This is a genomic window from Streptomyces sp. NBC_01537, from assembly GCF_045040445.1.
Taxonomy (GTDB): domain Bacteria; phylum Actinomycetota; class Actinomycetes; order Streptomycetales; family Streptomycetaceae; genus Actinacidiphila.
This window is the reverse complement of record NZ_CP109392.1, coordinates 5,051,468-5,166,165: the sequence shown is the minus strand read 5'-3', so window position 1 is coordinate 5,166,165 and position 114,698 is coordinate 5,051,468. Positions and strand designations below refer to the sequence as shown.

101 protein-coding genes, 1 tRNA gene and 2 pseudogenes (2 of these 104 running past the window's edge) are annotated in these 114,698 nt (G+C 70.7%); 52 read left to right on the top strand and 52 right to left on the bottom strand.

Annotated elements, in window-relative coordinates; genetic code table 11:
* On the top strand, nt 1-1,342 hold the 3' portion of the coding sequence (locus OG607_RS23845) for a transglycosylase domain-containing protein (RefSeq protein WP_405726949.1). The gene continues 920 nt to the left of window position 1, outside the view; only the last 1,342 of its 2,262 coding nucleotides appear in the window; its start codon lies beyond the left edge, outside the window; the stop codon is at nt 1,340-1,342.
* Between the two features lie 101 nt (nt 1,343-1,443).
* Here the strand turns inward: OG607_RS23845 and OG607_RS23840 are convergent, their stop codons facing one another.
* Nucleotides 1,444-1,902 (bottom strand): GatB/YqeY domain-containing protein, encoded by a 459-nt coding sequence (locus OG607_RS23840; RefSeq protein WP_405726946.1) that lies wholly within the window; start codon nt 1,900-1,902, stop codon nt 1,444-1,446.
* Nucleotides 1,903-1,979: 77 nt separating this feature from the next.
* Between OG607_RS23840 and OG607_RS23835 the strand changes: the two genes are divergently transcribed.
* Complete coding sequence (locus tag OG607_RS23835) at nt 1,980-2,912, top strand: metallophosphoesterase (RefSeq protein ID WP_405726943.1); 933 nt, start codon at nt 1,980-1,982, stop codon at nt 2,910-2,912.
* Nucleotides 2,913-2,986: 74 nt separating this feature from the next.
* Nucleotides 2,987-3,060: transfer RNA gene (locus OG607_RS23830), tRNA-Pro, on the top strand.
* A gap of 452 nt (nt 3,061-3,512) precedes the next feature.
* On the opposite strand, the pseudogene OG607_RS23825 reads toward OG607_RS23830, so the two are convergent.
* The 3 genes and pseudogenes from OG607_RS23825 to OG607_RS23815 all read right to left on the bottom strand — a co-directional run.
* Nucleotides 3,513-3,719: pseudogene (locus tag OG607_RS23825) on the bottom strand (transposase); the annotation flags it as partial.
* Between the two features lie 343 nt (nt 3,720-4,062).
* A pseudogene (locus OG607_RS23820) lies at nt 4,063-4,263 on the bottom strand (tetratricopeptide repeat protein); the annotation flags it as partial.
* 27 nt (nt 4,264-4,290) lie between these two features.
* Nucleotides 4,291-5,172: a hypothetical protein gene (locus OG607_RS23815; protein ID WP_405726941.1), complete on the bottom strand. Its 882-nt coding sequence runs from the start codon at nt 5,170-5,172 to the stop codon at nt 4,291-4,293.
* Nucleotides 5,173-5,346: 174 nt separating this feature from the next.
* Here OG607_RS23815 and OG607_RS23810 point away from each other — a divergent pair, with 174 nt between their 5' ends.
* On the top strand, nt 5,347-5,913 hold the full coding sequence (locus OG607_RS23810; RefSeq protein WP_405726938.1) for a trypco2 family protein: 567 nt from the start codon (nt 5,347-5,349) through the stop codon (nt 5,911-5,913).
* A gap of 100 nt (nt 5,914-6,013) precedes the next feature.
* Here the strand turns inward: OG607_RS23810 and OG607_RS23805 are convergent, their stop codons facing one another.
* The 5 genes from OG607_RS23805 to OG607_RS23785 form a co-directional block, all read right to left on the bottom strand.
* Nucleotides 6,014-7,435, bottom strand: coding sequence for an ATP-binding protein (locus tag OG607_RS23805; RefSeq protein ID WP_405726935.1), 1,422 nt, complete (start codon nt 7,433-7,435; stop codon nt 6,014-6,016).
* Between the two features lie 82 nt (nt 7,436-7,517).
* Nucleotides 7,518-8,687: a damage-control phosphatase ARMT1 family protein gene (locus OG607_RS23800; RefSeq protein WP_405726932.1), complete on the bottom strand. Its 1,170-nt coding sequence runs from the start codon at nt 8,685-8,687 to the stop codon at nt 7,518-7,520.
* 51 nt (nt 8,688-8,738) lie between these two features.
* Nucleotides 8,739-9,467, bottom strand: a complete 729-nt coding sequence (locus tag OG607_RS23795) for a hypothetical protein (protein WP_405726929.1) — start codon at nt 9,465-9,467, stop codon at nt 8,739-8,741.
* A 264-nt stretch (nt 9,468-9,731) separates the two neighbouring features.
* The gene (locus OG607_RS23790; protein ID WP_405736994.1) at nt 9,732-10,337 is read right to left on the bottom strand and encodes a LuxR C-terminal-related transcriptional regulator; all 606 of its coding nucleotides are present in this window, start codon (nt 10,335-10,337) and stop codon (nt 9,732-9,734) included.
* 29 nt (nt 10,338-10,366) lie between these two features.
* A complete protein-coding gene (locus OG607_RS23785; protein ID WP_405736991.1) occupies nt 10,367-11,536 on the bottom strand; it encodes a sensor histidine kinase in 1,170 nt (389 codons plus the stop codon).
* A gap of 291 nt (nt 11,537-11,827) precedes the next feature.
* Between OG607_RS23785 and OG607_RS23780 the strand changes: the two genes are divergently transcribed.
* The 5 genes from OG607_RS23780 (at nt 11,828) to OG607_RS23760 (ending at nt 15,921) form a co-directional block, all read left to right on the top strand.
* The gene (locus tag OG607_RS23780; protein WP_405726926.1) at nt 11,828-12,604 is read left to right on the top strand and encodes a class I SAM-dependent methyltransferase; all 777 of its coding nucleotides are present in this window, start codon (nt 11,828-11,830) and stop codon (nt 12,602-12,604) included.
* Between the two features lie 47 nt (nt 12,605-12,651).
* Nucleotides 12,652-12,885, top strand: coding sequence for a hypothetical protein (locus OG607_RS23775; RefSeq protein WP_405726923.1), 234 nt, complete (start codon nt 12,652-12,654; stop codon nt 12,883-12,885).
* 134 nt (nt 12,886-13,019) lie between these two features.
* Nucleotides 13,020-13,244, top strand: coding sequence for a cold-shock protein (locus OG607_RS23770; protein WP_405726920.1), 225 nt, complete (start codon nt 13,020-13,022; stop codon nt 13,242-13,244).
* Nucleotides 13,241-14,059 (top strand): class I SAM-dependent methyltransferase, encoded by an 819-nt coding sequence (locus OG607_RS23765; RefSeq protein ID WP_405726917.1) that lies wholly within the window; start codon nt 13,241-13,243, stop codon nt 14,057-14,059. Before OG607_RS23770 ends, OG607_RS23765 begins: the two co-directional genes overlap by 4 nt.
* Before the next feature lie 53 nt (nt 14,060-14,112).
* Nucleotides 14,113-15,921 carry a prolyl oligopeptidase family serine peptidase gene (locus tag OG607_RS23760; protein WP_405726914.1) on the top strand — a complete coding sequence of 603 codons (1,809 nt, stop codon included), beginning with the start codon at nt 14,113-14,115 and terminating at the stop codon, nt 15,919-15,921.
* Here OG607_RS23760 and OG607_RS23755 read toward each other — a convergent pair.
* From OG607_RS23755 to OG607_RS23720, 8 genes are all read right to left on the bottom strand, one after another.
* Complete coding sequence (locus OG607_RS23755; protein ID WP_405726911.1) at nt 15,877-16,719, bottom strand: SURF1 family protein; 843 nt, start codon at nt 16,717-16,719, stop codon at nt 15,877-15,879. The two genes, OG607_RS23760 and OG607_RS23755, sit on opposite strands and share 45 nt — an antisense overlap.
* A gap of 62 nt (nt 16,720-16,781) precedes the next feature.
* Nucleotides 16,782-17,867 (bottom strand): hypothetical protein, encoded by a 1,086-nt coding sequence (locus OG607_RS23750; protein WP_405726908.1) that lies wholly within the window; start codon nt 17,865-17,867, stop codon nt 16,782-16,784.
* Entirely contained in the window at nt 17,864-18,439 is a 576-nt protein-coding gene (locus OG607_RS23745; RefSeq protein WP_329322115.1) for a SigE family RNA polymerase sigma factor, read from the bottom strand. The genes OG607_RS23750 and OG607_RS23745 overlap by 4 nt, the downstream gene beginning before the upstream one ends.
* Nucleotides 18,440-18,848: 409 nt before the next feature.
* Nucleotides 18,849-20,120, bottom strand: a complete 1,272-nt coding sequence (locus OG607_RS23740) for an aspartate kinase (RefSeq protein WP_329316005.1) — start codon at nt 20,118-20,120, stop codon at nt 18,849-18,851.
* A 328-nt stretch (nt 20,121-20,448) separates the two neighbouring features.
* Nucleotides 20,449-21,096 (bottom strand): DUF5063 domain-containing protein, encoded by a 648-nt coding sequence (locus OG607_RS23735; RefSeq protein ID WP_329316003.1) that lies wholly within the window; start codon nt 21,094-21,096, stop codon nt 20,449-20,451.
* Nucleotides 21,089-21,688, bottom strand: a complete 600-nt coding sequence (gene recR / locus OG607_RS23730; protein ID WP_405726904.1) for a recombination mediator RecR — start codon at nt 21,686-21,688, stop codon at nt 21,089-21,091. Before recR ends, OG607_RS23735 begins: the two co-directional genes overlap by 8 nt.
* A gap of 31 nt (nt 21,689-21,719) precedes the next feature.
* Complete coding sequence (locus OG607_RS23725; RefSeq protein WP_405726901.1) at nt 21,720-22,055, bottom strand: YbaB/EbfC family nucleoid-associated protein; 336 nt, start codon at nt 22,053-22,055, stop codon at nt 21,720-21,722.
* A gap of 239 nt (nt 22,056-22,294) precedes the next feature.
* Nucleotides 22,295-24,331, bottom strand: coding sequence for a DNA polymerase III subunit gamma and tau (locus OG607_RS23720; RefSeq protein WP_405726898.1), 2,037 nt, complete (start codon nt 24,329-24,331; stop codon nt 22,295-22,297).
* 272 nt (nt 24,332-24,603) lie between these two features.
* On the opposite strand from OG607_RS23720, the gene OG607_RS23715 reads away from it, so the two are divergent.
* Nucleotides 24,604-25,221, top strand: a complete 618-nt coding sequence (locus OG607_RS23715; RefSeq protein WP_405726895.1) for a hypothetical protein — start codon at nt 24,604-24,606, stop codon at nt 25,219-25,221.
* Here the strand turns inward: OG607_RS23715 and OG607_RS23710 are convergent.
* The 4 genes from OG607_RS23710 to OG607_RS23695 form a co-directional block, all read right to left on the bottom strand.
* On the bottom strand, nt 25,211-25,804 hold the full coding sequence (locus OG607_RS23710) for an HhH-GPD-type base excision DNA repair protein (protein WP_405726892.1): 594 nt from the start codon (nt 25,802-25,804) through the stop codon (nt 25,211-25,213). The two genes, OG607_RS23715 and OG607_RS23710, sit on opposite strands and share 11 nt — an antisense overlap.
* Nucleotides 25,805-25,884: 80 nt before the next feature.
* Complete coding sequence (locus tag OG607_RS23705) at nt 25,885-26,022, bottom strand: hypothetical protein (RefSeq protein ID WP_329315992.1); 138 nt, start codon at nt 26,020-26,022, stop codon at nt 25,885-25,887.
* A gap of 171 nt (nt 26,023-26,193) precedes the next feature.
* Nucleotides 26,194-27,453 carry an FAD-binding protein gene (locus OG607_RS23700; protein WP_405726888.1) on the bottom strand — a complete coding sequence of 420 codons (1,260 nt, stop codon included), beginning with the start codon at nt 27,451-27,453 and terminating at the stop codon, nt 26,194-26,196.
* A gap of 20 nt (nt 27,454-27,473) precedes the next feature.
* Nucleotides 27,474-28,079, bottom strand: coding sequence for a helix-turn-helix domain-containing protein (locus tag OG607_RS23695; RefSeq protein WP_405726885.1), 606 nt, complete (start codon nt 28,077-28,079; stop codon nt 27,474-27,476).
* Between the two features lie 97 nt (nt 28,080-28,176).
* On the opposite strand from OG607_RS23695, the gene OG607_RS23690 reads away from it, so the two are divergent.
* Nucleotides 28,177-29,265, top strand: coding sequence for an isopenicillin N synthase family dioxygenase (locus tag OG607_RS23690; protein ID WP_405726882.1), 1,089 nt, complete (start codon nt 28,177-28,179; stop codon nt 29,263-29,265).
* Here OG607_RS23690 and OG607_RS23685 read toward each other — a convergent pair.
* A complete protein-coding gene (locus tag OG607_RS23685) occupies nt 29,246-29,722 on the bottom strand; it encodes a hypothetical protein (RefSeq protein WP_405726879.1) in 477 nt (158 codons plus the stop codon). The genes OG607_RS23690 and OG607_RS23685 overlap by 20 nt on opposite strands.
* 108 nt (nt 29,723-29,830) lie before the next feature.
* Nucleotides 29,831-31,915: a putative Ig domain-containing protein gene (locus OG607_RS23680; RefSeq protein WP_405726876.1), complete on the bottom strand. Its 2,085-nt coding sequence runs from the start codon at nt 31,913-31,915 to the stop codon at nt 29,831-29,833.
* 415 nt (nt 31,916-32,330) lie between these two features.
* Between OG607_RS23680 and OG607_RS23675 the strand changes: the two genes are divergently transcribed.
* Nucleotides 32,331-34,568 carry a germacradienol/geosmin synthase gene (locus OG607_RS23675; RefSeq protein ID WP_405726873.1) on the top strand — a complete coding sequence of 746 codons (2,238 nt, stop codon included), beginning with the start codon at nt 32,331-32,333 and terminating at the stop codon, nt 34,566-34,568.
* A 68-nt stretch (nt 34,569-34,636) separates the two neighbouring features.
* Here the strand turns inward: OG607_RS23675 and OG607_RS23670 are convergent, their stop codons facing one another.
* Nucleotides 34,637-36,676, bottom strand: a complete 2,040-nt coding sequence (locus OG607_RS23670; protein WP_405726870.1) for a phosphocholine-specific phospholipase C — start codon at nt 36,674-36,676, stop codon at nt 34,637-34,639.
* Nucleotides 36,677-36,902: 226 nt separating this feature from the next.
* Between OG607_RS23670 and OG607_RS23665 the strand changes: the two genes are divergently transcribed.
* The 4 genes from OG607_RS23665 to OG607_RS23650 all read left to right on the top strand — a co-directional run bounded on the left by OG607_RS23665 (nt 36,903) and on the right by OG607_RS23650 (nt 40,809).
* Complete coding sequence (locus tag OG607_RS23665; protein ID WP_405736988.1) at nt 36,903-38,027, top strand: glycosyltransferase; 1,125 nt, start codon at nt 36,903-36,905, stop codon at nt 38,025-38,027.
* 73 nt (nt 38,028-38,100) lie between these two features.
* Nucleotides 38,101-38,259: a hypothetical protein gene (locus OG607_RS23660; RefSeq protein WP_329315976.1), complete on the top strand. Its 159-nt coding sequence runs from the start codon at nt 38,101-38,103 to the stop codon at nt 38,257-38,259.
* 145 nt (nt 38,260-38,404) lie between these two features.
* Nucleotides 38,405-40,051, top strand: coding sequence for a rhodanese-like domain-containing protein (locus OG607_RS23655; RefSeq protein WP_405726867.1), 1,647 nt, complete (start codon nt 38,405-38,407; stop codon nt 40,049-40,051).
* Nucleotides 40,048-40,809 carry a sulfite exporter TauE/SafE family protein gene (locus tag OG607_RS23650; protein ID WP_405726865.1) on the top strand — a complete coding sequence of 254 codons (762 nt, stop codon included), beginning with the start codon at nt 40,048-40,050 and terminating at the stop codon, nt 40,807-40,809. The genes OG607_RS23655 and OG607_RS23650 overlap by 4 nt, the downstream gene beginning before the upstream one ends.
* Nucleotides 40,810-40,982: 173 nt before the next feature.
* Here the strand turns inward: OG607_RS23650 and OG607_RS23645 are convergent, their stop codons facing one another.
* A complete protein-coding gene (locus tag OG607_RS23645; RefSeq protein ID WP_405726862.1) occupies nt 40,983-41,267 on the bottom strand; it encodes a metal-sensitive transcriptional regulator in 285 nt (94 codons plus the stop codon).
* Between the two features lie 66 nt (nt 41,268-41,333).
* On the opposite strand from OG607_RS23645, the gene OG607_RS23640 reads away from it, so the two are divergent.
* From OG607_RS23640 to OG607_RS23620, 5 genes are all read left to right on the top strand, one after another.
* Nucleotides 41,334-41,906 carry a rhodanese-like domain-containing protein gene (locus tag OG607_RS23640; RefSeq protein WP_405726859.1) on the top strand — a complete coding sequence of 191 codons (573 nt, stop codon included), beginning with the start codon at nt 41,334-41,336 and terminating at the stop codon, nt 41,904-41,906.
* Between the two features lie 83 nt (nt 41,907-41,989).
* Complete coding sequence (locus OG607_RS23635; protein WP_405726856.1) at nt 41,990-43,207, top strand: serine hydrolase domain-containing protein; 1,218 nt, start codon at nt 41,990-41,992, stop codon at nt 43,205-43,207.
* Nucleotides 43,208-43,352: 145 nt separating this feature from the next.
* Complete coding sequence (locus OG607_RS23630; protein WP_405726853.1) at nt 43,353-44,288, top strand: glycosyltransferase family 2 protein; 936 nt, start codon at nt 43,353-43,355, stop codon at nt 44,286-44,288.
* Entirely contained in the window at nt 44,275-44,700 is a 426-nt protein-coding gene (locus tag OG607_RS23625) for a GtrA family protein (protein WP_405726850.1), read from the top strand. The genes OG607_RS23630 and OG607_RS23625 overlap by 14 nt, the downstream gene beginning before the upstream one ends.
* Nucleotides 44,697-45,965 (top strand): NAD(P)/FAD-dependent oxidoreductase, encoded by a 1,269-nt coding sequence (locus OG607_RS23620; RefSeq protein ID WP_405726847.1) that lies wholly within the window; start codon nt 44,697-44,699, stop codon nt 45,963-45,965. Before OG607_RS23625 ends, OG607_RS23620 begins: the two co-directional genes overlap by 4 nt.
* On the opposite strand, the gene OG607_RS23615 is transcribed toward OG607_RS23620, so the two are convergent.
* The 6 genes from OG607_RS23615 to OG607_RS23590 form a co-directional block, all read right to left on the bottom strand.
* Nucleotides 45,962-47,725, bottom strand: a complete 1,764-nt coding sequence (locus OG607_RS23615) for a hypothetical protein (protein WP_405726844.1) — start codon at nt 47,723-47,725, stop codon at nt 45,962-45,964. The two genes, OG607_RS23620 and OG607_RS23615, sit on opposite strands and share 4 nt — an antisense overlap.
* A 204-nt stretch (nt 47,726-47,929) precedes the next feature.
* On the bottom strand, nt 47,930-49,051 hold the full coding sequence (locus OG607_RS23610) for an SPFH domain-containing protein (RefSeq protein ID WP_405726841.1): 1,122 nt from the start codon (nt 49,049-49,051) through the stop codon (nt 47,930-47,932).
* Nucleotides 49,052-49,065: 14 nt separating this feature from the next.
* The gene (locus OG607_RS23605) at nt 49,066-49,290 is read right to left on the bottom strand and encodes a hypothetical protein (protein WP_405726838.1); all 225 of its coding nucleotides are present in this window, start codon (nt 49,288-49,290) and stop codon (nt 49,066-49,068) included.
* Nucleotides 49,291-49,481: 191 nt separating this feature from the next.
* The gene (locus OG607_RS23600) at nt 49,482-50,255 is read right to left on the bottom strand and encodes an ABC transporter permease (RefSeq protein ID WP_405726835.1); all 774 of its coding nucleotides are present in this window, start codon (nt 50,253-50,255) and stop codon (nt 49,482-49,484) included.
* Nucleotides 50,252-51,211: a methyltransferase domain-containing protein gene (locus OG607_RS23595; protein ID WP_405726832.1), complete on the bottom strand. Its 960-nt coding sequence runs from the start codon at nt 51,209-51,211 to the stop codon at nt 50,252-50,254. The genes OG607_RS23600 and OG607_RS23595 overlap by 4 nt, the downstream gene beginning before the upstream one ends.
* Before the next feature lie 6 nt (nt 51,212-51,217).
* Nucleotides 51,218-52,267 (bottom strand): ABC transporter substrate-binding protein, encoded by a 1,050-nt coding sequence (locus OG607_RS23590; RefSeq protein ID WP_405726829.1) that lies wholly within the window; start codon nt 52,265-52,267, stop codon nt 51,218-51,220.
* 77 nt (nt 52,268-52,344) lie between these two features.
* Here OG607_RS23590 and OG607_RS23585 point away from each other — a divergent pair, with 77 nt between their 5' ends.
* A complete protein-coding gene (locus tag OG607_RS23585) occupies nt 52,345-53,103 on the top strand; it encodes an ABC transporter ATP-binding protein (protein ID WP_405726826.1) in 759 nt (252 codons plus the stop codon).
* A 12-nt stretch (nt 53,104-53,115) separates the two neighbouring features.
* Here OG607_RS23585 and OG607_RS23580 read toward each other — a convergent pair whose 3' ends face one another.
* Nucleotides 53,116-53,736: a class I SAM-dependent methyltransferase gene (locus tag OG607_RS23580; RefSeq protein WP_405726823.1), complete on the bottom strand. Its 621-nt coding sequence runs from the start codon at nt 53,734-53,736 to the stop codon at nt 53,116-53,118.
* A 193-nt stretch (nt 53,737-53,929) separates the two neighbouring features.
* On the opposite strand from OG607_RS23580, the gene OG607_RS23575 reads away from it, so the two are divergent.
* Nucleotides 53,930-55,951 (top strand): calcium-binding protein, encoded by a 2,022-nt coding sequence (locus OG607_RS23575; RefSeq protein ID WP_405726821.1) that lies wholly within the window; start codon nt 53,930-53,932, stop codon nt 55,949-55,951.
* Between the two features lie 212 nt (nt 55,952-56,163).
* Here OG607_RS23575 and OG607_RS23570 read toward each other — a convergent pair whose 3' ends face one another.
* Entirely contained in the window at nt 56,164-56,811 is a 648-nt protein-coding gene (locus tag OG607_RS23570; protein WP_405726818.1) for a GNAT family N-acetyltransferase, read from the bottom strand.
* Between the two features lie 59 nt (nt 56,812-56,870).
* Here OG607_RS23570 and OG607_RS23565 point away from each other — a divergent pair, with 59 nt between their 5' ends.
* Complete coding sequence (locus tag OG607_RS23565) at nt 56,871-57,830, top strand: helix-turn-helix transcriptional regulator (protein WP_405726815.1); 960 nt, start codon at nt 56,871-56,873, stop codon at nt 57,828-57,830.
* A gap of 37 nt (nt 57,831-57,867) precedes the next feature.
* Here OG607_RS23565 and OG607_RS23560 read toward each other — a convergent pair whose 3' ends face one another.
* The 3 genes from OG607_RS23560 to OG607_RS23550 are packed head-to-tail and all read right to left on the bottom strand — an operon-like array spanning nt 57,868 to nt 61,303.
* Complete coding sequence (locus OG607_RS23560; RefSeq protein ID WP_405726812.1) at nt 57,868-58,845, bottom strand: SGNH/GDSL hydrolase family protein; 978 nt, start codon at nt 58,843-58,845, stop codon at nt 57,868-57,870.
* On the bottom strand, nt 58,842-61,112 hold the full coding sequence (locus OG607_RS23555; protein WP_405726809.1) for an MMPL family transporter: 2,271 nt from the start codon (nt 61,110-61,112) through the stop codon (nt 58,842-58,844). The genes OG607_RS23560 and OG607_RS23555 overlap by 4 nt, the downstream gene beginning before the upstream one ends.
* Before the next feature lie 2 nt (nt 61,113-61,114).
* A complete protein-coding gene (locus OG607_RS23550) occupies nt 61,115-61,303 on the bottom strand; it encodes a hypothetical protein (RefSeq protein WP_405726806.1) in 189 nt (62 codons plus the stop codon).
* Nucleotides 61,304-61,507: 204 nt separating this feature from the next.
* On the opposite strand from OG607_RS23550, the gene OG607_RS23545 reads away from it, so the two are divergent.
* The 5 genes from OG607_RS23545 to OG607_RS23525 all read left to right on the top strand — a co-directional run bounded on the left by OG607_RS23545 (nt 61,508) and on the right by OG607_RS23525 (nt 70,532).
* On the top strand, nt 61,508-62,650 hold the full coding sequence (locus OG607_RS23545; RefSeq protein WP_405726803.1) for a histidine kinase: 1,143 nt from the start codon (nt 61,508-61,510) through the stop codon (nt 62,648-62,650).
* Between the two features lie 175 nt (nt 62,651-62,825).
* On the top strand, nt 62,826-66,305 hold the full coding sequence (locus OG607_RS23540; protein ID WP_405726800.1) for a S8 family serine peptidase: 3,480 nt from the start codon (nt 62,826-62,828) through the stop codon (nt 66,303-66,305).
* Nucleotides 66,306-66,411: 106 nt separating this feature from the next.
* A complete protein-coding gene (locus OG607_RS23535) occupies nt 66,412-67,854 on the top strand; it encodes a DUF1906 domain-containing protein (RefSeq protein WP_405726797.1) in 1,443 nt (480 codons plus the stop codon).
* Between the two features lie 86 nt (nt 67,855-67,940).
* A complete protein-coding gene (locus OG607_RS23530) occupies nt 67,941-69,413 on the top strand; it encodes an endo-1,4-beta-xylanase (protein WP_405726794.1) in 1,473 nt (490 codons plus the stop codon).
* A 183-nt stretch (nt 69,414-69,596) separates the two neighbouring features.
* A complete protein-coding gene (locus tag OG607_RS23525) occupies nt 69,597-70,532 on the top strand; it encodes an SMP-30/gluconolactonase/LRE family protein (protein ID WP_405726791.1) in 936 nt (311 codons plus the stop codon).
* Nucleotides 70,533-70,571: 39 nt separating this feature from the next.
* Here the strand turns inward: OG607_RS23525 and OG607_RS23520 are convergent, their stop codons facing one another.
* Entirely contained in the window at nt 70,572-71,735 is a 1,164-nt protein-coding gene (locus tag OG607_RS23520; protein WP_405726788.1) for a hypothetical protein, read from the bottom strand.
* Nucleotides 71,736-71,837: 102 nt separating this feature from the next.
* Nucleotides 71,838-72,791, bottom strand: a complete 954-nt coding sequence (locus OG607_RS23515) for a DMT family transporter (RefSeq protein WP_405726785.1) — start codon at nt 72,789-72,791, stop codon at nt 71,838-71,840.
* Nucleotides 72,792-72,872: 81 nt separating this feature from the next.
* On the opposite strand from OG607_RS23515, the gene OG607_RS23510 reads away from it, so the two are divergent.
* Both OG607_RS23510 and OG607_RS23505 read left to right on the top strand, forming a co-directional pair.
* Entirely contained in the window at nt 72,873-73,769 is an 897-nt protein-coding gene (locus OG607_RS23510) for a LysR family transcriptional regulator (protein WP_405726781.1), read from the top strand.
* A 126-nt stretch (nt 73,770-73,895) separates the two neighbouring features.
* Nucleotides 73,896-75,419 carry an MFS transporter gene (locus OG607_RS23505; protein ID WP_405726778.1) on the top strand — a complete coding sequence of 508 codons (1,524 nt, stop codon included), beginning with the start codon at nt 73,896-73,898 and terminating at the stop codon, nt 75,417-75,419.
* Here OG607_RS23505 and OG607_RS23500 read toward each other — a convergent pair.
* Nucleotides 75,400-76,266: a helix-turn-helix transcriptional regulator gene (locus tag OG607_RS23500; RefSeq protein WP_405726775.1), complete on the bottom strand. Its 867-nt coding sequence runs from the start codon at nt 76,264-76,266 to the stop codon at nt 75,400-75,402. The genes OG607_RS23505 and OG607_RS23500 overlap by 20 nt on opposite strands.
* 135 nt (nt 76,267-76,401) lie before the next feature.
* On the opposite strand from OG607_RS23500, the gene OG607_RS23495 reads away from it, so the two are divergent.
* The gene (locus tag OG607_RS23495; RefSeq protein WP_405726772.1) at nt 76,402-77,145 is read left to right on the top strand and encodes an SDR family oxidoreductase; all 744 of its coding nucleotides are present in this window, start codon (nt 76,402-76,404) and stop codon (nt 77,143-77,145) included.
* Nucleotides 77,146-77,148: 3 nt separating this feature from the next.
* On the opposite strand, the gene OG607_RS23490 is transcribed toward OG607_RS23495, so the two are convergent.
* Complete coding sequence (locus OG607_RS23490; RefSeq protein ID WP_405726769.1) at nt 77,149-78,096, bottom strand: NADP-dependent oxidoreductase; 948 nt, start codon at nt 78,094-78,096, stop codon at nt 77,149-77,151.
* Nucleotides 78,097-78,165: 69 nt separating this feature from the next.
* Between OG607_RS23490 and OG607_RS23485 the strand changes: the two genes are divergently transcribed.
* The 5 genes from OG607_RS23485 (at nt 78,166) to OG607_RS23465 (ending at nt 83,081) form a co-directional block, all read left to right on the top strand.
* Entirely contained in the window at nt 78,166-79,125 is a 960-nt protein-coding gene (locus OG607_RS23485; protein ID WP_405726766.1) for a GlxA family transcriptional regulator, read from the top strand.
* Nucleotides 79,126-79,252: 127 nt separating this feature from the next.
* On the top strand, nt 79,253-79,606 hold the full coding sequence (locus OG607_RS23480; protein ID WP_405726763.1) for a hypothetical protein: 354 nt from the start codon (nt 79,253-79,255) through the stop codon (nt 79,604-79,606).
* A 160-nt stretch (nt 79,607-79,766) separates the two neighbouring features.
* Nucleotides 79,767-80,606, top strand: coding sequence for an SDR family oxidoreductase (locus tag OG607_RS23475; protein ID WP_405726760.1), 840 nt, complete (start codon nt 79,767-79,769; stop codon nt 80,604-80,606).
* A 52-nt stretch (nt 80,607-80,658) separates the two neighbouring features.
* The gene (locus OG607_RS23470; protein WP_405736986.1) at nt 80,659-82,026 is read left to right on the top strand and encodes a cytochrome ubiquinol oxidase subunit I; all 1,368 of its coding nucleotides are present in this window, start codon (nt 80,659-80,661) and stop codon (nt 82,024-82,026) included.
* Nucleotides 82,023-83,081 (top strand): cytochrome d ubiquinol oxidase subunit II, encoded by a 1,059-nt coding sequence (locus OG607_RS23465; RefSeq protein WP_405726757.1) that lies wholly within the window; start codon nt 82,023-82,025, stop codon nt 83,079-83,081. Before OG607_RS23470 ends, OG607_RS23465 begins: the two co-directional genes overlap by 4 nt.
* A gap of 3 nt (nt 83,082-83,084) precedes the next feature.
* Here OG607_RS23465 and OG607_RS23460 read toward each other — a convergent pair whose 3' ends face one another.
* Nucleotides 83,085-83,375 (bottom strand): hypothetical protein, encoded by a 291-nt coding sequence (locus tag OG607_RS23460; RefSeq protein WP_405726754.1) that lies wholly within the window; start codon nt 83,373-83,375, stop codon nt 83,085-83,087.
* A gap of 75 nt (nt 83,376-83,450) precedes the next feature.
* Between OG607_RS23460 and OG607_RS23455 the strand changes: the two genes are divergently transcribed.
* Nucleotides 83,451-83,966, top strand: coding sequence for a gluconokinase (locus OG607_RS23455; protein WP_405726751.1), 516 nt, complete (start codon nt 83,451-83,453; stop codon nt 83,964-83,966).
* A 4-nt stretch (nt 83,967-83,970) separates the two neighbouring features.
* Here the strand turns inward: OG607_RS23455 and OG607_RS23450 are convergent, their stop codons facing one another.
* The gene (locus tag OG607_RS23450) at nt 83,971-84,930 is read right to left on the bottom strand and encodes a DUF389 domain-containing protein (RefSeq protein WP_405726748.1); all 960 of its coding nucleotides are present in this window, start codon (nt 84,928-84,930) and stop codon (nt 83,971-83,973) included.
* Nucleotides 84,931-85,043: 113 nt separating this feature from the next.
* On the opposite strand from OG607_RS23450, the gene OG607_RS23445 reads away from it, so the two are divergent.
* The 4 genes from OG607_RS23445 to OG607_RS23430 all read left to right on the top strand — a co-directional run bounded on the left by OG607_RS23445 (nt 85,044) and on the right by OG607_RS23430 (nt 90,887).
* Complete coding sequence (locus tag OG607_RS23445; protein WP_405726745.1) at nt 85,044-85,973, top strand: cyclase family protein; 930 nt, start codon at nt 85,044-85,046, stop codon at nt 85,971-85,973.
* Between the two features lie 79 nt (nt 85,974-86,052).
* A complete protein-coding gene (locus OG607_RS23440) occupies nt 86,053-87,633 on the top strand; it encodes a GMC oxidoreductase (protein WP_405726742.1) in 1,581 nt (526 codons plus the stop codon).
* A gap of 32 nt (nt 87,634-87,665) precedes the next feature.
* Nucleotides 87,666-89,483, top strand: coding sequence for a glycoside hydrolase family 15 protein (locus OG607_RS23435; RefSeq protein ID WP_405726739.1), 1,818 nt, complete (start codon nt 87,666-87,668; stop codon nt 89,481-89,483).
* Nucleotides 89,484-89,561: 78 nt separating this feature from the next.
* Nucleotides 89,562-90,887 (top strand): hypothetical protein, encoded by a 1,326-nt coding sequence (locus tag OG607_RS23430; protein WP_405726736.1) that lies wholly within the window; start codon nt 89,562-89,564, stop codon nt 90,885-90,887.
* Here OG607_RS23430 and OG607_RS23425 read toward each other — a convergent pair.
* The 4 genes from OG607_RS23425 to OG607_RS23410 form a co-directional block, all read right to left on the bottom strand.
* Nucleotides 90,880-91,689 (bottom strand): hypothetical protein, encoded by an 810-nt coding sequence (locus OG607_RS23425; protein WP_405726733.1) that lies wholly within the window; start codon nt 91,687-91,689, stop codon nt 90,880-90,882. The two genes, OG607_RS23430 and OG607_RS23425, sit on opposite strands and share 8 nt — an antisense overlap.
* Nucleotides 91,690-91,816: 127 nt before the next feature.
* Entirely contained in the window at nt 91,817-92,671 is an 855-nt protein-coding gene (locus tag OG607_RS23420) for a geranyl diphosphate 2-C-methyltransferase (protein WP_405726730.1), read from the bottom strand.
* Complete coding sequence (locus OG607_RS23415) at nt 92,668-93,786, bottom strand: family 2 encapsulin nanocompartment cargo protein terpene cyclase (RefSeq protein ID WP_405726727.1); 1,119 nt, start codon at nt 93,784-93,786, stop codon at nt 92,668-92,670. Before OG607_RS23415 ends, OG607_RS23420 begins: the two co-directional genes overlap by 4 nt.
* A 251-nt stretch (nt 93,787-94,037) precedes the next feature.
* The gene (locus OG607_RS23410) at nt 94,038-94,325 is read right to left on the bottom strand and encodes a DUF1905 domain-containing protein (protein WP_405726724.1); all 288 of its coding nucleotides are present in this window, start codon (nt 94,323-94,325) and stop codon (nt 94,038-94,040) included.
* A gap of 266 nt (nt 94,326-94,591) precedes the next feature.
* Between OG607_RS23410 and OG607_RS23405 the strand changes: the two genes are divergently transcribed.
* Nucleotides 94,592-95,389 (top strand): YhjD/YihY/BrkB family envelope integrity protein, encoded by a 798-nt coding sequence (locus OG607_RS23405; RefSeq protein ID WP_405726721.1) that lies wholly within the window; start codon nt 94,592-94,594, stop codon nt 95,387-95,389.
* A gap of 31 nt (nt 95,390-95,420) precedes the next feature.
* On the opposite strand, the gene OG607_RS23400 is transcribed toward OG607_RS23405, so the two are convergent.
* Entirely contained in the window at nt 95,421-96,035 is a 615-nt protein-coding gene (locus tag OG607_RS23400; protein WP_405726718.1) for a LysE family translocator, read from the bottom strand.
* Between the two features lie 112 nt (nt 96,036-96,147).
* On the opposite strand from OG607_RS23400, the gene OG607_RS23395 reads away from it, so the two are divergent.
* The 4 genes from OG607_RS23395 (at nt 96,148) to OG607_RS23380 (ending at nt 98,485) form a co-directional block, all read left to right on the top strand.
* Nucleotides 96,148-96,600 carry an Lrp/AsnC family transcriptional regulator gene (locus OG607_RS23395; RefSeq protein ID WP_405726715.1) on the top strand — a complete coding sequence of 151 codons (453 nt, stop codon included), beginning with the start codon at nt 96,148-96,150 and terminating at the stop codon, nt 96,598-96,600.
* A gap of 150 nt (nt 96,601-96,750) precedes the next feature.
* On the top strand, nt 96,751-97,671 hold the full coding sequence (locus tag OG607_RS23390) for a Ppx/GppA phosphatase family protein (RefSeq protein WP_405726712.1): 921 nt from the start codon (nt 96,751-96,753) through the stop codon (nt 97,669-97,671).
* 53 nt (nt 97,672-97,724) lie between these two features.
* The gene (locus tag OG607_RS23385) at nt 97,725-98,225 is read left to right on the top strand and encodes a hypothetical protein (protein WP_405726709.1); all 501 of its coding nucleotides are present in this window, start codon (nt 97,725-97,727) and stop codon (nt 98,223-98,225) included.
* Nucleotides 98,201-98,485, top strand: coding sequence for a hypothetical protein (locus OG607_RS23380; RefSeq protein ID WP_405726706.1), 285 nt, complete (start codon nt 98,201-98,203; stop codon nt 98,483-98,485). The genes OG607_RS23385 and OG607_RS23380 overlap by 25 nt, the downstream gene beginning before the upstream one ends.
* A gap of 288 nt (nt 98,486-98,773) precedes the next feature.
* Here the strand turns inward: OG607_RS23380 and OG607_RS23375 are convergent, their stop codons facing one another.
* Complete coding sequence (locus tag OG607_RS23375) at nt 98,774-99,550, bottom strand: hypothetical protein (RefSeq protein ID WP_405726703.1); 777 nt, start codon at nt 99,548-99,550, stop codon at nt 98,774-98,776.
* Between the two features lie 57 nt (nt 99,551-99,607).
* A complete protein-coding gene (locus OG607_RS23370) occupies nt 99,608-100,321 on the bottom strand; it encodes a hypothetical protein (RefSeq protein WP_405726701.1) in 714 nt (237 codons plus the stop codon).
* 274 nt (nt 100,322-100,595) lie between these two features.
* Here OG607_RS23370 and OG607_RS23365 point away from each other — a divergent pair, with 274 nt between their 5' ends.
* Both OG607_RS23365 and OG607_RS23360 read left to right on the top strand, forming a co-directional pair.
* Nucleotides 100,596-102,611, top strand: a complete 2,016-nt coding sequence (locus tag OG607_RS23365) for a WD40 repeat domain-containing protein (protein ID WP_405726698.1) — start codon at nt 100,596-100,598, stop codon at nt 102,609-102,611.
* A gap of 132 nt (nt 102,612-102,743) precedes the next feature.
* Nucleotides 102,744-105,881, top strand: coding sequence for an ATP-binding protein (locus OG607_RS23360; RefSeq protein WP_405726695.1), 3,138 nt, complete (start codon nt 102,744-102,746; stop codon nt 105,879-105,881).
* On the opposite strand, the gene OG607_RS23355 is transcribed toward OG607_RS23360, so the two are convergent.
* Nucleotides 105,862-106,653, bottom strand: coding sequence for an ABC transporter permease (locus tag OG607_RS23355; protein WP_405726692.1), 792 nt, complete (start codon nt 106,651-106,653; stop codon nt 105,862-105,864). The two genes, OG607_RS23360 and OG607_RS23355, sit on opposite strands and share 20 nt — an antisense overlap.
* Complete coding sequence (locus OG607_RS23350) at nt 106,650-107,630, bottom strand: ATP-binding cassette domain-containing protein (RefSeq protein ID WP_405726689.1); 981 nt, start codon at nt 107,628-107,630, stop codon at nt 106,650-106,652. The genes OG607_RS23355 and OG607_RS23350 overlap by 4 nt, the downstream gene beginning before the upstream one ends.
* A gap of 764 nt (nt 107,631-108,394) precedes the next feature.
* On the opposite strand from OG607_RS23350, the gene OG607_RS23345 reads away from it, so the two are divergent.
* Both OG607_RS23345 and OG607_RS23340 read left to right on the top strand, forming a co-directional pair.
* The gene (locus OG607_RS23345) at nt 108,395-109,636 is read left to right on the top strand and encodes a hypothetical protein (RefSeq protein ID WP_405726686.1); all 1,242 of its coding nucleotides are present in this window, start codon (nt 108,395-108,397) and stop codon (nt 109,634-109,636) included.
* Between the two features lie 162 nt (nt 109,637-109,798).
* Nucleotides 109,799-113,560: a helix-turn-helix domain-containing protein gene (locus OG607_RS23340; protein WP_405726683.1), complete on the top strand. Its 3,762-nt coding sequence runs from the start codon at nt 109,799-109,801 to the stop codon at nt 113,558-113,560.
* 21 nt (nt 113,561-113,581) lie between these two features.
* On the opposite strand, the gene OG607_RS23335 is transcribed toward OG607_RS23340, so the two are convergent.
* Entirely contained in the window at nt 113,582-114,292 is a 711-nt protein-coding gene (locus tag OG607_RS23335) for an ArsR/SmtB family transcription factor (RefSeq protein ID WP_405726680.1), read from the bottom strand.
* A gap of 64 nt (nt 114,293-114,356) precedes the next feature.
* Here OG607_RS23335 and OG607_RS23330 point away from each other — a divergent pair, with 64 nt between their 5' ends.
* Nucleotides 114,357-114,698: the start of a cytochrome P450 gene (locus OG607_RS23330; protein ID WP_405726677.1), read on the top strand. It continues 933 nt past the right edge of the window; 342 of the gene's 1,275 nt are visible here — the first part of the coding sequence; it begins with the start codon at nt 114,357-114,359; its stop codon lies beyond the right edge, outside the window.

Here is a 114,698-nt window from a genome sequence, read left to right as displayed (position 1 = left end):
GATATTCCTCAACGACAGCACCTTCGGCAAGACCCGCGCCGCCCGCTACCAGCGCTGGGACCGGGGCGGCCTCACCATCCGCACCACCCTCAGCCCGAAGGCGCAGGCCTCCGTCCAGTCGGCGATCAGCAGCCACGTCTACGCCAGCGACGACGTCGCCACCGCCGTCACCCTCGTCCAGCCCGGCACCGGCAAGATCCTCGCCATGGGCCAGTCCCGCGCGTACGGCATCGGCAAGAACGAGACCACGATCAACTACTCGGTCAACCGCAACCGCGGCGGCGGCGCCGGCTACCAGCCCGGCTCCACCTTCAAGCCGATCACCGCGGCCGCCGCGATAGAGCAGGGCACCAGCGCCTCGCAGGTCTATGCCTCGCCCTACGAGATGAACTACCCGAGCCCGGTCTCGACCTGCAACGGCACCTGGACGAACCAGGAGGGCTCCACCGTCTCGAACGAGAGCAAGAGCGAAGTCGGCCCGATGGGGATGAAGGAGGCGACCGCCAAGTCGGTCAACACCTACTACGTCCAGCTCATCAGCGACATCGGCATCTGCCCCGTCACCCGCATGGCCACCTCCATGGGCATCCAGCGCGCCGACGGCAAGAAGCTGTCCCAGGTCCCCTCGATCACCCTGGGCACCCAGGAAGTCACCCCGCTGACCATGGCGAACGCGTACGCCACCTTCGCCAACGGCGGCGTCTACTGCTCGCCCACCGCGATCGAGTCGATCACCGTCACCCAGACCGGCAAGAAGCTCGCCGTGCCGAAGAGCAAGTGCGAGCGCGCGATGTCCGAGAAGACCGCCGCCACCCTCAACACCCTCCTCAAGGGCGTGGTCGAGGACGGCACCGGCCAGCAGGCCGGCCTCGACGACCGCGACAGCGCGGGCAAGACCGGCACCACCGACTCCCGCTACGCCGCCTGGTTCGTCGGCTACACCTCTGACCTGGCCGGCGCCGTCTGGGTCGGCGACCCGCAGCACAGCCGCAAGATGATCAACATCACCATCGGCGGCGTGTACCACGCCAAGGTCTTCGGCGCCGACACCCCGGGCCCCATCTGGAAGGCCGCCATGACCGGCGCCCTGTCCGGCACCACCTCCGACAACCTGCCGACCGTCGCCATCCAGGACCCGCAGAAGGACAACAACGGCGACGGCAACGGCGACAACAAGGGCACCACCACCGGAGACACCACCACGGGCACCACCAGCACCACCGGGCTGCTCGGCGGCATCTTCGACACCACGGGCAGCACGAGCACCGGCAACACGAGCACGGGCAGCACCGGCAGCAGCAACGGCCGCAGCGGCGGCAACGGGAACAGTAACGGCGGCTAGGCGGCTAGAGCCTGTCGCCGGGCATGGCATGCGTAAGGGGCGCCCTCCATGGAGGGCGCCCCTTACGCGTTGCTTTTCGCCTGCGCGTTCTCAGCTCAGGCTCAGCTCAGAAGCTGCTTCTTCACCTCGGCCGCCACCCGGCCGCCCTCGGCCAGTCCGGCCACCTTCGGGCCCACGATCTTCATGACCGCGCCCATCGCCCGCGGGCCCTCGGCGCCCGACTCCTTGATCGCCGCGGCGACGATCCCGCTCAGCTCCGCGTCATCGAGCTGCTTCGGCAGATACGCCTGCAGCACCTCGCCCTCCGCCAGCTCCCGCTCCGCCGACGCCTTTCGGCCCCCCAGCTCGAAGGCCTCAGCCGCCTCCCGGCGCTTCTTCTCCTCGCGGGCGATCACCTTCAGCACCTCGTCGTCGGAGAGCTCCCGGGCCTGCTTGCCCGCGACCTCCTCCTTCGTGATCGCGGTGAGCGTCAGCCGGAGGGTGGCGGAACGCAGCTCGTCGCGCCCCTTGATCGCGGTGGTGAGGTCGGCGTGCAGTCGCTGCTTGAGCGTGGTGGTCATGACATCGAGTCTGCCAGGTCGGCCGCCGAGGGGCCGAAAATTTATGATGTGACAGGCCGTCTGCCACCATGGACCGCATGCGCGCGCGATACGGAGTCCCCCTTGGCATCACGGCAGTCGGCGCGGCCTGCGTGGCCTACGCCGCCGGCATCGAATCCCGCTCCTTCCGCCTGAGGCGGGTGGAGATCCCCGTACTGCCTCCCGGCATGCGCCCGCTGCGCGTGCTCCAGGTCTCCGACATCCACATGGTCAGCGGCCAGAACAAGAAGCGCCGCTGGCTGCAGTCCCTCGCCGGCCTGCGCCCCGACTTCGTCGTCAACACCGGAGACAACCTCTCCGACCCCGAAGGCGTCCCCGAGCTCCTCGACGCCCTCGGCCCGCTCATGGAGTTCCCCGGCACGTACGTATTCGGCTCCAACGACTACTACGGCCCCAAGTTCCGCAACCCGGGCCGCTACCTCATCGAGCGCTCCCGCGGCCACCACGGCCTCAACGGCAAGAACGAGCCCGCCATCGGCATCCTCCGCAACCCCTGGGAGGACCTCCGCGACGCCTTCGACACCGCCGGCTGGGTCGGCCTGTCCAACACCCGCGGCCGCCTCAAGCTCGACGACGGCATCGAGATCGCCCTTACCGGCCTCGACGACCCCCACATCAAGCGCGACCGCTACAACCTCGTCACCGGCGGCCCCGAATCAAGCGCCGACCTGGCCCTGGCCATCGTCCACGCCCCCTACCTCCGCGTCCTCGACGCCTTCGCCGCCGACCGCTACCCCCTCATCCTCGCCGGCCACACCCACGGCGGTCAGCTCTGCATCCCCTTCTACGGCGCCCTCGTCACCAACTGCGACCTCGACACCGACCGCGTCAAGGGCCTCTCCACCCACACCGCCGCCGGCCACCGCTCCTACCTCCACGTCTCCGCCGGCTGCGGCGCCAACCGCTACACCCCCATCCGCTTCGCCTGCCCCCCCGAAGCGACGCTCCTGACCTTGACCCCACGGCAATAACCGGATTTCGTGTCGGGCGGCCGGTCCGCTAGAGTAATCCTCGTTGCGCCGGAAACGGCGTGGCACCGCAGGACCGGGGTGTGGCGCAGCTTGGTAGCGCGCTTCGTTCGGGACGAAGAGGCCGTGGGTTCAAATCCCGCCACCCCGACTTCGTAAGTGCAGGTCAGGGCCTTGATCCACTCGTTGGATCGGGGCCCTGAGTGCTTCCCGAGGCTTCTTGGGAGAAATCTGGGAGACGATCTTGGATCGTCTACCCCTACTGGCGGCACCGGGGCATAGCCGTCTCGTCGATCAGTCGCCGAAGGCTCGCCACATCCATGTGCTCTCCCATCCCACGATGATGGGTCACTCCGAACGCGGATCGAGGGCCCGTTGGGAAAGATCCGCTCCTTGGCTTACCCGGCACCCTCGCGTGACCTGGCCACGTGCACACCGCGTAGGGCGGGCGGTGGCAGCAGCCACCCACCAACTGGCCGACTTGTCCGCAGATCGCGCCCGGGCCCATACCCATGCCCACCCCGATGAGGGCCTGGCTGTCGCGGTGCCGAACCCTCACGGAGGTACGCCCGTACGCGGCCAGCACCTGCTTGAGCAGCTGCTCCAGCAGGTGCCTTCCGACCACAGCCGGTGCCGCTCGTACACCGTCTTCCACGGCCCGAAACGTTCCGGCAGATCACGCCAGTGCACCCCGGCCCGCACTCGGCGCAAGATCCCGTCAATCACCTGCCGATGATCCCGCTACCTGCCGCACCGCCCATTGCCCACCGGCAGGAACGGCCGCAGCCGCTCCCACTCCGCGCCAGTCAAATCACCCCGCCCATGCCCACGAACAACGAAGCGACCGCGCGACGTTCAGCTCACCGGCCGGGCAGAACTTCGTCTACGTCACCGCAGCTCTCGCAGACGCGGGCCTGCAACGCCTTGCCGAAAGGCGGGCCACACAGGTCAGCGCTGTGGTGCCGGCAACGAACCGTAGGTGGGAGGCCCAACGCCGCCCTGACCTATGGGAGCGACGGTAACGATGTTGAGGCGGCCCGCTCAGTTTCACGCCCGCTGCCAGGACTGGTCCCAGACGGCCTTGGGCGCGGAACTGCGGACGCCGCTCACCTCCGCGTCGTCACCTTTCGAGACGCCTGGCATCGCCTGCTGCTCAAAGTCGAGCGGCAGCTGCAGCGCTAGACGCGAGGTTGTTGGCGGATTGCAGGGTCTGGGGGTGGTCGGGACCCAGAACGCGTCGGCGGGCATCGAGCGTCCACTGGTTCAATTCGCGGGCCTGCTCGTACTCGCCCAGCCCGTACAAAGCTGCGGCGACGTTGTGGGCGGATTCCAGGACGTTGGGGTGGTCGGCTCGACGGACACGACGGCGCCCGTAGGAAGTTCAGGTCTCCTCGTTAAACTCCTCAGCGTCGGAAGGTAGGGGCTTTGCGTCCCCCGTGCGCGGCTCAGGGGTGTCCACCTGCAGCAGCCGATCACTGGCAGCGAGCACACGTTCCGCAATGAGCCTCTTCATCTCACCTTCGGGTGAGTCCTGAAGGTCCCGCACCAGCCTCTCGGCCGTTAAGTAGTACCCGCGGAGCACCGGTTGTTCAAAGTACTTGTTCATTTGCCGCAAAGCGTCCCGATGCATCGCCAGGTAAGTCCTGCTGAGAAACCCGGAGAGCGTTGCGCCGACCCCACCGAGAAGTGCAACAAATGCCTTTGTGTCACCAGCATCGGCGTAGATCCCAGCAATGGCGCAGGCCATGATAATGCCCATCCCCGACCACATCGCACGTTGCGATGACTTAAACGACCGGTCGGCCTGAAAGGTCGCGATGTTGTGATACTTGCGGATCAGATCGTCGTTCACATTGATGAGGGTGGCCAGCGGGGTGATCGCCTCCAGGCGCTCAAGGCGCTTCGTCTGTTCCACCCGATCGGCCTCCGCCCGGGCTCGAGACTCCTTCGCCCGCTGTCGGGCACCCCGGATTCCATAGACCATTGCGACAGCCTGAACGGTGGCAATCAGGAGCAGGAACGCGTACGCGGCACTGGTTCGCCAACTTCCAGAGAACCGTGGGGCGCCGAGCCCAACAGTCACCACACCAGCGACCACGACCACCAGGGAAACCAGCGCACCCGCGATGCTCAGGCGTTCCGTCCGCTCCGCCTGGGTGGCCGCCCTGGACTCCACCTCGGTCTCGCCGAGGAAGCTGGCGCCTGCCAACAGGTCCTGATCCAAAAGACCGGTCCAGGCTTGTCCCTGCGGCTGCTTGACCATGCGGCTCCCTCCCCTGCCACCTCCTTCCCCCGGCCCATCACAGAAGGAGTGCAGTCCATGCTAGATCCGAGGAGTTTCGCTGGCGTGATCCGGGCGGATCACACACGGGAGAGACAGCCACCTCATTCTGGCAAGCGACCCCGTCTTCGAACTCCCCGCCCCTACAATCCGAGCATGGCGAAATCTGACGACATGCAGGACTTCGGGTTGGACGAAGTCCTCGCGGCTCTCGGCAGGGATCTTGTACGGGCAAGCGACGCCGCCTCCGGCACGTCTGGCTACGGTTTGGCAGTTCTCGAAGCCGAAGTGGAGCTGAGTTTCACGGTCACCCGCGCCACCGGCCGTAACGGCAAGGGAAAACTCCGCTTCGAAGTGGTCCCCGAATCGGGGCCGGTAGACGTCCCCGGTGAGATCTCGACCAGCCACTCCGAGGTCCGGGTACACCGGATCAAGCTCAGGCTCGGCAGCCCCACGACTGCCACTGCCTTGTCCGGGAACAGCAAGCAGGCCACTGATGTTCCTGCCATGACCGGCTACTCTGCCGCCGCGACCGGCTCGTTCACCACGACGACCCTGCCTCAGGACTACCAAACGCCCTACGTCGAGACCTTGCGGCCAGTGGTCGAGCGCAGTGCTTACGGGGTGCCAGAAGGCGAGGCGCCCGGAGCCTCACAGAACGCCGCGAGCGACCTGAACCGCGCCGCCCCCGACTCGCAGCACCGTCCTCCGGACGCCTATTGACCATCGTCCACTGCGCGATCCGCGAGGTCTGCGAGATCTTCACCGGCGACCCGGCGACCAGACGACTGCGGCCTTCAGCCCACCGCTGCCATCGAGTGGTTCAGCGGGCACGCCAGGCGCGCAGTAGTTCCTCCGGACCGAAGGTTGCCTGGAGTCCGGAGCAGCTGACGCCGCTTCGGGAGACCGCGACGAGCGGGATCGGATCGTCGGTGAGCGCGGCTCTGTGCTTGTGCAGGGCGGCAAGGTCGTGGGCATCGAAAGGGGAAGTCTCCAGCCACTTGATCGAGCCCAGGAACAACAACTGCTTGGCGACGGGCTGCCGGTCTGCGCCCACGAGATCGATTTCAACGTCGTTGCTGCGGGTCCAGTAACCGCCGACAACGGGGGCGGCAGGCAATTCGCCATGGGGGAGGATGCGGGCGAGGGACTCCCGGAGCAGTGGCTCGACGGCGCGGCCTCGCCAACTGGTCCACTGGTTTCTGATTCGGGCCAGGGTGAGATCGCCGCGCATGCGCTCGATCTCCGCCATGTGCGGTTCGAGGAATGCCAGCCAGAAACGCAGATAGGGGTCCGCCACCCGGTAGCGCCGCTCTTTCGAGGGGTGCAGGGAGATCGGCAGTTCGGCCGACACGACGCGCTTGTCGATCAGCAGGTCAGTTGCCCTGGTGAGGGTGCTGTGGGCGATGCCACCGGCAGCGCGCGCGATGTTGGTGAAGGTCCGCTCGCCCGTCCCGATCGCTCGCAGCACTTCCCTTCCCATCGCCTGTGGGGGGAACTCGGCAGAGAGCGACCGCTCGGCAGAGACCAGGAGTGCGGAGATCGGGTTCTCCAGCGTCGCGTCAAGGAACTCCCACACGGAGGTCCCGGGCTGCCACTCCCGGCAGATCAGCGGAAGGCCGCCGGTGATCAGTGCGGCGTCGAAGGCGGCGGCCGGCTCCAGGTCGAGCATCTGGCTGATGTCGGCAGGGTTCAGGGGACCCACGACCATCTCGCGCCCGCGCTGGTGGAACGGACGGTCGTAGCTGTTGAGCGCCTCCATCATCGACAGATCCGAGCCGACCAGGAGCAACAGGACGGGCTTGCGGCTGAGCAACCGGTCCCAGGCACGCTGGAGCATGCCCTCGAAGGCGTCGATACGCTCCATGAGGTAGGGCACCTCGTCGATCACCACCACGCTCGGGGTGTCGTCGGGAATGATCTCCGCCAGGAGCCGGAAGGCCGCGTTCCACTGACTCGGGGTCTCCTCCGCGAAGAGCGAGTGATCCGGCAGAGTGGAGCCGGCCGCGGCGTCGAGCAGTTCCGCCAGTTCGTCCTCGGCGGAGCCGCCACCGGCGGTGAAGAATAGGTGGGGGACGGCCGCCTGCCGGAGGAACTCCTCGACCAGAGTGGACTTCCCGACGCGCCGCCTGCCGCGCATGAGCACGCACTGTCCGGGCTGGGCCGCGCCGACGGATTCGCGGACCTCGTCGAGCACGTTTCGCAGTGTGCGGAGTTCTCGGTCCCTGCCGATGAAGCGATGCATGAGGGAAGATCCCGTCGTGACAGCACGGAAATACTGGCACTAGAGATAGTAGCGGATCAGATACTATCTCTGGAGAGAGAATCTAAGGATTTGAAGTGAGCCCGGCGGGTGACGGGCGGAACTGGATCACGGCGTGGGTGCCGCTGGTCCGCCAGGGTTCGCCGGTCGCTTCGAGGGCGGCGAGGGCTGACGGTTCGAGGCCGACGGCGATGTCCGATTTGAGGGTGCGCAGGGCGAGGAGCGGGCTGGGGAAGTAGGAGGTCAGGTCGGCGAAGGGGGTCGTGGCGGGCCGGAGGCGGTCGCCGACGAGGCGGCGGTAGTTGAGATCGCCCTTGGAGATGGTGACGGTGGCGTGGGCGAGGTCGCTGCGCAGGTCGTCGGGCATGTCGGCGTACGGGAGCGGTGCGCAGGAGAAGGGGTGGCTGCGCACGGACAGCCGGCCGCCGGAGAGGGCGTCGAAGAGCCTGGCTCCGATCGTGCCCGCACGGCCCGGGGCCTCGGCGATGCGGCGGACGCAGTCGATGACGTCCGCCGTCGTGGCGTCGGATACGTAGTACGGGTAGGGCTTGACGTGCAGTACGGCCTGGTCGGCGCGGCCGGTGTGCAGGAGCTGGTCGATGAGGATGAGGTCGGGGATGAGTTCGCGGCCGGCGTTGTCCGCGAGCAGGTAGACGGTGGGGGAAGGGGAGTTCGCGAGGTGGCTCCACAGCAGGTGGCTGTCGTCGGTGATGAGGTGACGGCCCAGGTCGGAGGGGTCGGCGGAGGAGATGCGGAAGCCGAGGTCGGCGCGGTTGCCCCACAGGGCGCTGGTGAGCATCGCCTGGTCCTGCTCTTCGGGCGGGAGCTTGGACAGGTCGTCGAGGGCGGCCAGTTCCTCTCCCACGGTCGCGTCGCGGAGCTCGGCGCGCTTGAAGGACGCGAAGGGGTCGATGCCCTGCCAGGGTCCGGGCTCGAAGTAGCGGACGGCTTCGAGGAGCCTGCGGTAGAAGTAGCTCTCGGCCCAGAGGAAGGGCACCTCGAACCAGGAACGGCCGAGGTACTGCGCGCTCCAGGCGGCCCATCGTGCGTGGTCGTGGGCCTCGGCGGGGAGGGGTTCGATCACGCCGTGGGCGGTCTCGGCGAGTAGCGCGTCCAGGGCCCGCTGGTGTTCCGGCGGGTAGGGCACGGCGTCGCGGACCTGTTGGATGAGGGCGGGATGCCGCTTGGCGAGGACGGTCCATGCGAACGAGCCGGGCTCATCGCTTGTGATCATGGGTCACCGAGTTCCTTCGTCTGCGTGCGGCCCGACATCCGACACGATAGGTCAGCGGCGGCGCCAGCTCCTGCGCAGCAGCACCTCGCTCACGACCAGGCAGGCGACGGCCAGCAGGCCGCCGAGGGCGAGCAGGCCGACGCCGGCCATCGACGAGGCCGAACCCGAGCCCGAGCCGAGGGACAGCCCGTCCTGTACGTGGCCGCTGCCGTCGGGGGCCGGGGTCGCCGTCGCGCCCGGGGTGCCCGATGTGGCGGCCTCGCTGCCGGACGGCGTCCCGCTGGGCTCGGCGCTCTGCGCTGCGGACGCGTGCGAGGACGCGGATGGGGACGAGGATGGGGACGCGGACCGTGATGCCGAGGCGGTCGCCCCGGCCGACGGCGATGCGGAGGCGGACGCCGTGCCGGTCGGCTGCTGCGATGCCTGCGGGCAGTTGACCGTGAACCGCTTCGCCCCGTCCGCCCCGGTCTCCCAGAACAGCTTGTACGTGCCGTTCGACAGTGAGATCGCCCCGGTGACCGCAGCGCCCGTCGCGTCCATGGTGAGCACGCCGCGCAGCGCGTCCGTGCCCGAGGCGTTCTCGACCCACCACGTTGCCTGCTGGCCGGCCTCGAAGTTCTCGGCCACGAAGGAGAAGTGGCAGACCTCGGCATCGTTGCCGCGACGCTTGCCCAGGTCGGCGTCGTAGAGGTACATCGTGTCCGCGCGGGACGGGGACGACGCCGCGATGGTCGCGACGGCCGCGACAGCGAGTAGCGGGATCGCTCGGGCGGTGCGCATGGCGGGAGTTCCTTTGTGGAGCTGGAGTTGGAGCTGTGGAGCACAGTGATCGGATAAAATGAATATTTACAGATCAAGGCGGTCTTTTTCGAGCGAATGCGGAAGCACCTCCGCCCAGACCGTCTTGCCGAGGTGATCACGAGGGGCCGAGCCCCAGCGCACGGCCAGGATGTCCACCAGCAGCAGCCCGCGGCCCGACTCGGCGTCGGGCGGGTCGGCGGGCGGGCGGCCGGTGAAGGCCGGCCGGCACCGGGCCTGAGCCTGTTACGGCAGCAATCGCTGCTCGTTGGCGACCGCCACCGCTCCCGCTCGGGTCTCCACGCCCAGCTTGGCGTAGATCCGTCCCAGGTGGGTTTTGACGGTGGCCTCGCTGATGAACAGGGCGCGGGCGATCTCGCGGTTGCCCAGGCCGCGGGCCAGTTGCTGGAGGATGTCGCGCTCGCGCTCGGAGAGGGCGGGGCGGGGGCTGCGCAGGTGGGCCAGAACGCGGTCGGCGACGGGGGCGGAGAGGGCGGTGCGGCCGGAGGCGGCGTTGCGGATCGCGGCGAAGAGTTCCTCGGGGCGTTCGGCCTTGAGCAGGTAGCCGGTGGCGCCGGCTTCGATGGCTCGGGTGATGTCGGCGTCGGTGTCGAACATGGTGAGGACCAGGACGCGTGGGCCCGGCGTGCCGGGTTCCTCGCCGGCGTCGGAGGTCAGGTGCCGGGCGGCCGTTACGCCGTCCATGCCGCCGCCGAGTTGGAGATCCATCAGTACGACGTCGGGGTGGACGCGGGCGGCGACGGCGATTGCCTCCTCGCCGCTGCCCGCTTCACCGACCACTTCCATGCCGTCGGTGCTGGACAGGAGCGCGCGCAGCCCGGCGCGCACCATGGCGTGGTCGTCGCACAGCAGCAGCCGGATCACGAAGTGGCCTCTCTGAGAGCGCCCTGCAGGGGAATGGCGGCCGAGACGACGGTGCCCTCGCCGGGCGTGGATTCCACGGTGAGCGCGCCGCCCAGTTGCCGTGCGCGGATACGCATGGCCGGCAGCCCGTGCCCTCGTACCCCGTCGGCTCCGGGGGGCGGTGTGCGGTCCGGGGCGAAGCCTCGGCCGTTGTCGGCGACGTCGAGCGAGATCTGGTCGTCGAGGCAGGTCAGGGTCAGCGCGGCCCGGGTCGCGGCGGCGTGTTCGCGCACATTGGCCAGCGCGCCCTGGGCGATGCGCAGCAGAGCCGCCTCGACCCGCTCCGGCAGCGGGACCGGGGTGCCGTCGAGCCGGAAGACCACCGCCAGCCCGGCGCCGCTCTCGCGTTGCGCGAGGGCGGTCAACGCCTCGGCGAGGGTGCGCTCGGCGAGGTCGGCCGGGGCCAGGTCATGGACGAACCGGCGGGCTTCGGCGAGGCTGCGGGAGGTTATCTCGGCCGCGTCCCCGACGTGCCGGCGGGCGGCGTCCGGGTCGGCCTGCCAGATCCGCTCCGCGGCCTGCAACAGCATCTGCTGGCTGGACAGGCTCTGCGCGAGGGTGTCGTGGATCTCCGTGGACAGCCGTGCCCGTTCCGCCAGGATGCCCGCCCACCGCTCGGTGGCGGCCAGGTCGCGGCGGGTGCGGACCAGGTCGTCGATCAGTACGCGCTGCCGGGCCGCCTGGCGCTGCAGATGAACCAGGACGGCGGTGGCGACCGCGGCGATGGCCGGCGGGGCGACCACCATGTTGGGATTGAGCGCGCCTTGTGACACCCGCACCTCCGAGACGACGACCAGTACGGTGAGCCCGGCCACCACCGGCACCGCGATCCGTGCGGGCAGCGCGTGCAGCCCGGCGAACAGCAGCGGCATGGCGCACCACGTGGCGCTCGGCGCGAGGGCGAGCAGGACGATCCAGATGCCCGACACCGCGCCCAGCCAGGCCAGGTGCCGGGCGGTGGGCCAGACCCCCGGGGGCGGTGCGGGGGCCAGCAGCCGTCCGAGGACGTAGAGCAGGCCGAAGACGGCGAGCAGCGCGACGACCCACGCGGTGCGCGTGCCGCTCTGATCGCGGGTCAGGAGGCGGGCGAGCGAGGAGCCCAGCAGCAGCAGGAACGCGATGTGCATGACCGCCGTCAGCCACCACCCGTCCGGATCGGCCCGCTCGCGTGACCGCTCACCGTGCCACCGCACCGAAGGCCCCCTCCCCCTGTCATTGCCTCAGCTGGAATCAGCTGGAACGTGCCCGGCCTGCATAGCGTGCCCGGCGCTGTGCCGCAAGCGCCGATCGGCTGACAGCCACATCATCCGAATCGTCGGGGTATCAGAGCCGGTCGGCCGCGTCCTGATCGTCTTCGCGCGGGGAGGCTGGACTCACCGAAGACTCGAAGACCTGCTTCGAACGCACAGGAGAGCCGCGTGCCCGCCAAGAACCTCACTGTCGACCGCACCGCCCTCGGGCACCGCATCGCCTACGCGCTGCGCCACCCCGAACGCGTCCCGCGCCACATGACCCGCGCCGCCCGGGACGCGTGGCTGCGCTACCGCTGGCCCGACCACGTCTCCTACTACCGCGCGGTGATGCGGTCCGACACCCGTGCGGACCCGGACGCGGCGGTGGGCAGCCACAGCCACGAGCGGTGGCTCGCGCTGGGGGCGATGCAGTTCGACTACCTGCTCGGCCACGGCATGCGCCCCGAGCACCGGATGCTGGAGATCGGGTGCGGCAACCTGCGCGCCGGGTGGCGATTCATCCGGCACCTGGAGCCCGGGCACTACTACGGCATCGACATCTCACCCGACATCCTCATCGCCGCACAGGACACGATGGTGCGCATGGGACTGCAGAAACGGCTGCCCACGCTGACCCCGGTCCGCGACCTCACCCTGCGGTTCCTGCCCGACGCCCACTTCGACGTGGTGCACGCGCACAGCGTCTTCTCGCACTCCCCGCTCCCGGTCATCGAGGAATGTCTGGCCAACATCGGCCGGGTGCTGGCGCCGGGCGGCTGGTTCGACTTCACCTTCGACCGCACGGAGGGCAAGGAGCACCAGGTGCTGCGGGAGGACTTCTACTACCGCACCGAGACGCTCCTCGCCCTGGCGGAGAAGCACGGCCTGGCGGCCCGCTTCATGGACGACTGGGAGGAACTGCCGCACGGCCAGTCCAAGATCCGCGTGACCCACGGCCCCTAGGGCCCGTCCGGGGTGCGTTCGCGCCGCGCTGGGCGCATCGTGGACGTATGACCGAGAGTGGGACCCCGTCCTTCACGTCGTCGCACATCGTCGTCTCACCCGTCGCGGCGGGCGACCCGCCGTTCCGGGTGGTCCAGATCGACGGGGTGATGGCGGGTATCGCCCGTGACATGGTGGACGTTTTCCGGCTTGCGCATGCGGCGGGACTGTCGCACGTGGATCTTGACGACCCGGAGGTGGTGCGGTGGGTCGGGGGCGGGAAGTACAAGTGGGCGCCTTGAGCGGCTGGCCTTGAGCGGGGCGGGGCTGAATTGGCAAGAGCGCGGTGGCACAGGGGCTACGGGACCGGTACGGGGAGATGCTGGTCATGGCCGTCCTCGCTGGTCAGGGGCAGGGCCGGGGCTAGGGTCGGGGCATGACATTTGCGACGGTCCGTGAATGGAACGACGAGGAGGGCTGGGGGGTGCTCGATTCCCGGGAGACGCCCGGGGGCTGTTTCGCGCACTTCAGCGACATCGAGGGGCTGGAGGGCTTCCGCAGCCCGGCGGCGGGGCAGCGGGTGGAGCTGGAGTGGGAGGCGCCGGGATTCAAGCAGGACGGATACGACTTCCGGGCCGTGCGGGTGGTGGTGCTGCCGTGACGACGGCTTTCGACGAGAGCGAGCGGAGGATCTGGGCGGGCCGCGCGGAGGCGTACGCGGGCGGGTTCGCCAGGTTGTGCGCGTACACGGTGCCGGCGGTGCTGGACGCCGTGCGGGTGGCCGCCGGGGACCGGGTGCTGGATGTGGGGACCGGGCCCGGGTCGGTGGCGGCGCAGGCCTGGGCGCGGGGGGCGAGGGTCGTGGCGGTGGACGCGGACCCGGGGATGGCGGAGATGGCGGGGCGGGCCGTGCCGGAGGCGGAGGTGCGGGTGGGGGCGCTGCCGGAACTGCCCTTCGGGGACGGGGAGTTCGATGCGGTGGTGGGGAATTTCGTGCTGAACCACGTCGGGCGGCCGGTGGCGGCGCTGCGGGAGCTGCGGCGGGTGACGCGGCCCGGCGGGCGGGTCGCCGTGACGATCTGGCCGGTGCCGGCGGAGGCCGGGCAGGCGCTGCTCGGACGGGCGGTGGCGGCGGCCGGGGTCGGGCGGCCCGAAGGGTTCCCGCCGCTGGCGGCTGAGGACGACTTCCCGCGTACGCAGGAGGGGCTGGCGGGGCTGCTGCGCACAGCGGGGCTGGCGGAGGCGGCCTGCGAGCGGGTCTCGTGGGTGCATCGGGCCGACCCGGAGGAATGGTGGGCCGGACCGGCGGCGGGGGTGGCGTTCATCGGGCAGACGGTGGTGAGCCAGGGGCCGGCGAAGACGGCGGAGATCCGGCGGCACTACGACCGGCTGAGGGCGGAGTTCACCGGCCCGGACGGGATGCTCGCGCTGCCGCACGCGGCGCTGCTCGCCACGGGCGTTGCTGCTTCGGCCTAGGGCCTGTCCGGATCGGGTCTCCGGCCGCGCTCGCGATCGGGTTTGATGGAGGGATGAGCAGCAGCGAAGCCAGCAGCAGCATGCCGGATTGGGAGAAGCGCTTTCGGGCGCCGCGCGTGGGACTGCCCGAGTGGGCGGAGGACGCGCCGCAGCGCAGCCTCTTCGTGTCGAACACGACGGGGACGTTCGAGCTGTACGCCTGGGACCGGGGGACCGGGGCGCAGAGGCAGGTGACGGACCGGCCGAACGGGACGTCGGACGGGACGCTGTCGCCGGACGGGGAGTGGGTGTGGTGGTTCCGGGACACGGACGGGGACGAGTTCGGGGTCTGGGTGCGGCAGCCGTTCGGCGGGGGTCCGGACGAGGAGGCTACGCCGGGGCTGGAGGCCTCGTACCCGGCGGGGCTGGCGCTGGGGAAGGACGGGACGGCGGTGGTCGGCCGGTCGACGGATGAGGACGGGACGACGATCCATGTGGTGCGGCCCGGGGGCGCGGAGCCGGTGGCGCCGGTGGAGATCTACCGGCATGCGGAGTCGGGCGGGGTCGGTGACCTGTCGGAGGACGGGACGCTGATCGTCGTCGAGCACACCGAGCACGGCGACGCGATGCACTCCTCGCTGCGCGTGGTCCGGCTGGACGGCTCGACGGTGGCGGAGCTGGACGACACCCGGGGCGGGCAGGAGGAGCTGGGGCTGGAGTGCCTGGGCTTCGCGCCGGTGGCGGGTGACACGCGGCTGCTGGTGGCGCACCAGCGGCGCGGGCGCTGGGAGCCGATGGTGTGGGACGTGGCGACGGGCGAGGAGACGGCGCTCGCGATCGAGCTGCCGGGGGATGTCGCGGCGGAGTGGTATCCGGACGGCTCCGCGCTGCTCGTCGTGCACTCCTACCAGGCGCGCAGCGAGATCTTCCGCTACGAACTGGCGACCGGCGCCCTCAGCCGGCTTGAGACCCCCGCCGGGTCGGTGTCCGGGGCCACGGCCCGGCCCGACGGGACCGTCGAGTTCCTGTGGTCCTCGGCGGCCGAGCCCTCCGAGGTGCGGTCCACGACCGGTGCGACCGTCCTCGAAGCCCCGGGCTTCCGGGCACCCTCGTCCCTCCCCGTCGAGGACGTCTGGGTCGAGGGGCCCGGCGGCCGGGTGCACGCGCTCGTACAGAAGCCGCTGAACACCGAGGGTCCGTTCCCGACCGTCTTCGAGATCCACGGCGGCCCCACGTGGCACGACTCGGACGCCTTCGCGGCCGGCCCGGCCGCCTGGCTGGACCACGGCTTCGCGGTCGTACGGGTCAACTACCGCGGCTCGACCGGCTACGGCCGCGAGTGGACGGACGCGCTCAAGCACCGCGTCGGCCTCATCGAGCTGGAGGACATCGCCGCCGTCCGCGAGTGGGCCGTCGGATCGGGCCTGGCCGACCCGGCGAAGCTGGTGCTGTCCGGCGGCTCCTGGGGCGGCTTCCTCACCCTCCTCGGCCTCGGTACCCAGCCCGACGCCTGGTCGCTCGGGCTCGCCGCCGTGCCGGTCGCGGACTATGTCGCGGCCTACGACGACGAGATGGAGCCGCTGAAGGCGCTGGACCGTACGCTCTTCGGCGGTTCCCCGCAGGACGTGCCCGACCGGTACGAGGCCTCGTCCCCGATCACCTACGTCGGGCAGGTCAAGGCCCCGGTCTACATCAGCGCGGGGATGAACGACCCGCGCTGCCCGATCCGGCAGATCGACAACTACGTCGAGCGGCTGGAGGGCCTGGGCAAGACGCACGAGGTCTACCGCTACGACGCGGGGCACGGCTCGCTCGTCGTGGAGGAGCGGATCAAGCAGCTACGACTTGAGCTCGACTTCGCGCTGCGGCACCTGGGCGGCTGACTCGGGGGCGGCTGACTCGGTCGGCAGGCCCAGCGCGGCGTCGCGCTGGGCCTCCGCCTCGCGGCGGAAGAGCCGGAACCACATGAAGACGACGAAGCCGGCGAAGACGAACCACTCGCCGGTGTAGCCGAGGTTCTGGAAGGCCTTGAGGTCGAGGCCGGTGCCCGGGGCGACGGTCGCGGGGACGGCTTTGAGGGGGGCGGCCACGGCTTCGGACTGGGTGATCCAGGCGCTGTAGACGTCGTACGGCAGCAGGTTGACCAGCGAGGCGGCGCTGATCATGCCGAGCTGGCCCTCGGGGAGGCCGCCGCTGGAGATGGCGCCGTCGGTCGAGGTGGTCTCGGGGGCCTGGAGGGCGCCGGTGACGGTGACCTGGCCGGCGGGGGCTGCGGGGACGGCCGCTGCGGAGGCCTTGCCGGGGAGCCAGCCGCGGACCACCGGAAGCGCGGTGCCGTCGGCGACGCGCAACGGGGTGAGGACGTAGAAGCCGGTGCGGCCGTCCAGGGTGCGGTCGGGGACCAGTAGCTGGCGGGCGGTGTCGTAGCGGCCGGTGGCGGTGACGGCGCGACCCGAGGAGACCGTGGTGACCTGGGACTTCGCGTTCGGCAGCAGCTTGGCGAGGGCCACCGGCCGGGCGGCGGCCGCGGCCTTGGTGTCCTTCTCGGCCGTGCGGTGGGTCTCGACCCGGCTCTCGAAGCGGCTGAGCTGCCAGCTGCCCATGAAGACGCAGAAGACGCAGGCCAGCACCACGAACAGATGGCCGGCGAGCCAGCGCGGGGTCAGCAGGAACCGGTACACCCCTCCACGTTACGTGGCACGGCCCGCCCCGCCGGACCCGGCCCCTGGACAGGGCTGGGCCCCTACGTCACCAGAAGCGCGCCCGTCTTGTAGACGGTGCCCGCGCAGGCGTCGCTGACGGTGGTGCTGACGGCCGGTCCGCCCGCTTCGGGGGTGTGGGTGAGCAGGATGCTCCCCGAGTCGTCGGAGGTGGAGGAGACGGTGGACGCCGTGGTCGTGCCGTCGGTCGTCGAGCCGCTGGAGCTGGTGTCGCTCGCGGTGGGCGTGGGCGTGGGCGTCGGCGTGCTGGTGGCCTCGCAGCCGGTGGTGCCGCTGGCGGGCACCCAGGTGAACTCCACCTGGTAGCTCTGCCCGACGGTGAGGATCAGCGGATTCGACACCGTGTCGGGCAGCCCGGTGCCGTCGCCCGCGGTGTGGTCGACGACCGAGATCCGTGAGGCGTCCGCGCTGCCCTGCGCGGTGGCGGTGACGGCGGCGGAGTCGGCGTTGACGGTGCAGGGACCGGCGGAGATGTTGGAGACCCGGAAGTAACCGCTGACCGAGCCGCTGGAGCCCGCGGTGCCGGTGACGGCCGTCGTGTTGCCCAGGTCCGCCGACGTACACAGCGGGGCGGTGGCGGCCAGGGTGTCGGAGGGGTTGGCGGTGCTGGAGGAGGCCGAGCTGGGCGAGGTGCCCGACGGCTTCCTGGGCTTGCCGTCGCTGTCCTTCTTGCCGCCCCCGGACGGAAGCGCGGATTCGCTCCCGCCGTTGTCCGTCCCGCCGCTGGTGCCGCCCGTGTCGTGGGCGCTGGAGGCGTTGGCCGGGTTCGGGTTCTCCGCGTCGGCGGTGCCCGCCACGTGCAGCACGGCCGGGACTGCGACGAGGGCCAGCAGGCAGGCGGCCGCGGTGCCGACCAGCAGCTGCCGGCGGTGCGTCCGGCGGGCCGGGACGGCACGGCGCAGGTGCTGCAGCGCGTCCTGGCGGGGCTCGATGTCGTGCACGGCGTCATGCAGGAGCCGGCGCAGCGCCAGCTCCTCGGGGCTCAGCTCCTCGTCGATGCGCAGGACGGAGTCGCCGGGCCCAGTGACTCCGTCCAGTTCCGATTCGAGCTTGGGGGAAGGGTTGTGGGTCTTCGGATCCATGTCACGGGGGAAGTCAGGGTTGGTCATGCCGGGGCCTCCATTGCGACGCGGAGCGCCGCGAGACCGCGCGAGCCGTACGCCTTGACCGAGCCCAGGGAGATCCCCAGGGTTTCGGCGACCTGAGCCTCGGTCATGTCGGCAAAATAGCGCAGCACGAGGACCTCGCGCTGCCGCCGCTGCAGCTTGCGCATGGCGGCCTTCAGCTGGTCGCGTTCGAGGATCTCGTACGCGCCCTCCTCGGCGCTGGCCATGTCGGGCATCGGCTTGGACAGCAGGCGCAGGCCGAGAATGCGGCGGCGCAGGGCGGAGCGGGAGAGGTTGACCACCGTCTGCCTGAGGTAGGCGAGGGTCTTCTCCGGCTCGCGCACGCGGTTGCGCGCCGAGTGGACGCGGATGAACGCCTCCTGGACGACGTCCTCGCAGGAGGCGGTGTCGTCGAGCAGCAGGGCGGCGAGCCCGAGGAGGGAGCGGTAGTGCGCCCGGTAGGTCTCGGTGAGGTGGTCGACCGTGGTTCCGGCTGTACTGGCCGACATCGTTGCGTCAGGGTCCCCCGTGTCGGAAGGCATCTTCGTGACCGGCCAGGGCGCGATCACCGGCATACCACCTGCCGTGCGGGCAGGCCGCTGCGCACGGGGGCGCACAGGCGCGACGCCGACACCGGCCGCGACCGCGCCGCCGCTGAACGACACCGCTTCGATACCGAGTGTCCCGAGTGCCCCAAACGCTTCTGCCACGACTGTTGGACACGCCGCCCCCCGTCAGGGTTGTACGCCCCGGGCACCGTTTTTGACGGTGTGGCATCTATCACCATGCGTACCAACTCTTCCCCAATACACCTTTTACCTGGCGCCCCTTCGCGCCGGCGTAGTGCGCTGACACAAAGACGCTCCCTGCGCCTCGCCGGTTCCGGCTGCGCAGGGAGCGAAATTGTCTGACGATTACACCTTTACTGACAAGCGGTCCAGACCAGCGATTTGATCACATCGCTGACCAGGGTGATCTGTGTGATCAGCGGCCCGTGCCGCCGTAGACCACGGCCTCGTCGTTGTCGCTGTCCAGGCCGAACGCCGAATGCACCGCCTGCACGGCCTCCTTGACGTCGTCGGCGCGCGTCACGACCGAGATGCGGATCTCGGAGGTCGAGATCAGCTCGATGTTGACGCCCGCGTTCGACAGCGCCTCGAAGAACTGCGCCGTGACACCCGGGTTGGTCTTCATGCCCGCGCCGACGAGCGAGATCTTGGCGATCTGGTCGTCGTAGCGCAGCGACTCGTACGCGATGAGGGTCTGGGCCTTCTTCAGCGCGTCCAGCGCCTTGGGGCCCTCGTCCTTGGGGAGGGTGAACGAGATGTCGGTCAGACCGGTGGCCGCGGCCGACACGTTCTGCACGATCATGTCGATGTTGATCTCCGCGTCCGCGATCGCGCGGAAGATCACGGCGGCCTCGCCCGGCTTGTCGGGCACCCCGACGACGGTGACCTTGGCCTCGGACAGGTCGTGTGCGACCCCGGAGATGATCGCGTGCTCCACGTTCTGGTCCTCTCGCGGCTCGTTGCTGACCCAGGTGCCCTTCAGGCCGGAGAACGACGACCGGACATGGATCGGGATGTTGTATCGGCGGGCGTACTCCACGCAGCGGTGCAGCAGTACCTTCGAGCCGGAGCTGGCCAGCTCCAGCATGTCCTCGGAGGAGATCCACTCGATCTTCCGGGCCTTCTTCACCACCCGCGGGTCGGCGGTGAACACGCCGTCCACGTCGGTGTAGATCTCGCACACCTCGGCGTGCAGCGCCGCGGCCAGCGCCACAGCCGTGGTGTCGGAGCCGCCCCGGCCGAGGGTGGTGATGTCCTTGCTGTGCTGGCTGACGCCCTGGAAGCCGGCCACGATCGCGATGTTGCCCTGGTCGAGCGCGGTGCGGATACGGCCCGGCGTGACATCGATGATGCGTGCTTTGTTGTGGACCGAGTCGGTGATGACACCTGCCTGGCTACCGGTGAACGACTGGGCCTCGTGGCCCAGGGTTTTGATCGCCATCGCCAGCAGGGCCATGGAGATCCGCTCTCCGGCGGTCAGCAGCATGTCGAACTCGCGGCCGCCGGGAATCGGCGACACCTGCTCGGCGAGGTCGATCAGCTCGTCCGTCGTGTCGCCCATCGCCGAAACCACGACGACCACCTGGTGGCCGCTCTTCTTGGCATCGACAATTCGCTTGGCGACCCGCTTGATGCCCTCGGCATCAGCGACGGAGGAGCCTCCGTACTTCTGCACGACAAGGCCCACGTGCGCTCCTCAAGGTCTGTACTGCGGTCGGCCCAGTCTAACGAGCAGGCCGGAAACGCCGCCGCAATACCAGATGCCGAGACGGCTGGGGCCTGTCCGGCGGATCTCCGTGGGGGAAGGAGCGGGGTCTGGTGCCTGCGATCGCAAGGCGCCGGAGCGCCCGCAGGGTGGTTTCCTGTGGGCGTTTCGGCAACGCCGCGAGCTCCCCCAGCCCCTGGGGGCTGGGAGGTGCCCCCAGGTGCCAGGGCACGCGACGCCACGGCCGCGCCGCGCCAGCGGCTGAAGGAGAACAGCCGCCGGACAGGCCCTACCATTCAGTGAGTCCGGCTCAGTGACCCTGACGCAGCCCCAGGGGGCCCGCGATCTCCTCCGCCATCACCTTGCCGGCCTCCTCGGCGAGCTTGTCCTCGTCGCCGCTGTTGTCGTCCGTGTCGAGCCCGTCGAGCGCGTCCAGCGGGCTGTCGAGGCGTACGTGGGCGACCAGGGACTGCAGTGCGCGGAGCGAAGCGGAGGCGGTGGGGCCCCAGTTGGACAGGTACGAGAACTGCCACCACCACAGGGCCTCGGTGACCCGGCCGTCCCGGAAGTGGGCCAGGCCGTGCGCCAGGTCGGTGACGACATCCGCCAGGTCGTCGGAGATGCGGCACGCGACCGGCGTGGAGCGGGGGACGTACGGGTCGAAGACCTCGGAATAGACATCGATGGGCTCCAGCAGGACCGCGAGGCGCTCGCGCAGCTCGTCGGCGTCCGGCTCGGGACCGATGTCGGGCTCGTAGCGCTCGTCCGGGAGGATGTCCTCGTGCGCGCCCAGACGGCCGCCGGCCAGCAGGAGCTGGGAGACCTCCAGCAGGAGGTACGGCACGGCGCTGTCGGGATCGTCGCCCTTGGCGACCTCTCGGACCGAGAGGATGAAGCTCTCGATCTGGTCGGAGATCTGGACAGCGAAGTCGTTGGGGTCCAGCGCGTTGTCAGACATCAAGGAGTCGCCTTCCCTCAAAAGCTCGGCCGAGCGTGACCTCGTCCGCGTATTCCAAGTCCCCGCCCACCGGCAGGCCGCTGGCGAGACGGGTGACCTTCAGCCCCATGGGCTTGATCATGCGGGCGAGGTACGTCGCTGTGGCCTCGCCCTCCAGATTCGGGTCGGTGGCCAGGATGAGCTCGGTGACGGTGCCGTCGGCGAGCCGGGCCAGGAGTTCTCGTATGCGCAGGTCGTCGGGGCCGATGCCCTCGATGGGGCTGATGGCGCCGCCGAGGACGTGGTAGCGGCCGCGGAACTCGCGGGTGCGCTCTACGGCGACGACGTCCTTGGACTCCTCGACGACACAGATGACGGAGGGGTCCCGGCGGGGATCGCGGCAGACGCGGCACTGCTCGGACTCGGCGACGTTGCCGCAGACGGTGCAGAAGCGGACCTTGGCCTTGACCTCGGCGAGGGCGTGGGCGAGCCGGCGGACGTCGGCGGGGTCGGCCTGGAGGATGTGGAAGGCGATGCGCTGGGCGCTCTTGGGACCCACGCCGGGCAGCCTGCCCAGTTCGTCGATGAGGTCCTGAACCACGCCTTCGTACACGGTCTGCTACCTGCGCCTTCTGGCTTGCTCTCTAGAACGGCAGGCCGGGCATGCCGCCCAGGCCCTGGGCGAGCGGACCGAGCTTCTGTTGCTGCAGCTCCTGCGCGCTCGCGTTGGCATTGTGCACGGCGGCGACGACCAGGTCGGCCAGCGTCTCCATGTCCTCAGGATCGACCGCCTTCGGGTCGATGACCAGCCCCAGGAGCTCACCGGCCCCGGTCACCGTCGCCGTCACGAGGCCGCCGCCCGCACTGCCCTCGACCTCGGTCTCGGCCAGCTCCTGCTGGGCCGCGGCGAGGTCCTGCTGCATCCTCTGGGCCTGCTGGAGCAGTTGCTGCATGTTGGGCTGGCCACCACCGGGGATCACGGTCTCGCTCCTGCCGTACGACGAGGTGTTTGTGCGGGTAGGGCGAGCCTACGGGTTCTCCGACCGGTACGCCCTACGCCCCAGGTAGGAGAAGGCGAGTGTTTTCCCGGCTGTTTCCGGCCGGCTAGGCCCTGTCCGGGCGATCAGGGGCGGATAGGCCGCGGCGTCTGGCGCCCGCCGCGCCAGCGGCTGATGTCACTGTGGCGTCGCGGACCCGGCCATGATCGCCCGGACAGGGCCTAGTCGTTCGAAATCTCTTCGATCACGGTCGCGCCCAGCTCGCGCACAAAGAGGTCGTGTCCGCTCAGCGCGGTGTCGTCGAGATCCGGATCGTCGTCCTCCGGGATGTCGTCCTCGATCGGCGGCGGCTCCGGGGTGTGGTCCCGCACAGGCGGCGGCGCGGCCCGCTGCGGCGCGGGCGCCGGGGACGGGGGCGGCGTGTACTGGGGCTGAGGCTGCGGCTGGGCATGGGCCTGCGGCTGCGGCTGGGGCTGGTACTGCTGTACGGGGGCCTGCCGCGCCGGGGCGCCGCCGCCTCCGCCGCCGCCTCCGGACGGGTCGACGACGGACTCGATGCGCCACTGCACGCCCAGCGTGTCGCTGATCGCCTGCTTGAGGACGTCCTCGCTGCCGCCGCCGACGAAGCTGTCGCGGGCCCCCGGGTTCGCGAAGCCGACCTGGAGTGTGGTGCCGTCGAAGCCCACGACCTGGGCGTTCTGGCTGAGCAGTATCCAGGTGAACCGGCGGCGGTTCTTCACCGCCTCCAGGATCTGCGGCCACATCTGGCGGACCTGGGAGGGGTCGCCGCCGACGGCTGCCGAGGGGGCGGGAGCCGCCGGGACGGGGGCGGCCGCCGCCGGGGCGGGCGCGGGTGCGGGTGCCGATGCGGCGGGGGCGGGGGCGGCCGTGGGCCAGGCCCCGGGGCGCTGGGCGGGGGCGGAGGCAGGGGCCGCGGCGGGGGCGGCGGTCGGCCAGGCGCCGGGGCGCTGGGCGGGAGCGGGCTCGGGGGCGGGCGCGAGAGCAGGAGCGGCCACCGGGGGCGGCGGCGGGGCCGCCTGGGTCGGCGGGGCCACTGGCGCCGGGGCCGGGGCCGGGACCGCGAAGGCGGCCGCCGCCTGCACGGGCTGGCGCTCCAGCCGGTCCAGGCGGGCCTGGACCGAACGCTCGTCGTCGTACGCGGCGGGAAGAAGCACGCGCGCGCAGATCAGCTCCAGCTGGAGCCGGGGCGCGGTCGCCCCCCGCATCTCGGTGAGCCCGGTGTTGACCAGGTCGGCGGCGCGGCTCAGCTCGGCGGCGCCGAAGACCGAGGCCTGGGCGTGCATGCGCTCGACGACATCCGCCGGGGCGTCGATGAGCCCCTTCTCCAGCGCGTCCGGCACCGCGGCCAGGATCACCAGGTCCCGCAGCCGCTCCAGCAGGTCGGCCACGAAGCGCCGGGGGTCGTTGCCGCCCTCGATCACCCGGTCGACGACCTCGAAGGCCGCCGCCCCGTCGCCCGCCGCGAAGGCGTCGACCACGTCGTCCAGCAGGGCGGCATCCGTATAGCCGAGCAGCGAGGTGGCCATGGCATACGTGACGCCGTCCTCGCCCGCCCCCGCGAGCAGCTGGTCCATGACCGACATCGAGTCACGCACGGACCCGGCCCCGGCCCGTACGACCAGCGGATAGACCACCGGCTCGACCGGGATCGCCTCGCGCTCGCAGACCTCGGCCAGGTAGTCGCGCAGGGTGCCCGGCGGGACGAGCCGGAAGGGGTAGTGGTGGGTACGGGAGCGGATGGTCCCGATGACCTTCTCGGGCTCGGTCGTGGCGAAGATGAACTTCAGGTGCTCCGGCGGCTCCTCGACCACCTTCAGCAGGGCGTTGAAGCCCGCCGAGGTGACCATGTGCGCCTCGTCGATGATGTAGATCTTGTACCGGCTGCCCGCCGGGCCGAAGAAGGCCTTCTCCCGCAGGTCACGGGCATCGTCCACACCACCGTGCGAGGCGGCGTCGATCTCGATGACGTCGATCGACCCCGGCCCGTTGCGCGCCAGGTCCTGGCAGGACTGGCACTCCCCGCAGGGGGTCGGCGTCGGCCCCTTCTCGCAGTTCAGGCAGCGGGCCAGGATGCGGGCGCTCGTCGTCTTGCCGCAGCCGCGCGGACCGCTGAACAGGTACGCGTGATTGACCCGGTTGTTCCGCAGCGCCTGCTGCAGCGGGTCAGTGACGTGCTCCTGTCCGATGACCTCGGCGAAGGACTCGGGACGGTAGCGGCGGTACAGAGCGAGGGACACGCCTACGACGATATCGGGCCGCACCGACAGTCCGGGCCATGTGCGTCCGGGGGACCGCACGGTCCGCCTGGTCAGGGCACGGCAAACATCCCGCCAAGCCTCCACCAGCTCGCCCCCTGGGCAGGCCACGGGCCGTCCGCGCGCTGCAAGACTTGCCGGCTGCCATCCGTTTCCGACGGCCCCGGGGCCAGTGAGGCAGCAGTGAGCATGGGGGACAGCGGTTTCTCACAGAGCCGGACTCCCTGACGGCGTACGGCCGAGGAGGCATTCGGATGACGGACGTCTTCGCGTCCCAGCGCTACGGGGGCGAGTCGTACGCGGCGGCCGTAACTCCCCTGCTCGGCCAGGACGAGCGGCTGATCGCGGTGGTCAAGGTCGACCTTTGCGGCCTGATCCGGGGTGATGTGCCCCGCCGGCACCGGTCGCCCGAGCCTGCGAGGTCGGCCGGGGAGAGGGTCATGGATGTTCTGTTTCTTCCCGTGACCTTGACAGTGGCCGCCCTGGAGTTGCTGGACGCCGCCTGGACAGCCCTGAGGCGCGCCCTCGTCGCACCGCTGCGCGGGCGGCCTTTGCAGGGCGGGTGGCGCAGCCAGGCGGGCCGGTTCGTCGTCAGCGTACGGACGCTGCCATCCCGTACTGGCCGCAGCACTTCCTACGACAACGAGCACGCGCTGCTGGCCTTCACCACCCACCGGGTACTGATCGTCCACCCCCACGACACCGAGACGCCGTATCTCGGCGAGTTCCCGCGCGAGCAGCTGCGCGGGGTGCGGATCCGGCACTGGACCTTCTCCAGCCGGGTGGACCTCACGTTCGCCGACGGCTCGCTGGTCGCGGTGGAGGCGCGCAAGCCCGAGGCGGAGGCGCTGGAGCGCATCGTCACTTCTTAGCGGCGGCCGCCGCCTTCGCCGCCGCCTTCATCTCCTGCTTGTGCGCGCGCACCTTGTCCAGCGACTCCGGTCCCGTGATGTCCGCGACCGAGCGGTACGAGCCCTCCTCGCCGTACGCGCCCGCGGCCTCGCGCCAGCCGTCGGGGCGGACACCGATGCGCTTGCCGAGGAGGGAGAGGAAGATGCGGGCCTTCTGCTCGCCGTAGCCGGGCAGCGCCTTGAGGCGGTCCAGCAGCTCCTTGCCGGTGGCGGCGTCGCGCCAGACGGCCTCGGCGTCGCCGTCGTAGTGCTCGACGAGGTACTGGCAGAGCTGCTGCACGCGCTTGGCCATGGAGCCCGGGTAGCGGTGGACGGCGGGCTTGGCGGCGAGGAGGGCAGCAAAGGCGTCGGGGTCGTACGAGGCGATCTCATGGGCGTCGAGGTCGTCGCGGCCGAGGCGGGTGGCGATGGTGCGCGGGCCGGAAAAGGCCCATTCCATGGGGACCTGCTGATCGAGAAGCATGCCGACCAGAAGGGCCAGCGGGCTGCGGCCGAGCAGTTCGTCGGCCTCCGGCTGCTGTGCGAGCCGAAGCGTGGTTTCCATGAATCGCATGGTACGCAGCCGGTGCGGAAAATGCCCGAGGGGCCGTGACGGAATTCGTCACGGCCCCTTCGGTGGTGGGCTCAGCTGTTGCCGACCGGGCGGCGCGCGGGCTTGGTGGCCGGCTTCCGCGAGGGCTTGCGGGACGGCTTGTGGTCCGGCTTGAAGTCGGGCTTGCGGGAGGGCTTGGCGGCAAGCGGGGTGATCTTACGAAGGCTCATGTCTGTCTCTTTTCCAGATGGCGAACAATTGCGGGTGGTTTATCGCTGTTGTTTCCGTGTTGCTCTTTGCGATGTCTCCACTATGGCAACGCCGTCTGGGAGATCCCTTATCCGAAGATGGGAGCGGCATGGGGATTCCGGATCATTCCATGAGAAGCCGCACTCATCTTCCTACACGTCCGCCGGGAAGTACCCGTCGATCAGCTCGTTCCGGAATGTGCCCAGGGGGTCGGTCCGCAGCAGCAGCTCGCGGAAGCGCTCCCCGTGCTCGTACGAGGCCCGTACCGCGGCCGGGTCCATGGAGGAGAGCTTGCCCCAGTGCGGCCTGACACCGAACGGGGCGAGGGCCTGTTCGATGCGCAGGAGCACGGGGGCGACGGCGGCCGGGTCGGCGATCCAGGTGAAGTGGAAGGCGACGGAGTCACGACCGTGGGTGGGGCTGAGCCAGGCGGTGTCGGCGGCGATGGTGCGGATCTCGCTCACCTGCAGGACCGGGGAGAGCAGCGGCCCGAGAGCGCGCAGCGCCCGGACCGCCCGGGCGGCGTCGGCGCGGCCGACGAAGTACTCGGACTGCAGCTCGTTGCCGACGCTGGGCATGAACCCGGCTCGGAAGTGCGGCAGGCGCTCGTCCCAGGGGCCGGGAACGCCCAGCTGCTCGGTGGCGTTGGCGACGGGCATGCCTTCGATGGGATGGCTCGGCGCGTCGGCGGGGCGGGCGCCGGTCCAGGCCAGGTCGGGGAGCGGGTCGGCGGGGCGGCGCTTGGTGAACACCCGCAGCGGGGCGTCGTCCCAGTGGGTGAAGGCGCTGACGCTGTACGCGGCCGAGAAGACCCGCTCGAACTGCTCCTGCCCGGTCAGCGCGGACCAGGGCAGGCCGAGGAACACGTACTGCTCGATCTCGTACCCGGGCAGCAGGTCGAGGGTGAGCGCCGTGATGATCCCCAGCGCGCCCAGCGAGGTCACCGCGCCCTCGAATCCCTCCTCGCCGCGTGCGAGCACGAGCTGCGAGCCGTCGGCCGTCACCAGCTCCACCGCGCTGACGGCCGCGGCCAGCGTGCCGATGCCGTCCCCCGAGCCGTGGGTGCCGGTCGCGAAGGCACCGGCGACCGAGAAGTGCGGGGTGGACGGCAGGTTGGCCAGGGCCAGGTCGTGCCGCCGCAGCTCCGCGCACAGCTCGGCGAGGCGCACGCCGCCGCCGACCCGGACGGTGCGGCGGGCGGTGTCGGCCTCCACGAGGCGCGGCATCCGGTCCAGGCTGACCAGGACGCCGGTGGTGTCGGCGATCCGGTTGAAGGAGTGGCCCGCGCCCAGCGCGCGTACGCGATCGCTGGACGCGACGATGTCCTGGAGCTCCGCCGGCGAGGCGGGGCTCAGGAGTTTTTGCGCGGCGAACTCGACATTGCCGGCCCAGTTCGTCAGTTCCGCAGCCATGAGGCCTCTTTCAGCTTGTTTCAGCTTGTAGTCGGGTGGGCGACGACCAGGAGCAGGTGGACCGGGCGGTCGTCGACCAGGAGCCAGCGGTGGCGGATGCCGGAGGGGTGGGCGATGAAGTCGCGGGGGCCGAGCCGCCAGGTGCCCTCGCCCTCGACCTCGATGTCGATGGCGCCGGAGACGAGATAGACCGCGAGCTCGCCTTCGAGCCGGAACCACTCCTGGATGTACTGGCCGGGCTCGATGACGTACTCGACGACTTCGAGTTTTTTGTCGGGGTCCATGACGAGCGTGCGGCCGAGGGCGGCGTCGTCACGGCTGCTGACCGGCAGCATCCGGCCCTCGCCCGCCGGGACGAAGGTGACGGGGGACCTGCGCTCCAGGGGCGGCAGCAGCGCCCCGGGCAGGACGTTGAGCGCTTCGGCGAGGCGGTACGTCGTGGCCATGGACGGGGCGCTCAGACCGCGTTCGATCTGGCTGAGGAACGCCTGGCTCATACCGGCGGCCGCCGCGAGCTGTCGCGTCGACTGCCCGGCCTTCTCGCGCAGGCTGCGGATCTCCGCCCCCACGCGGGCGGCCAGAAGCTTCTCGGCGAGCTTCTCGGCCGGATCTGCGTCTCGCGTCATTTAACCCATCCGCAACGAAGAGTGATCGCTGAAGACACTCAAGAGCACCCAAATTGAGTAGTCTGAGCAATCATACGATGTACGAACAGGACCAACCATGACATCCGCCGAAACCGTCAACGGCATCCTGACCATACCCACCATCGACATCACCCCCTTCGTCGAGGACCACGGCGACGGGGAAGCACGCGCGGAAGCCCGCGCGGCGATCGCCCGCGCGGTCGACGAGGCGGCCCGGACGGTGGGATTCCTGCAGATCACCGGGCACGGCATCCCCGACGCCGTCAGGGACGCGTTCACCGCGGCCACCGACGCCTTCTTCGCCCTCGGACCGGAGGCCAAGCGGGCGTACATCTGCCCGCCGCCGATCAACCGCGGCTACAGCCCGCCCAAGTCGGAGGCCCTGGCCACCAGCCTCGGCATCACCACGGCCGCCGACCTCTTCGAGGCGTTCAACGTGGGCACCACGGCCGCCGAATACCCGGGACTGGACCTGCCCGCCGAGGAGTACGCGGCCAACGTCCACCCCGCCGAAGTGCCGTCCTTCGAGGCCGCCGTCGGCGCGTGGTTCGCCGAGGCGGGCCGCGTCGCCCGCACGATGACGCGGGTGTTCGCCCTCGCGCTCGGCCTGCCCGAGGACTACTTCGGCCGGTACACCGACCACTCGATCGACGTCCTGCGCATGAACAACTACCGCCTCCCGTCGGTGGACGCGCCCCTGGAACCGGACCAGGCGGGCATGGGCGCCCACACCGACTACGGCATCGTCACCGTGCTGTGGGCGGACCAGGTGCCCGGCCTGGAGATCCTGGGCTCAGACGGGCGATGGCACCCCGTACAGCCCGCGGACGGCGCGCTGCTGGTCAACCTCGGGGACGCGCTGGCCCGTTGGACCAACGACCAGTGGATCTCCACGATGCACCGGGTCGCCCCGCCCCGGGTCGGCGGCGAGCTGGTGCCGCGCCGCTCGGCCGCGTACTTCCACGACGGCAACGCCGACGCCGTCATCGAGTGCCTCGACGTCTGCACGGGCCCGTCCCGGCCGCCCCGGTACGAGCCGGTCACCGTCGGCGCCCACCTCGCCGCGAAACTGGCCGGCTCCCGGGCCCGCGTCCCCAATCCGCACGCCGCCCGCGAGGCGGCCCGGCTGACCGCGGCGCCACTGGCTACGACACCACCACGGTGACCATCCAGGTCATCAGCGCCTTGCACTGCATCTGCCCCGGCTTGGCCTTGGCGCACATCGGCCGGGACGAGGTCAGCGTCACCTTGCCGTCGGACGAGGCGCGGTAGGCGGACACCCTGTCGCCGACCGGGGCGCCGATACCGGCGTTCACCGGGGTGAGGGCGCCGCCGGAGGCCTCGACGGCCGCCCAGGGCTTGTCGGCGGTGCCGTCGAGGGTGAGGCGGATCTGGCCGCCCTTGGTGACGCAGACCGTGCTGTTGTTGTCGGCGGCGGTGAGGGCCGTCTCCGCCTTGCAGCCTGCCTTCGTGGCCGAGCTCGACGGGCTCGACGGGGAGGGAGACGGTGACGCGGCCACGCTGCCGGCCCCGGCGGTGCCGGTCTGCGTACCGCAGCCGGTGACCAGGAGCAGAGCGGACCCGGCGACGGCCAGGGCGATATGGGGGGATATTCGACGCATGTGATGGCCTCCTTTCCGCTTTGACGTGTCACACCCGCATCAGGATCCACATGAGAGGACCCCGGCAGTCGTGAGACTGCCGGGGTCCCTTGCGAGCGATGTGCCGGGTCAGCTCGTGGTGACCGCCGTGTCGTCGAGGACGAAGCTGGTCTGGAGCGAGGAGTCCTCGACACCGCTGAACTTCAGGGTGACGGTCGTCCCGGCGAAGGCCGAGAGGCTGAAGGACTTCGCGACGTACCCGCTGGCCGCGTTGAGGTTGGAGTAGGTGGCCAGGGTGGTGGATCCGGCGGTGACCGTCAGCTTGTCGTACGCGGTGCTGGTGGTGGTCTCCGCCGTGTCGACGTGCAGGTAGAAGGTGAAGGTGGTGCCCGTGCAGCCGCTCGGGATCGTCACCGACTGCGAGACCGTGTCGGTGTGCGTCGATCCGTAGCCGTCGAGCCAGGCCTTGTACGAACCGGTGCGGGCGGCCTCACTGGTGGAGCTGGTGATGACGCCGCTGGAGGCGGTCCAGGTGGTGTTGCCCGACTCGAAGCCCGGGTTGCCCAGCAGCTGGGCGGAGGTGCAGGAGCCGCTGCCCGAGGAGCTGACGGTCCAGGTGAAGGAGGCCGAGCCGGTGGCGCCGGTGCTGTCGGTGGCCGTGACGGTGGTGCTGTAGGTGCCCGCCGTGCTCGCGGTGCCGGTGATCTTGCCGGTCGAGGAGCTGATCGACAGACCGGTGGGCAGGCTGCTGGCGCTGTACGTGAGGGTGGCGCTCGCGCTGTCGGTCGCCGAGATCTGGAGGCTGACGGAGCTGCCGGTGACGGTGGACTGGCTGCCCGGGTTGGTGACGGTCACCGTGTTGCCGGTGCTGGTGCCCGACGCGAAGGCGGTGGTGCCGTTGGGGGTGCCCCAGCCGGTCGGGCCGTCGTAGCCGGTGCCGGCGGTGCAGAAGTACGAGGTGGAGCAGGAGCCGTTGTTGCCGCTGGTCACGTCGTACAGGTTGGAGGTGTGGGAGTAGGGGTACTTCGCCGGGTAGTCGCTGGTGCCCGGGGTGCCGGCGAGCGCGTAGACACCCGCGATGATCGGCGAGGACGCGCTGGTGCCGCCGTAGACGGCCCAGCCGGAGCCTCCGTAGGTGTCGTAGACGGCGACGCCGGTGGCCGGGTCGGCGACGGCGGAGACGTCGGCCTCCATGCGCTTGGTGCAGCCGGTGTCGGTCTGCCAGCTGGGCTTGGCGTCGTAGGCCGAGCAGCCGGAGCCGGTGCCCTCGGTGCTGCTGGTCTTCCAGACGGACTCGGTCCAGCCACGGGTGTTGGAGGAGGTGCTCAGCGCGGTGCCGCCGACGGCGGTCACGTACTGGGAGGTGGCCGGGTACTCGGCGCCGTAGGCGGAGTCACCGGAGGAGACGGTGATGGCGACACCGGGGTGCTTGAAGTACGAGGTGTCCTCGCTGGTCTGGGAGGAGGACTCGTCACCGCCCCAGCTGTTGGAGACGAACTTCGCGCCCAGCGCGACGGCCTCGTTCTCGGCGGCGCCGAGGTCGGCGTCGGTGGCCGAGTTGGCCTCGACCAGGATGATGCTGCAGTTCGGGCAGACCGCGCTGACCATGTCGATGTCGAGCGCTTCCTCGCCCGCCCACCCGGTGTCGTTGGTCGGCAGCGAGGTGGTGGAGCCGGTCTGGCTGACCTGCTTGAAGCAGCCGCTGGCCTTGGTGCACGCCGACAGGCTGAACTGCGAGCGGTAGACCGCCAGGTCGGCGGCCGCGTTGGGGTCGTTGTACGCGTCCACGACGGCCACGGTCATGCCGGAACCGCCGGTGGAGGGCAGGTTGTAGGCGCTGTGCAGGTTGGCCGGGCTGATGCCGGACACCGTGGCGTCGGCCGCGTTCGGGGATATCGCGGCGGCGAGCTTCTGCTTGATGTCGGTACGCCGCTGTGCGAAACAGGCCGCGTGACCGGGGGACGGCGTGCCGCACAGGTGCTCGGTCGGCACCTTCTGGCCGGCCTTGCCCGTGGAGTGAACGGCCTGCGCCGCGGGGGCGGTCAGGGCCTTGGCGTTGTGGGCGGCGACGGCGGCGCGGCTGGTGCTCGCGGCGCTGACGGCGTCCGGCGCCGCCTGCGCACCGGCGGCCGGTGCGGCCATGAAGCCGGCCACGGTGAGGGCGAGGGCGGGCAGGGCCGCGGTGAGCAGTCTTCGGGCGCGCGAATCAAGCATGCGCATGACGGTGTTGCCTCCATCGGTTGAGGCCGGCACTGCGAGGGCCGGGTTCTGGCCGTACGCGGTGCCACAGCCGGAAGTGGGGGTTTCTCGGCGCCGGACGGCACGAACACGGCCTGCGCACGCGGATAACGCGCGTAGAACTTCATGCCCATGACATCCGTGAACCTCCTGTGATCCCGCTGTGGGCAGCACGAGAGGATGGCCAGAACCTAGCGGGGCGCAGTGGGTCCGGAACATGCGCGGCCGAAGATCTTTGCCTGTCCGTGGACTGGATTTACCGCCCCGTGGGCAGAGGTTGGCCCGATGCAGGGCCTATCCGACCAAGATCCGCCGGACAGGCCCTGGTGTGCTTGTATGACCATTCCGCCATCCGGATAGCCGTGGACGGCCGTGGGTAGTGCTGTGGGCTGTGGACCAGCCTTTTGAACTCCCGGACTTCTACACACCGTATCCCGCGCGACTCAACCCCCATCTGGAGGAGGCGCGCAGACACTCCAAACAGTGGGCCCGCGACCTGGGCATGCTGGAGGGCTCCGGCGTCTGGGACGAACACGACCTGGACGCCCACGACTACGCGCTGCTCTGCTCCTACACCCACCCCGACTGCCCGTCGGAGGTGCTCTCGCTCGTCACCGACTGGTACGTGTGGGTCTTCTTCTTCGACGACCATTTCCTGGAGCTCTTCAAGCGCTCCCTGGACCGCGAGGGCGGCAAGAGCTACCTCGACCGGCTGCCCGCCTTCATGCCCATGGACCTGGACGACGGGTTCCCCGAGCCCACCAACCCCGTCGAGGCGGGCCTGGCGGACCTGTGGGCGCGCACCGTGCCCGCCATGTCCATGGACTGGCGGCGGCGGTTCGCCGAGAACACCGAGGCGTTGCTCAACGAGTCCCTCTGGGAACTCGCCAACATGGACGCGCACCGGATCGCCAACCCGGTCGAGTACATCGAGATGCGCCGCAAGGTCGGCGGCGCCCCCTGGTCCGCCGGTCTCGTCGAGTACGCCGCCGGGGCCGAGGTCCCTGAGGTCATCGCGGAGTCCAGGCCCATGCGGGTGCTGCGGGACGCCTTCGCGGACGCGATCCACCTGCGCAACGACCTCTTCTCGTACCAGCGGGAGGTCGAGGACGAGGGCGAGAACAGCAACGGCGTCCTGGTGCTGGAGACCTTCCTCGGCTGTTCGACCCAGGAGGCCGCCGAGGCGGTCAACGACCTGCTCACCTCGCGCCTGCAGCAGTTCGAGCACACCGCCCTCACCGAACTCCCCCCGCTGTTCCTGGAAAAGGGCATCGACCCGCTCCAGGCCGCCACCGTGCTCGCGTACATCAAGGGACTGCAGGACTGGCAGTCCGGCGGCCACGAGTGGCACATGCGCAGCAGCCGCTACATGAACGGCGGCGGGACGGCCGCCTCGGCCGGGCCCGTGTGGTCGCCGTTCGCCCTGCCCGGTCTCATCGGCGGCGCCGACGGCGTCAGCGGCTCGGCGGGGAATCTGAAGCTCACCACGGGCCGGGCGGAGGCAGCGCGGGCGCGGGGCTTCACGCATGTGCGCTTCGAGAAGGTCGGGCCCTCGCTACTGCCCGACTTCTACATGCCGTTCCCGGCCGGCCGCAGCCCCCACCTGGAGGCCGCCCGCCGCAATCTCGTCGACTGGTCGCACCGCGTCGGCATCCTCGAGGAGGGCGTCTGGGACGAGCGCGCGCTCCTGGACTACGACCTCCCCCTGTGCTCCGCCGGCCTCGACCCCGACGCCACCCCCGACGAACTCGACCTCTCCGCCGCCTGGCTGGCCTGGGGAACCTACGCCGACGACTACTACCCCGCCGTCTTCGGCCCCACCCGCGACCTCCCCGCCGCCAGGCTCACCAACGACCGCCTCGCCGAGTTCATGCCGCTCGACGCCTCCACCTTCCCCCTCGTCCCCCTGACCGGGATGGAGCGCGCCCTCGCCGACCTCTGGGTCCGCACGGCCACACCCATGGACCCGGCGTCACGGGCCGTGTTCCGCAAGGCCGTCACCGACATGACCGACTCCTGGCTCTGGGAGATGGTCAACGAGGCGCAGAACCGTATCCCCGACCCCGTCGACTACATCGAGATGCGCCGCAAGACCTTCGGCTCCGACCTGACCATGGCGCTGGCCCGCATCGGCCACGGCGACTGCGTCCCGCCCGAGGTCTACGCCAGCGGCCCCATGAAGTCCCTGGAGAACGCGGCCCAGGACTACGGCATGCTCATCAACGACGTCTTCTCGTACCAGAAGGAGATCGAGTTCTCGGGTGAGTTCCACAACCTCATCCGCGTCGTCCAGAACTTCTTCGACGTCGACTACCCGATCGGCCTCGCCATCGTCCACGACCTGATGACCGGGCGCATGAAGCAGTTCGAGCACGTCGTGGCCAATGAACTGCCTGTTCTTTACGACGACTTCGAGCTCGGGGAGGACGCTCGGCGGGTCCTCGACGGATATGTGCAGGAGCTGCGGGACTGGATGTCCGGGATTCTGGTCTGGCATCAGGACTGCCGCAGGTATGGGGAGGCGGATGTGATCCGCCACCACGCTCCGGCGCCGGAGCCGGTCATCTTGACGATCCCCGGCCCGACCGGCCTGGGTACGTCCGCTGCGCGGCTGTTCGCGACGCGGTAGCCCTTGAACGCCCTTCGGGCGTGTCCTCAATCGCCGGACGGGCTGAAATCAGCCCGTCCGGCGTTTGCCTAGGCCGTCGCGATCGCGGGCTCGCTCACGCCCGGCTGCCCCGTCTCCAGGTGACCCGCCAGCCGCCGCACGAAGGCGGCGTCGTGGTCGGAGGTCACCGACAGGTCGTACCAGTCGTGGCTGTGGCGCGGGTGCGCCGTGTGCACGACCCGCGCGCCCGGGCGGAGCCGGTAGGTGGCGGCGGGCTCGTGGCCGTATGCGTCGGTGACCGTGAGGGTCACCGTGTGGGGGCCGGAATTGGTGAGGGTGAGACGGACTTCGCGGCGGCGGCCGTCGTGGCGGGCGGTGACGCCGGGTGCCAGGGCTGCGGAGCCCGTGAGGTGGCGGTAGAAGCCGTTGGGGCCGTGGACGGAGAAGTCGTAGTCGTCCTGGGGAAACCAGTCGCCGGAGAGGCGGCGGCCGGGCTGGACGGTGAAGGTCCACGGGCCGTCGGCAGCCGTGGCCGAGGTGACGTGGAAGACGGCACCGGCCTCGCCGTGGTTGGCGAAGGCGATGGAGAGTTCGCCATCCGCGGTGGCGGCGTCCGCCGCGAGGTCGTAGGGCAGCGGGCGCGCCCTGCGCAGGCCGGGTTCCTGCTTCGGCAGCGCCGCATGCGCAGGCGGTACAGGGACGTAGTCGTCGTGGCGGTCGCCGTCCGGCGGGGCGTAGCCGTCGGTGCCGGGGAGGGCGGGGAGGGCGGCGTCGGCGCGGGAGAAGTCGAAGGCAGTAGTGAGGTCGCCGCAGACGGCCCGCCGCCACGCGGAGATGTTGGGCTCGTGGACGCCGAAGCGGCGCTCGATGAAGCGGACGATCGAGGTGTGGTCGAAGACCTGTGAGTTGACCCAGCCGCCCTTGCTCCAGGGGGAGACGACGAGCATGGGGACACGCTGGCCGAGGCCGTACGGGCCCGCGACATGCGAGTCCGTGCCCGAGGGGGCGAAGAGCTCGCCGGTGGTGTCGGCCGTGGAGCGGGCGGCGTCGGCGGACGGCGGGACGACGTGGTCGAAGAAGCCGTCGTTCTCGTCGTAGGTGATGAACAGGGCGGTCTTCGCCCACACCTCGGGGTCCGCGGTGAGCGCGTCCAGCACCTGGGAGACGTACCAGGCGCCGTAGTTGGCGGGCCAGTTCGGGTGCTCGGTGAAGGCCTCGGGGGCGACGACCCAGGAGACCTCGGGGAGCTTGCCGGCCTTGACGTCGGCCTTGAGGACGTCGAAGAAGCCGTCGCCGGCCTTGGCGTTCGTGCCGGTACGGGCCTTGTCGTAGAGCGGGTCGCCGGGCTCGGCGTTGCGGTACTGGTCGAAGTAGAGCAGCGAGTTGTCGCCGTAGTTGCCCCGGTAGGCGTCCTCGATCCAGCCCCAGCCACCGGCCGCGTCGAGGCCGTCGCCGATGTCCTGGTAGATCTTCCAGGAGATCCCGGCCGCCTCCAGGCGCTCGGGGTAGGTCGTCCAGGAGTAGCCGGCCTCGTCGTTGCCGAGGACGGGGCCGCCGCCCTTGCCGTCGTTGCCGGTGCAGCCCGTCCACATGTAGTAGCGGTTCGGGTCGGTGGAGCCGATGAAGGAGCAGTGGTAGGCGTCGCAGATGGTGAAGGCGTCGGCCAGGGCGTAGTGGAACGGGATGTCGGTGCGGTTGAGGTGGGCCATGGTGGTGGCGGTCTTCGCCGGGACCCACTTGTCGTACGCGCCCTTGTTCCAGGCGGCGTGCCCGTCGTTCCAGCCGTGGGCGAGGTCCTGGATGAACGCCAGGCCCAGGTCGTCCGCGTCGGGGCGGAAGGGCAGGATCTCCTTGCCCGAGGCGTCGGACTGGTGCCAGACCGGCTTGCCGCTGGGCAGGGTGACGGGCCGGGGGTCGCCGAAGCCGCGTACGCCGCGCAGCGTGCCGAAGTAGTGGTCGAAGGAACGGTTCTCCTGCATCAGGACGACGATGTGCTCGACGTCCCGCAGGCTGCCCGTGCGGCGGTTGGCCGGGATACCGGCGGCGCGGGCGATGCTCGTGGACAGGGCGGTCATGGCGGCGGCGCCGCCCGCCAGCTGCATGAATCTACGACGGTCGATGGCGGTCATGGAGCAGTCTCATCAGCCGAACGGGAACTGCCCACGGCGAAGGGGGAAAACGGCGGCAAAGTTTGCGCAAGGACAGGGCGGCCGTTCGGCCCATGTCCGAACTGTCATCACATTGTCATCCCACGAGCTTGTTGAAATGTGAAGATCCGGTGCAGTATTTGAGGTTCATCGACCGCACCTGAGCGTCGGGCGATTAACGACGACCGGAGTGCGAGTGCTCGACGTAATGGAACGGCCGCAGCGAAGACGGCGGCACGCCCCGAGCCGTGCCCACGCCGTCGACGACTTCTCCGGCGGCACCCCGCGACTGGTCGTCCTCATCCCCGCGCACAACGAGCAGGACCGCATCGCCGAGGCCATCGAGGGCATGTGGGCCCAGACCCGGCGGCCCGACCTGATCGTGGTCGTCGCCGACAACTGCACCGACGCCACCGCCGACATCGCGTACGAGCACGGTGCGGACGTCTTCCACACCCAGGGCAACACCCACAAGAAGGCCGGGGCCCTCAACCAGGCCATCGCGTGGGTCCTGCCGCATCTCGCCGACCGGGACCTGGTCCTGGTCCAGGACGCCGACACCGTCCTCAATCCGTGGTTCGTCGAGACGGCCATCGGCACCTTCAACCGCAAGGTCGGCGCCGTCGGCGGGGTCTTCTACGGCGAGGAGGGCGGCGGCCTGCTCGGCCTGCTCCAGCGCATGGAGTTCCACCGCTACGCCTGGGAGATCGACCGCACCGGCGGCAAGGCCTCGGTGCTCACCGGCACCGGGACGATGTTCCGGGCCCGCGTCCTGCGCGAGGTGCGCGCCGCACGCCGCAGCGGCCGGATCGGCGGCGGCGCCGACTACTACAGCCTCGCCTCGCTCACCGAGGACGACGAGATCACCAAGGCGGTCAAGACCCTCGGCTACCGCACCATGTCCCCGTCGGGCTGCTCGGTGACGACGGAGGTCATGACCTCCCTCCCCAAGCTGTGGCACCAGCGGCTGCGCTGGCAGCGCGGCGCCCTGGAGAACCTGCGCGACTACGGCTGGACCCGGGTGACGGCCCGGTATTTCTTCCAGCAGTTCATGATGGGCTTCGGCGCCCTCAGCTTCGGCATCTACCTGGCCTTCATGGCGCTGACCCTCTCCACGTACGGCTGGCCGGGCCTGTCGCCGTTCTGGACCGCCATCGGCGCGATCTTCGTGGTCGAGAAGGTCGTCTCGGTACGCCGGGCCGGGCCCCGCGCGGTGCTGGTGGCCCTGCTGATGGTGCCGGAGATGCTCTACGACCTGTTCCAGCACGCGGTCTACTTCACCTCGCTGTGGGGCCTGCTCAGGCGCAGCGAGGAGAAGTGGATCGCCACCTGATCCTCCCCCCACGAACCCCCACACCCCACGGCCCCCCACGCCACCCGTCCCATGAACAAACAGGAGAAAATCGATGTACGGAAGAGTCGTCGGCGCGGGCACGACCGGAGCCGGGGGCGCCGCCCTGGCCGCCACCGGCGTCTGGCTGAACAGCATGGCCTTCGTGGTGGCGTCCACCACCCTGATCGCGGCCGGCCTCGCCCTGTACAAGCTGGCCCCGCGCCGCCGCTAGGCGCTCCGCCTCACGGCCGCCGCCGTCCGGCCCGCCCCTTCCCGGGGCGGGCCGTTCTTTTGCTCACTGGATACCCCCCGGGGTATCTCTGTTACGCTCGACTGCATACCCCGGGGGGTAAGCAACCTGCGAAAGGAGTACGGACGTGTTCTTCATCGACACCGTCGAGGTGCCCGGACTGGGCAACCGCAGCTATCTGGCGGGCGGCCCGGACGCCGCTGTGGCGGTCGATCCGCCACGGGACATCGACCGGGTCATCGCGGCGGCGGCCCGCAGGGGCGTGCGGATCTCCCATGTCGTCGAGACGCATCTGCACAACGACTACGTGACCGGCGGCCTGGAGCTGGCCCGGGTCACCGGGGCCGCCTATCTGGTCCCGGCCGGGGCCCGGGTCGCGTACGAGAGGGTGCCGGTGGGCGAGGGCGACAGCGTGGAGGTCGACGAGGGCCTGACGCTGCGCGCGCTGGCGACGCCGGGGCACACGCCGCACCACACGGCGTACGTGCTGGAGGACGAGGGCCGGGTGGTGGGCGTCTTCACGGGCGGCTCGCTGCTGATCGGCTCGGTGGGGCGGCCGGACCTGGTCGAGCCGGGACTGACGCACGAACTCGCGCATGCGCAGCACGCGTCCGCGCACCGGCTGGCCGCCGAGCTGCCGGACGAGGCGGCGGTGCTGCCCACCCACGGCTTCGGCAGCTTCTGCTCTTCCGGGCATGCGCATGCGGGGGACGGCGGCAGCACCATCGGCCAGGAGCGGGCCACGAACGAGGCGCTGGTGGCCGAGGACGCGGACGCCTTCGTCGCCGCCCTGCTGGCCGGGCTGGACGACGTGCCCGCGTACTACGCGCACATGGGCCCCGCCAATGCCGCCGGCCCGGCGCCCGTCGACCTGACGCCGCCCGCGCTCGCGGACGCGGCGGAGATCGCGGAGCGCCTCGCGGCCGGTGAGTGGGTCGTGGACCTGCGCAGCCGGACGGCTTTCGCGCAGGGGCATGTCGCCGGGTCGTTCAACTTCGAGGCGGCGGGGCAGCTCGCCACCTATCTGGCGTGGCTGATCCCGTGGGGCAGGCCGGTGACGCTGCTGGCGGAGTCGGCCCGGCAACTGGCCGACGCCCAGCGGGAGCTCGTACGGGTCGGCATCGACCGGCCGGCGGCCGCCGCGACGGGTGCGCCCGAGGCATGGGTGCGGGAGGGGGAGCCGCTGCGGACCTTCCGGCGGGCCGCCTTCGCCGAACTCCCCGTCGAGGGTGCGGTCGTCCTGGACGTGCGGCGGGGCTCCGAGCGGGCCCAGGGCCACATCGCCGGCTCCCTGCACATCCCGCTGCACCAACTGCGGGGCAGGCTCGCCGAGATACCGGCCGCCGCGACCGTCTGGGTGCACTGTGCGGGAGGCATGCGGGCCGGGATCGCGGCCTCGCTGCTGGACGCGGCCGGGCGCGAGGTCGTCGCCGTGGACGACGGTTTCGACGCGGCGCGGGCGGCGGGGCTGGTCGCGGTCGCCCCGGAGCGGGCCGAGTCCCTGCGATGTACCGACGCCGTGCTGCTGGACGTGCGCGAGGCCGAGGAGTGGGCCGAGGGCCACGCGGCCGGGGCGGTGCACGCGCCGCTGTCCGCGCTGGCGGCAGGAAAGCCGCTGCCGGAGGCCGCACGGGGGCGCCCGGTGGTGGTGATCTGCCGCTCGGGCAAGCGCTCGCGGCAGGCGGCCGTGCTGCTGGCGTCGCGCGGCGCCGACGTGGTGGATGTCACCGGCGGCATGCACGCGTGGGCCGAGGCGGGGCTCCCGGTCGCGTGAGCACCTTGCTTCTCGCCCTGATATCCGGGGGCGTCATCGGTCTGGCGCTCGGCGCGCTCGGGGGCGGCGGCAGTGTGCTGGCCGTCCCCGCCCTGATCTATCTGCTCGGCTTCACGCCGGTCGCGGCGACCACCGCGAGCCTGGTGATCGTCACCGCGACCTCCCTCACCGCGCTGTACGCGCATGCGCGTGACGGGAATGTCCGCTGGCGCAGCGGCGGCCTCTTCGCCGCGGCGGGCCTGCTACCGGCCGCCCTGGGCGGGGTGGTTGCCGCTGACCTGCCCCCGGCGCTGCTGACCGGGGCATTCGCGGTCATCGCGGCGGCGGCCTCGCTGCGCATGCTGCGTCCCTCGGCCGCCGCGCTCGACGCGTTGCCGGTACGCCCCGGCCGCGCCGCCGGGACCGGGGCGGGGCTGGGCGCGGTGACCGGGATGCTGGGGGTGGGCGGCGGGTTTCTCGCCGTACCGGCCCTGGTGAATGTGGTCGGCCTGCGCATGCGCGCGGCGGTGGGCACCAGCCTGCTGGTCATCAGCGTCAACTCGCTGGCGGCGCTGGCGGCCCGCACCGGCGCGGCGGAACAGCTCGACTGGGCGGTCGTCGCGCCCTTCGCGGGAGCGGCGATCCTCGGCGCGTGGGACGGGAAGCGGCTGGCCGCCAAGGTCTCCGGCGGCGCGCTGCGGCAGGTCTTCGCCTACGTGCTGCTGGCGGTGGCCCTGTTCATGCTGATCGATGTCCTGGCACGGCTAGGGCCCTCCTGATGGATCTCCGTGGCGTCGCGTGGCCTGGCACCAGCGCTCGCGGCGTTGCCGACTGCGACATCAGCCGCTGGCGCGGCGGGCCCACAGGAAACCACCCTGTGGGCGCTCCGGCGCCTTGCGATCGCAGGCGCCAGACCCCGCTCCTTCTCCCACGGAGATCCATCAGAAGGGCCCTAGGCCAGTGACAGGAACAGCTTCTCCAGCCGGGCCCGCATCTGGTCCTTGTCCTCGACCGCCCGGTCGCCGTCCGGCGAGATCAGGCACTGCTGCAGGCCGGTCGCGATGATCGCGAAGCCCGCCCGGTCCAGGGCCCGCGAAGCGGCGGCGAGCTGGGTCACGACCTCCTCGCAGTCGCGTCCCTCCTCGATCATCCGGATCACGCCGGCGATCTGACCCTGCGCCCGGCGCAGCCGGTTCAGCACGGCCTTCAGTTCCTCGCCCGCGAGATCAAGCTCCACAACCACTCCTCAGATATACCCCCAGGGGTAATTTTACCCCTCTCTCCCCCAAGGATGACACCCACCATGAACACTCCCCTCGCCCTCGACGCCGACCAGGCCCGCACCCGCCTGCCCGACCTCACCGTCATCGACGTCCGCACCCCCGGCGAATACGCCTCCGGGCACCTGCCCGGCGCCCTCAACATCCCCCTCGACCAGCTCCGCCGGGCCCTGCCCGCGATCAGTGAAGCCGCGGACCGGGGCGGGATACTCGTGGTCTGCGCCTCCGGCGCCCGCTCCGAGAACGCCTGCCGCACCCTGGCCGAGCACGGCGTGACCACCGCCACCCTCACCGGCGGCACCAGCGCCTGGGCGGCCGGCGGCCACGATCTGCACCGCCCCGCCACCGGCGCCCGCGCCACCTGGTCCATGGAGCGCCAGGTCCGCCTCACCGCCGGCTCCGTGGTCCTGCTCGGCCTCGGCCTCGGACTGCTCAACCCGGCCTGGCAGTTGCTCTCCGCCGCCATAGCGGGCGGCCTGGTCTACTCCGCGCTCAGCAACACCTGCGGCATGGCGGCGGTCCTGTCCAAACTGCCCCACAACCGCCCGCGTCCGGCCGACCTGGACGCCACTCTGACCGCCTTGCGCGGGCGGTAGGGCCGGATTCAACCGCTTTCGCGTTCACCCGTTCGGCCCGCGTACGGCCGCCGCCCGGCGCGCGGCGGCCTACGTTCGCCAACATGAGCTGCAACTTCCGCAGGATCGCGGCGGCCGCTCTTGCCGTCGCCGCGCTGTCCGCGTCCGCGATATCCGCACCGGCCGCCACGGCCGCCGCTGCCGCCCCCACGAAAACCTCCCCGCACGCCTCCCCCCACGCCTCCCCGAAGGCCTCCCCGAAGGCCTCCCACGGTGTCGATACCGCCAAGCTCGACAAGGCGATCGCCGACACCCTCCGCACCACGGGTGTCCCCGGGGCCGTCGTCGGCCTGTGGATCCCGGGCAAGACCAGCTACGTGCGCACCTTCGGCGTCGCCGACAAGAAGACGCACGCGCGGATGTCGCCCCGCATGAACTTCCGGATCGGCAGCGAGACCAAGACCTTCACCGCCACCGCGGTCCTCCGCCTGGTGGACCAGGGGAAGGTCAAGCTCGACGACCCGATCTCCCGCTACGTGCCGGGCGTCCCCGGCGGCAACAAGATCACGCTGCGCCAGCTGGGCGAGATGCGCAGCGGCCTGTTCTCGTACTCGATGGACGACGCCTTCATCAAGGCCCTCCTCACCAACCCCAACCGGGTGTTCACGCCGGAGGAGCTGCTCGCGTACGCGTTCAAGCACCCCGCGATGTTCAAGCCCGGCGCGAAGTTCTTCTACTCCAACACCAACTACATCCTGCTCGGGCTGGTGGTGGAGAAGGTGAGCGGCCAGAAGCTGCGCGACTTCATCAAGCACCAGGTGCTGAACCCGGCGCACCTGCGCCGCACGCTCTTCCCGGTCGGGGCCGAGTTCCCGTCGCCGCACCCGCGCGGCTACACCAACCAGACCCTGAGCGGGAAGACGGTCGACGCCACGAACTGGGACCCCACCTGGGGCTGGGCGGCCGGCGCGATGATCTCCAACCTGCGCGACCTGCGCATCTGGGCCCGCGTCCTGGCCACCGGCACCCTGCTCAAGCCCGCCACCCAGAAGGAGCGCCTGCGCCTCCTCCCCACGGGTTTCCCGGGCACCAGCTACGGCTTCGGCATCCTCAAGGACCACGGCTGGATCGGCCACAACGGCTCGCTGCCCGGCTACCAGAGCCTGACGCTCTACCTGCCCGAGCAGAAGGCCACCCTGGTCGTCCTGCTCAACACCGACATCTCGTACAAGGGCTACGAGCCGACCACCCTGTTCGGCAAGGCGATCACCACCATCGCCACCCCCGGCAACGTCTACTCGCTCCCGGCCCCGCCCCGGTGACCACATGAGCCGGTGAGCCGGTGAGTCATCCGGAAGGGTTCGCTCCGCGCGTGCGCGCGGAGCGAACCCTTTCGTAAACTCTCCCGGCCCGAAAAAGCTATGAGAATATTCCCGGCTGTTAACCGGTGCTCCATAGGCTCCCCGAATGTTTGTTTCCTATGTCCTGCCGGTCTACAACGAGCAGGACGGCATTCAGCGCTTCCATGACGAACTCGTCGCTGCGCTCGCGGAACGCCCTGACATCACCTATGAGCTGGTGTATGTCAACGACGGCTCGGCCGACGGCTCGCTGTCGATCCTGCGCGATCTTGCAAAGAACGACCCGCAGGTCCAGGTCGTCGACTTCGCCCGCAATTTCGGGCACCAGATCGCCATCACGGCCGGCCTGGACCAGGCCACCGGCGACGCCGTCATCATCATGGACACCGATCTCCAGGACCCGCCGAAGGTCAGCCTGGAGCTGATCGACGCGTGGCGCGAAGGCGCCGAGATCGTGCACGCGCGGCGCCGCACGCGCAAGGACACGTTCTTCAAGCGGATCACCGCGCACGCCTTCTACCGGATGCTGCGCAGCGCCGCCGAGGTCGACATCCCGCTGGACACCGGGGACTTCCGGCTCCTGGACCGCAAGGTCGCGGACGAGCTGCGCAAGTTCCGTGAGCGGGGGCGCTTCGTGCGCGGCATCGTCGCCTCGCTGGGCTTCCGGCAGACCGAGGTGCTGTTCGACCGGGACGAGCGGTTCGCGGGCGAGACCAAGTACCCCCTGCGCAAGATGGCCCGCCTCGCCATCGACGGGGTCACCGGCTTCTCGACCATGCCGCTGCGGCTGATCACCCGGCTCGGCGTCGTGGTGCTCCTGCTGTCGCTGCTGGGCATCGCGTACGCCATCGGCATGTTCATCTTCCGGCCCGACATCACGGTGTCCGGCTGGACCATGACCATGGTGGTGACGCTGTTCCTCGGCGGCACCCAGATGCTGTCCCTGGGCGTGCTCGGCAGCTACATAGGGCGGACATACACCGAGGCGCAGGCGCGCCCCCTCTACATCGTGCGGCAGGTCATCCGTCATGACGGCGACTGAGGCCACCGTCAGCGACCGCGAAGCGGCCCAGGACCGCAGGGCCAAGCTCCGGCAGCTGATCCGCTACACGATGGTCGGAGGCAGCGGGGTCGCGCTCGACCTGGCCACCTTCTTCCTGCTCTACAACGCGCTGGGCCTGCACGAACAGATCGCCAACGCCATCAGCACCAGCCTGGGGATCACCAACAACTTCGTGCTCAACGCCCTGTTCACCTTCGACCGGCGCGACCGGCTGGTGGTCCGCTTCCTGCGCTTCTACGCCGTCGGCCTGACCGGAATCGCACTGACCTACGTGCTGTTCCGGATCTTCTCCGACTGGCTCGGCGTCGACCCCAACCTCGTCAAGGCCGGCTCGCTGCCGCTGGTGCTGGCCCTGCAGTTCGTGCTCAACAAAAAATGGAGCTTCGCATGAATCTCGGCATCATCGGTGCCGGCGCCACCGGCCTGACCGCCGCCTACGACGCGGTCAAGGCCGGCCACACGGTCACGGTGCTGGAGGCGGCGGACGAACTGGGCGGGCTGGCGGCGTCGATACCGGTCGGCGGCACTCCTCTGGAGCGGTACTACCACCACATCTTCCGCAGCGACACCGCCATCATCGAGCTGATCGAGGAGCTCGGCCTCGGCGGTGACCTGCACTTCCACAAGCCCACCACCGCGGTCTTCCGGGACGGCAAACTGCACCCCTTCAGCACCCCGCTGGAGATGCTCCGCTTCCCGTCCTTCTCCGTCCTGGACGGCATACGCTTCGGCGCCTCCTCGGCCGCGCTGAAGCTCGTGCGCAACGGCGAGCGCTTCAACGACCGCACCGCGCTGTCCTGGCTGCGCCGCTGGGCCGGCCGCGGCGCGACCGCGAGCATCTGGGAGCCGCTGCTGCGCGGCAAGTTCGGCGACCGGGCCGAAGAGGTGTCGATGGCCTGGCTGTGGGCCCGGGTGCACTGCCGCACCTTCGAGCTCGGCTACATGGCAGGCGGCTTCGAGCGGGTGTACGCCGCCCTGCGCGACGCGGTCGGCGAGCGCGGCGGCAAGGTCGAGTTCGGCAAGGCGGTCGACACGATCCGCCAGCCCGAGGGCGCCGAGCAGGTCACCGTCACCACCAAGGACGGCGCGAGCTACGCGTTCGACCAGCTGATCGTCACCACCCCGCAGCCCGTCTTCGCCAAGGCCGCCGACGTCCCCGCCGACGACGCGGTCTGGCGCAACCAGTACCTCGGCGCGACCTGCTTCATCCTGGAGCTGGACCGCAGCGCGATCCCGTACTACTGGCTCAACATCAACGACCCGGACTTCCCGTTCCTCGCTGTCGTCGAGCACACCAACATGGTGGACAAGGCCGAGTACGGCGACCGCCACATCCTCTACGTCGGCAACTACGTGGAGCGCGACGACTGGCGGTTCACCACCGACCCGGCGGAGCTGCTGGAGCGCTTCATCCCGTATCTCCAGAAGCTCAACCCCGAGTTCGACCGCAGCTGGATCCAGAAGTGGCACTTCTCCCGGGCCCCCTTCGCCCAGCCGGTCGTCACCCCCGAGTACCGCGCGCTGATCCCCGGCCACGCCACCCACCTGAGCCGGGTCACGCTGGCCACGATGGCCCAGATCTACCCGCAGGACCGGGGCCAGAGCTACTCCGTGGCCCTGGCCCACCGCGTCACCGAGCTGATCGGCGCGAGCTAGGCCCTGTCCGCCCGGAGGCGGCAGACCACCGGCTGGTGCGTACTGCCTGCCGCCTCCGGGCAGTCGTAGTACTTCTCGATGTTCCGGCGCACCACGGGGTCGATCCGGGCCAGCTGGAACCACGAGCGCTGCAGGACGGCGTAGGGCGCCGGGTCGTGGGTGATGCAGCGGGCGTTCTCGACGGTCGAGGGCAGGTCCGCGGTCTCGGGCAGGAACTTCGTCCGCTGCAGGAAGGTGGGGATCGGGTACCTGCACTGCGCGGGATGCCCGATGTAGTACGTGACATCGCCGAAGGCGAGATACAGCACCGGGGCGCCCTTGGGGATCTCCCGGTTGAGCCTGGCCGCCGTGGCGGCGGTGACCGTCTCCCCGTGCTGGAAGCTCGCGTTGGTCAGCGCAGCGTGGTCCACGCTGTCGACGAGCTTCGGTGAGCCCGGCCAGACCGGCGCCGCCAGGCACATCACGCCCGCCAGCGAGGCCACGGCCACGCCGAGCGCGGCGCGCCTGCGCATGACGCGTTCCGTGCCGCTCGCGCCCTCGCTCGCGCGGCGTGCGCGCACGCGGCGCAGATCCAGCAGCGCCGCCACGAGCGCCACCCCGGCCGCCGCCCAGGGCGCCGCGGTGCTGATCGCCAACCGGGGCTCGGGCGAGGAGGTGACCAGCGGCCCGAGGAGCGCATACACCGCGGTGACCGCGAGGAAGAAACCCGGAGGCGTGCGGAAGGAGCTGTACCAGCCGGCCACCGCCAGTCCCCACAGCGCCGCGGCGGCCACCGGGAGCGCGGCGGCGTGATAGCCGAACCAGTTGCCCTGGACCGCCACCGCCGCGATGCACACCAGCACGAACAGCGCCGCCAGCGCGGCCAGTTCGGCCCTCCTGCGGCGGTTCTCCTGGCGGGCCAGCACCAGCAGCAGGGCACCGGGCAGCAGCGCCAGCACCGGGCTCAGGTACACGCGCTCCGCGAGAAACGACAGCGACTGATCCAGGATGAGGTGCGGGTGGATTCCCGTACGGGACAGCGAGCTCTGGTTGATCTGCGGCATGTCCTTGGCCCACTGCAGCTCGTGCGAGCCCGACCACAGGCTGAACGCCAGGAGCACCACCGCGGAGACGGCGGTCAGCGCGCCCAGCAGCACCGCCCGCATGCGGTCGACCGCGAAGACCACCAGCAGTGCCATCGCGGCCGTGGCCGCCGTCGAGTACTTCATCATCACGGCGAGCCCCAGCGGCAGCGACGCCACCACCACGGCCACCCAGCGCCGTTCGAACCCGAGCACCGCGGCCACCGCGAACACCGACAGCACGATCGCGGCCCACTCCGGCTGCAGGAAGTCCGTGAGCGGCGCCAGCGCCAGCGACAGCCCGACCGCGGCCGCCGTCAGCGTGGCCTCCCGGTGCGGCAGCGAGCGCACCAGCGCCGCGCGCAGCGCGATCCCCACCGCCACGCACAGCGCGACCCCGGCCAGCCGGATGATCACCTCCCGGACCTCGATCGACCCCGCCGTCAGCGAGTCGAGGCCCGCGATGAACATGCGGTAGAAGTACGGCCGGTGGATGAAGATCCCGGCAGGCGTGTAGCCGGCCCCCTCGCCACTGCGCAGGGCGGCCAGGCAGTACCTGATGTCCCCGCTCAGCCCCGCCGTCAGGACGCTGTACGCGAGCAGGCCGGTGGCCGCGAGCGCGGTGGCCCAGTGGGCGGGCCGCAGAGATCCGCGTATTCGCGGGAAGGACCTGATAGCGAGAAAGCCCGAGTCATTCACAGCGGGACCATAACAGCGCGCCAATTCATAGGATTCACCTGGCCGATCAGCTGAACATCCCTTTGTGAACGCCGGCCGAATTGCGTGCGGCCCCGGGGTTAATCGCACGGGACGACGTACGAAAAAGGGCTGCCCGGCGATCCGATCGCCGGGCAGCCCGTTCTGCGTTTTCCGCTCGGTTTAGTTGTCGATCTACTTGTCGATCTACTTGTCGATCTCGATCGCCCCGCTGCCTTCCGGCCTGCGCGGCGAGCCCAGGTTCTGCCGCACCGAGTCCAGGATCGTCAGACCCTGGCCGACCAGGCCCGCCGCGATCTCGCCCAGGCCGTCCGCGCCGTTGAGCACATTGACGTTGGCGCCGGCCAGGCCGCCCGCGGCCTCCTTGACGATCTGCGGCAGCTGGTCGATGAGCATCCGGTCCAGCGCCACGCGGTCGTACGAGGCCGCCGCCTCGGCCTGGATCTTCATCCGCTCGGCGTCGGCCACGGCCAGCACCCTGATCCGCTCCGCCTCGGCCTCGGCCGGCTTCACGATCTCGGCCACCAGCTGCTGCTGCCGCAGCTCGGCGGCGCGCTCGGCCAGCTCGGTCTGCGCGGCCAGCACCTCTTGCTGCGCGTGCGCCTGGGCCAGCGGTCCCGCCTGCGCGGCCTGGGCCTGCACCCGGTCGACCTCGGCCGAGTACTCCGCCTTGACGACCGCCGTCTGCCGGGCGTACTCGGCCTGGTTCCGGGCCGCCACCTGCTCGGCCTCGACCGAGGCCTGGGTGGCCTGCGCCTGCGCGATCTGGGCGGCCCGCTGGATGGCCGCCTTGTGCGGGGCGGACATCGCCTCGATGTAGCCGGTGTCGCCGTCGTCGATGGACTGGATCTGGAACGCGTCCACGACCAGGCCGATCTTGGCCATCTCGGCCTTTGACGTCTCCAGCACCTCGGTGGCCAGCTTCTGCCGCTCGGTGACGATCTCCTCCACCGTCATCGAGCCGATGATGGCCCGCAGATGACCGGAGAAGATCCGGCCGGTCAGAATCGACATCTGGTCCTGCTCGGACAGGAACCGCTGGCCGGCGTTGACGATGCTCTCCGTGTCGTTGCCGACCTTGAACGCGATCACCGCGCGCACGGTCAGCGCGATGCCCTGCCGGGTCACGCAGTACTCGGTGACCTCCGACTCGTTCATCGACAGCGTCAGGAAGCGGACCTTGCGGAAGACCGGGACCACCCACTTGCCATGGCCCGTCACGACACGGAACGGCGCACCCCCCAGTCCGCGCTTGCCACCAGAGATCAGCATGGCCTCATCAGGCGCGGGAACGCGGTAACCGAACATCTCCGTATTTCTCCTCATCCGTCCAAAGGGTCGGCCCAGTCGATGACATCGACCTCACGCGGGCCGCGCGAATCAATCACAAGCACCGGCGCACCCTCCGGCAGCGGGTCGTCGGACCAGGCGAGGAATGCCTCCGTGCCACCCCTCAACCGGACCAGGACCTCACCCGGGCCGTCGGCTCCGCGCGTGCCGATGACCAGCACACCCATGCAGCCGATCACAGCCTCGTCCCGGACCATCGCGGCCGCCCCCGTTGTCGCTCGTAGCCTGTGCGAATCGCAGACCTAAGCTTTACCACCCGCCGCCGCCCACGTCCGTACGCGCGGTGCTGCGATCTCGTCACAACGCGGCCACATCCAGCCCGTCCGGCGTTTGAGGACAAAGCGCAGCCGGCGGGCTGCGCAACTCGGCAAACGTGCCCGGACAGGGCCTAGCCCGTGATCTCACGCGCCCATGGCAGCAGCAGCCGCTCCAGCACGACCAGGACGTAGAACAGCAGCACGCTGATGACGCTCAGCAGCGTCATCGCGGCGAACGCCAGCGGCGTGTCCGCGGACGCGCCCGAGGCGACGATGACGTACCCGAGACCCTGGTCCCCGCCGGCGAACTCCCCGACGACGGCGCCGACCACGGACAGGGTCACGGCCAGCTTCAGCCCGACGAAGATCTGGGGCAGGGCCCAGGGGATGCGCAGCTTGACGAAGGTCTGGAGCCGGGAGGCGGTCAGCGACCTGGCCAGCTCGGCGAGCTCGATGGGGGTGGAGGTCAGGCCGGACATGGCGGCCACCACGATCGGGAAGAAGGCGATCATGACGACCATGGCGATCTTCGGCACCGGGCCGAAGCCGAGCCAGACCACCAGCAGCGGGGCCACGGCGATCTTGGGGACGGCGTTGGCGGCGACGAGCAGCGGCAGGACGGCCCGCTCGACGGTCCGGGAGGCGGTCAGCAGCACGGCGGTGAGCAGGCCGACCACGACGGCGAGTCCGAATCCGGCCAGCGTCTCGGCGAGGGTGGACCAGGTCTGGTCGAGCAGGAAGCCGGGCAGTTCGGTGAAGCGGCGAACGATGTCCGGGGGCGAGGGGAGGATGAACGGATTGATGTCGAAGGCGATGGTGGACAGCCACCACACCGCCACCACGGCCACCGCTCCGGCCGTCGGCAGCGCCGCCCGGGACGGCCCGGACGGGCCGGACGCGGTCAACGGCGGCGTCCGATGGTGGAGTACGTGAGCGGGCTGCGCACGACGAGCCGGGGATCGGTCACCAGCCGCTGGAGCTCGTCGAGTTCGGCGTGGGTCATCCCGGCGGCGAGGAAGTCCGTGCGTGCCTGGGCGATGTTGGCGCCGATCAGCAGGGCCCCGGCCGTGCCGCCGGGCCAGGAGCGGGCGTGGACGACGGTGTCGAGGCCGGTCAGGCCCTCGGCGAGCATGGCGGCGTGGACCTGGCCGGCCCAGGTGGGGTCGTTTCCGTGGGCGGGCAGCACGTGCTCCACCAGGACCCGGTGGTAGGTGTCGACCAGGGCCGCCGCTGCGGGTGTGGGGGCGGCCAGCACGCTCTTGCGGAACGTGGTCTCGAAGTCCTCGACGACCAGCGCCCCGCCCGGAGCCAGCGCGGCGGCGAGGCGGTGCAGGATCTCCCGGCGCCGGGGCAGGTGCAGCAGCACCAGGCGGGCGTGGATCACCTCCCAGGGCCCCTCGGGCACGGGCTCGGTGGAGAGGTCGTGGCGCAGCACCTGGAAGTCGGTGCTGGGGCCTAGGGTCTGTCCGGTCGATCTTGGTCGGACAGACCGCGGCGTCTGGTGTGGTGCATCGCAAGGCGCCGGAGCGCCCTCAGGGTGGTTTCCTGAGGGCGTTTCGGCAACGCCGCGAGGTGCCGCGCCAGGCGTCGCGGACCCGGGCAAGATCGACCGGACAGGCCCTAGGTAACGGGTGTTGATGTCGGTCGCCAGCACCCGGCCCGCCGGTCCGGCCGCGCGGGCCAGCCAACGGGCGATGCTGCCGCCGCCCGCGCCCACCTCCAGGCAGCGGCGGCCGGTGAGGTCGCCGAGCCCCGAGAGCCGCTGGACGGTGAGGCCGTCGAGGATCTCGGCGAGGTAGTCGTGCCGGTCGGCGGACCGGGGGTCGTTGTTGTCGAAGACGTAGGAGGGGGCGGCGGCCACGGTGGATCAGCCCTTGCCCGTCGGCATGGCGTCGAAGTCGACCACGTCCTGCGGCCGCATGCCCGTCCCGACGAGCCCGGCCTCGCGCAGGCTCGTGATGGCGCGAGTGGCCCGGTCCAGGGTGATGAGCCCGATCGCGGAGCCGGTGCCCTGCGCCGTCACCGAGGGCGTCATCAGCTCGATCTCCTGGGTGGCGAGAGCGGCCACCGTCTCCGGGTGCTTGGCGTGCAGCAGCGCCCCGGCCTCGTCGGGATGCTGCACGGTGTAGACGAGCGCCCTGCGCATGGCCTCCCGGAACCGCTTCACCAGGTCGGGGTTCTTGGCGGCCAGCCCCTGCGTGGTGACCACCGCGTTGCCGAACAGGTCGGGCAGGTAGGTGCTGTACGGCAGTACGTCGACGGTCTGCTGCTTCGCCGCCAGTGTGGCCTTCTCGATCGTCGGCCGCCCGATCAGGAACGTACTCAGCGCGTCGACCTTGCCGCTGGCCAGGGTGGATCCCAGCTGGACCGGCTGTACGGCGACCCAGCGGACACCACTGGCGTCGATGCCGGCCAGGCGTGCGTAGCCGGGGAACAGCAGCTGGTTGACGGAGTTGGCGGCGGCCGCGATCCGCTTGCCGGCGAGGTCCTCGGGGGTGGTGATCCCGGAGCTCTTCATGCTCATGATGGCCACCAGCGTCTGCTGGTGAATGGCCAGAACGGCACGGAAGCCCTGGTATCCCTTGCCGCCCTTCGCGCCCGCCGAGATCATCGCCCCGGTCAGGTCGAGGGCGGCGAACTGCGCACGGCCGGCGGCCAGCGCCTTCAGGTTCTCGCCGGTCGCCTTGCCCAGCTCGATGTCCACGTCGAGACCGGCGTCCCGGAAGTAGCCCTTCTCCTGGGCGATCCAGGCGAACGCGTCCCGTCCGGCGGCGCCGAAGGCGGTGAGATAGGTGACGTGGTCCGTCGGACTGCCGGAGCCGGAGGGAGCCGACGTCGAGCCGCTGCCGCAGCCGAAGAGGGCTGTCATCGCCATGGCTGCCAGTAGCGTTGCCAGGGTGCGGAATTGTCGGAGCATGTGGCCTCCTCGCGAGGCTCATGTGACGATCTTTCAGATATTACACGTGCATGTCACACGACCCGTTGGAGTCAGCCATGATCCAACTAAGCGCGGTGTCAAAGGAGTTCACCAACCGCAAGGGCACCGTGCGGGCCCTGCACGGCATCGATCTGACCGCCGCCGAGGGTGAGTTCGTCGCCGTCGTGGGCCGTTCCGGCTGCGGCAAGTCGACGCTCCTGCGGCTGATCGCCGGGCTGCTGCCACCCTCCTCGGGCGACATACGGATCGGCGGACTGCCGGTCACCGGACCCCGCCGCGAGGTCGCCATGCTCTTCCAGCGGCCGGCCCTGCTGCCCTGGCGATCGGTGCTGGACAATGTGCTGCTGCCGGTCGAGATCTCCGGTCTGCCCCGCGCCGAGCACCGCGACCGGGCGGGCGAACTGCTCGCGATGATGGGCCTCGACGCCTTTCAGCGGCGCCTTCCGCACGAGCTGTCCGGCGGCATGCAGCAGCGTGTCGCCCTGTGCCGGTCCCTCATCCAGCGGCCGGAGGTGCTGCTCATGGACGAGCCGTTCTCCGCCCTGGACGCGCTGACCCGCGAGGAGCTCTCCGTCGAACTGCAGCGCATCCACCTCGAATACGCGGCCACGGTCGTCCTGGTCACCCACTCCGTCGACGAGGCCGTGCTGCTCGCCGACCGCGTCGTGGTGCTCAGCCCCCGCCCCGGCCACGTCCGCACCGTCCTGGACATCGGCATCCCCCGCCCCCGCTCCCTCGGCCACGACGTCCACCGGGCGGAGCTGGCCCGGCTCTCGGCCGAGCTGCACGAACTGCTGCTGTCGGGTGGGGGATGAGGCCCCCGCGCCTCAGCCGGGGGACACCGCGACGCCGAGCGAGTCGGCGCCCATGGTCTTGGGCGCGCCCTTCTCGTAGAAGACGTCGACGTCCTGGATGGTGAAGCCCGCGTCCGTCAGCATCTCGACGATGGGCCGGGTGAGGTGGCATCCCGCGAAGACCCGCTGCTCCAGCGGATCGAGCCGCCGCTGCCAGCGGCGGACCTTCTCGTCCGGGGCCAGTCCGTGTTCGACGAAGTGCAGTGTCCCGCCTGGCTTGAGGACCCGGCGCACCTCGCGCAGCGCGGCGACGGCGTCCGGGATGGTGCACAGGGTCCACGTGGACACCGCGGCGTCGTACGTGTCGTCCTCGAACGGCAGCGACTGGCCGTCCAGACCCGCCCGCCGCACCGGGACCGGCGACTCGTCGAGCCGCTTGGCCGCCAGCTTCCAGCCGACGTCGGAGGGCTCGACCGCGTCCACCCGCGTGACGGTCACCGGGTAGAAGGGCACGTTGAGCCCCGATCCGAACCCGATCTCGATGACCGTCCCCCGCAGACCCTGGCAGACCCGGCGGCGGAGCTCCTCGGCCGGCTTCATGCCGCAGGCGACGTTGACGATCCGAGGGACCACTTGCTCGACGTAGAAACCCATGACGGCCTCCATCCCCTCGATACCAGTCTGGCACCACACCGGGGCCGGGGCACTTCCTCGGCCTGAGCCACATGGGTGAGCCGCACGGGTGAAGTCGCCACCCGGGCGGCTCACCCGTGTGGCGCGGCGTCTTGACGGTGGATTCATCTGGTTGGGCTGCGGAAAACCTCACGCCGCCCCAAGGAGACGATCCATGAAGCCCATGCCGACCCTCAAGAGGCTGCCCGTGGCCATCGCCACGGGCCTGGCGCTCGTGCTGGCCGTGCCGGGGGTCGCCACGGCGGCGCCGGGGGACCTGGATCCCGGTTTCGGCACCGGCGGCAAGGTGGTGACTGCCGTGGGCAGCGATGTCCGCGGCGTGGCCGTGCAGGGCGACGGCAAGATCGTCGCCGTGGGCAACGGCAGCATGGACGGCTTCGGCGGCGACTTCGCGGTCACCCGCTACAACCCGAACGGGAGCCTGGACACCGGCTTCGGCACGGGCGGCACGGTGTTCACCGACATCGGGGGAGGCGCCGACGAGGCTCATGGGCTGGCGCTGCAGTCCAACGGAAAGATCGTCGTGGTCGGCCGCAGCGAGAATTTCGAGGACGGCGGCTGCTGCTGGTTCACCCTGGTCCGTTACAACCCCGACGGCAGCCTGGACACCACCTTCGGCACCGGCGGAAAGGTGGTCGCCGGCTTCGGCGGCGGCGGCGCCGACGACGGCAATGCCGTGGCGATCCAGAGCGGCGACCAGAAGATCGTCGCCGCCGGTATGCGAGGCGGCGGCGACTTCGAGGTGGTCCGCTTCGACACCAACGGCGCCCCGGACACCGGCTTCGGCACCGGCGGCCTGGTCACCACCGACTTCGCCGGCGGCGCCGACGTGGCGAACGGCCTTGCGCTGCAGTCCGACGGCAGGATCGTCGCGGCCGGCTACACCGGGGACAGCGGGGGCAACTACGACTTCGCCCTGGCCCGCTACAACACCAACGGCACCCTGGACACCGGCTTCGGCACCGGCGGCAGGGTCACCACGGCGTTCAAGGGCTTCGAAATGGCCAACGGGGTGGTGGCCCAGGCCGACGGCCGGATCGTGGCCGCCGGCTTCACCGGTACGAACGTGGGCGGGACCGACGACTTCGCGCTCGCCCGTTACAACACCAACGGCACCCCGGACACCGGCTTCGGGACGGGCGGCAAGGTCACCACCGACTCCGGCGGCGCCGACCAGGCGTACGCCGTGGCGCTGCAGTCCGACGCGAGGATCGTCGCCGCGGGCCGCCGCTTCTCGGGCGGCGACTCCGACTTCGAACTGGCCCGCTACAACCCCGACGGCACCCCGGACACCGGCTTCGGCTCGTCCGGCCTGGTGACCACCGGCTTCGGCGGCTACGACCAGGCCAACGCGGTCGCCGTCCAGCCCGACGGCCGGATCGTCGCCGCCGGCACCGGCCAGCCGGGCGGCAGCTCCGAGTTCGCCCTCGCCCGCTACGTAGGCGGCGGCGCACCTCCCCCGCCGCCGCCCGCCGGTGTGGACCTGTCCGTGACCAAGACCGGGCCCGCCACCGTCGCCCTGGGCGATCCGGCCACCTACACCGTGACCGTCACGAACACCAGCGCCACCACCGCGGCCACCAACGTCACCCTCCGCGACACTCTCACCGGCCCCGGCTCCCTCACCTCCGCCACCCCCGGCCAGGGCACCTGCACCACCACCGCCACCACCGCCACCTGCTCGCTGGGCACCCTCGCTCCCGGCGCCCACCCCACCATCACCCTCGTCACCGACACCCGGGCCGCCGGCACCCTCTCCGACACCGCCACCGTCAGCGCGACCCAGTCCGACCCCACCCCGGCCAACAACACCGCCACCGCCAACACCACCGTGACCAACCCCCGCGGCTGCACCGTCATCGGCACTGCCGGCGCCGACAACCTGGTCGGCACCAGCGGCAACGACGTGATCTGCGGGCTCGCCGGCAACGACACCATCAGCTCGGCCGGCGGCAACGACGCAGTCTACGGCGACTCCGGCAACGACAGCGCCGACGGCGGCAACGGCAACGACACCCTCTACGGCGGCCCCGGCAACGACGTCCTGAACGGCAACTACGGCGACGACCGGCTCAACACCGTCGACGGCGTCTCCGGCAACGACATGGCCCTGGGCGGCCCCGGCTTCGACACCTGCACGACCGACCCCGGCGACACCCGCAACAGCTGCCCCTAGGGCCTGTCTTGTGGATCTCCGTGGGGAAGGAGCGGGGTCTGGTGCGTGCGATCGCAAGGCGGAGGAGGGAAGCGACGCGGTGGGGGCACCTCCCAGCGTCTAGCTGGGGGACGTCGTTGACCGACGACAACGCCGCGAGCGTGCGTGCCAGGGCACGCGACGCCGCGGAGATCCACAAGACAGGCCCTAGGGCCTGACCGGGGTCGGAGCGCTCAGAAGTCGACGCGCATGACGACCCGCCGGGGGCTGGGGTGGCTGACCTCGGTGAAGCCCGCGTCGGCGAACACATCGCGGCTGCCGACGTGAAGCTCGCCCCAGGTGATCTCCTTGCCGGGCTGGGTGATCATCGTGTACGCCTCGACCGCACGGGCGCCGTGCTCACGGGCGTAGCCGACAGTGGCGCGTGCGAGGGCGTACGTGATGCCGCGTCTGCGGAAGCCCTTGCGGGTGACGAAGCAGGTGACGGCCCAGACGCCGTCGTCCGTCCTGTCCTCGTCCCGTCCGGTCCACGGGGTGCGGGTCCGCAGCAGGCGCGGGTAGGCGGTGCGCGGCTCGATCGCACACCAGCCGACCGGCTCGCCGCCGGGGCCGCCGCCGGGACCGCCGCCGAGGTAGGCGACGAGACCGCTGGTCGAGGGGGCCTTCGGGTCGCCGCACGCAGTCTGCTCGCGCAGCCGGGCGAGGCGTGTGGTTTCGGAGAGCGCACGCCACTCGAAATCGCGGACCTTGTAGTACTGGCAGTGACATCTGCCCGGTTCGCCGGTGGTGCCGAAGACCGCCCGCAGGTCGTCCCATGACGCCTCGTTGGCCGGGACGATCGTGAGCTGGTCGGCGGTGATGGGCTCGGCTGCTTCGCTCATGCAGCGAACGCTAGCCTGCGTTCCGGACGATACACATCCGGAAATGAGGGGGACCGAGGGTGCACGACGCGAGCCCCACCGCGCGGGCGCTGCTGGCCCTTGAGCTGGTCCAGAACAGCCCGGGCATCACCGCCGCCCGGCTGGCGGACCGGTTGGCGGTGTCCGAGCGGGCGGTCCGCCGGTACGTCGGCATCCTGCGCGAGGCCGGCATCCCGATCGAGTCCGTGCGCGGCCCGTACGGGGGCTACCGCGTCGGGCGCGGGCTCCGGCTGCCGCCGCTGATGTTCACCAACACCGAGGCCCTGGGACTGGTCATGGCCGTCCTGGAGGGGCACCATCGCGCGGGCGACCCGGCCGACCCGGTGGGCAGCGCCCTCGGCAAGATCATCAGGGTTCTCCCCGGTCCGGTCGCCGAGCCCGCCGACGCGGTCCGCAACGTCCCGGCCCTGCCCCCGGACCCCGACGCCGCCCGCCCGAGGCCCAGCCCGGAGACGACCGCGCTTCTCGTCCAGGCCTGCGCTTCGTCGCGCCGGCTGCGGCTGGGCTACCGCATGGGCTCCGGACGCGATCACGTCATGGAGGTCGATCCCTGGGCCGTCGTCGTACGCCATGGCCTCTGGTATCTCCTGTGCTGGTCCCACACGCGGGGCGCCCGCCGCGTCCTGCGCCTGGACCGGGTGACCGCCACCGAGGTTCTCCCGGACACCTTCACCCCGCCGGACGGACTCGACGACCCCGTCCTCACCCTTGAGCAGCACCTGTCCGAAGGGTGGAAGTACCGGGTGGAGGTCGTCATCGACGCACCCGCGGCCACCGTCGCCCGGTGCCTCCCGCGCAGCCTCGGCCAACTCGAGGCGACCGGCCCCGGGCACTGCCGCCTCACCGCGACCACCGACGAGCCCGACTGGTACGCCCGCCAGCTCATGGTGATCGAGGCGCCCTTCCGCATCGTCGGACCGCCCGAACTGCGGGAGGCCGCGCGCCTGCTCGGGCAACGCCTGCTGCGGTCCTCCACATAGCTGAGGACCGCAGCAGGCACCGCCGGCGCACCAGGGCCTAGCGCTTGAGCTTGTCCAGGACCGCGTCGGCCATGCCCCGCTCACCGCGCGCGTTGGGGTGGACGGGGGCGGCGGGGGCGAGGGGGATCATCGGCTCGATCCACCGGGTGCTGCGGGCCGAGCAGGCGTCGTGGCCGACGGAGGGCGTGTACGTGTCGACGTATCCGGCCCCGGCGGCTTGCGCCGCTTGCTTCAGCATGGTGTTGAGCCGCTGCTGCTCCTGGTGGAGGAAGGTCACGTCGCCGGGTGCGAGCCCCATCTCGCGGCCGCAGTTGCCGGCCTCGGACGGCAGGGCCGCCGGGTATCCCACGACGTACACCGCGGCATTGGGGGCGCGGCGTTTGATGTCGCCGAGCGCGTCGGCGAGTTGTTCGCCCGCCGCGTCGATCTTCTGCCGGACGGTGTCGGTGCCGCCGGAGATGTACTGGTCCTTGCAGGGCGTGTCGCCGGTGTACTTGCCGTTGCCGGTGGCGTAGTAGAAGACGCCTGCCGTGACGCACTTCTTGATGATCGCGCTGAAGTCGATGTCGTTGCCGCCGATGCCGAGGGTGACCAGCCGGGTCGTGCCGGACAGCGCCGACAGCTGGGCCGGGTTGTCCCCGTCGCCGGTGGACTGGGCGGAGGAGAGGTCGGCGATGGTGGCGCCGCTGCAGCTCATGTCGCGGAAGTCGGCCGCCTTGATGCCCAGGTTCTGGGCGACCAGCGACGGGTAGTTGCGGTCGGAGCGGTCGCACCCGGCGGGTGTCCCGGTCTGGCCCGGGATGTTCGGGCCAGCGGTGTAGGAGTCGCCCAGCGCGACGTACGGGCTGTTCGCCGTGACCGGGGCCAGGGCCGCCGCCGTGGTGGCGGGGGCGGCCGAGGCCTTGCGGGAGGTGGCGGAGACCGGGTCGCCGTCCTTCGGGTCGCAGCCGGCCGCGGCGAGGAGTACGCCGCTCATGGCCAGGACGGCCAGTCCGGCTCGGGTGGAGGTTTTCAACGCGTTGTCCTGTCGTCGACGAGCTCGGCCCGGGCAAGGACCGGGGCGGGGGCGGGGACCGGAGCGGCGGCCGGGGCGGGGACAGGGACAGAGGCGGGGACAGGGACGGACTGATGGGTGAGGGCCTCGCCCTCGACGTCGACACGCGGCAGGATCCGGTCGAGCCAGCGGGGCATCCACCAGGCGGCCTTGCCGAGCAGGGCGAGGACGGCGGGGACCAGGGCCATGCGGACGACGAAGGCGTCGAACAGGACGGCGATGGCGAGACCGAAGCCGATCATCTTGATCATGGACTCGCCGGCGCCGATGAACCCGGAGAACACGGCCATCATGATCAGCGCGGCGGCCACGACCACCCGGGCGCTGTTCCGGAACCCGCTGACGATCGCCTGGCCGGGCTCGTCCCCGTGGACGTACGCCTCCCGCATGCGGGCGACCAGGAAGACCTCGTAGTCCATGGCGAGGCCGAAGACGATGCCCACCAGGAAGATCGGCATCATGCTCATGATCGGGCCGGTGGTCTCCACACCCAGCAGGCTCGCGCCCCAGCCCCACTGGAAGACCGCGATGACGGAGCCGAGGGCCGCCAGGACCGACAGCAGGAAGCCGACAGCCGCCTTGATCGGGACGAGGATCGAGCGGAAGACCACCATCAGGAGCAGGAAGGCCAGGCCCACCACGACGATGAGGTAGGGGATGAGGGCGTTCTGGGTCTTCTGGGCGACATCGATGTTGAGCGCGGTGGTGCCGGTGACCTCGAAGTTCGCTCCCTCGGCGGCGGCCTCGGTCGCGGAGCGCTGCGCCCTGATGGTCTTGACGAGGTCCTTGGTCTGCTCGCTGGTGGGCGAGGTGGACGGGACGGCGGAGAAGACCGCGGTGTCGCCCGCGGTGTTGAACTGCGCCGCGGAGACGGACACGACTCCCTTGGTGGCGCCGATCTTCTCGGAGATCGTGGTGACGGCGGCCTTGGGGTCATCGGAACCCTTGGCGTCGACGACGATGGTCAGCGGGCCGTTGAAGCCGGGGCCGAAGCCCTTGGCGAGGTCGTCGTAGGCCCGGCGCTCGGTGGTGGAGGTGGACTTGGCCTCGTCGCCGGGCATGCCCAGCTGCAGGTCCATGACCGGTATCGCGAGCGCTCCCAGACCGGCGACCGAGGCGATGAGTACGGGCAGGGGGCGGCGCAGGACGAAGCGGGCCCAGCGGCTGCCGCCGTTGTTCTCGCCGGCCGCCTTGGCATGGCCGCGCTTGCGGGACCGGCGGGACAGGACGGCGTTGGGCCAGAAGCCCAGCAGCGCCGGGACCAGGGTCAGTGCGATGAGGACACCGATGACAACCGCTCCGGCGGCGGCCAGACCCATCTTGGTGAGCATCGGGATGCCGACGACGGAGAGCCCGGCCAGCGCGATGACGACCGTCAGCCCGGCGAAGACGACCGCCGACCCTGCCGTGCCCGCGGCCAGGCCTGCCGCCTCCTGGGGCGTGTGGCCCTTGGCGCGCTCCTCGCGGTAGCGGGAGACGATGAACAGCGCGTAGTCGATGCCGCAGGCCAGGCCGAGCATCGTGGCCAGGGTGCCGGTCGTCTCGGACAGCCCGAGCGTGCTCGCCAGGGCCAGGATCGAGGCCATGCTGATGCCGACACCGAGGATCGCGGTCAGCAGCGGCAGCCCCGCAGCGGCCATCGAACCGAAGGTGACCAGCAGGACGACCGCTGCGATCGCGATGCCGATGGCCTCGGCCGAGCCGCCCGCGGCGGGCTGGGTGGCCAGTGCGGTGCCGCCGACCTCGACGGTCAGGCCCGAGTCCCGGGCCTGGGCGATGGCGTCCTCCAGAGTCTTCTTGGCGGCGTCGGTGAGATCGTCGGCCTTCACCTTGTAGGTGACGGTCGCGTACGCCGTCGAGGAGTCCTTGCTCACCGCCTTCGCCTGGAACGGGCTCACCGCACTGGCGACCTGCGAGCCGTCGCCCGCCTCGTCAACGAACTTCTCGATCGCCGCCCGGTTGTCCGCCGCGGTGACCTTCTGCCCACTCGGGGCCACGAAGACGACCCGGGCGTTGGCCCCGTCGGCGGCGGAGCCGGGGAAGCGCTGCTCCAGCAGGTCGAAGGCCTTCTGCGACTCGATACCCGGCATGGAGTTCGTGTCGTCCGGGGCGGCGGGCGCCTTGGCGGCGCCGAAGCCGACGGCGGCAAGCACCGCGACCCACATCAGGGCGACGTACCAGCGCCGCCGGAAGGCCAGCCGGCCCAGTCGGTAGAGGAAAGTAGCCATGGTCAGGCCTCCTGACGCCGGCCGCGGCCCTTGAGGAGGCTGACGCCGGCCCCGAGCGAGACGACACCCATGCCGACGCCGGTCATGACGCCCTGGGCGCCGTCCACGGCGAAGGGTGCGATCGCGGCCACGACGAGGTTGAACAGGAACAGGAACCACAGGACGGGCTTGGAGGAGAGCAGCGCCTTCACGGGGGTTTTCCTTTCGGGAGGGCCAGGGATTTCCCCGTCGGGGAGCCGTTGACCTGGCGAGATCAACGATCCCGTCAGCGGCTCGCCGCCACGAGGGACCGCTCTCCCGAACCTGGGGTGTAGCCCGCTACACCCCCAAGGGGCGGCCTGCTCTCCCGCGCACGCCGCACAGTCCTCCTAGCGTTGACGGCATGGGTACGACGCATGGTTAGGACAATCCGGCAGGCGGCGCGAGCCACGGCACAACTGGCCAGGGCCGCGGTGATGGCCTTCGGCTCGATCCTGTTCATCACGGTGCTGCTGGTCGCGGCTGTCCCCACGCTCGCCGTGGTCGGTGCAGGGCTGCTGCCGGAGGCGGTGCTCCTGATGCGCCGGATCGCCGGGGCCAAACGGCGCCAGGTGGCCGAGTGGACGGGCAGGCGGATCCCCGAGGCGTATCTGCCGATCGAGGGCCCGCTGCGCGAACGCCTGCGCGCAGCGGTCCGCGACCCGGGCACGCTCACCGACCTGCTCTGGATGATCGCCCACTACGGCTACGGCTTCATGGGGCTCTCGGCCGTGCCGCTGTGGATCGCGGGCCTGCCGGTCGACGCCGTGCGGCAGGGGCTGCTGGGCCGCCCGGCGGTGGTTTTGCCCCTGATCGGGCAGCTCGCGGACCTGGAGGCCACCTGGTCGGCCGCGCTGCTGAGGCCCTCGCCGAAGGCGCTGCTGGCCGAGCGGGTGGAAAACCTGACGCAGACCCGGGCCGGTGCGATCGCCGCCCACGGCGCCGAGCTGCGCCGGATCGAACGGGACCTGCACGACGGTGCGCAGGCCCGGCTGGTGTCGCTGTCGATGCGGATCGGGCTGGCCAAGCGGGCGTACCAGCGCGACCCGGAGGCCGCGCTGAAACTCCTCGAGGACGCGCAGGACCAGGCCGAGCAGGCGCTGACCGAGCTACGGCACGTGGTGCGCGGCATCCACCCGCCGATCCTCACCGACCGCGGACTGGCCGGAGCCGTACGGGCGCTGGCCGCGAGCAGCGGGCTCGACGTGACGGTGGACGTGGACGGACTGGAGGACGGCCCCAGGGCCCCGGCGGCGGTGGAGGCGGCCGCGTACTTCGTGGTGGCCGAGACGCTGACGAACGCGGCCCGGCACAGCGGATCGAGCCGGGCTTCCCGGGCTTCGGTCCACCTCGCCCGTACGGCAACGGGGTTGCGGGTGGACGTACGCGGTGAGGGCCCCGGCGACGCAGGCGAGACCGGCATCCGGCAGCGGGTCGCCGCACTCGACGGAACCGTGCTGGTGACCGCTCCCGTCGGTGGGCCGACGGTGATCGAGGCGGAACTGCCCTGCGCGTGGTGACCCGCAGGGCCCGGACAGGCCCTGGGGACCTGGCCGATCGGACGAGGCGGGCCCCGTTCCGGGGCGGGCGGGTGTGGCCGTTCGGGGGAGGTGGGCGGGTGGCCCCCGGGACGAGAGTCGGAGGCGGCGGTCGGCGAGGGTCCGGCCGTGACTCTTGCCCGGAGGGGATCGGCACATGGGGATCGAAGGCAGAAGGAGCGGGAGCGGGGTTCGCAGGGCGGCGCTCGCGGGCGCCGCCTCCGCGGCTCTGGTGGGGCTGGTCGCGGCGGCGCTGCCCGCCTCGGCCGCCGGTACGGTGCCGGCGGCAGCGACAACTCCAGCGGCAGCGGGCGCCGGCGCGGGCCGGACCGTCCAGCGCATCACGCTCATCACCGGCGACACCGTGGGCCTGGACCGCAGGGGCCGCGTCACCGGGGTCACCCGGGGCGAGGGCCGGGACGGGATCCCGGTGTCCGTACAGCGCTTCGCGGGCCATACGTACGTGATCCCGGCCGATGTCGGCCGGCTGCTGGCCGACGGCCGCCTGGACCGGAGGCTGTTCGATGTGACCGGCCTCGCGGCGGCCCACTACGACGACGCGCACCGGCGGAGCGTCCCGCTGATCGTGGCGTACGGGAAGGGCGCCGCCCAGCGGAGCGCCAAGCGGGCGCTGCGGGCGGCCGACGCCGACGTGACGCGCCAACTGCCGGCGGTCCGGGGGGAGTCGATGACGGCGCCCAAGTCCCGGGCGGACGAGGTCTTCGAGGCACTGACCGACCCGGTCAGCGGCCGGGCCGGCGGCGTCGCCACCTCCACCGTCACCACCGCCCCCGGGATCGACCGGATCTGGCTCGACGGCCGCAGGAAAGTCAGGTCGGCCACGGTCAAAAGCACCCCGGACCCGAAGGGCGGCCCCGTCCAGATCGGCGCCCCGGCCGCGTGGAAGGCGGGCTATGACGGCAAGGGCGTCAGGGTGGCCGTCCTGGACAGCGGCATCGACGCCACACACCCGGACCTGAAGGGACGTATCACCGCCGCCAAGGACTTCTCCGGCAGCGGCAGCACGGACGACGGGAACGGCCACGGCACCCACGTGGCCTCCACCATCGTCGGGTCCGGCGCGAAGAGCGGCGGGAAGTACGTGGGCGTCGCGCCCGGCGCCCGGCTGCTGGTCGGCAAGGTGCTCGACGACGGCGGTTCGGGCGAGGACTCCGGGATCCTCGCCGGCATGCAGTGGGCGGTCGACCAGAAGGCCAGGGTCGTCAACATGAGCCTGGGCGCCACCGACTTCACCGGTGACGACCCGATCGAGCAGGCCGTGAACAGCCTCTCGAAGTCCTCCGGGACCCTGTTCGTCATCGCCGCCGGCAACGACGGGCCCTCCGACACCACCGTCGGCTCCCCCGGCTCCGCCGAGCAGGCGCTCACCGTGGCCGCCGTCGACCGCCACGACGCCCTCGCCGACTTCTCCAGCCGCGGCCCGACCGCCGACGGCACCCTCAAGCCCGACATAGCCGCGCCCGGGGTCGACATCGTCGCCGCCAAGGCCGTCCACGGCCACGAGGGCGACGCCGCGGCCCCGGGCTACGTCACGATGTCCGGCACCTCGATGGCCACCCCCGCCACCGTGGGCGCCGCCGCCATCGTCGCCCAGGAGCACCCGGACTGGACGGGCCAGCAGCTCAAGGCAGCTCTGATGGCCTCCGCCAAGCCGCTGTCCGGGCAGGGCTCCTACGCGGTCGGCGCAGGCCGGGTCGACCTCACCCGGGCGATCCGCCAGACGGTCACCGCCCAGCCCGGCTCGGCCTCCGTCGACCTCGGCGTCCAGCAGTGGCCGCACACCGACGACCAGCCGGTCACCCGCGCCCTCACCTACCGCAACACCGGCGACAGCCCCGTCACCCTCGACCTCGCGGTCGGCGACCGGATCGGCCCGGACGGAAAGGCCGCCGCCACGGGGGTGTTCAGCGTCTCCCCCGCCCGGCTGACCGTCCCGGCGGGCGGCACGGCGGACGCCACCGTCACCGCCGACACCCACGCCCCCGGCCTCGCCGACGGGACCTGGTCGGCCGCCGTCACCGCGACCGGCGACGGCCAGAGCGTCCGTACCGCCGTCGGCGTCGTGCGCGAGGTGCCGTCGTACAACCTGACCCTCAAGGCCATCGGCCGCGACGGCAAGCCCGCCAAGGACACCAACCTGAGCATCGCCGGGCTGGACAGCGGCCGCGGCTACCGCCCGTACGACGCCGGGGACAAGGACGGCGATGGCGTGGTGACCGTCCGCCTGCCCAAGGGCCGCTATCTGCTGGACACCCAGATCGAGACCGCCACGGGCGGCAGCGACAACCTGTCCTGGCTGGTCACGCCCAAGCTGGCGATGGACCGCGACCGCACCCTCACCCTGGACGCCCGCACCGCCAAGCCCCTCCACGTCACCGCGCCCGACACCCGGGCCCGGCTCAGGGCCGCGCAGCTGCTGATCGCCGCGCACGGCGCGGACTCCGAGTACGACTACTCCGGCGGCCTGCTCACGAGCGACTACGGCCACATCTACATCGCCCAGGCCGGCCCCGCCGCAACCGCCGGGGACTTCATCGCCCAGTACGGCGGCATCTGGCAGCACCGGGCCTCCGATCCGCAGTACGACCTGGTCGTCACCCGCAAGGGCAGCATGTTCACCGGCCTGAACCGCGCCGTCTCCAGGCACGGCCTCGCCAAGGTCGTCACCGCCACCGGCTCGGTCACCAAGGGCACCCGGTTCACCCCGAGCGCCTCATGGACCGTGCCCGGCTGGGACGCCCTCGACAACTGGATGACGTCGCTGGAAGGCGCCCGGCACAACGCCCCCAACGCCTCCGCCGTCCAGTACGTGTCCACCGGCGACAACCTGCGCTGGAACCTGGCCCTGGCCCTCTCCTCCGCCTCGCACCCGGACCTGGGCACGCTGGAGTCCACCGCGCCCCGCCGCTACCTGCCCGGCCGCACCTACCGGGAGACGTACAACACCGCCGTCTTCGGCCCGCTCGTGTCCAGCGGCACGGGAGCCTTCTACCTGGGCAGTCAGTACGACATCTGCCTGGCGCCGTTCTCCGACGGCGGCGGCCACGTCCTCTCCACCGCCGACGGCCAGGCCACGTACCGCACCCGCTTCACCACCGGCGGCACCACCCTGGTCAACTCGACGGAGGACCCCTGCCTGATCGAGCCGGGCAGCGGGCTGAAGAGCCGCACCGCCAGCTACCGCCTCAGCGTCGACGCCGCCCGCAGCAGCCGGGTCTACCGCGCCGGCACTCACGTGTCCACGGTCTGGGACTTCACCCTGGCGCCCGCTTCCGGCACCCGGGTCCAGACCATGCCGCTGTCCGTCGTCCGCTTCACCCCGAAGCTCAGCCTGAACAACTCCTCGAAGGCAGGCACCCGCATCACCGTCCCGGTACGGCTCCAGGGACCGGCGGCCGCATCCGGCGCCCTGCGGTCGCTGACCGTCAAGGTGTCCTACGACGGCGGCCGCACCTGGAAGAACGCCCCGGTCCGCACCACGGCCGGCGGCAAGCGGTCCGTGACCCTGGCCCAGCCCCGGACGCCCGGTTCCGTGTCCTTCAGGGCCACGGCCACGGACAGCAAGGGCAACACCGTCCACGAGACCCTGACCAACGCGTACCGCACGGTCAGCTGACCTGAAGCAGTCAACCGGCCCCGCCCCGAGGCATCTTGGGGCGGGGCCCGTGTGCTATAAAGCCGGTCTCCGCGCTCTGTCGCACCGATTATCTGAAGGACCCCGCGTGCCGCCTGTGCCCAGACTCACCGTCCTGTCCACTGCCGCACTCGTGGTCCTCGGCGTCGTCGCCGCCTCCCCGGCCGCGGCGGCCACCCCCACCCACACCACCAAGGTGTCGTGGACCCTGACGTACTCGAAGTACGCGGGCGGTTTTCTGCAGGCTGCGGGCACCGCCTCCGGGCCGGTGGGGCGCGCGGTGTACTTCCAGCGCAGCACCGCCTCCGGCTGGAAGACGATAGCCACCGGCACGACGAACTCCACGCACCACTTCACGCTCAAGACGTCGAGCACCGGCGCCGGCACCTTCAAGTTCAAGGTCTACGTACCGGTCAAGGGCACCTGGAAGTCCGCGTCCGGGACCACGTCCAAGGCGACGGTCGCGCTCAACGGCACCAAGGCCACGATCAAGGCGGCCGCCAAGGTCGTCTGGGGCCACAAGGTGGCCGTCGCCGTGGCCGGGACGACCTCGAAGTACGACCCCGTCCGCACGGTGGTCCTCCAGCGGGCCTCCGGCACCACCTGGAAGACCGTCGCCACCCAGAGCGTCACCGCCTCCAAGGCGGGGACCTGCGTCTCCGGCTCGACCGCCAAGAACATCTGCACGACGGTGAACTGGCCCGCTCCCGCCTCGGGAACCCCCAAGCTACGCGTGGTCGTCCGCGCCACCGCGCTGTCCCACAGCGCCACCAGCAACACCGTCGCGGTCACCGTCGTGCTCGCCACGCCCAAGGTCTTCACCGGCGAGTCCTTCGACACCGCCAGCGCGCCGGCGCTTTCCACCATGACGGCATGGTCCGGCACCTCCCCCTACGGAGGGGTCGGCGTCTACATCGGCGGCGCCAACCGCTGGGACCAGACCCAGGCGAACCTCACCGCCTCCTGGGTCAAGAGCGTGACCGCCGACGGCTGGAAGCTGGTCCCGATATACATGGGCGCCCAGGCGCCCTGCACCACCCGCACCTACCTGATCAGCACCGACCTCACCACAGCCGCCACCCAGGGCACGACCGACGCCGCCGACGCCGTGTCCGCCGCCAAGGCCCTGGGCATGCAGCCCGGCAGCGCGATCTACCTGGACATGGAGAACTACAACGTCCCGTCCGGCGACACCACCTGCGCGCCCGCCGTGCTGGCCTACACCCGGGCCTGGGACAAGGCCCTGCACAGCAAGGGCTACTGGGCCGGCTTCTACAGCAGCAGCAGCTCGGGCATCAAGCGGATGTCGGCGGCGGCCACCGCCGGGACCACCGACCTGCCGGACATCATCTGGTTCGCCAACTGGAACGGCGTCGACGACACCACCGAGAGCAGCAACTACCTGCTCTCCACCCAGTGGACCGGCCACCGCCGCGGGCACCAGTACAAGAACGGCGCCGAGACCTGGGGCGATGTGAAGGTCAACATCGACGGCAGCGCCTGGGACGCCCCCGTAGCCGTCATCGGCTGAGAATTCGACGTCGCCGCACGGCAACCTTGTGAGGACCCGGCGACCACACAGAGCGTCAGCTTTGTACGGTCGAGAGGACCAGGTCCGTGTCACTCACCCCCGCACCGCCCGCCCGGCCGTCCCACCGGCGCCGCCGCGCCCGCCGCCGCGCGGCGGCCCTCGCCCTCGCCGCGGTGACGGCCGCCGGCCTGGGGGCCGTCCCGCTGGTGATGCACGCCGGCGCCGCCACCACGACGACGCTCGACCAGCTGGCCAAGGCGAAGGGCAAGCTCTACTTCGGCTCGGCCACCGACAACTCCGAGCTCTCCGACTCCGCCTACTCCTCCCTCCTCGGCAGCGAGTTCGGTGCCATCACCCCCGGCAACACCATGAAGTGGGACACCACCGAGCCCAGCCAGGGGAAGTTCGCCTTCACCAAGGGCGACGCGGTGGCCGCCTTCGCCGAGAGCCACAACCAGCTCGTCCGCGGCCACACCCTGGTCTGGTACAGCCAGCTCCCCAGCTGGGTGTCCGCCCTGCCCAAGAGCCAGGTGCAGGCGGCGATGGAGAACCACATCACCCAGGAGGTCAAGCACTACAAGGGCAAGATCTACGCCTGGGACGTGGTGAACGAGGCCTTCAACGACGACGGTTCGTACCGCCCGAACCCCTTCTACAACGCCATGGGCAGCGGCTACATCGCGGACGCCCTGCGCACCGCGCACGCCGCCGACCCGGCCGCCAAGCTGTACATCAACGACTACAGCGTCGAGGGCACCGGCGCGAAGAGCGACGCCCTGTACAACCTGGTCAAGTCGCTCGTCTCGCAGGGCGTCCCCATCGACGGCGTCGGCATGCAGGCCCACCTCGTCACCGGGCAGGTGCCCGCCACCCTCCAGCAGAACATGCAGCGCTTCGCCGACCTCGGCGTCGACGTGGCGCTCACCGAGCTGGACATCCGCATGACCCTGCCGCGCACCGCCGCCAAGGACGCCCAGCAGGCCACCGACTACCGGTCGGTGGTCAGCGCCTGCGTCGTCGTCTCCCGCTGCGTCGGCGTCACCGTGTGGGACTACACCGACAAGTACTCGTGGATCCCCTCGGTCTTCTCCGGCCAGGGCGCGGCGCTGCCCTACGACGCGAACCTGGCCAGGAAGCCCGCGTACGACGGCATCGCCACCGCTCTGACCAGCGGCGCCGGACCGCTGCGCGGCACCGGCTCGGGCCGCTGCCTGGATGTGCCCAACGCTACGCAGACCTCGGGCACGGCCCTGCAGATCTGGGACTGCAGCGGGAAGTCCAACCAGCAGTGGACGCTGACCGCGAGCGGCACGGTGACCGTCTTCGGGACGCGGTGCCTGGGCACGGCCGGCAACGGCTCGACCGCCGGCACCAAGGTGCAGATCCAGACCTGCGGCGGTCAGTCCGCCCAGCAGTGGACGCTGCACTCCGACGGCACCCTGACCGGAACGCAGTCGGGGCTGTGCCTGGACGTGAACCGGGCCGCCACCGCGAACGGATCGTCGGTGCAGCTGTGGACCTGCAACAAGCGCACCAACCAGCAGTGGAAGCGCACCTAGGGCTCAACATGACCGGCCGCCGCGGCTTTCCCGGCCGCGCGGCCGGTGCCAACCTGGCCCGCCAAGGGCGCCGAGTACGCCTTCCTGAAGGACTACCTGCAGACGCAGACGACGGCATACTGACCCGCGTTGAGTTGCTGAGTCCGCAGAGCCCCACCCCACTCTTCACGGAGGCCCTGAACCATGACCCGGAACCACCGCCACCCCTCCCGCCGCGCCCTTCTCGGCGGTGCCGCCCTCGCCGCGCTCGCGTTATCGGCCCCCGTCGGCACGGCGAACGCCGCCACCGCCTGGCCGACGGAGTTCCCGCTCCCCGACGGTTTCCTCCCCGAGGGGATAACCATCGGCTCGAAGCCCTACGCCTACATGGGATCGCGCGCGAACGGCGCCGTCTACCGCACCGACCTGCGCACCGGCGAGGGCGGCATCCTCTACCCGGGCGCCACCGGCCTGGTGGCCCTCGGGCTGAAACTGGACCATGACGGCCTGCTCTACATCGCCGGCAGTACGGGCGTCGCGCGGGTCGTCGACTCCCGTACCGGCGAGCTCGTGACCACGTACCAACTGACCGACGCGACCGGCCACTTCATCAACGACGTCATCCTGCTCGGCGACCGCGCCTGGTTCACCGACTCGAGCGACAGCGTGCTGTACGGCGTACCCCGCGGCTGCGAGGGCGAGATCCGCGCCCTGCCGCTCACCGGCGACTGGGTGCAGACCCCCGACGCGATCAACGCCAACGGCATCGTCGGCACCCCCGACGGCCGCGGCCTGATCGTCGTGAGCAGCACGCCGGGCAGGCTCTACAACGTGGACCTCACAACCGGTTACGCCACCGGGATCGCGCTGACCGGCGCGGCCGACGTCGCAGGCGGCGACGGTCTCGTCCGCATCGGCCGCACCCTGTACGTCGTACAGAACCGGCTGAACCTGATCAGCGTGTTCGACCTCGACGCCGACGCCCACTCCGCCACCCTGCTCCGCACCATCACCGACCCCCGCTTCGACATCCCGACCACCGCCGCCCGCTGGGGCGACCGCCTCTACCTCGTCAACGCCCGCTTCTCGAGCCCGCAGTTGCCGGAGACGACGTTCAACGCGGTCGCCGTCTCCATCTGACATGTGCTGCGGGGCTCCGCCGATGGAGCCCCGCAGCGGTCAGCCGTCGAACGTCCGGCGCAGGCGGCGGAATCCGCGTCGGCCGACGACGCGCAGGAGGTCCTTGGTGGCGACCTTGCGGATCGAGGAGTCCTCGATGGCGCTCGACAGCCGCGCCTGCCGGGACCGCGTCGCGGCGGATCCCGCGGCGATCCCGCCCAGGACGGCTTCCACGGCCGCGGCGGTGGGGATGAACTCAGGCGCCACGGTTCCGGCCGGGCCGCCCGTGCCGGCGGGGCGCGGGGTCAGTGCCGACAGGTCGCCGATCGTCCGGAGGCCGAGCTTCGCTATACGGGCGACCATCTCCTCGGCCACCGCGGCCGCCGCCTCCTCGGCCCAGGCGGGAGTGGTGATCCGCGGCTCGCCGGGCAGCGGCCGGTAGGCCTGCATGTGGGGGACCACTTCCTGGCGCACCATCGTGCGGCGCGGATAGGTCTTCCAGGGGCTCTCGGCGAGCCTGCGGTTGAGCTGCAGAAGCAGTTCGGCCTGGCTCAGGGTGAGGGAGCGGTTGATGCCGTCGTCCTCCGGCACGAGCAGTCCCTCCGGGAGGTCGAGCAGCCCCTCGAAGGTCCGGAACAGCCGCTCCGGTTCGGCGTCGTCGACCACGACGACCGTGAGGTCGTCCCGCCCCACCGCGTCGGCCCAGCGCTCCAGCAGCACGTCATGCCGGTGCCGGTGCCAGAACTCGGGCGTCGGACAGTCCTCGTCCGGTGAGCGGCGCAGCAGACCGGCGAGCCAGTCCTCGTAGGAGTGGCACCGCCCGTGCTTGACGTCCTGCTGCCAGTGGGACGGGAGGATCTTCAGCAGCGGCCGCAGGGTCACCACGACGTGTACGTCTCCGCCCGTGAGCCCCTTCACCACGGCCCGCGCGGCCCGCGAGTCGGCGTTCGAGAAGAACTCGCTGCTGATCATCACCCGACGGCCGCCCGCCCCGGCGACCTCCTCGCACAGAGCCTGCCAAGGCGCGGCCGGAGGGTCCGCGCCGGTGACCGCGACAGCCGGCTCCTTCGCCTGGCGTCCCTTCCAGGCGTACAGCACACCGTGCGCCGCCAGCTCCGTCCGCGCACGGTGGAAAGCCCCTTGCAGCGCGGTCGTTCCCGTCTTGTACGGCCCGACGTGCAGCAGCCGGGTGCCCGGCGCGAGGGGGATTCGTTCACTGGACATGGCCGGGACGCTAAGGGCGAGCCGTGAAGGCGGAGTAAGCGCGGTATGAGAGGAGCCTGAGAGCGCCTGCGGGGCGGCCATCGGCGCCACGATGCGCTGAATTCAGCCCGTCCGGCGATTGAGGACAAAGCGCAGCCGGCGGGCTGCGCAACCCGGCGAAGGCGCTCCCGGCAGCGCCTTCGCCGGGTCCCGGTGAGCGCGCTCGACGCTCTGGCCCCAGTACGTCCCGGCGACCATCAGCCCCGCGCCGAGCGCGGCGAGGACGGTGAGCCGTTCGCCGCCGAGGCAGACGCCGATGGCGACCGCCCACACCGGTTCCGTACCGAGCAGCAGGCTGGCCCGGCTGGCGGAGGTGCGCTGCACGGCCCAGGTCTGGGCGAGGAAGGCGAAGACGCTGCAGAACAGGGCCAGGTAGACCAGCTCGGTCCACGTCGTGGCACCGGCATGGGCCAGCGCCGGCAGGTCGCCCGCGACGGGCACCGCGAACAGCGCGGAGCCGACGGCCATCTGCACGGCCGTCAGGTGCAGCGGACGCACATCGCGCCCGGCCGTGAGCCGCCCGACGAGGGCGACGTGCCCCGCCCGCACCACCGCGGCGACCAGCATGAGCAGGTCGCCGGTCCGTGGGGCGTGCAGCCCGTTGCCGGCCATGAGCAGCCCGACGGCCACCACGCACACACCGGCGGCGGCGAAGAACTTCGGCGGCAGCCCGCCCCTCCCGCTCACGCGATCGAGCAGCGGGGTGAGCACGATGGTCAGACTGATGATCAGGCCCGCGTTGGCGGCGCTGGTGTGGGCGACGCCGTACGTCTCCAGCAGCAGGACGGCCGCCTGGGTGAGACCCAGCAGCGCGCCGGCGCGGACCTCGTCGCGGCTGAAGGAACCGAAGGGGCGGCGTACGAGCACAAGACAGACGAGTGCGGATATCGCGTACCGCGCGAACAGGACCACCAGGACCGGGAGGGCGGAGGTGGCTGTCTTCGCCGCGAGGTAGCTGGAACCCCAGACGATCGCGACGAGCAGAAGTACCAGGTCGGTACGGCGGGTATGAGACATAGCCCCTACGGTGCCCGTCGGCGACGCTGAAGCCCAGTAGGAACTTCTCAACCGACCATGTAGTTCTCCTACACTCAGAGCATGGACGAACGGCAGCTGCGGATCCTGCGCGAGCTCGGCGAGCTGGGAAGCGTCACCGCGGTCGCCGAGGCACTCCTCGTGACGCCCTCGGCGATCTCCCAGCAGTTGCGGCTGCTCCAGCGCTCGATCCCCGTCCCGCTCACCGAGCGCGACGGACGACGGCTCGTTCTCACCCCCGCCGGGCAGGCCCTGGCCGGCGCGGCGATCGACGTGGAGACCGCGCTGGCCAGGGCCCGGCACACCGTCGAGGACTTCGTCGGCCGGCCCGACGCCGTCGTCACCCTGGCCGCCTTCAACAGCGCGGCCGCCGCGTTCGCCCCGCTTCTGCTGTCCGCCTTCTCCGCACCCGGTCGTCCCCGGCTCGTCCTCGCCGACGAGGACGTCGCCCAGGACCGCTTCCCCCGGCTCACCCGTGACTACGATCTGGTCCTCGCCCATCGCCTCGACCACGCCCCCGCGTGGCCGCACACCGTGTCCGTCACCACGCTGCTGCGCGAGCCGCTCGACGTCGCGATGCCCGCCGCCCACCCCCTCGCCGGCAAACGGCGCCTCCTCCCGCGCGATGTGGCCGGCCACCCCTGGATCACCGTCCACGACGGCTTCCCGCTGATGGCCACCATCGACGCCATCGCCGCGGCCGCGAACCGCCGCCTGGACATCGTGCACCGCATCAACGAGTTCGCCGTCGTCGCCGAGGTCGTCGCGGCCGGCGGCGGCCTCGCTCTCATGCCCCGCTGGACCACCCGCCCGCACCCCGCGGTCGTCCTCAAGCCGCTGTCCGGCGTGCACGCCCGGCGCCACATCGACGTACTCCACCGGCCCGAGCGCACGGCGCGCCAGGCCGTCCGGACGGTTCTCACCGAGCTGCAGCGCGCCGCCGCGACGATCAGGGGATGAGGGCCCGGGGAGCATCGGCCCGCGCCCGGTGACTCGCGACACACACATTTAACTTGCGTGAGTCAATTAACCGAGATATGGTTGCTTAACTCAAGTAAACCGCATCGCACCGACGGAGACTCTGCCATGTCCGACGCCCTTGCCCGATCCGCCAAGGCCGGGAGTTCCGCCCCGCCGAAGCCGAGCCCCAAGCCGAACGCCGTGGTGGCCGTGCTGGCCCTCGCCGGCATCGTCGTCTCACTGATGCAGACCCTGGTCATCCCGATCGTCCCGGAGCTGCCGAAGTACCTCCACGCCTCGTCGTCCGACACCATCTGGGCGGTCACCGCCACCCTGCTCGCCGCCTCCGTCGCCACACCGGTCGTCGGCCGCCTCGGCGACATGTTCGGCAAGCGCCGCATGCTCCTGGTCAGCATCGTCCTGCTGGTGGCCGGTTCGGTCGTCTGCGCGCTGAGCGACTCCCTGATCCCCATGATCGCCGGACGGACCCTGCAGGGCCTGGCCGCTGCCGTCGTGCCCCTCGGCATCAGCATCATGCGCGACATCCTGCCCAAGGAGCGGCTCACCAGCTCCATCGCGCTGATGGGCGCCTCGCTGGGAGTGGGCGGCGCCCTGGGCCTGCCCATCGCCGCGTTCGTCGCCGACCGCTTCAACTGGCACATCCTGTTCTGGACCTCCGCCGCCCTCGGCGTTGTCGCCTTCGCCCTCATCCTGACGATCGTGCCCGAGTCCGCCGTCCGCGCCGGCGGACGCTTCGACCTCATCGGCGCCCTCGGCCTGTCCACCGCACTGATCTCCCTGCTCCTGGCCGTCTCGAAGGGCTCCGACTGGGGCTGGACCAGCACCACCACCCTCGGCCTGTTCGCCACCGCCGCCCTCGTCCTCCTCGCCTGGGGCGCCTACGAACTGCGCACCGCCGAGCCCCTGGTGGACCTGCGCACCCTCGCCCGCCGCCAGGTGCTCCTCACCAACCTCGCCTCGGTGGCCTTCGGCTTCTCGATGTTCGCGATGTCCCTGGTCCTGCCGCAGCTGCTCCAGCTGCCCCAGGCCACCGGCTACGGCCTCGGCAAGTCCATGCTCACCGTCGGCCTGGTCCTCGCCCCGCAGGGCCTGGTCATGATGGCCATGGCCCCGGTGTCCGCCGCCATCTCCAAGACCAAGGGCCCGAAGGTCACCCTGATGATCGGCGCCGTCATCGTCGCCGCCGGCTACTCCCTCAACATCGTGCTGATGTCCCAGGTCTGGCACCTCATCCTGGTCTCCTGCATCATCGGCGCCGGTATCGGCTTCGCCTACGGCGCCATGCCCGCCCTCATCATGGGCGCGGTCCCCGCCACCGAGACGGCCGCCGCCAACAGCCTCAACACCCTGATGCGGTCCATCGGCACCTCCTTCGCCAGCGCCCTCGCCGGCGTCATCCTCGCCCAGATGACCACCAACTTCGGTACCGCCGCCCTGCCTTCGGAGAACGGCTTCAAGGTCGTCATGGCCATGGGCGCCGGTGCGGCGGTCCTCGCCCTCGTCGTCGCCGCCTTCATCCCGCGCCACCGCCCCGTCGCCGCGACGGCACCGGCAGCCGCCGGGTCGGCCGAGCCCGACAGGTCCGCCGAGGTCACCGAGGTCCCCGAGGTCACCGGAGCGAAGTCGTAGCGGACGCACCGCTGGGCAGCTGCTGGCTTCCGACGACGGCCAGCAGCTGCAGCCTGTCATAACTGTCCGTGCCGGGCGTCGCCGTGAAGACCAGCAGGGAATGCTCCTGGTCGGGGTCGAGGAGGAACTGGCAGTGGAGCGTGAGTTCTCCGATCTCGGGATGGACGAAGCGCTTCTCCTCCGCGTACGTCAGACCGACCTGGTGGTCGTTCCAGATCGCGGCGAACTCCTCGCTCTCCCCCAGAAGCCGGCTCGCAAGAACCGCGGCCGGCGAACGGGGGCCCTGCCGGGTCGCCACGTGCCGCAACTGGGCCGTGTAGATGCGCCCGTGGGCCGGGTGGTCAGCAGCAGGGTAGATCAGCCTCGACGAGGGGTCGGTGAACCACCGGTAGACATTGCTCCTGGCCAGGCCGGTGTAGTGGGTCTGTTCGCCGAGGAGCGCCACGGCGAGCTTCGTCTGGACGAGCGTCTCGCCGAGGCTGCCCATGATCTGCGCCGGGGTGTCCTGCAGTCGGTCGAAGATGCGCATGAGCCCCGGACCGACGTGATCACTGCGAAGTACCCGACGGGGTGCGGCATGTCCGGCCAGCGCGAACAGGTGGTCGCGTTCGGCCAGGGACAGCCGCAGCCCGCGTGCGATCGCGGCGACCATCTGCTCGGACGGCTGCGGGCCGCTTCCCCGCTCCAGGCGGGCGTAGTAGTCGGTGGACATGCCGGACATCTCCGCGACTTCCTCGCGGCGCAGACCATGAGCCCGCCGCCGAGGACCCCTCGGCAACCCAACGTCCTCGGGTTGCAGGGCCTCGCGGCGGACCCGGAGGAAATCGGCGAGCTCTGAGCGGTCCATGGTCTCTCTTCCCGCTGGAGTACGGCCCCTTCCGACTCCGAGTATCCAGGGGCGAGCCGGCGGTTATCCACGACCTGCCAGTCAGTGGACAAGCGCGCCCTGGTTCCGCTTCCCGGGGTCGGGTCGACTGGGGCCATGAAGACCTCCGGAAACACCATTTTCATCCCCGGCGGGACGTCGGGGATCGGCCTCGGCCTCGCCCTGCGCTTCCACGCGGCGGGCAACAAGGTCATCGTCGCCGGCCGCCGCGAGGAGCAGCTGCGCCGGATCACCGCCGAGCACCCCGGCATCGAGTCCGTCGTCATCGACACCGCCGACCCCGTCTCCGTGGCGGCCGCGGCCGAGACGGTCCGGACGCGCTTCCCCGAGACGAACGTGCTGATCACCATGGCCGGGATCATGCAGCCGGAGGACTTCCGCACCGCCGGCTTCCTGAGCACGGCCGAGGCCACGGTCACCACCAACCTGCTCGGCCCACTGCGCCTGATCGCCGAATTCACCGAGTTCCTCGCCACGAAGCCGGACGCGGTACTGATGACCGTCTCCTCCGGCCTCGCCTTCGTGCCGCTGCCGCTCACCCCGACCTACAGCGCCACGAAGGCGGCGATCCACTCACTGACCTGCGGCATCCGCGTCCAGCTCGCGGACACCGGCATCCAGGTGATCGAACTCGTACCGCCCGCCGTGCGCACCGCGCTCATGGGGCAGGAGAAGTCCGAGAACGCCATGCCGCTGGAGGACTTCCTCTCCGAGGTCATGACCCTCCTCGAAACCCGGCCGGACGCCGACGAGATCCTCGTCGAAAATGTGAAGCTTCTCCGCTTCGCCGAAGCGGAGGGCCGCTACGACCAGGTGCTGGGCCTGCTCAGCAGCCACTGACACTCACACGACCAGCACGATCTTGCCCGTGGTGCGGCCGGTCTCGCCGAGGGCATGGGCCTTGGCGGCCTCGGCGAGCGGGAAGGCGGCCTCGACGTGGGCGCGCAGCGCGCCGGATTCGACGAGGTCGGCGATGGCCTTCATCCCGGCGTGGTCGGCCTCGACGAGCAGGGTCTCGACGCGTACGCCCCGCTCGGCGGCCTTCGACGCCTCGTCGGGGTCGCTTCCCGGCAGGATGGAGACGAGGATGCCGCCGGGCCGCAGCACGTCGAGGGAGCGGGCGCGGGTGGTGCCCGAGAGGGGGTCCAGGACGACGTCGATGTCCCTGACGGCCTCGGCGAAGTCGGCGGCGCGGTAGTCGATGACCTCGTCCGCTCCTAGGGAGCGCAGGAAGTCGTGCTTGGGGGCGCTCGCGGTGCCGATGACGTACGCGCCACGGGACTTGGCGATCTGGACGGCGAGGTGACCCACACCGCCGGCGGCCGCGTGGACGAGGACCCGCTGCCCGGGCCGGACCGCGGCGGTGTCGACGAGCGCCTGGTAGGCGGTGAGGGCGGCGAGCGGGAGGGCGGCGGCCTGGACGTGGTCGATCCCGGCGGGCTTGTGGGCGAAGGCCCGGGCGGTGGCGGTCACGTACTCGGCGTGGGAACCGACCCCGTACGGGTAGGGCAGCATGCCGAAGACCTCGTCGCCCGGCTTGAAGAGGGTGACGCCGAAGCCGACGGCCTCGACGACTCCGGACACGTCCCAGCCGAGGACCAGCGGCAGGCGGTCGAGGAACAGGCCGTGGGCGCGGTGCTTCCAGTCGGTCGGGTTGGCCCCGGCCGCACGGACGGCGACCAGGATCTGGCTCGGGCCCGGCACAGGCCTGGGGACGCGGACCTCCTGGAGCACCTCGGGGGCTCCATGGGTGTCCTGGCTGATGGCGCGCATGGTGGCGGTGTTCGTCATGCGTCCAGCGTCGTCGCCGTCGCCGTTGCGTACCATGGCATGATTGCCAACTTCCGACAGGATCCTGCCATGGGAAACGCTCACCGAGTCGTCGTACTGGCCCTGGAGGGGGTGTACCCCTTCGAGCTGGGCATCGCGAACCGGGTCCTCGGTTCCGCGGGCGGCCGCTACGAGGTCGTGACCTGCACCGTCGACGGCCACCCGGTACGCACCAACTCCGACTTCTCGATCAGCGTCGAGCACGGCCCGGAGGCTCTGCGCACAGCCGACACCGTCGTCATCCCGCCCTTCGACCCCTCCCTCATCACCCAGGAACTGCCCCCCGCCGTGGCCGGGGCTCTCGCGTCCGTGGCGCCCGGCACGCGCATCGTGTCCATCTGCACCGGCGCCTTCGTCCTCGCGGCCGCCGGGCTCCTCGACGGCCGCCCGGCCACCACGCACTGGGGACTCGCGGACGCCTTCCGCGCCCGGTACCCGCAGGTCGCGCTGGACCCGGACGTGCTCTTCATCGACGACGGGGACGTGCTGACCTCGGCCGGCGCCGCCTCCGGGGTCGACGTCTGCCTGCATCTCGTACGCCGTGACCACGGCAGCGAGGTCGCCAACCGGGTGGCGCGCATCTGCGTCGTCCCGCCGTGGCGCGACGGAGGGCAGGCCCAGTACATCGAGCGGCCGGTGCCGGAGACCTCGGCGAACGGAACGGCCGCCGCCCGCCAGTGGGCCCTGGAGAACCTCCACGAGCCGCTGCCCCTGGAGGACCTCGCCGAGCAGGCCCGCATGAGCCTGCGCACCTTCGCCCGCCGCTTCAACGAAGAGGTCGGCATGAGCCCCGGACGCTGGCTGATCCAGCAGCGCGTCGCCCGCGCCCGGCACCTCCTGGAATCCACCGACCTCGCGGTGGACGAGATCGCCGGGCAGGTCGGCTTCGCCACCGGCACATCGCTGCGGCAGCACCTGCATGCCGCCATCGGCGTCTCACCGCTCGCCTACCGGCGCACCTTCCGGGGAGTCCTGTCACCGAACCGCTGAGCGATCCCGTACTTACGTCGCGGCATGAGCCGATTCAGCCGACTGGTCCCGCTGGGGATGACAGCGTGCCGGGGTCGCGGCAGCGTGGACGGAAGCACCGCTCTCCCCACAGACGAGGACGCTCACCATGGCCGATCTCCGGCGGCCCGGCATCCGCGCCGGCGCCCTGCTCCTGATGCTGGCCACGTCGGGCTGCTCCGTCATGGATTCCAACGCGGTGGGCACGCTGATCTACCACACCACCGAGGGCAGGGTGCTGCAGATCGACAGCCCCCCGGTCGACGGCTGCCACCGGCTGGCGCCCAGCGGTGCCAAGTACATCGCCAACAACACCCTCAATGACCTGATCCTCTACACCGGGCCGGACTGCCGCAGCCTGGCGGACACCGAGACCTTCTACCTGGCGACGCAGATGAGCGACCCGGGTGTGCCCGGACAGGTTCCGTGGCGGAGCTTCACCGTGGTCGGCGGCAACGCCTGACCCAGCGGGGTATTGGGCCGTTCGGCCCGGGACGGCACTCCAACGGGCTAGCCGCGGCCGCGTCACCGGGCGATGGTGAACAGGCGGTGCTTCCTTGTGTGGGGGCGGATTTCCCCGGATGTTCCGCGTCGGCATCCCACAGGGCCACAGGGAGAGATCAGTGGAAACCAGCGGCAGTGACGGTCCTCAGCGCCTTTTCCCTCCGATCCTCAAGGGACAGACGGCGCTTGTGACGGGGGCGAACTCCGGAATCGGCAAGGCCACCGCCATCGGCCTCGGACGGGCCGGCGCCGATGTGGTCGTGAACTACGTCGCCGGGCGCGACGCCGCCGAGGAGGTGGTGCGCGAGATCGAGGGCCTCGGGGTCCGCGCCTACGCGCACGAGGGTGACGTGTCGCAGGAGGACCAGGTCGTCGACATGGTCGACCGCATGGTCAAGGAGTTCGGGACCATCGACATCATGGTGGCGAACGCCGGACTCCAACGGGACGCCCCGATCACCGACATGACCATCGACCAGTGGCGCAAGGTGCTGGACGTCAACCTGACGGGCCAGTTCCTGTGCGCCCGCGAGGCGGCGAAGGAGTTCATGCGCCGCGGGGTGGTCCCGGAGGTGTCACGTTCCGCCGGGAAGATCATCTGCATGAGCTCGGTGCACCAGATCATTCCCTGGGCCGGGCATGTGAACTACGCGGCGTCCAAGGGCGGCGTGCAGATGCTCATGGCGACCCTCGCGCAGGAGCTCGCCCCGCACCGGATCCGGGTGAACGCCGTGGCTCCGGGAGCGATCCGTACGCCCATCAACCGCAGCGCCTGGGACACCCCCGAGGCCGAGGCCGACCTTCTGCGGCTCGTCCCGTACGGCCGCGTCGGCGACACCGACGACATCGCCAACGCGGTGACCGTGCTCGCCTCCGACCTGCTCGACTACGTCGTGGGGACGACGATCTACGTCGACGGCGGCATGACGCTGTTCCCCGGGTTCGCCACCGGTGGCTGAGATCGCGCTCCTGGCGGACGCCCCGGCGCAGCTCCTGCCCGCCCGGGAGCTGATGGCCTTCACCCTGGCCTCGCACATCCTGCTCGTGCCCTTCGGCGTCGCCCTGCCCGCCATCACGCTCCTGATGCACTACCGCGGGCTGCGCGGGCGCGACGCCGTCGCCCTTCAGCTGGCGCGGCGCTGGTCGGCGGTCATGGCCGTGCAGTTCGCCATCGGGATCGTCACCGGCACCGTGCTGTCCTTCGAGTTCGGCCTGCTGTGGCCGGGCATGATGGGCCGCTGGGGCGATGTCTTCGGCCTCGGCTTCGGGGTCGAGGCATGGGCGTTCTTCCTGGAAGCGGTCCTGATCGCCATCTATCTCTACGGCTGGCGCAGGCTGAAGCCGTGGACGCACTTCTGGCTCGGTCTGCCGCTGCCGCTGGCGGCCCTGATGGGGGCGTTCGGCATCATCGCCGCGAACTCCTGGATGAACACCCCGCGCGGCTTCACCCTCGACGCGGACGGCAACCCCGTGCACGTCAATGTGCGGCAGGCGGTGTTCACGCCGATGTTCGGCCCCGAGTACTGGCACTTCGTGGCGGGCGTGATCCTGACGGCAGGGTATGTCGTGGCCGGGGTGTACGCGGTCGGCTGGCTGCGCGGCCGCCGGGACCGCTACCACCGGCTCGGCTTCACCGTGCCGTTCACGGTCGCCACGATCCTCACCCCCGTGCAGTTCATGCTCGGGGACTCCATCGCACGGTCGGTCTTCCACAAGCAGCCGGTGAAGTTCGCGGCGACCGAGATCGTCTGGAAGACCGACACCCACGTACCGGAGTACATGTTCGGCCGCCTGCATCCCGACGGGACGATCTCCGGCGGCCTCAAGATCCCCCAACTGGACTCGATCCTCGCCGGATTCAGCCCGGACACCAAGGTGACCGGCCTGACCTCGGTCCCCGCGAGCGACCGCCCGACGCCGACCCAGGCCACCATCGCCCACTGGGCGTTCGACATCATGGTGACCATCGGCAGCCTGCTCATCCTGCTCGCCCTCTGGTACGCCTGGTGCTGGCTGCGCCGCCGCGACCTGCCGCGCTCGCCGTGGTTCTTCCGGTGTGCCGCCGTCGCCGGGGCCGCCTGCCTGCTGACCGTGGAGTGCGGCTGGATCACCACCGAGGTCGGGCGGCAGCCCTGGATCGTCTACCAGAACATGCGGGTGTCCGAAGCCGTGACCGACACCCGGGCATCATCGCTGTGGGCGATGCTCGGCATCGTCGTGGTGGTCTACGCAGCTGTCTTCGGCACCTTCCTGGCCGTCGTACTGAAGATGCGCACCCGCTGGCGGATCGCCGACGAACAGCCTGAAGGCGACACCCCGTACGGACCCCGCGTCGTGGCGGCCCCCACGGCGGACACCGCCAAGGGAGGAGGGCGATGATCCAGGACGTCGTCGCCTGGGTGCTGCTGGCCGCGGTGACCGCCTACGCCTGCGCCGGAGGGACGGACTACGGCGCCGGATTCTGGGACCTCGTCGCGGGCGGCAGCGAACGGGGCAAGCGCCCCCGGTGGCTCATCGACCATGCGATGGAGCCGGTCTGGGAGACCAACAACGTCTGGCTCATCTTCGTCATGGTGATCATGTGGACGGGCTTCCCGGTCCTGTTCCAGACCCTCTTCACGGCCATGTGGTTCCCCCTGGCGCTCGCCGCGGTGGGACTGGTCCTGCGCGGTGCGGGCTTCGCCCTGCGCAAGCCCATGACACGCCTGACCCGGCGGCAGATCTACGGCGCCGTCTTCGCCGTTTCCTCGCTCCTGACGCCGTTCTTCCTCGGAGCCGCCGTAGGGGGCCTGGCCAGCGGCCGGGTGGCGCCGGGCACGAAGGCGTCCGCCGACGCGTGGGCCAACGGGACCTCCGTGATCGCCGGGCTGCTCACCATCGCCGCGACCGCCTTCCTCGGCGCCGTGTTCCTCACCGCCGACGCCCGCCGCTTCGACGCCGCCGACCTCGTCGGCTACTTCCGGCTGCGGGCCTGGTGCAGCCTCGGCGTCGTCGCGGTGCTGGCCGTCGTCGGCCTCGCCGTCACCCATGACGACGCGCGCTATGTCTACGACGGCCTCACCAGCGGCATCGGCCTGGCCCTCGTCCTGGTGGCCGCCGTCAGCGCCCTGGCCACCGCCGGGCTGCTGTACCGCGGCGCGACGGGCTGGGCGAGGATCACGGCGGTCGGCAGCGTCGCCCTCGTCGTGGTCGCGTGGGGGCTGGCCCAGCGGCCGTATCTCATCCCCACCTCACTGACCGTGGACCAGGCGGCGGGCGCGTCGACGACGCTGCGCTGGCTGGTCCTGGTCACGGTCATCGCGGTGGTGCTCGTGGGACCGCCACTGGTCCTGCTCTACCGCCTGGACACCGGAGGCGAGCTCCAGCCGCTCACCGAGGCGGACCTGCGGCAGACGGCTGCCGACCGCGAGCCCGGCAGCCGTCCGCCCTCCTGATCGTCAGGACCGGTTCGCCGATGACCCGTTATGGCCTGCGGACGCGTCCTGCCAGGCCTGCATTCCGGCCCGGGACGCCTCCTTGGCCTGCCGCCATTTCACGGCCGCGTGCTGGGCCGGGGCCACTTCCATGCGGTGGATCATCCGCCGGCCGGCGGAGAGTACGGCGAAGCCCGCGAGCGCCATGCCGGTACATGCCACCGCCGTGCCGAGTGCGGTGAGCACCACTCCGGCCGTGACGAGCCGGGTGTCCAGGTCGTCCGTCAGGTGGGACTGGTGATGGTGATGGTTCATGAACCAACCATGGGTCGCCGCGGCGAACCGCACCTCCTGGCGGGGGCCGAACGTGGTGTTCCGTACGCTCCTCCCATGACGGAACCGGTGATCGTGGTGGTGCTCGGAGTGTCGGGCGCCGGGAAGAGCACCGTCGGCGCGGCGGTCGCCGAGGAACTCGGCGTGCCGTTCCTGGAGGGCGATGACTTCCATCCCGCCGCGAACGTCGCCAAGATGACCGCCGGCCTTCCCCTGGACGACGCCGATCGCGAGCCCTGGCTGCGTGCCCTCGCGGACCGGATCAGGCAGTCCGACCGGGCCGGCCAGGGGCTGGTCGTCGCCTGCTCGGCCCTCAAGCGGGCGTACCGCGACGAACTGCGCGCGGCCGGCCCACGGCTCTGGTGCCTGTACCTGGCCCTGGACCGCGACACCGCCAATGCCCGGGTCTCCGGGCGTACCGGCCACTTCATGCCCGCCCGGCTGGTCGACTCGCAGTTCGAGACCCTGGAGCCGCTGGAACCGGACGAGCCCGGCGCGACCGTCGACGCGACGGCCGGCCTCACGGTCACCGTCGACCGGGCGCGTGACGCGGTGGCGCGCTTCGCCCGCTGAGGAATCAGGCGCCCAGGACCGCACCGCGGTGCCGGCGGTCGCTGACGCGCCGCCAGATCGCCCGCTGGCACTTGAGCGTGCCGGTCCCGACCACGATCAGTACGACGATGTTGAGCAGCAGCTGGAGCAGCGACCCCCAGGCCTCGTCCCAGCTGGCGAACGCGCACGAGACCCCGATGTCGGCCCCCGCCGGAATGGTGGTGACCGAGATGAAGACGCCGAGCAGCGCGCTGGTGCGGGCCTCGGTGAGGGAGACGATCCCGACGACCCCGGCGAGGAAGGCCACCACGACCGAGAAGAAGTTGGGGGTGTTGATCAGGTTCGACACCGGTCTGATCCCCCGCTCGAAGGCCTCCGGCTGAAGATCGAAGCCCCGGACGAGCAGCCCGAACAGCAGGGTGGCGGCCACCGCCAGCGCGAAGCCCACGAGCAGTGCCGTGAGGCCCTGCCGGATTGGGGGCCGGGAGTGGTGGTCGATGCCCAGGGCGACGCTGGTGATGGCTCCGTACTCCGGGCCGACCACCATGGCCGCGACGATGAGGATCTGGGAGTTGGTGATGATGCCGACCGCACCGATGAGCCCGGCGATGACCAGGAAGAGGTAGAAGCTCGGGGGATACCGGCCCTCCGCCCGGATCCGGGCCTCAACCTGCTCCCACACCGGCGCGCGCAGCCCGGCCCCGAGCTCCTCGGCGCCCGCTCTGGCCGCCGGTTCGGAGAAGGCGGTGTCGACCGGGTCGAGGACGATCGACCCGCGGCGTTCCAGTCCGAGGTCGCGCAGGCCCCGCAGCACCTCGTTGGCGGCACCGGTCAGGACGTCGCACTCGATTGCGTCGCCGTCGGGGTTGCGTACGGTGCCGGGCAGCAGGACGAGGTTCAGGACGCACGGCTCGGCGGTCAGCAGAGCCATGACGCGGCCTGTCAGGTCCGGCGGGCTCACCGCCCGGACGTGCATCATGTCCAACCGAGTCTCCGCGTGTGAGTCCGGCCCGGAAAGGTCGTACTCATTAACCCGGCAGTCCTGGGGCCGGGCAACTCGGACAGGCGGGAGCGGCCCGCTTGCCGGATGGTGGGGACATGCGGACACCCGAGGCGATGAGCGGGGCGGAGTTCCGCACGCTCTACCGCCATCTGCGCAAGTCAGCCCCCGGCGGCACCGCGCCCCGGGGAGCTCTGGACACCATCACGCACGAACAGGTGCTGGCGGCCGTCCGCGAGGTCCGCTCCGGCCGTACGGTCTCGCTCGCCGCCCCCGTGGACACCCGGGCCGCACCGGACAACGCCGAACCGGCCGAGCACCGGCTCACCGCCCCCACCGGCGACCCGCCGGCGAGCGGCCTGGCGTTCGCCCGGGACCGCTTCGCCATGAACGTCCACGGGGACGTCGACAGCCATATCGACGCGCTCTGCCATGTCATCTACGAGGGCACCCTGCACGGCGGCGTACCGGCGGCGGACGCCCTGTCCCCGGACGGAGCGAGCGCCCTGTCCATCGACCTGGCCCGCGACGGCATCGTGGGCCGTGGCGTGCTCCTGGACATCCCGAGGCTGCACGGCGTCCCCTGGCTCGAACCGGGATCCCATGTCACCGCCGAGGATCTGGCCGCCGCCGAGGCACGGCAGGGGCTGCGGGTCGGGCGCGGCGACATCCTGCTGGTACGGGTCGGTCACCGGCGGCGCCGCGAGGAGCTCGGCCCATGGGACACGGCCGGCGCGCGGGCCGGGCTCCATCCGGCCGCCATGGAGTTCCTGGCCGAGCGTCAGGTGGCCGTGCTCGGCAGCGACGGCAACAACGACACCGCACCCAGCGCGACGCGGGAGGTCGCCTTCCCGGTGCATGTGCTCGCCGTCCACGCGATGGGACTGCACCTGCTCGACTACCTGCGGCTGGATGACCTCGCCCCGCTCTGCGCGCGGGAAGGACGCTGGTCGTTCCTGTGCGTGATCGCGCCCCTTCGGCTGCCCGCGGCCACGGGTTCCCCCGTCAATCCCCTCGCGATCCTGTGACCGGCCCGAGTCGCCGCGAACATCCTCCGGAGCTACGTTGGAAAGGCGGGACTCGCCTGCTCCGAGGACGGTGGCCGGAATGGCAGACGCGCAGAACTACGACGTCATCATCATCGGCACAGGTGCCGGCGGCGGCACACTCGCACACCGCCTGGCCCCCACAGGGAAACGGATTCTCCTTCTCGAACGCGGTGACTATCTGCCCCGCGAACGCGACAACTGGGACTCCACCGCGGTCTTCGTCAAAGGGAAATACCGCGCTCCGGAATTCTGGTACGACAAGCACGGAGACCCATTTCCGCCCGAGGTCAACTACTACGTCGGCGGAAACACCAAGTTCTACGGCGCCGCGCTCTTCCGTATGCGCCCCGAGGACTTCGGCGAGCTGCGCCACCACGACGGTGTCTCCCCCGCCTGGCCGCTGAGTTACGACGACCTGGAGCCGTACTACACGCAGGCCGAGCACCTCTACCTCGTGCACGGCCGCCACGGCGAGGACCCCACCGGGGGGCCGACCAGCGCCCAGTACGCGTATCCGCCGGTCCAGCACGAGCCGCGGATCCAGCAGCTGAGCCACGACCTGGAGAAGCGGGGGCTGCACCCCTTCCACCTCCCGATCGGGGTGAACCTCACCCAGGACGACCGGGGCCGGGCCACGCACAGCAGCGTCTGCATCCGCTGCGACCGCGTCGACGGCTTCCCCTGCCTGGTCGGCGCCAAGTCCGACGCCCAGGTCATCTGCGTCGACCCCGCCCTCGAACACCCCAACGTAGAGCTGGTCACCAACGCCGACGTACGGCGCCTCGACACGGACGCCACCGGCCGGAGCGTCACCTCGGTCGTCGCGGAGCTGGGCGACGGCTCGACCGCCCGGTTCTCCGCCGACATCGTGGTCGTGGCCTGCGGGGCGGTGAACTCGGCCGTCCTGCTGCTGCGTTCGGCCGACGACCGGCACCCGCGAGGCCTCGCCAACAGCTCGGACGTGGTGGGCCGGCACTACATGCGGCACAACAACCTGGCCCTGATGGCGGTGTCCAAGGAGCCGAACGACACCAGGTTCCAGAAGACGCTGGCGCTGCACGACTGGTATCTGGGCTCCGACGACTGGGACTTCCCCCTCGGCGGCATCCAGATGCTCGGCAAGTCCGACGCCGATCAGATCCACGGCGAAGCACCCCGCTGGGCCGGCGCCGTCACCCCCGACATGCCCTTCGAGGTGCTCGCCCACCACGCGGTCGACTTCTGGCTGTGCGGGGAGGACCTGCCGGACCCGGGCAACCGCGTCACCCTCGACGGGGACGGCGGCGTCCATCTGGCCCTGGACGAGAAGAACAACACCGCCGGGCTGAAGCGGCTGCGGCACAAACTGCAGGGCATGCTCGGCCACCTCGGCATGCACGAGGACCATCTGCTGTCCCACAGCATCTACCTGCACAAGGGCATGCCGATCGGCGCCACCGCCCACCAGGCGGGCACCGTCCGCTTCGGCCAGGACCCGTCAAGCTCCGCGCTCGACGTCAACTGCAAGGCCCACGACCTCGACAACCTCTATGTCGTCGACACGAGTTTCTTCCCGAGCATCGGGGCGGTGAACCCGTCCCTGACCGCCATCGCCAACGCCCTGCGCGTGGGCGACCACATCGCGGAGCGCCTGCAATGACCGCACCAGCGGCGGTCCGAGGAGGAACAGCCATGGACCGCTACCCGGCGATCGAGGACCACGGACTCATCGGGGATCTGCAGACGGCGGCTCTGGTCTCGTCCCAGGGCGTCATCGACTGGTTCGCGGCGCCCCGGTTCGACTCGCCCAGCATCTTCGCCTCGCTGCTGGACCACGACGGCGGCGGATACTTCCTCCTCGCGCCCGATCACCCGGAGGGGACCTGGCGGCAGCTCTACTACCCGGACACCGCCATCGTGGTGACCCGGTTCATGTCCCCCGACGGAGTCGGCGAGATCGCCGACCACATGCCGGTCCACGAGGGCCTGACGCCGAGCGACCGGCACAGCCTGGTGCGTGTCGTACGGGCGGTGCGCGGCACCGTGCGCTTCAACCTCGAATGCCGGCCGCGCTTCGACTACGCGCGGGCCGTGCACGAACTCGACGTCAGGGGTGACACGGCGGAATTCCGGGCCCCGGACACCACCGCCTACCTGCAGAGCACCTTCCCCCTCGAACGGGACGGCCAGGACGTCAGGGGCACGGTCACGCTCAACGCCGGCGAATCAGCCGTCGCGGTGTTCACCATCTGCGCACCGGGCGGGCAGGCTCCGCAGCCGCCCACCGTCGAGCGCGCCGACGAACAGCTCGTGGCGGTCGGCGACTTCTGGCAGCGCTGGGTGCGCATGTCGCGCTACCACGGCCGCTGGCAGGACATGGTGCACCGCTCCGCCATCACCCTCAAGCTCCTCACCTACGCGCCCAGCGGCGCGCCGGTCGCCGCGGCCACCATGGGCCTGCCCGAGCAGGTCGGCGGCGAGCGCAACTGGGACTACCGGTACACCTGGGTGCGCGACGGGGCCCTGTCGGTGCGGGCGCTGCTCGACCTCGGTTTCGTTGAGGAGGCGACCCGCTTCACCCACTGGCTCGGCGACCGGATGCAGGCCCACGAGGGCCCGGACGGCGAACCCCTCCAGATCATGTACCGGGTCGACGGCGACCCGCATCTGACGGAGGAGATCCTGGACCACTTCGAGGGCTACCGCGGTTCCTCCCCCGTCCGGGTCGGCAACGCCGCCTCCGACCAGCTGCAACTCGACATCTACGGTGAGGCCCTCTACGCCCTCGCCGAGGGCCGCGAGGTCGGCCAGCAGGCCGGCTACCACGGCTGGAAGGGCCTCGCCCGGACCCTGGACTGGCTCGCCGACTCCTGGGACCGGCCCGACGAGGGCATCTGGGAGACCCGGGGCGGACGCAAGGACTTCACGTACAGCCGGGTCATGTGCTGGGCCGCCTTCGACCGCGGCCTGAAGCTGGCGTACCACTTCAGCAGGCCGGCCGACACCCAGCGCTGGACCAAGGCCCGCGACGACATCCTCGAACAGGTCATGACCCGCGGCTGGAGCGACAAGGAACAGGCACTGGTCCAGCACTACGACGGCCACGTCCTGGACGCCTCGCTGCTGCTCGTCCCCCGGGTCGGATTCATCGCCGCCAAGAGTCCCGGCTGGCTGTCCACCCTCGACGCCATGGACCGCGTCCTGGTGTCCGACAGCCTCGTCTACCGCTACGACCCCGAGGCCTCCCCGGACGGGCTGCGCGGCTCGGAGGGCACCTTCAGCCTCTGCACGTTTCTCTACGTCGACGCCCTCGCGCGAGCGGGGCGGCTGGAGCAGGCCCGCTACACCTTCGAGAAGATGCACACCTACGCGAACCACGTCGGCCTGTTCGCCGAGGAGATCGGCCCCAGCGGCGAGCAGCTCGGCAACTTCCCGCAGGCCTTCACCCACCTCTCCCTCATCATGGCCGCCACGACCCTGAACGACGCGCTCGACGCGGTCCAGCGCTGAGAACGGCTGGTCAACGCGGTTCACCCGACCGGCCCACCCGGATCGCGTGAACCGCGCCGCGCGGATCTGCTTGTGGCTATGAGCGACAGCGGCGACGAGCAGCTATCAGCCCGGGAACGCAGCGAACTGGACGAACTGCGGCACCGGGTGAGCGCCCTGGAAACCGCCGGACCGCCGCAGGTGGCCCGGCACCACCGGTTCCGCTCCCTGGGCTCCGTCCTGCTGATCCTCTTCGCCGCGCTGCTGTCGCTGCTGGCCGTCGTCGCGGTCTGGGCGAACAGCATCGTGCGGGACACCGGCCGCTATGTCGCCACCGTCGGGCCACTGGCGAGCAATCCCGATGTGCAGCAGGCGGTCACCAACCGGGTCACGGCCGCTGTACTGGCACAGCTGGACGTGGACGCGCTGGTCAAACAGCTGACGGACGCGGTGGCGGAGAAAGGTGTCCCGCCACGGGCCGCCCAGCTGCTCGGCAACCTGGACAAGCCGATCTCGAACGGTCTGAAGCAGCTGGTCAACAGCGCGGTGGAACGGGTGGTCACCAGCCAGGCCTTCGAGACGGTCTGGGTGAATGCCAACCGCAGGGTTCACACAGCCCTGGACAACGCCCTGACAGGTGAGGCCGACAGCACGGTCTCGCTGAAGAACAACCAGGTCACCATCGACCTGGGACCGATCGTGGCCAACGTCAAGGACAAGCTGGTCAGCGCCGGCTTCGGGCTCGCCGCGAAGATCCCGGCCGTCCACACGGACTTCGTGGTGTTCGCGTCGAAGGACATCGGCAAGATCAAGACCTATCTGAGAGTGCTCCAGATCATCGGCAGCTGGCTGCCGATCATCGCCGTGCTGATCGCCGCCGCCGGAGTGTACGTGGCGTTCAACCACCGCCACGCGCTGATCGGGGCCGGGCTCGCGATCTTCCTCGCCATGCTGTTTCTCGGCATCGCGCTCACCGTCGCCCGCGACATCTACCTCAACCATCTGCCTCCCGGCACCTCCGAGGCCGCCGCAGGGGCGATCTACGACGCGCTGATCAAGTTCCTGCGGGCCGGTGTGCGGGCGATCGCCGCCGTCGCCCTCCTCACCGCCATCGGCGCCTTCCTCACCGGCCCGTCCCGGATCGCCGTCCTGACCCGCAAGGGCTGCAGCCGGGGCATCGGCGCCCTGCGCGACGTGGCGGTCTCGGCCGGGCTCGCCCTCGGCGCGGTCGGGCGGTTCGTGCACCGCTTCAAGAGGTGGATCGGGGCCGCGATCCTGGCAGTCGCCGCGATCGTCCTTTTCACCTGGAACTACCCGACCACGGGGGTCGTGGTGTGGACCACCGTGATCGTGCTGGTGGCCCTGGCGATCCGCGAATTCCTGGATCCCGGCCCCACACCTCCCACTGACGCCGCTGCTACCTGACGTCGACGAAGTCGCCGGTCGCCTTCGAGGAGCCGGTGGTGCCGCTGCCATCGAAGACGAAGCGGTAGTAGCCGTCCTGCTTGGCCTTGGTGGTGGTCTTCAGAGCGCCACCGGTGCCGCTGACTATGGTCTCCAGTGTGGTGTAGGTGTTACTGCCCTTCTTGCGGAACTGCAGGTCCACCGACCGGCCGCGGTAGGCCGTGTAGCTGTTGGTGTCCCAGTTGGCGCGGGTCAGCTTGCCGGTGACGGTGATGGTCCTCCCCTTCTTGACCGGCTCGGGTGCCGCGTTGACCGTCAGCCTGGAGGCACGGGCGATCCTCACCACCCTGGCGGCATCGACGTCCGTCCAGTCGTCGGTCTTGTCCTGCGCCGAGGTGAGCACGTTCCAGTTACCGGCGAGATCGCTGTCGTCCATGTCGCGGGCGGCGTCGATGGTGAAACTCACCTTGCAGTCGGACGTGGTGGGATCTGTGGACGACACGATGCAGGTGCCCTGCGGGAAGCCCCGCGGCAGCGCGCCGTCCGCGTCGTCGATGTTGGGTCCGTGCCAGAGATAGGCCCAGGAGGCCGCGACTCCCTCGGGGTCGGTCACCGTCCAGGTGATGGTGACCGTCTTCTTGGTGGTCAGACCCAGGACGATGCTGTTGCCGCTGTTGACGACGACACGCGAGAAGACCGCGTTGCTCTCGGTGGCATCCGCCGGAGCGGCCTGCGCGCCGGCCGGAAGAGCCAGCGAGGATGCCAGAGCCAGAGTCAGGGCGCCCAGGAAAGGAACGCCTGGAGCGCGAATGTGCATGTGCATGTGGACCCCCCACAATGAAAGAGGCCCCGCCGATTCTCCCCCCGGCAGGGCCGGCTGATGTCCTCAATCGTACCGATCGTGTACGACAGCCAGGGAGAGTCGTGCATGCGTCAACTTTCAGATCCGGTCAGATCCGGTCGGCGGCGATCAGCAGGTACTGGAAGGAACCGTCCCGGTAGGAGGAGAGGAACGCCTCCTCGATGCCCGTGGCGACCGAGGACTGGGCGCGCAGTTCCCAGTACGGGATGGTCTGCGGGGTCAGGTCGCGGACCTCGACAGGGGTGAGGCGGTTGGCGGCCATGGCCCGGAAGTACTCGCTGCGCCCGTGGATGTTGCACTCGTAGTGCGCGTTGATCGTGGAGACGGCCTTGCTCGGCTGGCCGTAGACCTCGTTGTAGCAACCGGTGACGGTGACATAGCGGCCGCCCCGCTTGAGGAGCTGCGCGTGGGCGCCGAACAGGTCCATGAGGTCCACGTACATGGTGGACTCGTTGTTCCAGGCGGCCTGGTAGGCGCCCTGGGTGAAGCCGGTGTCCAGCATGTTGCCGGTGTGGAAGGCCACGCGGTCGGCCACACCGCCCAGCCTGGCCTGCTCGTTGGCGAAGGCGGCCTGTTTGCTCGAGAGCGTGACGCCGTCGACGTGGCAGCCGAAGCGGGCGTGGGCGAGCAGTGAGGTGCCGCCGCGGCCGCATCCGGCGTCGAGGATCCGCTCCTCCGGGGCTACGTAACCCAGGCTGTCGATCAGGAGTTCCGCCTGGGCGGTCTCCAGGCGGTGCAGTTCGTCGATGATCGCCTGGTCCCGGTCGGCCGCGGCGGCGTCCAGGACGCTCCAGTTCACGTCACCGACGCCGTAGTGGTGGTGGTAGAGGCCGTCCACCGCCCCCAGCCGCAGGTTGACGGGACGCTCCTCGTCGTTCCAGTAGCGGGCGATGTCGTTCTGGTACGGGCTGCGGATGTGATTGGGGCTGGTCGAGGTGGTCATGCGGCGTTCTCCTGGGTCCAGAAGTCGGGAAGGGTGTAGCGATGGGTGTTGGTGCAGTGCCACTCGTGGTTGCCGGACACCCAAGCGGCCAGGCCGGTCAGATAGCGGGCCAGCACGGGGTCCGGCAACCGGGCGCGCAACTGTTCGCTCTCGATCTCGAACAGGCGCATGATCGCGTTGTGGATCTCGACGGCCTTGAGATACGCCTCGCGCTCGGGCAGCGCGTCGCGGCGGGCGAGGACGACTGGCAGGTTGAGGTGCGGGCGCTCGGAGCGCTGCTCCTTGGTGTACGAGTACAGGTCGTTGACCAGGGTGGCGGCGTTGCCGGCGAGGGCGTTCAGACGCTGCACGGCCGGAAGGGCCTGCAGCGGCGCCGGCAGCTCGTAGCCCGCGACCAGATCGGTGAGGGTCAGGCAGGGCCGGAAGTTGTTGAACTGCCGCATCACCAGGTACTCCCAGACGGGCGGGGTCACCTCGTCCAGGCTCCATGCGGCCTCCGCCAGATAGCCGAGGTGCAGCCGGGCCAGGTCATGGCGGAGCCGGTCGGCCTGCGCGGGCGCGGCCCACCGCACGGCGTACTCCATGGCGGACCGGTACGCCCGCAACGGCGCGTCCGCGGCCACGCCTTCGCGCCACTGCGCCTCGTACTCCGGGGTCGCCTGGAGCGGGTCGAGCGCGGAGTGGGCGATCGCCAGGCGCGCGCCCAGCCCCTCGGGCGAGCCGCCGTGGTCCTCGCAGTAGCAGTCGTCCACCGCGTTCTCCGCCACGAGCAGCCGGGCGGCGACCACCAGGCGCTCCACATCGGCGTGATCGGGGTGCGCCAGGCAGACGGAACGCCCGAAGCCGAACCCCTCGAACTGGTCCTCCCACTCCGGCGGAATCAGGCTCAGCTCCATGGCCCACTGCCTGGTCCTGCGGTCCACCTCCGCCACCAGCGCCGGATCCGGCTGCACCGCCGCCCGGAAGTGGATCCCCGGGATGGGCCGCACCGGCTGCTCACCACTGCGCTGCTGCTCCTGCCGCCGCTCCCGCTCCGGCTCCGGGGGCGCCGCCCCGGTGACGCGCAGACCGGCCGTCCCCAGGCCGGTCGGCCCGTACGGGATGCTGGATGCCATCCTTCTCAGTTCACCGTCCTCGGGCCGACGGGACCGGTGCGCATGGCTGGGATGAGCAAACTGACCTCACAAGTCGTCGAGAGAACCTCGAACACGGCCAGGCGGTTTCTGTACCTCCCGCCCCGCGTCCAAAGACTTTCCCGGGACCTCTGACGAGTAGTCGCCGGCCAAGGGGCGCACGGAGGTGCGTCGGACAGACCGATCGCTTCCGCCAGCCAGTTTGTCAATCCGACGGCTTGAACAGCGAGTTGCTAGAAGCGGACGGTCATCTCCACGGTCACATCGTCACCGACCGAGAGACCCTGCGGCTTGCGCACAGCGGCCTTGACCGGCAGCAGGTAACCGCCGTCCTTCGGAAAGAGCGACGTCTCGAAGACGACCTCGCCGATCCGGGCCTCGACCGGGATCACGCCCCAGCCGTACGTGGCCATCGCGGCCACCTCGCGGATACCGGCGGACTCCTCGTCCGGCACGGGGACGAAGTAGTACGGCGACGGCCCGCGCCATTCGATCACCTGGCCGGCGAACGCGAATTCCATGACATCAGTCTCGTCCCTCGATGTCGGCCAAGTCACGCTCGGCGTACATCAGGCACTCATGCGCCGTCACCCGTACGGCCCCCGCCACGCGCGCGTCACAGGCCTCGGGACCGTCGCGACTGCACCCTGGCAGCATGCAGCCAGGCAAGGCACCCGGACCGGATCGCCCACGCTCGCAGGCACGCGCGCAGCGGCGGCGCCGGCGGGGCGACTCCGTCCGGGCCCGGCTGCTCGCAGTGCGTGCCCGGGCCGAGACACGGCTTCCGGTGATCACACGTCTCACGTCGCACCTGATCTCGGTGAATCCGCTGGACTCCGCGACCCGGCTGGCCGCTCAGGTGTTCCTCACCGTGGTGCCGCTGCTCTTCGTGGTGGCCTCCGTGGCCCCTCAGTCAGTGCGCGACCACTTCGTGGACTCCGTGCACAACGTCTTCGGACTGACCGGAAGCGCCGACGCCCAGTTCAAGAAGGTCTACCAGGGGGACACCTCCGAGCTGCGCCAGACCACGGGCATCGTCAGCGTGCTGATGGTGCTGATCTCGGCCACCGCGTGCAGTCGCGCCATGCAACGGCTCTGCGACCGCGCCTGGGGCCTTCCCCGGGTGGGCGCGAGGGTGGCCGCGTGGCGTTGGCTCGCCTGGCTGCTGGCGTGGCTGGTCATGATCGGACTGCAGGGCGTCCTGCGCAGCGGCTTCGGCCACGGACTGTGGCTCGGCGTGCCGCTCCTGCTGATCGCCCAGGTCGGCATGTGGTGGTGGACCCAGCACCTGCTCCTGACCGGCCGCGTGCCATGGCTGCCGCTGCTGCCCGGTGCCCTCCTGACGGGAGCAGCCCTGAGCGTCCTCACTTCGACCGCGAAGCTGTACATGCCCAGGGCCCTCAACCACAGCCTCGACACGTACGGATCGCTGGGCGCGGTCTTCACCCTGCTGTCGTGGCTCATCGTGCTGTGCGCGGTCGTGACCCTGTGCATCACCGCAGGCGCGGTCATCGCACGCGAACCCGCAGTGGCACGGCGGCTGGGCTCGCCCGAGCCGCCAAGCGCACCTCCTGGCGCAGATTGATGCGGTTCACCCGACGGTCCTTCAGCAGGCTTCACGCCAGGCGTTCCACCAGCAGGAGCCCCCCGATGACAATCATCATGGCACCGGAGGCGCGGGTGACCGCGCGGGCCACTGAGGGCCGGGTCCTCAGCACAGTGCGGGCGAGGACACCGACGGTGAGGTAGACGGCAGCGCAGGCGGCCATGTGCAGTGTGCCGAGCAGTCCGGTCTGCGCGGCGACGGACCAGCCCGCCGCAGGGTCGATGAACTGCGGGAACAGCGAGAAGTACAGCAGCAGCGCCTTGGGGTTCAGCCCGCTGATCCCGGCGCCTTTCAGCATCACCCGCAGGCGCGAGGAGGCCATGGCCTGCGTGGACGCGGTCAAGCCGGCCGGCCGCGTCAGCACGCCCCAGCCGAGCCACATCAGGTAGACGGCCCCGAGGACGGTCAGTGCGGTGAGCAGGCTCGCCGAGCTCGCGACGAGCACCACCAGGCCTGCCACGGCGAGCAGGGTGTACCCGGCGTATCCGGCGATCAGCCCGGCGACCGCGGGGACGACCGACCGGTCCCTCAGTCCCGCCGCGATCGCATAGGCCCAGTCCGCACCCGGAGTGAACACCAGCAGCAGATCCACTGCCAGGAAAGCCGCCAGCGTCGTCGTGTCCATGGATCGATCCCTCTCGCATTCCTTGTCTTGAGAGGGAAGATTAGGCTCGATATGCCCGAAAGTGTTTCCATATTTACCTCATGATCGCGCCCTTTGGGGGAGAATCTTCCCCATGGATGCCCTGGACCGGAAGATTCTTACCGAGCTGCAGCTGGACGGCCGTCTGACGGTGACCGAGCTCGCCGCCCGCGTACAGCTGAGCGTCTCGCCCTGCCACCGGCGCCTGCGCGACCTCGAACGGACGGGAGCGATCCGCGGTTACCGCGCCGTCGTGGACCCGGCTGCCGTCGGCCTGAACTTCGAGGCCCTGGTCTTCGTCACCATGCGCTGGGAGGACCGCGACACCGTCGCCGCCTTCGAGGACGCCGTGGCCGCCGTCCCGCAAGTCATCCAGGCCCAGCGCCTCTTCGGCGATCCCGACTACCTGCTACGCGTCGCCACCGCCGACCTCGCGGCCTTCCAGCAGTTCTACGACGAGCAACTGGCCACCCTCCCCGGCGTCCAGCGCCTCAACTCCACCCTGGTCATGAAGAACGTCGTCCACGACCGCCCCCTGCCCGAGTAGCGAGGGATCAGAGCCGGGCGAGGGTGACGAGGATAATGTCGCGCCGCCGCGGTCAGCCACGGGACAATGGAGAGTTCGAAGACCTATCGATCGATGAGGACGCGGAGGTTCCCTACGGTGCGGCAGGGACGCAGGGTACGACTGGCGGGCGTGCTTGACGTCGGATGCCACAGCGCATTGCTCACCGTGGCGCAGCGGCGCCACGGGGGCGACATGGAACCGGTGCTGTCCCGCAAGGTGCGGCTGCACCTGCACGAGACCCTGGACGCGAAGGGCCGGCTGGGCAAGTCCGGTGTGCGCAGCGTGCAGGAGGCCGTGGCCGAGACACTGGCCGGGGGCCGGGAGCCGTTGCCGGAGGTGTACGCGTTTGCCACCTCGGTGATCCGGGACGCGCCGAACCGTGAGGAGATCCTTGCCCAGGTGGCCAGGGTCACGGGCACCCGGTTGCGAGTGCTGTCGGGCGAGGAGGAGGCCCGGCTGGCCTATGTGGCCGCCCGCCGGTGGGCGGGCGAGCAGGCCGGCGCGCTGCTGGTGCTGGACATCGGCGGCGGCACCGTGGAGATCGCTGCCGGCACGTCAGAGCAGCCGGAAGCAGTGCTGTCGCTTCCGCTGGGTGCCCGCACCATCACCCGCGACTGGAAGCTGAGCGAGGCGCTGTCCTCGAAACGACGGCTTGCCGAGGTCCGCCAACACCTGCGCGACTACTTGAGCGCGGTCCCCGACCTCCCCCGACTCGAGCCGGGCGGGCGCGCGGTGGCGTGTTCCAAGACCTTCACCCAACTCGCCCGCTACGCCACCGCCGCCCGCAGCCGCAGCTCACGCACCCCGCAGCGGCTGACACTGGCCGACGTACGGGCCTCGGTGGCCGTCCTGGCCGGGAAGGGTTCCGCAGGCCGCGGCCGTCTGCCGGGCATCTCCCGCCACCGCGCCGGTCAGTCCCTCGCCGGAGCACTGGTCGCCGAAGCCCTGATGGAAGCCTGCCAAGCCAAGAGCGTGGAAATCTGCCCCTGGTCGACCCGGGAAGGTCTCCTCCTGGAACGCCTCGCAGCGACGCCCGGCCCGCCCCGGTAAGTTGTCGTTCTTCGGGCGGCGCGAACTCCCGGAGTCCTCGAAGGCGAACGTCCATGATGAACCTCGACCGGTCCCGGGCCCGACTTCGCCTCGACGCCGCGCTGGATGGCCTGGCAGCCACCTTCCGGGGGATGACCGCCCACCCCGACGAGCACAACTGCGACTGCCACTGGGGCAGCGCGGAGGATCTTGCCCAGCTCAAGGTGGCGGACACGGAGCTGGACCCCGACCTCCTGCGGCGCACATGGGAGGCCATCGACTGGAGCGATCACGCATCCGTCCTGCGCCGGATCCTGCCCCAGTTCGCCACGGCCCTCGTCAAAGGCCACATCGAGCCCCTCTTCGGCTTCGAGACGGTCGGGCTTTCGTTCGCTCTCGGCCACTGGCAGCGGTGGCCGGCCGGGCAGGCCGCGGCAGTCGAGGAATTCCTGCACGCCTGGTGGGCGCACACGCTCACCGATCCGGATCCCGCCGTACCCGCGTACGAGGTCCTCATCCTGAGCGCCGAGGCATCGGGCACGCTGAGCCCGTGGCTCCACACCTGGGAACACTGACCGGCCCCGCGGCCGACCAGCACCTGGCCGAGGCGGCGGCCCAGTGGGAGTACGACCTGCTCGGTGACCAACTGCCCTGGTTCGCTTGGGAGAACGGCGACGAGATGCGCGCCGAGCTGACTGTCTGGCTGGTCCGCCACGCTCCAACCCGGCTGCGCGCCCTCGGCGTATCCGAGGAACTGCTCCACCGGATACGGCTGCTCGGGGTCACCGGTCCGGATCGCTGGGAGGACCCGCACTGGCCCGGCCACCGCTACTGAGCGCGGCGGGGCAGCCCGCCTGGCTGTGGGAGGCGAACTGGTCGAGCAGGCGCTGGAGGGCGTTGTCGCCGAAGATCAGGCCGAGGCTGGGAGGGGCCTGAGAGTCGTCACCAGGCCCCGAACTCCTCGTCGGAGAACCGCGCCACATCGTGCGGCTAGCGCTTCTTGGTCTTCTTCTCGGTCGACCCGCACTTGACCTGCTTGCCGCAGTCGAGTGTGCGTGGTGTCGTAGCGTCCGGCCTGGGCGAGGCCGACATCGACGGTCGCCGCATGAGTACGCCACCGCGCCTACTGCCTCAGTTTGAAGACATTACCCAGCGTGGCATCCGGGCTGTTGCCGCATGTGTATTGCGTGTTCTCCATGATGAACACGTCCCGGGCAGCCTCCGTGTTGCCGGCCTGCAGGGCGATGTCGATCGCGGACTGCCTCTGCGTCGTGGGATCGGCAAGAAGCCATTGACGGCAGGTGGAGGTGGCGGTCAGGTTGCCGGGCGCATTGCCGTCATCCGAGGTGATCTGGTTGACGACTTTTGCGCCACCCCAGATGAGCGCGACGATCGCTATGAGCGCCACGACGACGCCCCCGAACGAGACCTTGGTCTTGCGACTGTCATGACTGTCGCTGATGTCGCGACCCGCCACGGTGTTGCCTTGCCCGCCCACCTGGTGAGAGTTCTGGTTGCCTTGGCTGACCATGCCGCCGTGATCGGCCTGCGCTCTGTAGTCTTCGCCGGCGCTCGTTCTGACAGGTGCAGCCGGAAGAGCGCTCTGGAGACGTAGGAGCGTGGCCTCGGCGTCGGGGGCACTGGAGAGCGCGCTGAGAACCCCGTTCCAGTGAGCTTGGATTTCACGTACGGCAAACTCGCGTTGAGAGATCGGCAGGGCCATGATGCGACTGCGATGGTCGTCGAGTTGTGCGAGGAGACGCCTTTCCTGTGATTCGTCCCCTCGACCGAGAATCCGGGCGATCCGATGCCGAGTCGTGGACCATGCGTCTGATGCCATGGCACGGACAACTCCCGCTGCGATTGCTACCAGAAGCGTGGTGGAGACGGGTTCGGTCATGGTGGCTGGATCCTCTCTGGGCAGGTCTGTTGCTCTCGAATCGGGCGAAATTCCTGCCTACAGGGAGAGTCGAGCCACGAGTTCGTTGTCGACAGTGGTGCGTTCACCATTCAGGGCACGTTCGATGAGTTCGCGTTCCTCCGGGCCCGGTGAGTTACCGAGTCGGCCCCGCGCCGCAGCGGTCACAACAGAATCGGCCAGACTTTGAAAAGGGGTTCCGGTCGAGGGGATCTGTGGCTCTTCGCCAGTTTTGATCAGGACGTCAGTGAACACCAGCGCCGCTACGTGGGAAACACATTCCACGCTTGCATGCGTGTCTTTCTGTTTTCCGGTGAATCCGGTCTTGCGCGCCACGCTGACGCTCTCCACATGAGTGAACGGCATAGTGGCCACGAGCACTGTTCCCCTGGCGGCGTTGACGTTGCCGAGTATCGAATCGGCTCGCGAGAGGAGCAGTAGGAGGCGCCGATCCGTTAGTACCAGTTCTCCGGCGCCATGAGCGATGGTCACTGGTTCGTAGGATCCGTCTCCGCCGACCGCGGGAGGCTGCCCATCGGAATTCATGACACCCACGGCCATGGCGACGACCCCGCAGCGCCATATCAGTGTCTCGTCATCCATTGCGGTAACGGTTGCCGCTCTCGCAGTGCGATGAAATGCGATGTCGAGAGGGGCATGGCGCACTTTGTTGTTGTGGGCCGGCAGATTAAGCCGTGCGAAGGCCGGTTCGAACTGCTCGGAATAGCTGCTGATCTGCTGCTGTAGCGACACGATTCCCCCGCAGTGGAACGAGGTGCCCTTCGACGCCCATCGAAGGGGTGGTGACCGCTGAGCGGGTCATATGGGGCCACCGCGATCGACCGCATGATCCACCTAGCGAGACACGCAGTTTAGTTGCCACTGCGTGATAATTATCTTCATTGTTCGAGTTTGCCCATATTTGCAACATTTCGAACATTAGTGATTGAAATTATACAAAAGATCGCATTATTTGATCCGCTGTGCTCGGCATCATTGGGGCAGGCTCGCTTGCTAACGTGACCCGATGCTCTTCGAGACGGCGTGGACCTCGGTCATACCGCGTACCGAATTGGCGATCCTGGAGGGGCACACCGATCGGGTACAGGGCGTGTGTTCGATCGAGACAGCAGACCAGACATTCCTGGCCAGCGCCGGCAGCGACGCAACCGTACGGATCTGGGACCCCGCCGCCGGACAGCAGTTGCGAACTCTGCACGGGCACGCCGGCGAGGTGTTCGCGGTTCTCTTCGTCGCCGGTGTCCTGATCAGCGCCGGCGTCGACAGAACCGTGCGGATCTGGGATCCGGCCACAGGCCGGCAGCTGCGGGTCCTGACCGGTTACCGCGGCGCATCGCTCGTCGATGTCGACGGTCAGGCCATGGTCGCCAGCGCGACCGATGGCGGCGTAGCACTCTGGGATCCGGCAACCGGGCAGGTCCGGCAGGTCTTCCGCGGGGCCGACACCATGATGAGCGCCGTCCGGGCCGACGGCCGGACGCTGGTGGCCGCGCGAAGCGGAAGGGCCGAGGTGGGTGTATGGGACCTGGCCACAGGCGAACGGTGCTGGCAACGGCAACCCGATGCCCTCACTACTTCGGGAGTCTGCTCGGTCACCGCCGGGGACCGGGTGCTGGTGGCCGGCGCGGGGTACGACAAGGAGATGGATGGCGGTCGGATCCGGCTGTGGAACCCGGCCACCGGTGAACTGGAGCGGACGATCGAGTTCGAGCCGCTCGTCGAGCGGGCCCTGGACCGGGTGAGCGGTGTGCATCCCCTCGATCTGGACGGGCGCCAGGTCCTGGTCGGGGTAGGGCAGAAGACCGTGCGGGTCTGGGACCCGGTCACCGGCACCCTGCTCCAGTCGTTCGTCGTGCCCTCCAGCTGGGTCGAGTCCATCTGTTCGCTGAGCCTCGACGGCAGGCCGGTGGTAGCGGTCTCCGTGAGATACCAGGACACGATCTGGCTCTGGGATCCGGCGACCGGTCAGCAGGTCAACCGGCTGCACGGCGAGAAGAGCCCGATCGAAGCCCTGTGCGCGTTCGAGATCGCAGGCCGCACTTTGCTGGCCAGCGCCGACGGTACCGGCCGTACCGTGCGCGTGTGGGATCCGCAGGGCAGCGAAACCCCGGCACGCCGTGGTGGCCACAAGGACGAGGTCTACGGCGTCTGGCCCGTCGGCGACCGGCTCATCAGCGTCGCTCAGAACTCTGCGCGGATCTGGGATCCGGCCACCGGCGACCAGGTCCACAGGATTCGGGGCTCCCTGTTCGGCATCGCCGACATCGCCGAAATCACCGTGGACGGCAGGACGCTGCTGGCCGGGGCATTCAGTTCATACGACGCCGGGAGCATCCGAATCTGGGATCCGGCAACCGGCCGCCAGGTGCGCCGCCTGGAACGACGCTGGGAGGAGGGTCCTACGGTGCTCTGCCCGTTCACCCACGGCGACAGAGTCCTCCTGGCGGCAGGCGACGAGAGCGGCGTCCGGGTATGGGACCCGGGCACTGGGCGGCTCGAACAGGAGACCCCGTGCGGATCCGAGGTCGCTTGGCTGGGCCGGGTCGTCATCGACGGCCGGCCCGCGATGGTCGGTCGCCACCGCGAGCACGGGCTGCGGATCTGGGATCCCGCTTCCGCCGACTGGCAGCCGGCGTCCGGCAAGGACGGCAAGGACAGCGAGGACGGCGAGGACGGCAGCTTCGCTTTCATGCTCCAGGGCCGACCGCTGGTCGCCGGTGCGGAGAAGAACGGCACGGTACGGATCCGCGACCTCCTCACCGGCGAGACCCGCTGCGTCCTGCGGGGCCACACCGGCTACTGGATCACCGGGATCGGCGTGATGACGGTCGATGCCCGGACGCTGCTGGTCACCTCCGGCGGAGCCGACCGCACCGTGCGGCTCTGGGACTCGGGCACCGGGCAGTGCGCCCTGACCATCCCCGTCCACCACGAAGTGGTCGGCAGCGCTCAGGTCGGCGACGGGTTGCTGGCGGTCGCCGTGCCCTCCGGAGTGCTTGTGTACCGGATCCGTGCACGTTGACGACCCGGAATGACCTCGTGGGGACCTGACCTGCCAACTGAGCACCATCGTCAGGTACTTGCGGCCCGCTTCGGACCTTCAGCAGCGGCTCCATCCGAACGCCAGGCGGCGACCGCTCGCTAATCTGCACGGGTGACCATCGACCTGACCCTGCTGCCGCGTGTCGCCTATCGCGGACAGGAGGTCACCGCGCCCCGGCTCCGCGCTCTCCTCGCGCTGCTCGCGGGCGACTTGCGCACGGGCTGCAGCATCGAGCGGCTGATGGCAGGGCTGTGGCCGGACGAGTTGCCGGGGCAGCCGGGAAAGGCGCTGCAGGTACTCGTGTCCAGGGCGCGGGCGCAGTTGGGCGCCGACGTCCTCGTACTCACGCCGACCGGATACCGGCTCGCACTCGCCGAGGACCAGGTCGACAGTTCCGCCCTGCTGCTGCGCGCAGCCGCCAGCGCGGACCGGGCCAGGGCCGGGGACCACGCGGGGTCGCTGGCTGCGGCCGAGGCCGGGCTCGCGCTGTGGGAGGGCACGCCTGACGGGACCGGCGGGGCCGGCGACACCGACGCCCCCGTAGCCGCGTTGCGCACCGAGCGCGCGCCTGTCCGCGGCACGCTCGTACGCGCGCAGGCGCTCGCGCTCGCCCGCCTCGGGCGGCACGCGGAGGCGGCCGGGCCGCTGGCCGTGGCCGCCGCGGAGCATCCGCGCGACGAGGAGGTGCTCGCCGAGCTGCTGCGCGGCGAGGCGGCGACGGCGGGCCCGTCCGCCGCACTGATGCGGTACGAGGCGTACCGCCGTGAGCTGCGCGACGAGCTCGGCACGGATCCGGGCGCCGGGCTCAAGGCCGTACAGCAGGAGCTGCTGCGCGGCGAGGCGCCGGTGGCCAGGCACGGCGTGCCGCACGAGCCGAACCAACTCCTCGGCCGGGACGAGGACATCGCGGCGGTGGAGCGGCTGCTGCGCGCCTCCCGCGCCATCACCGTCGTCGGCCCCGGCGGCCTTGGCAAGACCCGGCTCGCGCACGCCGTCAGCCGCCGGGCGAAGCAGCGCGTGGTGTTTTTCGTGCCGCTCGCGGGCGTCACCGCGGACGCGGACGTGGCCGCGGAGGTGGCCTCCGCGCTCGGCGCGGGCGAGGGGCGGCCTGTCGCGATCAGCGGTCACGACCCGGTGTCCGGCATCCTCGGCGTGCTCGGCTCCGGGCCCGCGCTGCTGGTCCTGGACAACTGCGAGCAGGTCATCCGGGGCGCAGCCGGCCTCGTACAGGCCCTGGTCTCGTCCTCGAAGGACCTGCGGGTGCTCGCCACCAGCCGGGCACCGCTGGGCCTGACATCGGAGGCGGTGTACGCGCTGCCGGAGCTCGGTCTCGACACCTCCATCGAGCTGTTCACGCAGCGGGCCCGGGCCGCCCGGCCCGGCGTGGAGCTGCCGCCGGACGCGGTGGACGGGCTGTGCCGCCACCTCGACGGGCTGCCGCTCGCCGTGGAGCTGGCTGCGGCGCGGGTACGGGTGCTGTCGGTGCCGGAGATCGCCCGCCGCCTCGGCGACCGGTTCGCGCTGCTGCGCGGCGGGGCGCGGGACGCGCCGGAGCGCCACCGCACGCTGCACGCGGTCGTGGAGTGGAGCTGGAACCTGCTCGCGGAGGATGCCAGGGCCGCGCTGCGCACGCTGTCCGTCTTTCCCGGCGGCTTCCTGGGCGAGGCGGCGGAGCGGGTCCTCGGCGAGGATGCGCTGTTCCTGCTGGAGCAGTTGGCCGGTCAGTCGCTGCTCACCGTTGCCGACACTCCGGCCGGCGTACGGTTCCGGATGCTGGAGACCGTACGGGAGTTCAGCGCGGCCCGGCGGGCCGAGGCGGGCGAGGACGAGGAGGCCGTCGGCCGGTTCCTCGCCTGGGCGCGGGACTTCGGGGTCGCGTACCACGACGCGCTCTTCGGCTCGGATTCGCAGGCCGCCTGGGAGCGGATCAAGGCCGAGCAGGACAACCTCGTGCCGGCCCTGCGGCAGGCCCTGGCCCGTACGGACAACCCCGCCACCGCCGCCCTCACCGCCGTCCTCGCCAGTCTGTGGTCCACCGGCACCAGCTTTCCCCGCCTCGCCGCCCTCGCCGCGGACACCGGCCCGCCGCTGTCGCACTACCGTCCCGAGCCCGAATACGTCGAAGTCGCCCGCACCGCCGCGGTGTTGGGCACGGCGACCGTGTTCATGGGCCCCGGCCCGCGCGCCGTACGCCAGCTCATCACCCTCCGGCGGCTGCCTCCGGCCCCGCCGGACACGCTGATGCGCGCCACCGCGGTCGTGCTGAGCGCGGTCCCCGAGATACGGCCTCCCGACTACGACGTGCTGCGGGGGCTCTGCGACAGCGGGCAGCCGCTGCTCTCCGGCATCGCCGAGTGCGTCGCCTGCTACGTCTGGGAGTTCGAGCACGACATCGACCGCGCGCTCGTCTCGGCCCGCCGGACGGTCGCCGGACTGGCGCCGGTCGACAATCCGTCCGTGCAGCTCATGGTGCATTCCCGGCTGAGCGAGCTGTGCTTGCGGACGGGGCGGGGCGAGGAGGCGTACGAGCATCTCAAGGCGTCACTCCAGGTGCTGCCGCGGCTCGGCGACGGGCACGACTACATCAGCATCCGCTCGCTCCTCGTCCTCGCCTGTCTGCAGCGCGGCGACCCCGACGAGGCCGAGTACTGGCTGCGGCAGGCGGAGAGCGACAACACCCCGCAGCAGGACGACTTCTACCGGCCCGATCTCGGCGGGCGCGCCGAGATCGCGCTCGCCCGCGGACTGACGGAGGTCGGGCTCGGCCTGTGGCGCGGCGCCGTGGAGCGCATGCTCGCGGCCGGCTCGGTGCAGGGCGGCGACGCCCGGCTCGACCCGTGGGCCTTCCTGATCCAGTCGGTGGCGGTGACCGCGCACGCGCACGCCGGCCGACTCGGGCTGGTCTCGGAGGTGGTCGACCGGCTGCGGCAGCGGCTGCGGACGCTGCTCTCCGATCCGGTCGGCTTGCCCTCCGAGCTCCCCTTGTTCGGGACGATGCTGCACGCCCTCGGCATGGCGGGGCTCGCGTCCGGCGACGCCTCCGCCGTACGGATGATCGCGCTGGCCGAACGGCTGGGGGTGCTGCGCGAGTTCCAGCCGACGATGTCGGCGGACCGCGCCCGGCAGGCGGCCGAGGACGCCGACAGGGCGGCGTACGCCGACGCGGTGTCGGAGTACGCCGCCCTGCAGCGGGACGAGTTGCGGGAGGCAGCCCGCGCTGTCATGGCGGTTACTTCGGGTCGCGGTTGAACGCTGCCGTCGACCAGCGGTAGCCGAGCACGGCCAGGCCCGCGCACCAGAGGATCGCGATCCACCAGTTGTTGCCGATCTCGGTGCCGAGGAGCAGCCCGCGCAGGGTCTCGATGGCCGGTGTGAACGGCTGGTACTCGGCGATCGGCTGGAACCAGCCCGGCATCGTGTCGGCCGGGATGAAGGCGCTCGAGATGAGCGGCAGGAGGATCAGCGGCTGAGCGCTGTTGGCGGCCGCCTCGGCGTTCGGGCTGGCCATTCCCATCCCGACCGCGATCCAGGTGAGCGCCAGGGAGAACAACGCGAGCAGCCCGAACGCCGCCAGCCACTCCAGGGCCGTGGCGTCGGTGGACCGGAAGCCGATGGCCACGGCGACGGCGCCGACGAGGACCACACTGGCGATGCACTGCAGCACGCTGCCGACGACGTGCCCGACGAGCACGGACCCGCGGTGGATCGCCAGCGTGCGGAAGCGGGCGATGATGCCCTCGTTCATGTCGGTGGCGACGGACACCGCGGTCCCGATCACGGTGCCGCCGATGGTCATCATCAGGATGCCCGGGACGATATAGGCGATGTAGTCGGATCGGTCGGCGCCGCCGCCGCCGATGCCCGCGCTCATCACGTCTCCGAAGATGTAGACGAAGAGCAGCAGCAGCATGATCGGCGTGAGCAGCAGGTTCAGGGTCATGGACGGGTAGCGCCGCGCGTGCAGCAGGTTGCGGCGCAGCATCGTGTTCGAGTCGCGTACGGCGAGGGAGAGGGCGCTCATCGGACAGTCTCCTTGGGCTGGCTGGGCTGGTTGGGGATGTTGCCGCCGCCGGTCAGGGCGAAGAACACGTCGTCGAGGTCGGGGGTGTGCACGGTCAGCTCGTCCGCCTCGATGCCGGCCGAGTCCAGCCAGTCGAGGATGGCGCGCAGCTCGCGCTGGCTGCCGCCGCTGGGGATCTGCAGCGCCAGTGCCTCGTCGTCCCTGGTGACCTCGCGCAGGGCGACTGCGGCGGACTGGTACGCGGCCGGGTCGGTGAAGCGGAGCCGGACGTGCCCGCCCGGGACGAGCCGCTTCAGCTCCTCGGCGGTGCCCTCTGCGGCGATCTTCCCGTCGTTGAGCACGGCGATGCGGTCGGCGAGCTCGTCGGCCTCGTCCAGGTACTGGGTGGTGAGGAAGACGGTGACGCCGCCGGAGACCAGCTCGCGGATGATCCCCCACATGGTGTGGCGGCTGCGCGGGTCGAGGCCGGTGGTCGGCTCGTCGAGGAAGATGATCCGCGGGTCGCCGACCAGCGTCATGGCGATGTCGAGGCGGCGCTTCATGCCGCCGGAGTAGGTGGAGGCGGGCTTCTTCGCGGCCTCCACCAGGTCGAAGCGCTCCAGCAGCTCGGCGGCGGTGCGGCGGCCCTCGCTGCGGGAGAGGTGGTGCAGGTCCGCCATGAGGAGCATGTTCTCCTCGCCGGTGATCAGGCCGTCGACAGCGGAGAACTGCCCGGTGACCCCGATCGCGGCCCGCACGGCCTGCGGGTCGGTGGCCAGGTCGTGGCCGCCGACGTGCAGTTCGCCGGCGTCGGCGGTGATGAGGGTGGAGAGGATCTTGACGGCGGTGGTCTTGCCGGCGCCGTTCGGTCCGAGCAGGGAGAAGACCGTGCCGGCCGGCACCGCCAGGTCGATGCCGTCGAGGACCGTCTTGTCCCCGTAGGCCTTGCGCAGCCCCTTGGCCGCGATGGCTCGTGAGTGCGATGTCGTTGTCGTCATGCCGAGGAGAGTGCGGCAGGGCGCATTCAGCGCGGTTTCACGACGGTTTCAGCGCCCTGGAACCGGGCGGCGGAGGGCAATGGCATTGGTGGGGGCGGGCTGCTGCTGGTGGTGATCACGATCTTCTGGTCGGCCATCTGGCCGTACGTGCTGGGGGCTGTCGTGCTCGGTGGTCTCGGGCTCGGTGGTCTCGGGCTCGGGGGCTGGTGGCTGGTGGCTGGTGGCTGGTGGCTGGTGGCTGGTGGCTGGTGGCTGTGGCGTACCGACAGGCGGGGGCGCGGCCGGGACCGGCAGTGGCGACAGCAGGACGCGCTTCACCAGAGACGGCTCACGCCGCAGCACCGGCCGTTGATCTCCAGCGCCTCACGCAGAGCGGTATTGACCGTTTCCCGGCGGTGGGTGACGGCAGCGACGCAGCCGTCACCGTCCCTGGCTACCCACCGTGGCGTCTCACCAGCGTTGGACCTCCGAGAGGGCCGTCACGCCGCCGAGCTCCCCGCCCGCGCGAGGCGTTCGAGCAGGTCACGGAGTTGTTCGCCGCCTGGCGAGGGGCTTGAGCAACAACTGCGGCGCCCGCAGGATCGGTCGTACTCCCAGCCCCACCCGACCGGCACGGGCACTTCGACACGACCGACCCCGGGCGCATCACGGAGGGGCTGGAGCGCGCCGGCGACACCCGCACCGCGACGGCCGCTGATCCAACCACATCCTGCCTAAGGAGCTCATCAGTGCTGACCTGGTTCAGTGGGCGCCCATTCCAACGGGTGCCGATACGGACGCTGCTCATCGCCGTGCTGGTCGCCGCCGTGGCCGCCACGATCCTGGACGCCAGAGCACCGGCCCTCAAGGCCGCCTCCCCCAGGATCTCGGCCGTACAGGTCTGTGACGATTCGGTGAACGCGATCGAAACCGTCTACGGCAAGCAGGCCCGTTCCGTGGCGACGGGGCCGGTGGTCGTCCAGGCCGCCTCCTACACGCTCGATACCCAGCAGGCGAAGATGGTGGCCAACAAGAAGAAGGAGGCCGCCGCCGACTGCACGAGCAAGCTGCACAAGGTGCAGACGGCCGGGTGGTCCTATCTGTCCGCCCGGGCCGTGGAGATCGCGGTGGACGCGGTGGTCACCATCCTCGCCTCCACGCTGATCTGCTCGCTCACCGGTCCGGTCGGGTGCAAGTGGGGCGTGCGCTTCGCCTCGTTCACCGGCGGATTCGTCGGCGCCCTGGCCTTCCAGTACCTGACTGACGGCTACCTCAACTGGAAGAGCGTCGGAGGCGCCTTCTTCGACGCCACGATCTCGATGCTGGCCTTCTCCGGCCTCGACAAGCTGGACGAGAAATACGTCGGCCAGGGGGTCAGGGCCACGTTCAAGGATCTCGGCCAGGTCCTCAAGACCGTCGGGAAACGCATCGGCAGCGCGGGATCGACCATGGTCGGCAGCATCCAGAACGCCGCGGACTACATCCTGACGCACGCCACCACCTGGGCCTTCCCCGTGGCGTACACCGGCGGCGGGTCCATCGAGCCGGTCATCGCCGAGAAGCGGGGCCAGCCGATCGCCGACGGCGTGCAGTTCCGCATCCCCTCCCACGCCTCCGGCTACGACGTGCACAACGACCTGTACTCCGGCAGCTACAACAGCCCGTACTACAACTGGGACGTCGCCGAGACGCCGCACACCAACAGCGACGGCGCGGTCGGCTACCTGATCGGCCAGGGCGGCAACTGCCTGACCAACACCAGCTACAACGTCGCCCTCACTCCCTGCAACTACAACGACTCCCGACAGTGGTGGTTCGCCGACGGTGACGAGCTCATGTCCTCGAACGGCAAGTGCCTGGACGAGGACGCCACCCATCAGCAGCGGTGGGCGGTCTCCTGCGACGGGCTCACCTACGCGGCCAGCGACAAGGACGACCAGTTCCTGATCACCCCGCCCGGCGGCACCTACATCCCCAACACCGTCTCCAACTGGAAGAACCACCTGTCCTACTACGAGCACGCGTGACAGCACCACCGCGCCAAGCGTGGTGAAGCATGAGGCCCGGGCCGGTGACCGACGTCACCGGCCCGGGCGTTGTCCGTGGCCGGTCGGCTCCGTCATAGTGCGGAAGCAACATCTCTTTTGTTGCTTTCTGGGGAGTTTCGATTGGGTCGTCCCGAGCGCCCGGTGGATCCTGAAGCCGGTCCGGTCCAGGGGTTCGCCCACGACCTGCGTCTGCTGCGCCAGAAGGCCGGCAGCCCCTCGTACCGCGAGATGTCCCGGCGCACCGGCGTATCGGTGACGACTCTGTCGCGCGCCGCGGCAGGAGAGCGGCTCCCGTCGGCGGCGGTGGCGCTGGCCTACGCGCGGGCCTGCGACGCGGACCCGGACGAGTGGGAACCGCGATGGAAGGCCGCCGCCGAGGAGGCCGCCGGGGCACAAGCGGCGGCAGCCGATGCCGCGTGCACCGCCGAGGACGACACGAAGTCGCCGTACCGGGGGCTGGCACGCTTCGAGCCGGGCGACCGGGAGCTGTTCTTCGGCCGTGACCGCCCGGTGGCCGAGCTGCTGGACCTGGTGCGGGAGCACCGGTTCGCGGCCGTGTTCGGGGCCTCGGGCAGTGGCAAGTCCTCGCTGCTGCGCGCCGGGCTGATCCCGGCCGTCCAGGAGGCCGCGCGGGGCCTGGGACGTCCGGCGGCCTTGCGGATCCTCACCCCGGGGGAGCGCCCGGCGGCCACGTACGGCCGTCTGCTGGCGCCGAAGGACAGTGAACGGGACAGCTGGCTGATCGTCGACCAGTTCGAGGAGGTCTTCACCCTCTGCCGGGACCGCGACGAGCGCAGCCGCTTCATCGACCTGCTGCTCACGGCCAAGGACCCGGACTCCCGGCTGCGCACGGTGATCGCGATGCGCGCCGACTTCTACGGGCAGTGCGCCGAGCACCCGGAACTCACCGACGCGCTGCGGCACTGCGGCCTTCTGGTGGGGCCGATGAGCCCGGCGGAGCTGCGGGAGGCGGTCACGGGGCCGGCCACCGCGGCCGGTCTCGTGGTCGAACGCGACCTGACCTCACGTCTCGTCGAGGAGGTCGTCGACCAGCCCGGCGCACTCCCCATGCTCTCGCACGCGCTGCTGGAGACCTGGCGCCGCCGGCGCGGCCGCATCCTCACGCTCGCCGCGTACGAGGCGGCGGGTGGCGTCCACGGTGCGATTGCCGCCACCGCGGAACGCGCGTTCCGCACGTTGACGCCCACCCAGGAGGGCACCGCGCGCCGGCTGCTGCTGCGGCTGATCGCCCCTGGCGAGGGCACCCCCGACACCCGCCGCTCCGTCACCCGCGCGGAGCTGGACGAGTGGTCCGACCCCGAACTCCCGGTGATCGTCGAGCGGCTGGCCGCCGCCCGGCTGCTCGCCCTCGACGGCGACACCGTGGAACTCGCCCACGAGGCGCTGATCACCAGCTGGCCACGGCTGGGCCGGTGGATCGACGAGGACCGGGTCAGGCTGGTCGCGCACCGCAGGCTGAACGAGGACGCCCGCGCCTGGCTGGACCTGGGCCGCGACCCGGGAGCCCTGTACCGGGGTGTTCGGTTGGACCGGGCGGCGGAGCTCTTCCCACCGCGCGACCGGCACGAGCACCTCACCTCGACCGAGCGCGCGTTCCTGACCGCGGCCCTCGACGCCCGCGACGCCGAGCGGCACGCCGTCGCACGTACGAGGCGGCGCACCCGGCGCCTGGCCGCGACGCTCTCCGCGCTGCTCGCCGTCGCGCTGGTGATCGGCCTGGTCGCCTGGCAGCAGCACGGGACCGAGGTGCGGGACGACCAGGACACCGCCGCCCGGCGGGTCGCCGAGGTGGCCGCCACCATGCGGACCACGGATCCCCGGACCGCCATGCTGCTGAGCCTGGCCGCCTGGCGGATCGCGGCCCTGCCGGAGACACGTGCGGCGCTGCTGGGCGCTCTGGCGCAGCCGGAGCAGGACGCGTTCACCGACCCCGCGCCGGGGGGCCAGGCCGCCGACCGTTTCCTCGTCGACTCCGGCCGTGTCCTGCTGAGCGTCAGCGGCCGGACATGGCACACCTGGAACACCGTCACCCACCGGGCGATCGACTCCGGGCGGCTCCCGGCGGGAACCTCGGGGACCCTGGCGGCCGGCCGGGACGGCAGGATCCTCGTGCTCGACAGCGACGGGAGCGACGGGAGCGAGCGGTTGTGGGACATCTCCTCGGGTCACTGGACCGGAGCCGCGCCGGTCCCCTCGGATCAGTACTTCGCCACCTTCGGCGCCGACCCGCACAGCTACCTGGTCAGCGCGATCGACCAGCCGCAGGTGCGGCTGCGCGCTGTCTCGGACGGCCGATCGCTGTTCCAGGCCCGGGCGAACAGCGAGACGAACGTGGCCACCACGGCGGACGGCCGGCTGGTGGCGGTCTGCCCTGTCAGCGGCCCGATCCGGGTCCGGGACACCGCCCGGCATCGCGACCTGGCAGGCGGCTGGGCGAGCGCCGGCGCGAACACGTGCGCCCACGTCAACTCACGGCTGGAGTTCGCCCCCGGCGGCCACCGGCTCGCCTCCGTCTCCAGTACGGGTCTGCGCGTGTGGGACACCGCCACGGGGCAGCAGATCGCCCACATCGACTATCCGGGCGTCAGCTCCGTCGCCTTCAGCAAGGACGGAAACTTCCTGGCCGCCACCGGCGCCGCCGAGATCGCGGTCTGGCGGCTCTCCGCGCCGCGTTCCCCCGTCTTCCGCCAGTCCCTCAACGGCCAGCGGATGTACGACCGTATCGCCTGGGATCCCGACGGCCCGGTGCTGCGATACCTCGAAGGGGGCACGGTGCATGCCCTCGACCTGGGGTCGGCGGTCACCTCCGCATGGCGCGGCAGCCCGCTGAACGACGCGCTCCTGAGCTCGGACGGCCGTACGCTCGCCACCGTCGAGCAGTCCGGCGGCGGCTACACCTTCCGGCTGCTGGACCCGGGCAACGGCCGGCTGCTCCGCACACTGCCCGCCGCGCCGCTCCCCGCCCCGGCCGACGGCGGCGGACCCGTGGTGGCGGGGGACGCCCTGCCGCTGATGGCCATCAGCCCGGACGGCACGGCCTTCGCGTACGGCGTCTCCGCCCCGGGCCGGGCCGCCTCGGCGCAGGCTCTGACTCTCTGGGACCTCGCCCGCGGTCGCGTACGGACCACGCTGGACCTGGCGCCGTCGCCCGCCGCGGCCGTGGAGCACATCGTCCTCGGCCCCGGCGGGCGGATGCTGGTGGCCGCCCGCGATCAGGCCGAGGGGCAGTACGGCGAGGTATGGGACACCACGACCCGCCGCAGGACCGCCGGGCTCGGCGACGTGAACCCCACGGCGCTGGCCCTCCGGCCGGACGGCCGCCTGCTCGTCGGCGGCGACCGTCTCGCCGACCTGACCTCCGGGACCAGCAGGGCGCGGGCGCTGAGCCTGGGCGAGGAGATCGACGCGGTGGCCTTCAGCCCGGACGGCTCCCGGATGGCGATCGGCGACGCGTCGGGGCGCGTCGCGCTGTGGGACGGCAGTCTCGACCACCGGCTCGGCGTCCTGCCCAACGTCTTCCCCCTCCCCTTGGCCAAGGGCACCCCGGAAGCGGTCAGCGCCCTGGCCTTCAGCCCCGACGGCGCCACCCTCGCAGTCGCCGGGGACTCCGGCACGCTCCAGCTCTGGGACACCGCCAGTCAGCAGCCCCTCGGCAGCGGCCTCACGACCCCCGGCGAGGGCATCACCTCCCTGGCCTTCACCGCCGACGGCACCACCCTGAACGCCACCAGCCCCCACGCCCCCCTCCAGAGCTACCCCGTCACCCCCTCCTACGCGGCCACCCACATCTGCGCCCGTACGGGCAGCACGCTGTCCCCCGCCCAATGGCGCACCTACATCCCCGACGCCACGTACCGCGACCTGTGCCCGGCGAGGGGTTGAGGTGAGCGGTGCGCAGGGGGCTCAGGGACCCATGCGCACATCGATTCCGAGCAGTTCCTGGAAGGCCCGACCGCCTTCCGGGGTGACCTTGAGCGCCCGGCCGGAGCCGATCCGTTCCACCCAGTGCCGGTCGAAGACCCGCTTGCACAGCGCCGCTCCGACCGCGCCGGCCAGGTGAGTACGGCGCTCCGTCCAGTCCAGGCAACTGCGGACCATCGGCCTGGATCCCTTCAGCGCGAGCAGGTCGATATCCAGCTCAGTGAGTAGCCAGACCCTGCCCGCCTTCGTGACGACGAGCCCCGCGTCGTCCGCGACAAGGCCCCGGCTCAGGATCGCGTCGGTCACGGCCACGCCCAGATGACCGGCGAGATGGTCGTAGCAGGTTCTCGCCCGCGCTTCGGCGCTCATCCGCCCCGACTCGCGCAGGCTCGACGGGGCCGGGCCGGGTGCGGAGCGCGACGAGGAGTACGAGGAGGAGTACGCGGCCAGATCCTCGATCAGGGCCGCCGTTGCCGGGCCGGCCAACCGGACGTAGCGATGCCGGCCCTGGCGTTCCTCGGACAGCAGGCCGCCGGCGACCAGGAGGGAGAGGTGTTCACTCGCGGTGGACGGCGAGATCCCTGCGTGCCGGGCCAGTTCACCGGCCGTCCAGGCCCGGCCGTCGAGCAGGGCCATGCAGAATGCGGCCCGGCTCCGGTCGGCGAGCAACCCGGCGATCTGTTCGAGCGACATACCCCCATCATGCTCTCGGCACAGTTCGGTGAGGGCCGAACCATCCCGCTCCTAGCGTGGGCGTATGACCAGCTCCGTGCACGAGTTCACCCACTACGCCGATGTCCGGACCGCCCTCGCCGACCCGCACCTCGTCCCCTCGCCTGCCCGGTCCGGCCCCGTCGGCAGCATGGCCTGGCTGCGCAACACCGTGGCCCGGTTCAGTACCGGCGACATCCACGCCCGTCGCCGGGCGCTGCTGGAGGCCGACCTGGCCCGCCTGGATCCGTCGGCGCTACGGCGGGCCGCAGCGTCGGGCCCTGCTGGTGAGGCTCGCGTGATCGTGGTCCGTACTCTCGCCGAGAGCCTGGGGCTCTCGGATCCTGACGCCGTAGCGGCGGCGATCACGGTCGTGGCGGGGACGTAC

Bases quoted from the DNA above. Each gene is read 5' to 3' on its own strand.
- OG607_RS23795 (WP_405726929.1), bottom strand. From the start codon at position 9,467: ATGCGCACCGCCCGAGCGATCCCGCTACTCGCTGTCGCGGCCGTCGCG.
- OG607_RS23420 (WP_405726730.1), bottom strand. From the start codon at position 92,671: ATGACCACCTCGACCAGCCCCAATCACATCCGCAGCCCGTACCAGAAC.
- OG607_RS23440 (WP_405726742.1), top strand. From the start codon at position 86,053: ATGGCAGACGCGCAGAACTACGACGTCATCATCATCGGCACAGGTGCC.
- OG607_RS23625 (WP_405726850.1), top strand. From the start codon at position 44,275: ATGACGGCGACTGAGGCCACCGTCAGCGACCGCGAAGCGGCCCAGGAC.
- OG607_RS23490 (WP_405726769.1), bottom strand. From the start codon at position 78,096: ATGACGAACACCGCCACCATGCGCGCCATCAGCCAGGACACCCATGGA.
- OG607_RS23495 (WP_405726772.1), top strand. From the start codon at position 76,402: ATGAAGACCTCCGGAAACACCATTTTCATCCCCGGCGGGACGTCGGGG.
- OG607_RS23460 (WP_405726754.1), bottom strand. From the start codon at position 83,375: ATGAACCATCACCATCACCAGTCCCACCTGACGGACGACCTGGACACC.
- OG607_RS23710 (WP_405726892.1), bottom strand. From the start codon at position 25,804: ATGGAAACCACGCTTCGGCTCGCACAGCAGCCGGAGGCCGACGAACTG.
- OG607_RS23665 (WP_405736988.1), top strand. From the start codon at position 36,903: ATGGAACGGCCGCAGCGAAGACGGCGGCACGCCCCGAGCCGTGCCCAC.
- OG607_RS23395 (WP_405726715.1), top strand. From the start codon at position 96,148: ATGGATGCCCTGGACCGGAAGATTCTTACCGAGCTGCAGCTGGACGGC.
- OG607_RS23715 (WP_405726895.1), top strand. From the start codon at position 24,604: ATGACGGACGTCTTCGCGTCCCAGCGCTACGGGGGCGAGTCGTACGCG.
- OG607_RS23415 (WP_405726727.1), bottom strand. From the start codon at position 93,786: ATGGCATCCAGCATCCCGTACGGGCCGACCGGCCTGGGGACGGCCGGT.
- OG607_RS23620 (WP_405726847.1), top strand. From the start codon at position 44,697: ATGAATCTCGGCATCATCGGTGCCGGCGCCACCGGCCTGACCGCCGCC.
- OG607_RS23580 (WP_405726823.1), bottom strand. From the start codon at position 53,736: ATGGGTTTCTACGTCGAGCAAGTGGTCCCTCGGATCGTCAACGTCGCC.
- OG607_RS23610 (WP_405726841.1), bottom strand. From the start codon at position 49,051: ATGTTCGGTTACCGCGTTCCCGCGCCTGATGAGGCCATGCTGATCTCT.
- OG607_RS23835 (WP_405726943.1), top strand. From the start codon at position 1,980: ATGCGCGCGCGATACGGAGTCCCCCTTGGCATCACGGCAGTCGGCGCG.
- OG607_RS23810 (WP_405726938.1), top strand. From the start codon at position 5,347: ATGGCGAAATCTGACGACATGCAGGACTTCGGGTTGGACGAAGTCCTC.
- OG607_RS23585 (WP_405726826.1), top strand. From the start codon at position 52,345: ATGATCCAACTAAGCGCGGTGTCAAAGGAGTTCACCAACCGCAAGGGC.
- OG607_RS23575 (WP_405726821.1), top strand. From the start codon at position 53,930: ATGAAGCCCATGCCGACCCTCAAGAGGCTGCCCGTGGCCATCGCCACG.
- OG607_RS23700 (WP_405726888.1), bottom strand. From the start codon at position 27,453: ATGGCTGCGGAACTGACGAACTGGGCCGGCAATGTCGAGTTCGCCGCG.
- OG607_RS23515 (WP_405726785.1), bottom strand. From the start codon at position 72,791: ATGTCTCATACCCGCCGTACCGACCTGGTACTTCTGCTCGTCGCGATC.
- OG607_RS23525 (WP_405726791.1), top strand. From the start codon at position 69,597: ATGACCCGGAACCACCGCCACCCCTCCCGCCGCGCCCTTCTCGGCGGT.
- OG607_RS23430 (WP_405726736.1), top strand. From the start codon at position 89,562: ATGAGCGACAGCGGCGACGAGCAGCTATCAGCCCGGGAACGCAGCGAA.
- OG607_RS23385 (WP_405726709.1), top strand. From the start codon at position 97,725: ATGATGAACCTCGACCGGTCCCGGGCCCGACTTCGCCTCGACGCCGCG.
- OG607_RS23750 (WP_405726908.1), bottom strand. From the start codon at position 17,867: ATGACCAACCCTGACTTCCCCCGTGACATGGATCCGAAGACCCACAAC.
- OG607_RS23635 (WP_405726856.1), top strand. From the start codon at position 41,990: ATGAGCTGCAACTTCCGCAGGATCGCGGCGGCCGCTCTTGCCGTCGCC.
- OG607_RS23445 (WP_405726745.1), top strand. From the start codon at position 85,044: ATGCGGACACCCGAGGCGATGAGCGGGGCGGAGTTCCGCACGCTCTAC.
- OG607_RS23670 (WP_405726870.1), bottom strand. From the start codon at position 36,676: ATGACCGCCATCGACCGTCGTAGATTCATGCAGCTGGCGGGCGGCGCC.
- OG607_RS23695 (WP_405726885.1), bottom strand. From the start codon at position 28,079: ATGACGCGAGACGCAGATCCGGCCGAGAAGCTCGCCGAGAAGCTTCTG.
- OG607_RS23680 (WP_405726876.1), bottom strand. From the start codon at position 31,915: ATGCTTGATTCGCGCGCCCGAAGACTGCTCACCGCGGCCCTGCCCGCC.
- OG607_RS23555 (WP_405726809.1), bottom strand. From the start codon at position 61,112: ATGGCTACTTTCCTCTACCGACTGGGCCGGCTGGCCTTCCGGCGGCGC.
- OG607_RS23485 (WP_405726766.1), top strand. From the start codon at position 78,166: ATGGGAAACGCTCACCGAGTCGTCGTACTGGCCCTGGAGGGGGTGTAC.
- OG607_RS23465 (WP_405726757.1), top strand. From the start codon at position 82,023: ATGATCCAGGACGTCGTCGCCTGGGTGCTGCTGGCCGCGGTGACCGCC.
- OG607_RS23590 (WP_405726829.1), bottom strand. From the start codon at position 52,267: ATGCTCCGACAATTCCGCACCCTGGCAACGCTACTGGCAGCCATGGCG.
- OG607_RS23605 (WP_405726838.1), bottom strand. From the start codon at position 49,290: ATGGTCCGGGACGAGGCTGTGATCGGCTGCATGGGTGTGCTGGTCATC.
- OG607_RS23375 (WP_405726703.1), bottom strand. From the start codon at position 99,550: ATGACCGAACCCGTCTCCACCACGCTTCTGGTAGCAATCGCAGCGGGA.
- OG607_RS23520 (WP_405726788.1), bottom strand. From the start codon at position 71,735: ATGTCCAGTGAACGAATCCCCCTCGCGCCGGGCACCCGGCTGCTGCAC.
- OG607_RS23705 (WP_329315992.1), bottom strand. From the start codon at position 26,022: ATGAGCCTTCGTAAGATCACCCCGCTTGCCGCCAAGCCCTCCCGCAAG.
- OG607_RS23500 (WP_405726775.1), bottom strand. From the start codon at position 76,266: ATGGACCGCTCAGAGCTCGCCGATTTCCTCCGGGTCCGCCGCGAGGCC.
- OG607_RS23640 (WP_405726859.1), top strand. From the start codon at position 41,334: ATGAACACTCCCCTCGCCCTCGACGCCGACCAGGCCCGCACCCGCCTG.
- OG607_RS23690 (WP_405726882.1), top strand. From the start codon at position 28,177: ATGACATCCGCCGAAACCGTCAACGGCATCCTGACCATACCCACCATC.
- OG607_RS23660 (WP_329315976.1), top strand. From the start codon at position 38,101: ATGTACGGAAGAGTCGTCGGCGCGGGCACGACCGGAGCCGGGGGCGCC.
- OG607_RS23365 (WP_405726698.1), top strand. From the start codon at position 100,596: ATGCTCTTCGAGACGGCGTGGACCTCGGTCATACCGCGTACCGAATTG.
- OG607_RS23770 (WP_405726920.1), top strand. From the start codon at position 13,020: ATGACATTTGCGACGGTCCGTGAATGGAACGACGAGGAGGGCTGGGGG.
- OG607_RS23480 (WP_405726763.1), top strand. From the start codon at position 79,253: ATGGCCGATCTCCGGCGGCCCGGCATCCGCGCCGGCGCCCTGCTCCTG.
- OG607_RS23545 (WP_405726803.1), top strand. From the start codon at position 61,508: ATGGTTAGGACAATCCGGCAGGCGGCGCGAGCCACGGCACAACTGGCC.
- OG607_RS23570 (WP_405726818.1), bottom strand. From the start codon at position 56,811: ATGAGCGAAGCAGCCGAGCCCATCACCGCCGACCAGCTCACGATCGTC.
- OG607_RS23435 (WP_405726739.1), top strand. From the start codon at position 87,666: ATGGACCGCTACCCGGCGATCGAGGACCACGGACTCATCGGGGATCTG.
- OG607_RS23775 (WP_405726923.1), top strand. From the start codon at position 12,652: ATGACCGAGAGTGGGACCCCGTCCTTCACGTCGTCGCACATCGTCGTC.
- OG607_RS23735 (WP_329316003.1), bottom strand. From the start codon at position 21,096: ATGTCTGACAACGCGCTGGACCCCAACGACTTCGCTGTCCAGATCTCC.
- OG607_RS23470 (WP_405736986.1), top strand. From the start codon at position 80,659: ATGGCCTTCACCCTGGCCTCGCACATCCTGCTCGTGCCCTTCGGCGTC.
- OG607_RS23425 (WP_405726733.1), bottom strand. From the start codon at position 91,689: ATGCACATGCACATTCGCGCTCCAGGCGTTCCTTTCCTGGGCGCCCTG.
- OG607_RS23805 (WP_405726935.1), bottom strand. From the start codon at position 7,435: ATGCATCGCTTCATCGGCAGGGACCGAGAACTCCGCACACTGCGAAAC.
- OG607_RS23510 (WP_405726781.1), top strand. From the start codon at position 72,873: ATGGACGAACGGCAGCTGCGGATCCTGCGCGAGCTCGGCGAGCTGGGA.
- OG607_RS23840 (WP_405726946.1), bottom strand. From the start codon at position 1,902: ATGACCACCACGCTCAAGCAGCGACTGCACGCCGACCTCACCACCGCG.
- OG607_RS23785 (WP_405736991.1), bottom strand. From the start codon at position 11,536: ATGCACATCGCGTTCCTGCTGCTGCTGGGCTCCTCGCTCGCCCGCCTC.
- OG607_RS23410 (WP_405726724.1), bottom strand. From the start codon at position 94,325: ATGGAATTCGCGTTCGCCGGCCAGGTGATCGAATGGCGCGGGCCGTCG.
- OG607_RS23760 (WP_405726914.1), top strand. From the start codon at position 14,113: ATGAGCAGCAGCGAAGCCAGCAGCAGCATGCCGGATTGGGAGAAGCGC.
- OG607_RS23355 (WP_405726692.1), bottom strand. From the start codon at position 106,653: ATGAGCGCCCTCTCCCTCGCCGTACGCGACTCGAACACGATGCTGCGC.
- OG607_RS23745 (WP_329322115.1), bottom strand. From the start codon at position 18,439: ATGCCGGTGATCGCGCCCTGGCCGGTCACGAAGATGCCTTCCGACACG.
- OG607_RS23350 (WP_405726689.1), bottom strand. From the start codon at position 107,630: ATGACGACAACGACATCGCACTCACGAGCCATCGCGGCCAAGGGGCTG.
- OG607_RS23455 (WP_405726751.1), top strand. From the start codon at position 83,451: ATGACGGAACCGGTGATCGTGGTGGTGCTCGGAGTGTCGGGCGCCGGG.
- OG607_RS23540 (WP_405726800.1), top strand. From the start codon at position 62,826: ATGGGGATCGAAGGCAGAAGGAGCGGGAGCGGGGTTCGCAGGGCGGCG.
- OG607_RS23800 (WP_405726932.1), bottom strand. From the start codon at position 8,687: ATGATCACAAGCGATGAGCCCGGCTCGTTCGCATGGACCGTCCTCGCC.
- OG607_RS23400 (WP_405726718.1), bottom strand. From the start codon at position 96,035: ATGGACACGACGACGCTGGCGGCTTTCCTGGCAGTGGATCTGCTGCTG.
- OG607_RS23335 (WP_405726680.1), bottom strand. From the start codon at position 114,292: ATGTCGCTCGAACAGATCGCCGGGTTGCTCGCCGACCGGAGCCGGGCC.
- OG607_RS23630 (WP_405726853.1), top strand. From the start codon at position 43,353: ATGTTTGTTTCCTATGTCCTGCCGGTCTACAACGAGCAGGACGGCATT.
- OG607_RS23685 (WP_405726879.1), bottom strand. From the start codon at position 29,722: ATGCGTCGAATATCCCCCCATATCGCCCTGGCCGTCGCCGGGTCCGCT.
- OG607_RS23790 (WP_405736994.1), bottom strand. From the start codon at position 10,337: ATGGTGCGCGCCGGGCTGCGCGCGCTCCTGTCCAGCACCGACGGCATG.
- OG607_RS23815 (WP_405726941.1), bottom strand. From the start codon at position 5,172: ATGGTCAAGCAGCCGCAGGGACAAGCCTGGACCGGTCTTTTGGATCAG.
- OG607_RS23505 (WP_405726778.1), top strand. From the start codon at position 73,896: ATGTCCGACGCCCTTGCCCGATCCGCCAAGGCCGGGAGTTCCGCCCCG.